The organism is Amycolatopsis sp. cmx-4-83, from assembly GCF_046548815.1.
In the GTDB taxonomy this organism is placed as follows: Bacteria; Actinomycetota; Actinomycetes; order Mycobacteriales; family Pseudonocardiaceae; genus Amycolatopsis; species Amycolatopsis pretoriensis_A.
The window spans coordinates 169623-284089 of sequence record NZ_JAEBEF010000010.1 but is presented as its reverse complement, the minus strand read 5'-3'; the positions used below and the strand labels follow the sequence as shown (position 1 = coordinate 284089).

The window sequence follows — 114467 nt, the reverse complement described above, 5'->3', positions numbered from 1 at the left end:
CTGTTCGGTGTCGATGTCGCCGATGCGTTTGCCGTTGGCGACGACTGCGGCCGGGCAGCCTTTGCCGCAGGCGGGCTCGAGGTTGCAGTGGAAGCAGGTGGGGTTCGCGCCGACCTTGAACCGGTCGTGGAAGCGGTAGGAGTCGAGGCGTTCGGCGATGTCGCGGTCGGTGAAGATGTTGCCGACGATGAAGTCGGTGTCGGAATGCTGCGAGATGGGAGTGCGGGCGGCGAAGACGAGGTAGGGGCAGACGGTGACCTCGCCCGGGGTGAAGACGTAGATGATCGTCCCGGCTTCGCAGCCGGCGAGGGGCTTGCGGTCGGTGTTGGGGAAGCGGATGTGGGCGATGTCGAGGTCGGGGCCGTCGAATGGGGCCGTCAGCTCGAAGATTTCCTGCATGTGCATGGCTGTTTTCGCGAGTCTCCGCTGGGATTTCACACCGCGGCCCATGCTGCCCAGCGGGTTGAGCAGGACGTAGCGGGCGCCGTTGTCGCGGGCGAACGCGCACAACCGGACGTACTCCTCGTTGGCGGCCAAGCTGTTCGGCGTGCATAGCAAGCCCTGCAGCAGGCCGGCGGCGGCGAGCTTGCGGACGTTGCCGACGGTGACATCGAAGGAGGTGCGGTCGCCGCGGAACAGGCCGTGGGAGTCGGCGGCGAATCCGTCGAGGGAGACGTTGACGTGGACTCGGGCATCGGCGAGTTGCCGGATGACGGTGTCGTCGAGGGTGGTGGCGTTGGTGCAGATGCCGACGTCGATCCCGGCGGTGCGGAGGGCGTGCACGATGCCGAGGAAGTCCGGGTGGATGGTCGGTTCGCCGCCGGTGAGGGTCACCCGCTGGACGCGGGCGTCGGCCAGCCGGGGGACGACCTTCTTCACCACTTCGTTCAGGGGCATGTCCTTGCCGTGCTTGGTCGCGGAGACGAAGCAGTGAGCGCAGCGGAGGTTGCACCGCTCGATGATCTGGACCAGGGCCTTGCGGTGCGGGGTGTCCACGGTGGTGCGGAAGTAGCAGCTTGACGCCTGCTCGGCGACGGCGATCGGACGGACGGTCATCGTTCGTTCCTCCGGGATTGGTGGATGAGGGGGCCGACGGTCGTCACGACGCCAGCTCCCAAGGTGAGTTGCTCAGCGCGGTGGCGGTCTTCCTGAGCCTCCGTCGATTCAGGGCGTCCGCAGTTTCCGAGTACTTGTCCAGCAGCGCCTTCTCAGTCAGGTAAGCGGTGCAGTGGACGCTTTTGATCGCTACAGCCACGGAAGCGCGATCGACTTCGAAGATCGTGAACGCGTTGCCTGGGTCGTGGCCCGCCGTCGGCACGATCCGGACGGTCACGTGTGGCAGGCTCGCCACGGTGCGGACGCGGCAGATCTGCTCAACGGCACCAGGGCCGGTTTTCGCTGTGGAGAGAGCATTTTCGCCGATCAGGAAGAGGTATTGGTGAATGCCGTCCTGTACTTCCTGCCGACCGACATTGTGTTCGAATGGCTCCAAGTCCCGGGTTTCGCTACACGCCTGCCCGGCGCGCTGTGTCCGGAGCAGCTCCGGGATGCAGTGCGGCGCCCACTCCACGATCCGGGTCGCCAATTGCTCGTAGATCCGGGTGAGACCGACCGCCTCCGAGGCGTGCTCTTCGAGGTAGTTGACGTCATCGACGTGCCTGGCCAGCTTGATGATCCGGTCGTACTCAGCGCCGCTGATCCGCAGGAAACCGAGTACGCGAGCCACATCGGGCTCGTGCGGGAGGTTGACTCCCTGCTCCAAAGCGTGCAGACGAGATGGGGAAATGCCGATCTGACGCGCGAGCGGGCGTAGTCCGATGTCTCGCCGTTCGCGTGCTTCGCGCAAGCTGGTGCTGACGCCCAGAACCGCGGGACGGTAGTTGTTGGGCGGTGTCATCAGCCGCTCCTTTGCTGTCACTTCCAGGTCTCCGGCAGAGGTCGCAGAGCACCGAACTTCGGCCAGTGGGCCGCGAGCACCAGCGCCGCTGCTTCGTGGTCCGCCTCGGTCAGTTGCTCACCGGGCGTGCGTGGTCGCGTGAGCTGACGAAACGCGTCCGCCAGCCGAGTGCCATGCGACCGGCCGTTGTCACCGTCTGCTACCGCTTGCATCCGTCAAGACTCCAAGGCGAGACCATGGTTGCCAACGACGTCGAGGTATGGGTTCCCGCAGGTGAAAGCCTCGGATGGCGGATTTCATGCATCGCGAGCATGAAATCCGCCGCACGCTCTGTGCGGTCACATACACTGAGGGTTGATCTTCGGGTGGGAGGTGAGCGGACGTGCAGAAGTCCGTCAGAAGGTGCGAGAAGTGCGGTGCGCGTATGGCTTGCGACCGCGTGAGCAACCACTGCGGCTCCTGCCTCCGTCTGCTGATCACGAACGAAGCGCCGGTCCAGCCGGACGAATTCTGGGTGACGAAAAGCATTCAGGCGGCGCTGGAATCACGTCATTTCGGCTGCCTGTTCGCTGCTTACCGCAAGGAAGCCAGCCCGCGCCTGTCGCAAGCGGTGCTCGGCCGCTGGCTCGGCTTGACCCAAGCGCAAGTCAGCCGCCTGGAGATGCCGGGCTCCCGCCCGCCGAGCGATCTGGTGAAGCTCGAACGCTGGGCGAAAGCCCTGCGCGTACCGCCGGGCTTGCTTTGGTTCAGCGTTTCCCATCCGTCCGGGGAATTGGCCGGGCGGGGCAGCGACCTTAGCCTCGAACGCGTGCACAGGCGACAGTTCCTCAAGACCGCAGGTGTCAGCGCGACGGCGATCGGCGCTTCGTTGCTCGGCGCGGTCCCGCCGTCGCGGGTGGCCGCCCGAAGCCGCGCAGCACCGATGTCGAGATCGTGCGCGACATGACGGCGACGTTCCGGCGTCTGGACAACCGCTTCGGAGGTGGGCACAGCCGCGCGACGACGACCATCACCAACTACCTGACGTCGACCGTCACGCCGATGCTGAAGGACGCTGCAGGGAAAGCGGCGGCGCGCGACGAACTCCTCGCCGCGGCCGCCGAGCTGCACCAGGTCGCCGGCTGGATCGCCTTCGACGTCGGCAATGCCGCGGAAGGGCAACGGCGTTTGCGCGACGCGCTGAAGCTGTCGCAGGATGCGGGCGACGACGCGCTCGAGGCCGAAATGCTGGCGGCCATGAGCCACCACGCCGCCTTCAACGGTGCTCCTGAAGTCGCCGTCGACATGGCGCTGGCCGCAAGACGCACGTCGAAAAGGTCCGGCTTGGCCGCACTGCAGGCCGAGGCCGCGGTGCTCGAAGCTCACGGCCATGCGCTGCAGCGAAACTCGTCGGCGTGCTTCGCGGCGCTGCGGGAAGCTGAACGCGCGTTCGAACGCTTCTCACCCGGGATCGGGCCGACGTGGCTCAACTACTTCGACAGCGCGTACTTGTCCGCGAAGTTCGCTCACGTCTTCTTGAACCTCGGACATGCGACCGAAGCCGAGCAGTTCGCCCGCCGATCGCTGGCGATGACCGACGGGTACGAGCGAGGGCGGCTGTTCAACACCGCGCTGCTCGCCTCCACGCTGGCCGATCAGGGGCGCGTCGAGGAAGCGTGCGCGGAGGGTGCGGCAGCGGTGCGGATGAGCGGGCACGTCCGATCTGTCCGAGGGGGCGCCTACCTCGCCGACGTAGGTCGCCGGCTCGGTCCGCACCGCACCGATGACCGCGTACGTGGTCTCTACGCGCAGATGGACGCGGTCGGCGTGCCCACCCCGGCTCAGCGGTAGAACGCGAGGACGTGGAGCAGCGCGACCTGCGATGCCGCGCCGACGATCTCACCCTTGGTGATGCGGTCGTGCACCGTGTCGAGCGGGATCCAAGCGACCCGCTCGGCCTCGTTGATGTCTTCGGGCTCGCCGATGTACTCCGCTCCCCGGGCGACGAACAGCAGGTTCTCGGCATCGGCGCTGCCGACGGTGGGCTGCATCGAGCCGAGCGGCTCGACATCCACTGGGCGCCAGCCGGTCTCTTCCTCGACTTCCCGGGCGGCGGTCACGACAGGATCCTCACCGGGCTCGACGTAGCCACCTGGCAGCTCCCAGACCCACCGGTCGATGATGAACCGGTGCCGCCACATCATGAGCACGCGGTCCTGGTCGTCGAGGACCGCCATCATCGCCGCCTTGGGGATGCGGAGCACGTACTGCTCGAACTTCACGCCGTCAGGCAGCTCGACCGAGGCGATGCTCAAGCGCAGGCGGCGCGTTTCGTCGACGACCCGCTCGCCGTGGATCTTCCATCGCGTCAGCTCTTGCTCGTTGGGTTCCGTCGCCACGCAACCAGATGCTACGGCGCGGGTCAGTCGAACGCACGTTCTACGGTTTGGTAGGGTCGCCTCGCCGAGGTCGTGGTCGCTGAGCCGGGAGGTCGTCGTGGCGTGGTTGCTGAAGGAACGAGCATCCGGCCGCGAGTGGCGAGTCGGCGACAGCGACGTCGCGTGGGAAGCCGGCGGCTACGACTCCACGCGCTTCGAACTCCACGTCCTGGATGAAGACGTCGTCGGCACCCCGGACGGTGTGCCGGGCGGTCGAGGCGCAGACTCCACAGTGCATGATTCTCAGACCGTTGCCGGTTCCTCGGCGCGAGGTCTGCAGCTGTTCAGCTGAGCTGCCCGACGGCTGCGTGCAGGGCTTCGGGATCAAGCGGAGACAAGTACCGGTAGCTCTGCGGGGGGCGGAACCCGGTCTCGGCCCGCAACGCGGCCAGCCCGTGGGGCGTGTCGAGCCGCAGAGGAGTACCGATGGTCAGTGCGGTGGCTGCCTCGGCGCCGTCGAAGTACTGGTCATATTCGGACCGGCCAAGTCCGACCCGCCGGCGGTGTCGCCGCCAGATGGTGTCAGGTGGGGCGGTTTCGACGGCGGTCAGTGTGGCGACTCCGACGACAGCCATGATGGGAGCGCTGGCGTACAGAACGAGTGGAGTGCCGGGACGCGCGAGCAAGCGTGTGCGCCTCAACTCGACGGTCTTCGAGCCGTCCAAGATCGCTTCGGCGAACCTGGGTCGCAGGGACAGCAAGACGGCCCTGGTGGCTGCAGCCGCGTCTGAACGTCTTGTCGTACCGAGGGTCACGGCTGGAGAGCCTAATCCCGGAGACCGACAAAACCGTAGGACCCGGCTGGCGTGGCGCCGCCTCCAGTGTGCTCAGAAGCGCTCGTCGGCCGGTGCCGATTGCCGCGAGCGTAGATCGCGGCGAACAATTCAGGGGAAATCTTGACCGGCGACTGGACCGTCTTCGGGCCGCCGATCTCCTCTCGAAGCCGGAGGTAAGCGGCCCAGGGGATGTCGACCGGGAAGAGTTCGGTGTCCGACAGCCTCAACGCCTGGGCCTGGCCGCCCCGGGCGACCTCCTGGAGGTCCGCGAGGCCGAAGACGCCGTAGTGGCCGTAGGTCGAAAACAATTGGTCGGGTCTCCCGGTCTCGATGTGGTCCACCAGTGAGGTGCCGATGAACCGCCCTGGTCCGGTCACCGAACTGCCGCTCATGTACCAGAGGATGCGACCAGGCTGTTTCACCGCGCTGTTCCGGCCGCTCCGGTAGTAGACCTGCTCGCGGCCGAGTGCGACGTCCGCGCGGCGTGACAGCAGGGTTTCAGGACGGCCGAAAAGCCCTGCGCTCCACGTCGGCTTGATGGCCACCGCGAAGCAGGGCAAGCCGCTGTCGGTGATCTTGGCGGGCCACCACGCGCGCTCGTAGTAAGCCGCGGCCGACGGATCGAGCCCCGGCGCGATCAGCGGCGCCGCCGGGAGTCCGACGAGCTTGTACGTGTGCGTCGCAGCGGCCGTCACCTGGGTTCCTGGGCCCAGCGAGGCGACGACGAAGGCGTACCACTTACGTTCGACCTGCTGGTAGGACTCGAAGCCGGCGATCCGGTCCACCAGCGGGGAAAGGTACGGGTCGTCGACCTCCACCACGCGCGCCCCGCGCTCGAGCGCTTCCTTGCGTAGCCGCCAAAGCAGCTGGCGTCCCAAGGTGCCGGCGATGGCGTGGTCGGCGAGGCGGAGCAGGGGTACTCGCAAAACCTCGCCCTCGCACACCAAGGCGTAGCAAGCGACCGGCTCACCTTCCGGGTCCCGCACAATCAGATGATCTTGCTGCTCTCGGGCGAGCTTGCCGAGACAGGCACGCAGCTCCGATCGCTTTTCACCCCGCCTTTCGTCGAGGAACCGCATGAGGTCGGTCTTGTCCGTCGCCGAGGCTTTCCCTGCCCTGAAGTCGCTGCCTTCCAAGGCAACCGGCTGGTACGCGACCGCGTGGGCGAGCTCGTCGAGGTGGATGATCAACCGGTCCGGATCGAGGACGCGCAGCTGGGAGACCGCGGGGCAGTCCTTGACGTGCAGCAGGTGCGGGGCGATCTCGGTGCGAAGTCGCTCGTCCCAAGTCAGGAAGACCTTGATCCCGGAAGCGGCCGCTTCTGCCAGCTGCCAAAGGTCGCCGAAGTCCTGCTTGGTGATCGGATACCCGGGGACGTGCGGGGTGATCGCGCCCGCTATGACGTCGAAGAGCTCCTGGGAACGCCCAGGGCGGCTGCGTGGCCGCCGATACTGATCGGCGGCGTTCAGCAGGCGATCTCGGTGACCGTCAGCCTCACCGGTGAGGTCGCGCTCGAGTCCGAACGGCACGACCAGCTCGATCCGGCCCACGAGGTCCGGAGCCTGCAGTACCCGCGAGCGGTCTGCCCGCCTCGAGTCGGGCTGGAGGTGCAAATCGATCAGCACATTGGTGTCGATGGCAGCGGCCACGACGGCGGGCTCGTCCAGCGGCGGGGTGAACAGGTTCGGGTGGCCGTGATCGCGCCACCACACGGTCATCGGCGCGGCGTCGCGTCCGCGACCGATTGCGCGGGCACGCGGAGCGAAACCGAGTGCCGACCACACCCGGGCGATGTTCGGGTAGTCGTCCCGGCATTTGGCGCGGATGCCTTGACGCCGCTTGTGGCGACGGCCGACCTCGTCCACCAGCAATGCGGCGATACCCGACCGGTGATATCGGGGATCGACGCAGACGTGGGTCAAGACCACCTCGTCGCGCGGCAACCGGAAGAGCACGTAGCCGGCGATCTTGCCGGTGACCAGGTGGCGAGCAGCAAGGAGGCAGTCCTTCGAGGCCGCGTCGAAGTAGGCCGCGCGGGGAAGCAGGCCAAGTCGGTCCCGGGCCTCATCGCCGAGCTCGATGGTGCGTTCAACGGTTTCGATGTCGGCACTCGGCACCTTCTCGACGACGAAATCGACCTCGGCCTTCTTGGTCACCGTCGATTGTGAAGCAATTCCCGAGCCTGCCACCAGGAGTTTTGTCGATCTCACTCGTCTGGACGCGCCGGTATGTTCGCACCCCGGAAAGGCGATCTTCTCGCGAAGACCAGCTCGGTCCCGGTCGAATCTGTCATGATCGACTTGCATTCCTGGTCGGGAGGTGAAATCGCGGTGGAGGTGAGCGTTCGGCTCTTCTCGGGTCTGGTGCTAGCCGTAGCTGCTGGCCCGCTGATCGCCCGTCTCATCCGCCGGGCCGCGGTTGTGCCTCTGCCACACCAGTACGTCGTCGAGGCGATCGCCGCCGCGGCGGTATCCGGAGCAGCGGTGGCGCTCTGGTCGCCCGCGGTCGTCGCCGTCGGGGCGGCGTTCGTCCTGCTGGGGATCCCGGCCGCCGCGGTGGACGCCGCTGAGCACCGGATCCCGGACAGCCTCAGCCTGCCACTGTGCGGTGCCACGGTGATCTGCTCGATCGTTGCCGCGATCGCCGGCGCCGACGTCGGGAGAGGTGGTCGTGCCCTCGCCGCAGGGGGCGTCTGGGGTTTGCTCCTGCTGACCTCCTACCTGCTCACCGGTCAACCCGGCCCCGGTGACGTCAAGCTCGCACCGAGCGTCGGCGTCCTGCTCGGCTGGCTCGGGTGGAACTGGGTGCTGGGCGGGCTCATCGCGACCTACGTGCTGACGGCTTCCGCCGGGGTCATCGGTGTGGTTCTGCGCCGGTATTCGTTCCGCGCCGGCCAGGTGCCGATGGGGCCGCCCATGGTCGCGGTCGCGTTGGTGTGCGGAACCCTGGCCCAGTGGTGAGCCGACCGGGTCAGGCGAAGCGCCTTGGAAACAGGTTCTGCGGGTCGTACAGCTGCTTCGCGGCGGCGAGCGTCACCTTGGCCGCACCAAGGTGCCGGGTCCAGTCGGCGCTGGTGAACGGGATGGCTCCGGTGGGATAGCTCGTTCCGCCCCGGCTGACGGCGGAGTCGTACCAGCGCCGGTTGCCGGCGACCATGTCTTCGGCCGTCGCTTCGGTGGCGAAGCGAAGACCGGCGACGAGGTAAACCGTGCTCGCCTCGGGGAGCCGGAACAGGGGAGTGCCAAAGGCTTCGGTGGTCATTGGGTAGATCAGGATCAACCCGGACGCACCCAGGTCGGTGCGCTGGAGGCCGTCGAGGATTTCGTCAGCGAAGGAATCGATCTCCGCATCGGGCAGGAGCAAGTTGGGCCAGGGGTGCGGCGCGTGCCATTCACCGGTGCCCTCGAGGTACGTCACGGTCTCGTCGAGGCGCGTGGCGAACTCCCAGTAGCTCAGGTCCTCGACCTTGTCGCGAGAGGCTTCGAACCCAGTCTTCAGAAGGAGCCGGTCCATGTCGGGCTCGTGGGGTGACGTGTAGTACGAGGCGACGTCCAGCATGTAGACCCAGTCGTCGGCCGGCAGGATTTCTCCCTGCAGGAAGTCGAACCGGCCGTCGGCCAGCAGGCTGCGCTGGCCGGCGATGAGCTTCTCGACGGTGGGGTAGTAGACCTTGACGCGCCGCACCCGCTCCGGCGCCGTCATCAGGGGCACCGTGGCGCGCACGATGATGCCGCACTGACCGAAACCGCCGAGCACGCCGTAGAAGAGGTCGGGCAGCTCGGCGGGGGAGCAGTGGCGAAGCAGCCCGTCAGCCGTGACGACATCGAGGGAAAGCACGTTGTCCGTCTGGACGCCGTAACGGTGGCTGGTGCCGCCGATCCCGCCGACCGACAGCGTGCCACCCACGGACGTTCCCAGGTAATCGGTGAGAACCCGGGGAGTCAACCCGTGCTGAAGCGTGCGGGCGAGAAGTGAGTTCCAGGTCGTGCCGGCGTCGACGGTCACCCGGTCGCCGGTGATTTCGTGCACCTCGTCCAAGGCGGTCAGGTCGACGACCAGGCCGTCGCGCACCTGAGCCTGTCCGAGGCTGGTGTGACCGCGTCCGCGGGAGACGACGGGAATGCCGTTGGTGGCTGCGATGGGCAAGGTGGTCGTGATGTCGGCTATCGACCCGGCTCGGAGGACCGCGAGCGGCGGCTGGTTGACGATGCCACCGAAGTCCGCCGCGGCGAAGGCCGTCGCGCCGGTGCCGGTGAGCACCGCGCCGTCGAGGTCCAGTTCGGAAAAGACGTCCGAAGTCAACTCGTGCCCCCATCGTCGAGATTGGCAATACCAGCGCGCACGGCAGCTTCTGCGGGGTCACCTCGTCGTTCGAAGATGTTCGCTGCCTCCTCGAGCCGAGAGCGCGCCACGGTGTCGTCCCCGCGAGCGATCGACGTTCGTGCGAGTGCCCACAGGGTGTCAGCTTGGCCTTTGTCGTCGTGCGCGGCTCGTTGAACTGACAACGCTTCTTCCAGACGGGTCAGCGCATCGTCGAGTAGGTCCGCCGCGAGGTACGTCATCCCCATCTGGTACAGCGAAAGCCCTTCGCCGTGCTTGTCGTCGATGGACCGGCAGAGAACCAAGGCCCGGCCGGCGTACCGCAGGGCGTCCTCGGTGTGCTTCTCCTCCCGGCAGAGATCGGCTAGATGGACCAGCGCCACCGATTCGGCGTGCTGGTCGTGCTGATCGCGGTGGATCACCATGCCTCGCTCGAGCGCGATCCTGGCCGAGCTGATGTCCTCCATGTCCGCGTGCGCGAGTCCGAGGCCTATGTGGCACCACGCCGACCTGGTCGGTTCATCTTCGTCCTCAAGCAACTCCAAGCCTCGCTGGAACGCTTCCCGGCCGCTTTCGGCGTTCCCCAAGCCGAGCTCGACGAGACCGAGGCCGGTCAGCAGGTCTGCCTGAACACCGCGATCACCGAGCTTGGTGGCGGCTTCCAAGCCGAGGTGGTAGGTCTGATCCCAGATCGTCCAAGGCTTGCGGAGGTGGAAGTACGAGAACAACGCTTGCGAGATCCGGCACGCCAGTTCCGGCTGCCCGATCTTGAGAGCGAGCCCGACCACCGGGGGAAAGCTGGCCAGTTCCTGCTCACACCAGGCGAAGGCGTCGGCGTAGTCGAGCACCGGGACGTTGGTGACCGACGGCCGGAACGGCTCGAGAGCGCACCCCGCCGCGGCCGCGGTGTTGAGGTACCACGACAGCTCACGGACTTGAGCCAGCTGGATGTCTTGGGGTGCGTCGAGAGCGAGTGCTTGCTCCGATGCGTAAACCCGCAGGAGGTCGTGCAGCCAGAAGCGGTCTCGGCCGGCTTCCTCGACCAAGTGGCACCTCGCCAGGGTGTGCAGGAGGTGCAACGCCTCGGCAGACCGGACGTCGGCGAGTACCGCGGCCGCCGCGACGCTGATCTTCTTGCCGGGATGCAGGCCGAGCAGCCGGAACATCCGTGCCGCTGCCGTCGGCAGGGCCCGGTACGACCACGAGAAGACGGCACGGACGTCGGCATCTTCGTCGGACGCCAGGGCAGCGAGGCGTTGGCGTTCTTCAGCGAGGTCCTCGGCGAGCTCGGAAAGCCGGATCGGGTGGGCGGCGATCCGTTCCGCCGCGACGGCGACGGCGAGCGGCAGGTGACCGCAGCGGTCGAGGACGGCTCGGGCGGCCTCGGGTTCGTCGTCGACCCGCGAGCCGACGACTTCGCGCAGGAAACGCAGTGAATCCTCGGGGCCGAAGGGCGCGAGGGCCAGCTGTGCCGCGCCCGCGCGCACGGCGAGTCCGGTGAGCATGACCCGGCTCGTCAGCAACACCGTGCTGCCGACCGTGCCGGGAAGCAGCGGGCGGACTTGGTCCGAGGAGACGGCGTTGTCGAGAACGATCAGGAAGCGGCGGTTGTGCGTCATCGTGCGAAACAACGCGGACCGTTTTTCCTCGCTCGACGGAACGTCCGCGGGAGTCAGTCCCAGTGAAATCAGGAAGTCTTCGAGAATTTCGGACGGACTTGCCGGTGCTTGGTTCGCCGAGTGGCCTCGAAGATCCGCGAACAGCTGGCCATCGGGGAATTCGCCGATAGCACGGTGTGCCCAGTGCAGGGCGAGCGTCGTCTTCCCGACCCCGGGAGGGCCGTGCACGGTGACGATCGACAGCCTGTCGGTTTGCGTTGCGACCTCGTCGATGGCCGAGAGCTGGGCGCTTCGTCCGACGAACCGGCCTGGAGCTGCCGGAAGCTGTGCGGGACGGGCCGCCGGCTCCGAATCGCCCTGGCGCGGACGTGGAATCAGCGCGAGCAGTTCACCGCTGGCCTCGAGCGCGTTGTCGCAGGCCTCAGCGAGCTCCGTGGTGGCAGTGCGACGGCCGTGTTCGACGTTCGCGAGATGGGCGCGGCTGTAGTGCGTACGAGCGGCCAGTTCCGCGAGTGACAGACCGCGGGCAATTCGCACGTCCCGAAGCTCGGTTGCGAAGGTCTTTCGTCTTTCGACCTCCGTCCTCCGTGTTTCTTGTTTCCCGTACATGAAACAGAAACCCCCTGTAATCACTGTCGCGCCGGGTGATCCTGGGATGGAAGAACCGAGCGACGGATACGTACCCCTCGGCAGCGAGGATAACGCCGCCGGAGCTTCGAGTCGGGCAAGTCGCGGGATGCCGCGAGCAAGATCGTCCATGAGGTTGAACACCGAGCACTGCCGGTGATCACTAACCCGTCTGTGTCGCCATACGGGTGACGCCTGCCACGGTGTTCTGGTAGCGCATTGTGACTATTGTTGGGGAGGTCAACATGTCGGTTTCGTCGATCCTTCAGCGCGTCTTCGTAGTCGCTGCGATTGTCTTTTCGTTCGGTTGCTCAATAGTGGTGAACGCGTCCGCGCGAACGTTGCCGGAGAAAGCCGAGGTCGCCGGTTGTGGGTACGTCGGCGGCGGTGAATACGCCCATTGCGACAACGGTTCCGGATCGACCGTGATGCTGGACGTTCAGGACGTCTTCTTCAACCTGTACCACTACTGCGTCGGGCCGGGAATCACGAACCTCCAGCCGGTGATCCGCTGGCGTGTGATCGGCGCTTGGTGGAACGGCGGCGTGGCGTGCGACCCGGGGTACTACGGGCCGGCGTGACGCCGGTTTGATGGCGAAGTCGAAGTCGCGCCAGGAAGGTCGGAACACCATGACTGAAACTCGTTTCCCGGTCACAGCTCTGCTGCTGCTCTCCGTCGTCCCGACGGGATGCTCCGGTGATCCGGGCACTCCAGTGGGTACCGAGCCGTCGCCGCCGGTGTCACTTCCCACCAGCTCGAAACCCGTTCGACCGGAAACGGAAGCGGCAGACGCGGCGCTCGCCGCGTACGAGCTCTACTGGCAGATCAGCGAGCAAGCCGGCCACGCACCGCGCGAAAAGGACTGGCGTCCCGAACTCGCGAAGGCGATGGCCGATCCGGCGCTGACCGATTACCTCGACGAGGTCGAAAACCTCGCGTCCGTGCCGGCCCACACCGAAGGCCGGTACGGACGCTCTCCGAAGGTGACGTCCGTTTCCGTCGCTCGGCCGCAGCGCGTGGTCGTCACCGACTGCCTCGACGCCACCGGCGAGCACCTGCTGAGCGACAAGCCCGGGGAGCACGGCCGCAACCTCGACCACCCGGATCAGCCGCGCCGCTACGAGTTCGAAGCCCAGGTCGTCCGCTACCCGGAGCCCGACCGCTGGCTGGTGCAGCAAGTCCAACCACGTCTGGAGAAGCCATGTTGAAAAGCAGCTGCCTGGTCGCCGCCGGTCTGGTCGCGGTGACGGTGTCCGCACCGGCGTACGGCCAGACCGCGCCCGGCGGGTGCAAGTCGGCCGGGACACGCGGGATGTGCTGGGTGGCGGCCGCCGACCCGGGGCGGCCCGGCGGACCTGCCGGTGCTCCGCAGGCCCGACGCGGCCCAGCGGAGCAATCAGCTGGCCAGAACGCACAGCGTCCGCGATATCCGTGCGCGGACCACCCGTGGACACCACCACCCGCGGGCGACCCGCTCTGGGGCGGGCACTCCCCGGCTCAGGGCTCGTTGAGGCTGATGATCTGCCAAGGCGGCGGTGCGTTGCAGGGGTGGCCACGAGTGGTGTTCACGCCGAACGGGCAGCCAGTGGCCGTCCCGCAGTTGTCACCGGCCGAGCTGGCCGAGCAGGCCATTGCGGAGATGGGGCTGTCCGCGCCGGACATCCGGCTGGCTCCGCCCGCCTCCTCGCCCCGCGGCGCGACGATCGGGTTCCCGGTTTGGATGTGGACGGAGCGCCGCGAAGAGACGACAGGACCGGTGACGCGGACGGCGAGCGCCGGCCCGATCACGGTCACCGCCACGGCGACGCTGGGCGGGATCGACTGGTCGATGGGTGACGGCGCGACGGTCCGGTGCGCCGGGCCGGGTACCGCGTTCACCGACGACCGAGCAGGCCGGCCGTCGCCGAGCTGCGGGCACAGCTACCGAGACCTCGTTCCGGGCGGCACCGCCGCGGTCGACGCGACAAGCCGCTGGGAAATCCGCTGGTCCGGGGGAGGACAGAGCGCGTTCAAGACGCTGGCGTTGACGTCGTCCGCGCGGCTGGCGGTCCGCGAGATCCGGACGCTGAACACCGGGGGCGCGCGATGACCACGCTGCACCCGGTTCCCGATGCTCCACCGCCGGCCCCGGTGGCGCTTCGGCCACCGCGACGTCGCCGGTCGAAGCTCCTCGTGCTCCTCGGCTTGGTGCTCTCGGCCGTGTCGGCGACCGGAGTGGTCTGGGTCTTCCGCGCGACCGATGACGCGATGTCCGCCATCGGCGTGGCCCGCCCGGTCCGGTTCGGCGAAGTCATCACGGCCGACGCACTCCGCGAGATCCAGGTACGGACCGACCCCGGCGTCCGCGCGCTGCCGTGGGCCGAGCGGTCCGGTCTCATCGGCCGGGTCTCGCCGACCGATCTCCTGGTCGGCGCCATCGTCACACCGGATGCCGTCGTGGACTCGATCGCGGTGCCGGCGGCCGGGCAGGCACTCGTCGGTGTTCCGGTGAAGGCCGGCCAGGCGCCGGCCGCACGGCTCGAGCCCCGCCAGCCCGTGCTCCTCGTCGCTGCCGGCCAGCCGGGTGCCACGGCGGAGGCGTGGCCGCCGATCCGAGGCGCGGTGATCCGGGTCGGCGAGCGGGACGCGACCTCCGCGCAGGTCGTCGATGTGGTCGTCCCGGATGCCGCTGGAGCGCAACTGGCCTCGAAGGCCTCGGCCGGCGAGATCGCCATCGTCGTCCTGCCGAAGGGCCGGTGACCGACGTGCTGATCTCGTTCGTGTCACTGACCGGCAGCCCGGGTTTGTCGACGGCCGCCCTCGCGCTGACGTGGTGCTGGCCGCGGCACGCCGTGGTCGCCGAGTGCGACCCCACCGGCGGGCGTGCCCTCGCCGTCTTCGACCCGGACGGCCGGCACGGGCGTCCCGGCGTCTTCGAACTGATGCTCCAGGCCCGCACGACGCCGATCCACCGGGCGATGGCCGGCCAGCTGCTCGTCCTGCCCGATGGCACGGGCCGGCACCACCTGCTGCCGGGGGCCACGTCTCCGCTAGAGGCCGACAGTCTGGACTGGCGACGGCTGACGTCGCTTTTCCTGGAGCTGGGCACCGTGGACGTGCTCGCGGACTGCGGCCGGCTGCGCAGCCGTTCCGCGCCGGCACCCGTGGTCGCCGCGTCGGACCTGGTGGTCGTGGTGGTGCGCAACTGCCGCGGCTCGTTGCAGGCGCTGGTGAAAGCCGTGGACCTCATCCGGGCCGAGACCGGGGTCGTCGGTGACGGTCTCTGTGTTCTCGTCATCGAGCCCGACCCGCGTGCCCACCAGCGGTTTCCGCGCGGCGAGATCGCGAAGCAGTTCGCGGGCGCCGAGATGCCGGTCATCGGGGGCCTGAGCTGGGATCCGGCGTCCGCGGCGCAGTTCTCGGAGCTGCACCGGCCAGGGCGGCGATTCGCGACGTCCGCCTTGCTGGGCGACGCACACCGGGTGGCCGGGGAGATCGGCCGTCGGGCGCTGGAGCGGACGAGCCGGCTGCGCAGGCCGCTGGTGGAGGTGCGTCATGGCCGATGAAGTCCAGGAGCTGGCCGGCCGGGTGCAGCAGCGGATGGCTCCGCTCGTGCAGCAGGAGGCGGCCCGGCGAGCCGCGATGGGCGAACCGCAAGACGAACGCGCCATCGCGACGAGCCTGCTCGACGACGTTCTGGCGGCCGTGATCAAGGACTGGACGAAGGCCGGGCGCCCGTTCCTCGACTTCGAGCAGGAACGTCAGGTGAAGGCCTCGGCGCTGGCCGAGATGTTCGGACTCGGTCGGCTCGAGGCGCTGCTCGCCGACGACGGCGTCGAGAACATCGACATCATCGGCAGCGATCCGGTGTGGCTGTCCTACCACGACGGCCGCGTGGAGCGGGCTGCCGGAATCGCGCTGACCGACGCGGCCGTCGTCCAATGGCTCCAGCGGATCGCCACGCGGATGGGCCGGACCGAGCACACGATCAACGAGTCACGGCCCTTGCTCAACATGGAACTCCCCGGCGGCGAGCGGCTGGCAGCGGCGATCGGCGTCACGGACCGGCCGCACATCTCGATCCGGCGTCACCGCTTGCCCACAGCCAGCCTGGAGGTCTTGCGGCAGCGCGGCATGCTCTCGACCGCCCAGCTCGCGTTCTTGCGAGCGGCGATCCGGGCGGAGAAGAACGTCGTGATCTGCGGCCGGCAGAAGGCGGGGAAGACGACGCTCCTGCGGGCACTGTGCTGGGAGGTGCCGGCAACGGAGCGGTTCGCCACGCTCGAGACCGAGTTCGAGCTCGGCTTGCACCGCCATCGCGACCGGTTCCCCGCCGTGGTCGCGTTCGAAGAGCGTGAAGGCAACACGGAGCGCTGGGAGAACGGCAAGCCGGTCGGCGGGGTCGACCTGCCGAAGCTGGTCTGGCAGTCACTGCGGATGCACACGGCCCGCACGGTGGTCGGCGAAGTCCGCGGCGGGGAGATCGTCCCGATGCTCAACGCCTTGGCAGTCGGCGGCGCCGGCTCGTTGTCCACGGTGCACGCTCGGAGCGCTGCCCAGGCCGTCCACCGGATGGTGCTGCTCTGCCTGGAAACCAGCGCGGGATGGACGCCGGAGTTCGCGTACGAAGTCGTCGCCAACACCATCGACCTGATCGTCCACGTCGACTTGGCGCAACGGCCGGGTCACCTCGAGCGCCGCGTCGCCGAGGTCGTCTCGATCGAACCGGGCGAGTACGGACGGCCGGCTCGCACCCACCTGTTCATGCCTGCCACCGACGGCCGTTCGGTGCCGACGGGGAATCTGCCCACCGACATCGAGGACTACGAACGCGGTGGCTTTGACCGAACTTGGCTGACCAGCGGCGGTGACGGCGACTGGCCCCACGATCGGAGCAAGCCATGACCGAGCTCATCCTCCTGGTCGCCGGCACCTGCTTCGGGCTGGGGCTCACCGCTCTCGCGCTCGGGATCGCCGGTCAGGACCGAGACGATGGATCGGTCTTCCGCCGACGCCGCTGGTGGACGGGAAACCGGCGAGGCGTGGCGCGGTGGTCGATGGCCTGTGGTGCCGGAGCGATCGGCTGGCTGGTGACGGGCTGGCCGGTCGTGGGAATCGCCGTCGCGGCGATGGCCGGCGTCGTGCCGTGGCTGTTCGGCACCGGAAGGCTCGCCGCGCGGCAGATCGAACGGCTGGACGCGCTCGAAGACTGGCTGCGAAGTGTCTCCGACGTCCTGCGCGCCGGCAACGCGGGGCTCGTCGGAGCTCTGCAGGACAGCGCGGGCGAGGTGTCACCCGCGATTGCCACCGAGGTGGTGGCGCTGGCGCAACGGCTTCGGACGTGGGACTTCACAGACGCGCTGCTCCAGTTCGCCGAGGATGTCGACGACCAGCTCGGTGATGCTGCGGCAGCGGGTTTGTGCGTCGCCCACCAGCAGGGAGCCGGTACCGCTGATCTGCTGGTGACGCTGGCGCAGCAGCTGTCCGCTGACGTTGCCGCGCGCAGGGAGGCAGAAGCGGAACGCGCTCGCCGGCGGTCGGCGGCCCGGATCCTGCTCGGGCTGTGGGCCGTGATGTTCGTCAGTTTCACGGTCTTCGGCAGCGACAGCTACACCGCGGTGTACGACTCCTTCAGCGGGCAGGTGGTGCTCGCTCTGGTCCTCGGTGTCGTCGGGGTGGCAGTCGAGTGGTTGCGGCGACTCGGCGTCGAGCCGCCGTCGCCCCGGTTCCTCGGCTCGGGCAAGGAGACGCCATGACCACCGAGGCCTTGCTGATCATCCTGGCTGCGCTCACCGCCGTCGGCGTGACGCTGGTCATCGCGCCTTTCGCTCCGACGCGGCCGAGGTTGGCCGATCTGATGCAGGAACGCGAGGCCACCGCAGTCGTCGGCGGGCCCGCACACCGGCTGCTCGAGTCGGTGACGAGGCACGCCAAGCTGGTCGACGACCTCGACGACCTCGCGCTCGTCAGGCGAACTCCGGAGGCTTTCGTTCTGCAGCGCCTCGGATTCCTGCTTGCCGGTGCGTTGTGGATTCCGCTCCTGACCGTGCTCCTGGCGCTGGCCGGGGTGACACCGCCGATCTTCCTGCCGGCCGCGGCCTCACTGGCCTGCGCTGTGGTCGGCTGGCAGCTGCCCGTGCTGCTGCTGAAGAACAAGGCCAAGCACGCGCGAGCCGCGTTCGCCGGCGCGCTGGCCGCATACTGCCGGCTGGTGGCGCTGGGACGGCTCGGCGATCGCGGACCGATCGAGGCTCTGCGCTATCCGGTGACCTTGGGCGACGGCTGGGTGTTCCACCGGATCAAGCTGGCCATCGACGAAGCCGTGTTGCGCGGCCGGATGCCCTGGGACGGCTTTACCCAGCTTGCGGACCAGACCGGCGTCCGGGCGCTCAAAGACGTCGGCCAGATCGTGGCAAGTGCCGGACAGGACGGCACGAGCATCGTCGAGACCCTCCGCGCCAAGGCGACGTCGCTCGCCCAGCAGCAGCTGGCGGAGCGCAAGGCGGGTTCGTCGGTCCGGTCGGATCGGATGGACATGCCCGTCGCCCTGCTGGGTCTGGCGTTCATCACCTTCCTCGCGTTCCCCGGGATCTACCTGATGCTCACCATGTGAAGGGAGAAAGCCATGATCGGCAACGTAGTGGTCCGGCTGCTGCAGCTCGGGTTCTTCTTGGACCGGGAGCTCCGGTTCCGGCTCAGCCGCTTCCAGGCCGAACGCGAGCGCGGAGACGAGAACATCACCAAAGCCTTCTACGCCGCGCTGGGGATCACGGTCGCCACGCTGATCGGCGCGGGGATCACCGCGTTCGTCAACGGCAAGCTGCCCTTGATCGGCGGCCACTGATGCTCGGCGAACGCGGTGACGACAACGTCGCCGCGGCCGTGATCTTCAGCGCCATCCTGCTCGTGGCCTGGGCGATCCTGCAAACCGCAGTGGTGCTGCTCGGCCGCGGTGTCGCTCTCGACGCCGCCCGCGACGGGGTCCATTCGGCACGGCTTCCACCGGTGGACACAGCGTCGGCAGCTTCCGCGGCGGTCGCGTACGCCCGCACCGCGACCGGTACCTGGCTGGGGAACGTCGCCTCACGGGCATCGAGCGACGGGCGCAACGTCAGCGTCACGGTAACCGGTGACGCCGTCTCGCTGGTGCCCTTCGCCGACTTCCCGATCAGCCAGACGTCGTCGGGCCCGATCGAGGAGTTGCGGCCGTGAACGGCGAGCGCGGCGACATCACCGTCGAAGCGGCCATCGGTGTCATCGCGCTCCTGGTCCTCTTCGGGCTGGGGATCGCCGGCATCCGCATCCTGATCGCCGACGCGGTGATCGACGAAGCGGCTCGGTCGGCTGCCCGAGCAGCGTCGATTTCCCGTGATGGCCAAGCTGCTGCCGCGGCGGCGGACCGGCGTGCTCGTGCGGTGCTGAGCGAACAGCGACTCGCTTGCCAGAGCCTCGACGTCGTGGTGGACACCAGCGACTTCGGCAGGCCGCTCGGCGAAACGGGATACGTCGTGGCGACCGTCGACTGTGACGTGTCGTTGGCCGACCTGGCGGTGCCGGGCGTCGGCGGGACCAAGACCCTCCAAGCTCGCTTCCGTTCGCCGATCGACCGGTACGGAGCACGCCGATGAGGGCGTTGCGCGGCGAGCGGGGATCAGCCTCGGTGCTCGTTCTGGGTCTGAGTATCGCCGTGCTCGTCGGAATCGGGTTCGCCGTCGATGGGACCCGCAAGGGGCAGGCCTCTGCCCAGGCGACGGCGATCGCGGAGGAAGCGGCACGTGCCGGCGGCCAAGCACTTCGGGTCCAGGCACTGGCGGACGGCGGGGACGCGGATGTCGATCCCGGCGCGGCCGTGGCCGAGGCGCAGCGATACCTCGTCGCGACCGGAGCCGCGGGGCACGCTCGATGGGAGAACGGCCGAGTGGTCGTGGAGACGACGGTGTCGCGCCCGACGGTCTTCCTCGGCGCCATCGGGGTGCCGGACTTCCTCGTCCACGGTCACGGTGCCGCCGTGGTGATCTCCGGCAACCGGTAGGAGGTGCTGCCATGCGAATCCCCGGTGTGCGGACCGCGCTCTGCGGAGTCGTCCTGAGTTCGATCGTCGGGGGCCCTCCGCTGGCTCTCTGGCGGTTCCGGTCTGTTTACCTGCCCGATCACGTTCCGGACGTAACCGAAGTCGTCTCGTGGTCGACGAGCCGGGACAACGGCACGCTGTTCTTGCTGCTCTTGGTCGTCGCAGGCGTGGTCGCCTGGCTTCAGTTGCTCGTCGCGATCGCCGTGGAGGTGATCGCGCGGCTCCGCGGCGCCGCCGCACCGCGACTTGCCGGATGCGGGTGGGCTCAGCGTGTCGCAGCCGCGCTCCTGCTGGTGCTGCTCACCGGAACTGCGGCCGAGGCGGCCGAACAACCGGCACCGGATGCCGGGTCGACCAGTCACGTGGTGGTTCCCGGGGAGAGTTTGGCGAAGATCGCGGCCGGGTCACTGGGCAGTGCGGCGCGGTATCCGGAGATCTTCGACCTCAACCGCGGGGTTCCCCAGGCTGACGGCAGATCGCTCCAAAATCCGGGGCTGGTGCGCCCGGGCTGGGTGCTTCAGCTGCCGCACTTCGAGGGGCGAGACTGCGAAGAGGTCATCGTGCGACCGGGGGAAACGCTTTCGAAGATCGCACGCGACAACCTCGGCGACGCGGCCCGCTACCGGGAGATCTTCGACCTCAACCGAGGCCGGCCACAGCGGTCCGGCCGGCCAATCGACGATGTCGACGACATCCACCCCGGTGACGTTCTCCGGATTCCCGCTTCGGTGAAACCGAGTGCGGGCGGGGGTGGTTCGCCGGTCGGCGGCCCCGCCGTCGTGGCGGAGCCGTGCGCAGCTCCCGCTCCGCCGCCTGTGCTGGCGCAGCCGCCGGCGCCTCCTGTCCATGAACGGCCGACGCCACCGCCCGCAGCGCCTGCGGCCGAGGACGGCGACTCGTCCGCGTTGAGCTTGGTCGTCGGTGGTGTGCTGGCAGCAGGCTTGCTGAGCCTGCTGGCCGTTCGGCGCCGACGCGCGCGGCAGCGGCGCCGTCCCGGCCACCGCGTCCGGTTGCCGCAGCGAGGTGACTTCGAGGCAGGGCTGGAGACCGTCGAGCAACCGGCGACGGTGGAGACCTTGGACCAAGCTCTGCGAACTCTCGCCCGGTCCGCTGGTGGTCGTCTGCCGCTGGTCCAGGCCATCAAAGTCGGGCCCAGCGGGGTCAAGCTCCTGCTGACCGAACCAGCTGAACCGCTGTCCCCGTTCGAGTCGGACTCCGCCACCGAGTGGAAGCTCGACCCCGTGGTGGTGTTGGACTCCGAAGCACCTGCGCCGTACCCCGCTCTGGCGTCGTTGGGGCGCACGGCCGGCCGCGACCTCGTGCTGGTGGACTTGGCGCAGATCGGCGTAGTGGTCCTGGACGGGAATCGAGATGCCGTCGAAGAGGTCGTGCTCGCCTTGGCTTGGGAGCTCGCCGTCGCACCCTGGGCCGAAACCACGACCGTCACCGTTGTGGGCACCGGGCAAAGCTCGGCTGAACGTCAACCAGACCGTGTTCGGTTCGCCCTTTCCTGGGAAGAAGCGGTGCTCGAGACCCGTGAGCCAGGGGAGGTCCACGTTGTTCTCGCGGCCGATCCGCTGGAGACCAGGCATCTCCAGCAGCTCGAGAGCGTCGCTGCTGTGGTCGCACCTTGCGGCGAAGGGCTGATTTTGCCCAGTGCCTGGCACCTCGACGTGGGCTCCGCTCGCTCGTTCGTGGAACCGCTCGGGGAAGACATTCAGCTGCAACGGCTCTCGGCGGAGCAGGCGGATGAGCTCGTGTCAGCTCTCACCTCGGCCGATGAAGCCATCCAGGTTCCGGCCGAGGAGTACCGGAACGTCCCTCCTGAGGACACCGGTGTTCCAGCGAGGCTCAAGCGTGAACCGGACCAGCCGGATCAGGATCGGCCTGCGCAGCCGTTCCTGCGGTTGCTCGGCCCGGTCCTGCTGGAGGGTGTGGACCCGCAGGCGGTGGAGGGTAAGAAGCTCAACCGGCTCACCGAACTGGCGGCCTACCTCGCCTTGCACCCGGGAGTGACCGCGGACGAGATCTCCCGGCAGCTGGGATCGGATTCCCGGCCGTGGTCGGCCGCCACCCGGCAGGGGTACATCTCCCGGCTTCGGACGTGGCTTGGCCGCGATGCTGACGGCGGACTCTATGTGCCGAACGTCGATGCGAGGCAGGGTGGTTACCGCGTGTCCGAGAGCTTCGTCAGCGACTGGGCGAACTTCCGGCAACTCGCCCGGCGTGGGCTCGCCCGGTCCGACGTATCGATTCCTGACCTGCAGGAAGCCCTGGACTTCGTCCACGGCACGCCGTTCAGCAACGTTCCGGCGGGCCGGTACGCGTGGAGTTCCTGGCTGCAGCGGGAGATGGTCGACGCGATCGTCGACGTCGCCCACACGCTGGCCGATTCGTACCAGAAGACCGGTGAGCTGCCGGCCGCGCGTCGAGCGGTGAGACGTGGCCTGCAAGCGGAACCGGTCAGCGAGATCCTCTACCGCGACTTGCTCAGGATCGAGTTCCGCGCCGGAAACCTCGCAGGAGTCCGGGAGACGGCGGACAAGCTGACCGCCATGGCGGCGTCGCTCGCCATGGAACTGGACGAGGAGACCAGCGCCTTGGTGGGTACGTTGCTGGGCCGATCGAGTGCCGGTACTTGTTGAACTGTCAGGGATTTCCCCGTGCTGACATCGAACAGGTGAGCGATGATCTGCGCTGTGTCCTTTATGGACCATAGTTGGTCGGGGTCCACGTAGGCGCAGGTCAAGCGAATATTCTTGCTGCGCGTGTGTGTCCAGGTGGGACTCGACTGCGGCACAGTTGTCGCTGTTTCCCCGGCGGCACAAGAAAGTTCGTCGTCACCCTCGTTTGGATTTTGGCCACCTTGGTAATACTCTGTGTGAGGTCGGCCGAGATGGGCCGTGGCGAGTTCCGCTATGGAGGACTGGAATGACGAACAAGGCCCAGCTGATCGAGGCGCTGTCGGAGCGTCTGGGCGATGACAAGAAGGTGGCTGCCCAGGCCGTCGATGGTCTGGTGGACATCATCATCCGGACGGTCAAGAAGGGCGAGAAGGTCAACATCACCGGCTTCGGCGTGTTCGAGAAGCGCGCCCGCGCCGCTCGCACTGCGCGCAACCCGCGCACCGGCGAGGCCGTGAAGGTGAAGAAGACCAACGTGCCCGCGTTCCGCGCCGGCACCACGTTCAAGGACGTCGTCGGCGGCGCCAAGAAGCTGCCCAAGGCGACCCCGGTCAAGCGCGCCACCGCCACCGCGTCCCGCGCGACGGCCACGAAGACCGCCGCCGCAGCCGCCCCGGCCAAGGCGACCACGACCCGCACGACCCGCGCCGCGGCCGCGAAGCCGGCCACCACGCGGGCGGCCACCACGCGGACCCGCGCGGCTGCGGCGAAGCCGGCCGCCAAGGCCACCGCCACCGCCACCGCCACGGCTCCGAAGACCGCGGCCAAGGCCACCACGGCGAAGGCGACCACCACCCGCGCGAAGGCCGCCGCCAAGCCGGCCGCGACCAAGACCGCCGCGGCGAAGAAGCCCGCCGCCGCCAAGGCTCCGGCCAAGCGCACCTCGGCAGCCAAGAAGAAGTAACACTCTTGGCGACACGCGGAAGGCCCGGCACAGCGGAATCGGTGCGAGGCCTTCCGCGTTCTCCGCGCGTCGATCTTCGCTCTGCCTCCGGAAACGAACGTGCATCGAATTTGGGTCCGCATTATGCGAGGCATGGCGGCTGAGTCGTGTCTCGGCCCTCGTGAATTCGACGTACACGTCTGTCCGACGGAAACGACGATTCGCTGAGCGGACGCTCGCTGACGTAGGCCCGGCAAGATCTTCACCAGGTGAAGCGCTGCCGCGATCGGGTGGATTTGCCCGAAGCGGATGCCGAATTGGTGCAGCGGCAGCCATGATCCCGGCGTGGACGACAAGCAGCCCCGACCGCCCGAGCTGCCGGTTGTGCGACGGCCTCCGCTGCCGCGGTGGACTGTGCCCGTGGTCGGTGTCGTGGTTCTGGTGGTCGCCGGTGGTGCGCTGCTGCTGTTGTGGCAGTGGATCGACGGCTTGGCGCTGGCGAGCCCGGCGGACAAGGATCGGCTGTCGTCGCAGCTGGACGCGATCAAGACCGCGTCCGGGATCGCCGTGGGCGGTGGTGGTCTCTTTGCTCTGTACCTCGCGGCGCGCAGGCAGCGCACGCAGGAATTGGAGCTGGCGCAGCGCGAGCGCGCCCAGAGCCACGTTGAGCAGGTGGCCGAAGTCAACCGGCTGCACGCCGAGCGGGTCGCCGAGGCATCGGAAAGCGACGCCGCCGCCCGCCGAGTGACCGAGTTGTACAGCGCCGCAGTCGAGCAGCTGGGCTCCGACAAGGCTCCGGTCCGCCTCGGCGGCCTGTACGCCCTGGAGCGGCTTGCTCAGGACAACCCCGTCCCGGCTGCGCTGCGCCAGATGGTGGTCAACGTGCTGTGCGCCTACCTGAGGATGCCGTGGGTACCGCCGGGCGAGGTGCCCGGCGAAGACGCTGACGAGCTGACACAGGCTCGGTACGAGGGGCGTGTGCAAGAGCGCGAGGTGCGGCTGACTGCGCAACGCATCCTGCGCGATCACTTGCACCCTGGTGCCGACCACGACAAGCCGGTCGCCACTTTCTGGGCGGGGGCCAACCTCGATCTCACTGGCGCCGCTCTCGTCGATTTCGATCTGGCCGGTTGCCTGGTGGATCAGGCCGGGTTTGCCAGGGCGTCGTTTTCCGGTAAGACGTCGTTCGAGGGCGCCAGGTTCGTGCAGGACGCCCGGTTCGACGCGGCGCGGTTTGCCGGGGAGGTCTATTTCGGCCAGACGTGGTTCACGAGGGAGGCGCAGTTCACCGAAGCGCGGTTCAACGGCGAGGCGGTGTTCGACCGAGCGGCGTTTCGCGGTGATGTCTGGTTCGGCCGGGCATCGTTCGCCCAGGAAGCGTGGTTCGGCAGAGCATCGTTCGTCCCGGGTTCGGGCGGTCGCGTCGTGATGTTCGGCGGTGCGTCGTTCGCCGCGGTCGCGGGTTTCTGGGAGACGCAGTTCGCCGGCAACGTCATGTTCGGTGCTGCGTCCTTCTCCGGAGACGCCCGGTTTGCCCGTGCTTCCTTCGAGGGGGTGAACCTGTTCAACGGAGCGTCGTTCGACGGCGAAGCCGACTTCAGCGGGGTGTCCTTCGCCGGCGAGACCAGGTTCGACACGGCCGAAGGCGCCGGCTGGGCGGGTATCGACGCCACCTGGTCGTTCGTGGCCGAGCGCTTAGAGACGGCGACGACCGACCAGCCCGCGAGGTTCAGCGGAAGGGCGTCGTTCAGTGGGGCATCGTTCGACGGACGTGCCCGGTTCGATGGGGTGTCATTCGCCCACGCGGCGGACTTCCACGCGTTGGCGGCTCACCCGTTGTCGCCGTTCTCGACTTGGCCCGGCGGTTGGCGGCCGGCCGATCAGTGCAGGCCGATCGGCGGCCTCTCCGGCGACTGGCACGAACTTGTCCCGGTCGAACCGGAAACAGTCGGCGATGAACGGTTCAGCTCGTAGCGGCACAGCAGGAATACACAGCGCACCTTGGCTGCCGGGAAGCGGAAGAGGCCCAGATCGTGGTCCGGTCGGCGCGACCGGCTCGGCTTGAACGAAACCTTGAGTTCCTGGTGCACCAAGATCGGCCACTCGGCCTGGCCATGCAGTGAACGTCGTGGCCGGCGCAGTGGCACTCCTGGCTGCCCGCTGGTCGTGGTCATCGGCGGCGATGAACATCGGAAGCTCCTCGCCCGCGGCGGACGAAGCTGCAGGCGGTTACTTCCGCCAGCCCGCGGTCAGCAGAGCGCGCACCTCCGCTGCAGACAGCGCAACGGTCCGGTCTCCCCGGCGTTCGTAGATCACCAGGCTGTCGTCCTTCGTGACGACGAACGGCTTCGTGTGTTCGGGCTGTGCAGGAATGCTGAGGACCACCAGCACCCCGCCGTCGGCGGGCAGGATGTCGATCTCCAGGCCCGCAATGACGGGTTGGATGTGGTTGTCGATGATCTTCCGGTACCGCTCGGCTGTGTGCACCCTGGCCGGTACGGGCGTGATGTCGGTGATGACGTCGCGGCCTTCGAGAGGTTCGGTCTTGAGGCCGATCACCAGCAGGCTCGGCTGGCGGCCATTGGCCAAGCCGCACACTTCCCTCGTGAGGTTCTTGTTCGCCTCGCGCTGGCCGAGGAGCAGGTCGGATTTGCACTCGAGCCAGGCCGACTCCGCAGTGCCGAGCACTTTCCCGAACCGTCCGTCGAGCAGGTGCTGCCTGAACTCGACCCGACGATCCGGGCCGAGTTCGCCTCGGAACGTGCACAGGGCCGCCCGGGTCGCCTTCATCGCCGCGCAGAGCCGCCCGACCGTCACCTTGTCGTCGGTCACGGTCAACCCGATGCGCCAGTAGTCCTCGTCGACTTCTTCGTCGGCAGGCATGTGCTCCAGCCAGCGCACGACCGCGCCCGCGGACAAGAACGTCTCGTCCGCGTGCCGGCGTGCGTACGGCAGACCTCGCGAGTTGCCGCCGTCGAGGGTGAACTCGACGAATACCGAGCCGTCTCGCTCGAACATGAGGTCGACTTCCTCATGCCTGCTGCCGTTCTCGAACTGGACAGCGAGGGCATTGGCCTGTCGGCTGGGGTGGTGTTCGAGATCGTCGGCGAAGTGCTTTGTCAGCGAAGAGATCGAGATGTCCTCAAGGTCTTCCAGGCGAACGTCGCCGCCGGCGACGGTTTGGAGGCCGTGGTCGCCGAGCCCGCCCGTGTCGGCCAACCCACGCTGGTTCAGCTTGACCCGGGCTCGCAGATTCGAGAACTTGAGCAACTTGTCCAGAGAGACGTCAGCCGTCATGGAAAGAGGGTAACGACCGGGCTGCTTGAGGCAGTGAGAATTTCGGGGCTGGGGACCCGAGCCGCCGTGGTCAAGGCTTGCCGAGGTCCAGCTTGCCCGGCCGGCACGCGCGGCCGTACAGCTCGGACGCTCCCGCTCGACCGGAACTGGTGGAATCCTGCGGTCCAGCCTGGGTGACTGCTCGCGCGGACTAGATTCTCGGCTTTCCCGGCGTGAGCTTGCCGGCGTTGTAGGTCCAGGTGGTCTGCGCGCGGCCACTGGGGCAGCAGTGAGCGTCGTCGGGCCGGTACCAGTCCTCGGTGGCTTCGATGCGGCCGTGGGAGATCGCGATCGTTTCGACGCCCGAGGTGTACGTCTGCGGTGTCTGCTTCTGTGCCGTGACGATGCCGACCGGGGCGGGTTTGCCGCTCTTGCCGGTGATGACGACGAATCCCTGCCCGGGGATGCCGTTGCCGCCGCTGAAATTGCAGTAGTCGTCGATGGCGGCTTCGTCGTGGCCGTCGCCGTCGAGGTCGCCGTAGACGATCGTGTTGTTGGTACCGGCGTCGAGGGGCCCGTACCGGGATGAGATACCGCTGGCGGAACCGTTGCGCAGGGTGAAGTCGCCGTTGGTGTCGCAGAGGGAGGCCGGGACGCGGACCGACGTCAGCTTGGTGCGGTGCAGGTCCGTCGGTGGGACGTGGGCATCGACGTTGATCGTGAACGTGTCGGTGCTGCTCGCGCTGCGGACGACCCCTTCGAGGCCGGCTGCGGCCAGCCTGATGCCGGTGGTGAGGATGCTCAACACCACCTTCACCCGGCTGGCTGCCTGATCGTCTTTCACCGCCGTGCTGACGCAGGAAAGCACTGCCTTGGCCAGATTGGCGACGGCTTCGGCGGTCGGTGGTGTGGGGACGTGCGCGGCTTCGATCGCGTTGCCGAGGCAGCGCATGCTGTCGGCGGCAGTCTCGAGGTGTCCGGCGCCGCTCTTGAAGACCTCGAGTGCCTCTTCGACGCCGAACAGCAGAGCCATGCCAAGATAAGTTCCGGCGTCGATCTTCCCGGTGATGACACCGGGGAGCCGGGTGACCGGGAAGCGGTAGGTCCGCGGTACGCCCGGGATGAGGAGTCCTTCGGCGTACGGTTTGGTTTTGATCAGGGTGTCGTAGCCGGCGAGCACGGCCGCCCTGCCGGCGTCCACGGTGCCAGGGGGCTCCAAAACGGCCTCGGGAGCGGCGCGGAGCAGCCACGGCAGAGGCGAGTTGGGCGTCATCGTGACGACCGCTTGGCCGTTCTCGACACGAAGGCACGACCACACCGGATTTCCGGCGGCGCCGCCGAGCGTCACACTCGTGCCGTCGCCGGTCGTCGCGGGTGAGGTCGCGCAGCTGGGCCGGGCCGAGGTGATCCCGGTCGTCTGCCCGGCGAAGCGCTTGACGGATTCGGTCAGCTTGCCGAAGTCGAAAAAGCCCGGCCAGAAGCTGCTGAGGTGATCGATTTCCGCGGTCAACGTCCGCTCCCTGGCGTTGTACACAGCCGGAATCAAGTGTGTCGCGGCAGTGCCGGCCGGATTCGTCAGCACCGCTCCGGCTACGGCGGCCGGTGGCGGAGCTGGAACGGGGAAGCGGATTGACATCGGTTTCGCGGGTTCCATTCCGTTCGCGAGTTTCAGTTCGAGCGGCGAGCCGGTGCCGGCGAACATGGACGCACCCTTGCCGAACGGTGCGCCGGTCCCGGCTTCCGCGGTGAGGATCGTGCCCGCGGGTGCCACCCCGGCCGGACCCGTGATGAGAATGCCTTCCACCATCAGCGAAACGCCTTGCTCGGTGATCTCCGCCGTGGCACTCCGCCCGGCAGCGGGGGCATCACCGCCGCCGCCGAGCACGACGATCGCGCCGGCGGCGGTCAGGCAGACGACCACGGCAGCGATCGCGATCGACCATCTGACACGGTTTCGGCTCACCCCTCGGAGATCGCTGCCTCGGACGCGAGATGTTACGGCGGATGTGGTGTTGTTATCCGAGGGTGTCAATCGACGAGAAAAACCGGTTTCGCCGCTGGTTTGTTGGTCATTTTCGGTGGCTGCTTCCGGGGTCTTCGTTGTAACAGTAATACGCTCTCCGGCGCTTAAGAGGATCGTGGCCGCCGGACGGATCGATCGCGGCCGCCGTTTCCCAGCGATTTGGAGGCCGAGTGCCAGGGCAGAGGCGAACGCGTGCCGCGGTCGCGGTGTGGGCTGGGGTGTTCCTGGCCGCGACGACATTCGTGGTGGTCGCGGCCAGCAGCGACGCGCGCCCGGACCTGGACTTCCAGCAGGAAGGGCACTGGGTCTACAACGCGGCCGAGCAAGCCGCCTTCCACGTCAACGGCGGGACCAAGCAGGTCGACGCGCGCACCGGGAAGGTCCAGCTCACCGGTGCCGTTGCGATGGGGCAGGGCGACCGCCAGTTGAGCGCCGTCGGCGGTGGCAAGGCCGTGGTCTTCGGGAAGTCCGACCTCGCCGTAGCGGCCACGTTGGCCGCGCCTGGCGGAGATGTCCCGGTCAGTCTCGAAGTTCCCGGAGGGCCGTACTACGTGTACAAGCAGGCCGGCACGGTGGTGCGATTCGCGCAGCTGCCGCCGGTCACCATGCGGGCCGGGGGCACGGTCGGTGAGCCCGCACCGCTGGCCGACGGCACGATCTGGTTCCAGCGGGTCGACAACGGCGTCTTGTGCCGGGTCAAGCGTGATGCCGGGGAAGTGCTTTGCCCGGTGAACACCGACGGCAAGCAGGGCGACGTGGTGGCGACCGGCGATCAGGCGGTTTTCGTCGACCCGGCCGGGGGAACGATCACCCCGTTCGGGGAACGGGGTGCCGGTACGCCGGCGAATCTCGGGGTGCGGGTCGGCAAGAACGCCCGCACGGCGACCGTCGCGGTCGCCCAGCGGCTCCCCATGGTCGACCCGGGGGACAACCGGCTGATCCTGGCCGGCCTCGACGGCCTCGGCGGCGAGCGGCCCGGATCGGCGCCGATCACCGTCGGCCTGGGCCAGGGCGACTTCGCGGCGCCAGTGACGTCGACGGACGCCGTCGCGGTGCTCGATCGTGCAGGCCGGCGGGTGCTGACGTTCACCCCGACCGGCCAGCAGAAGGCGACCACGCCGTTGCCCGAAGGCGCGGGCCAGCCGCGGATCACCCGCGGTCAGGACGGGCGGGTTTACGTCGACGCCCAGGACGGCGCCCACACTGTGGTGGTCGACCACGACGGATCGGTCACGACGATCGGTATCGGCAAGCAAGATGTGCCGTCACCGGACACGCCGAAGACACCCCAGCCCCCCGTGAACCCGCCACCGGTCGCACCGCACGGAAAGCCGCAGTCGCCCTCGGCCGGGAAGGGGACGAAGGATCCGGCGAAGACGCCTCCGAAGGCGCCGGGTGCGCCGGGGCCGGTCCAGGCGCAGCCCGGCAACGCCACGGTGAAGGTGTCCTGGGGTGAGGCCGGAGCCAACGGTGCGGCCATCACGGAGTACCGGGTCAGCTGGCGGTCGACCGCCGGGGAGGGCACCGACGGCGCGACGAGCGTCGGTGGCAACCAGCTGCAGACCGACGTCACAGGCTTGCGCAACGGCGCGACCTACGTCTTCACGATCATCGCCGTGAACTCGGTCGGCACCGGTCCCGGCGCCGACTCGCCGCCGGTCACCCCGAGCTCCGAGGTGCCAGGGACACCGGGTGCGCCGTCGGCGACCGCGGGCGAAGACGGCACAGTCAAGCTCACCTGGGCGCCGGCCGACGGGCAAGGCCACCAGATCACGGGCTACACGGTGACCGCGCACGGCGCGGATGGCAGCACGACGGCTGCAGGCACCTCGACGGAAGCCTCACTCACCACCGCGACGGGCGTGTTGACGCTCGGCACCGCGTACACCTTCACCGTCACCGCGGCCAACGAGCTGGGGCTGTCCAGCGCGGATTCGCCGTCGAGCGGTGCGGTTTCGCCGTACTCGCCGGCCGCGGCGGTCGGCGGTCTCGCCGCGGCAGCCGACGACTCGACAGTGACCCTCACCTGGACCGCGCCTGAGCTCAACGGCGGCGACCTGGCCGGATACCTGGTAGAGGCCGACGGCCTGACACCGCAGACGGTCACCGGCACGACGACGACCTTCAACGGGCTGTCCAACGGCACGAAGTACAGCTTCACCGTGCGGGCGCAGACCCGCCAACGCGGCACGACCGGTGCCACCCTGGACGGCGCGCCCGCGACAGCGGAGGCCACGCCCGGCCGGGCCCCGATGGTCGACGTGACCGGGGCTACGAGCAGCGGTGACCGGCAGATCACTCTGACAGTCAACGTGTCCGACTACAGCAGCGGCGCGGTGACCTGCCACGTCGTGTTCAACGGCGCCGAGCGTTGGACGGGCGGTTGTGCCAGTGGCAGTTCGATCACGGTCGGCGGCTTGGACTACGCGACCACGTACGACATCTACGTGACGGGCGAGAACAGCTTCGGCCGCGGGCCCACCGGGTCGAGAGGATCGGCGCGCACCAACGACCCGCCGCCTCCGCCGTCGTCGGTCTCGGTGTCGAAAGGCGCGGCCTACTCCGGACCGGAATGCACGGACCCGAGCTGTGCACGCGTCACCATTTCAGCGCGCAATTTCGCGGCCAATGCGAGCTATTCCGTGTCCTGCGTCTCGACCATGGGCGGGAGCTACTACAGCTACACGGCGCGGACCAACGGATCCGGCGCTTTCGACAGCTCCGTTTGCTTCTTCGGGTACCGAGGCAAGCCGGTCTGGGCCGTCGTCGGTTCCGTCGAATCCAACCACCTCACCTGGTGACCCGGTTTCAGTGAACGAGGAGAACGAATGAACCAGCACCTGACCCCGGGCGACGCCTACAGCTTGATCTCGGCCAATGTGCAGCGCGTCGTGCAGGGCAAGCCCGACGTGGTCCGGATGGCGATCGTCGCCATGTTCGCCGAGGGTCACGTCCTGCTGGAGGACGTGCCCGGCCTCGGCAAGACCACGCTGGCCCGCTGCCTCGCGGCCAGCGTCGACGGCACGCTGAACCGGATCCAGTTCACGCCGGACCTGCTGCCCGGCGACATCACCGGCGGGTCGATCTACCACCAGAGCAGCGAGACGCTCGAGTTCCACCCGGGCGCGATCTTCGCGAACATCGTGCTCGCCGACGAAATCAACCGCGGCACCCCGAAAACGCAGTCGGCCCTGCTGGAGGTGATGGCTGAGGCGGCGGTGACCGTCGACGGTCACCGCTACGCCATGCCACGGCCGTTCTTGGTGTTGGCGACGCAGAACCCGATCGAGCTCGAAGGTACCTACCGCCTCCCCGAGGCGCAGCTCGACCGGTTCCTCGTGCGGCTCAGCGTCGGCTACCCCGGCCACGACGCCGAGGTGCAGGTGGTCCTGGGCGACATGGCGGGTGCGACGCCCGCACAGCTCGGTCCGGTCATGAGCCACGACGCGCTCGCCGGAGTGATCGCTTCGGTACGCCAGATCCAGGCACACCCCGCCGTCTGCTCGTACGCCGTGAGCCTCGCGGAAGCCACCCGGCAGCACGAACTGGTGCGGTTCGGCGCGAGCCCCCGGGGCAGCGTCGCGCTCGTCCGGGCGGCACGGGCCTGGGCGGCCACCGACGGGCGCACCTACACGACCCCCGACGACGTCAAGGCGGTGGCACCGGCGGTGCTCGAGCACCGCCTCGTGCTCACCCCGGAGGCGGAGCTCAACGGGCGCAGGCCCGCCGACGTGCTCGGCGAGGTGCTGCGCGGGGTTCCCGCCCCCGGTGGCTCAGCGATGGTCCGGGGTTGAAGCGTGCCTTCCATTCCTGCTGCCAGTGGCCTCCGGTTGACCCGCCGGGGCACCGGCGTACTGGGCGCCGCCGTCTTCTGCCTCGCCGCCGGGATCGGTCTGGGGTTCCCGCTCTTGCGGCTCGTCGCCGGCGCGGCGCTTGCCGTGGTCGTCGCGGCCGTGGTGAGCTGCTTGCGCCGGGTGAGCGTCGACGTGCACCGGGAGCTCGTGCCCGACCGGGTCGAGAGGGGCGACACCGCGGTCGCCACGCTCACTCTGACCAACCGGTCGCGGCGGCGCAGCGGTGGGTTCACCGCGGTCGACCCACCCACCGAGGACGCCCGGCTCGCCGTGCACCCGCTCGCTCCCGGGGCGTCGGCCGAGCGGGCCTACCGGCTGCCGACCCAGCGCCGCGGCGTGCTCACGGTCGGTCCGCTGACCGTCCGGCGCGACGACCTGCTCGGCCTGGTCGTCGCGGACGCCCGCAGCGGCCGCACGTCGACGCTGCTCGTGCATCCGCGGCGGCACCGCGTCGGCGTGAGCCTCGGCGCCCACCCGCGCCACCACCACGAGGGTGTCATCGCTCCGCGCCCGATGGCGGGTTCGACCGACCTGCGGGCCGTGCGCGAGTACGTGCTCGGCGACGAGCTCCGGCACGTGCACTGGCGGGCCACCGCCAAGACCGGCCGGATGATGGTGCGCGACTACGTCGACCCGGCGCAGCCCCGGTTCACGGTCCTGCTCGACGACCGCGCCGGAGCGCTCGACGAGGACGGATTCGAGGCGGCCGTGGAGATCGCCGCTTCGCTCACCCACGCCGCCGCGGCCGCAGGCACCCGGACCCGGCTGCTCACGACGACCGGCCTCGACCTGAACACCCGAGGCGGCGTGGCGGGTAACCGCGTACTGCAGGACGCCCTCTGCGCCGTCGAGCAAGGCACCGACGAGCTGAACTCCGAGGTCCTGGTCTCGCGATGTGACCGCGGCACCAGCCTCGCTCTGCTCGGCGGCACGTTCGAGACCGCCCTGGTCGGCGCATTGGGCAAGAGGGCGCGCGAGGTGACGTTGTTCGACTTCGGCCAGTCCCAGCCGGTTGCGCTGCCCGGCGTGACCGTCATCAGGGAGCGTGACGCCGTCGTGGCCGCGGCGGCCTGGAACCGGGTGGTGGCCGCGTGACCCGGTTCGCGGCGTGCGCCGCGGTGGTCGTCGCGGCCGGCATCGGCGGGCTGCTGTTCCAGCCGGTGTTCACGCTGCCCGCGTTGCTGATCCCGGTGCTCGCCGCCTGTGGGGCCGTTGTGGCCGCAGACCTCGCCACCGTACGCGCGCCGGCCGTCCTGAGGCCGCCGCTGGCTCTTCTCTTCGGACTGCTGGCCCTCATCGCCACCGTGCTGCGCCCGACGTTGAACGGCTTCTTGCCGACGTCAGCGACGGTGCACGCGCTGGGCGACGGAGTGCTGCGCGGGTGGCTGCGCACCCTGGAGAGCACGTGGCCCGCCCGGCCGGAACCGGAGCTCCTGCTGTTCGTGCCCGTTCTCGTGCTGCTGACCGGCGTGCTCGGGGTCGAATGCCTTCGCCGGGACCGCAGTCCGCTGGTGGCGCTGGTTCCCAGCCTGGCGCTGGTCGGGCTTTCGCAGGCGTTCTCCGTGGCCGACGGCGGAGACGCCTTGCTGTTCGGCGGCGGCTACACGGTGGCCGCGGTCGTCGTCCTGGCCGCGGCGAAGTCGGCGGAGAGCCGGAGCGGGGCACCCGCCGGGAACCGGCGTGCAGCGCAGCTCCGCGGTTCGGTCACCGGGTACGCGTTGCCGGCGGTGGTGACCGTCGCGGCGATCGCGGCCGGCTGCTTGGCGTTCACGGCGTGGACGCCGCTGAGCAGGCCCGCCTATTCGCTGCCCGCCCACCACCAGCCACCGACGGTCACTTCGGTGCTGGCCAACCCGCTCGAGGAGATCGGCTCACGGCTGGCGACCCCGGCCGCCGAGGTGTTCCACGCCCGCGTCTCGGCACCGGTCGATCGGTGGACCGCATCGGTGCTAAACCGCTTCGACGGGGTGAATTGGACGAGCAGCGCGCGGTTCCGGCCGCTGGGCAGCTCGCTGCAGGCCGTCGCCGGGCTCCCAGCAGGTGGCCCGATGGCCGAAGCGGCCGTCACGCTCGCGTCGGCGCCCGGTGCGTGGCTGCCCACGGTCACCCGGACCGACCACGTCGACGGAGCCAGTCCGCTGGTGGACACCACCACGGGGACCCTGCTGTCGACCCAGGCCGCGGACGGCCTGGCGTACCGCTTGTTCTGGCGTCCGCCTTCGGTGGACGCCAAGGAGCTGACGTCGTCCGATGTGGACGGCGCGGCGGACGGGCTGGAGCCGGTGGGACAGCTGCCGAAGGAGATCGCGCCGCTCCTGCGTGAGGCCACCGGCGGATCGGGACCGTCGCTGCGGACCGCTTTCGTCCTGGAACAGTGGTTCCGCAAGAACTACAAGGTGGCCTCGGGGCAGGACATCCCGACCGGGCACGGCTACGCCCAGCTGAGCTTCTTCCTCGCCTCGAGCAAGCGCGGCACGAGCGAGCAGTTCGCCACGGCCTACGCGGTGCTCGCGCGCGCAGCGGGACTGCCGGTGCGGGTGGCGGTCGGGTTCCGGCAGCCGACGGCCGTCGCAGGCGGCTCGGTGGTGGTGCACAACGGCGATGTCCTGGCGTGGCCGGAAGTCGCGGTCCGCGGGGTCGGCTGGGTGCCGCTCGACCCGGCCGGCGCGGCCACCGCCGACGCCGGACGACCGGAAAGCAGCGTGGCGCAGGCCACCGACGACGCGCGCAAGAACCTGCCGCCGCAGCCGGACACCCGGCCGCAGCCGACGACGAACCCTCCGCCGCAGCCCGCGGTGACCGGCACTCCTTGGTGGGTGTGGGTCGCGCTCGCCCCGCTGGCTCTGCTGCTGCTCGCCGCGCTGACACCCGTCGTGGTCAAGACCGTGCGGCGCCACCGCCGCCGTCGCGGTGCACCGGCGGAAGCGGTGATCGGCGCGTGGCTCGATGCCCGTGACCGGTTGCGTGATCGCGGCGTCGCGGTGGTGCCCGGCATGACTGCACGAGAGCTCGCGGCGGAGGTCGGGCCCGGCTACCCGGAGGCAGTCGGTCAGGGGCTCTGGCAGCTGTCCCAGTGCATCGACCTGGCGTTGTGGTCCGGGTGGACCGCCTCCCCTGAGATAGCGCGGCGGGCCTGGTCGGCGTCCGACGCCGTGCGCGCCGCCAGCCGAGGCAGCCTGCGGCAGCGGATCGCTTCGCTGTTCGCAGTACGCAGCCTGCTGCCCGTACGAGCTTAAGGGTGCCGAAGGGGCGCCGGAGAGCCCGACGCCTCTTCGGCGTTCACGATGAGCTAGGTGCCTTGGTGCACGCACTGTGCCTGGCGAATACCGAGGCTTTCACTGGCGGCCGTGCGATTCCCGCTGTCCCAGGTGGCCTGGATCTGGAAGCAGTACTTCTTGCTGGCCGTCACGTCGACCGTGTAAGTCGTCTGACGGTCGGCGAGTTTGACGGTCGGCGCGGAGCCACCTTCTTCGGCGATCACGACCGCGTAGTCCCAATCCGGCTCGCCGGTCCACGAAAGCCGCACCTGCGCGCCGAGGTCCTCCGGCGGGGCAAGGACCGGCGCGGCCACGGCAGTGACCGGAGAGGTCGGTGCGGGGGACGGTCCCGGAGCGGCCGCCGGCGGCGGCGAGGTGTCGCGGGTCAGCAGAACGGTGAGCCCGCCGCCGGTCACGACGACGAGCGCGGCCGCGCCGGCGATCAGCCAGCGGGTGGCCGCGGACATGCGCTTGGGCTGCTCCGGTTCCGGGACGGCCGGCCGCAAGCCGGTCTCGGTACCCGGTACGAAGCCGGCCGGGAACGATCCTGCACTCGGACGCAGACCGGTCGAGGCCGAGCCGTCGTACGCCGTGTCCGGAACCCATTGCTGCGGAGTGACGGGCGGTGCGGACAGCGTCGCCAGCTCGGTCGCGAAGTCGTTCGCGCTGACATGGCGGGCGTCCGGGTCGGCGGCGAGCGCTTTGCCCAGTACGGCCGAGAACTCCGGGCCGGCAACCGTCTCCGGCAGTCCGGGTGCCGGTGTCGCGACGGCGCGCAACCGGTAGTCGCGAAGGGATTCACCCTGCGCCCGCGGGATGGGCGGACGCCCGGTGAGCGCGGTGTAGAGCGTGGAACCCAGGCCGTACACGTCCGAGGCGAAGCTCGACCGGCCCTGATAGACCTCGGGACCAGCGTGTTCCCACGTCGCGTAATCGGCTCGGGCACCGTCGGCGTCGGCGTGCAGCGTCAGCCCGAAGTCGCCGAGCACGGGCTGGCCGGTGGGGCGGAAGAGGACGTTCGACGGAGTGATGTCCCCGTGCACCAAGCCGGCGTCGTGCACCGCGTGCAGGGTCACGGCCAGCCGCGCGCCCAGGACCGCGACCTCGTCGGGCCGCAACGGCCCGCGCGCGATCCGCGCGGCCAGCGATTCCCGGCACAGTTCCATGACCACGTACGGCCTGCCGTCGCTGCCGGGGATCACCCCGCTGTGGAACATGGTGACCACGTCGAGGCCGCTGGGCAGCCTCCCGATCGCCTCGCACTCCGCGCTGAACGAATCGCGCGAGCGGCGGTCCGGCAGCGCGGTGTGGAAGACTTTCACCGCGACCTCGCGGTGAAAACTTTCCTGGACCCCGCGGTAAACCGTCGCGAAACCACCTCGTGCGATCGGCGTCAGCCCCGCCAGGCCCGGTATCCGTGGAATGTCATTGCTGCTGTTTTCGAAATCCACGCCGAAAGCGTAGCGCCCGGCGCCCCGCCGGCGATAGTTTCTGCGAGAACTGCGGACCCCGTGGGAGAAAAAGTGCGCATTCGTTTGTCAGTCCGTGATCCGCGCGATGGGGTGTTACGCGATTTCGGTATCGAATGCGTACCGGAGAACACCGCGGGTGAGGTGCTCGACGCAGTGGGGGCGGTGCTCGGCGGCGCCGGCCCGGCGGGCATCGACGGCAACCGGATCGACCGGACGGTACCGATCGTCGATTCGGTCGTGCGTGACGGTGTGGTCCTGGACTTCTCCGGTGCCGTCGCGTCGCTGCTGGCAGCCGCACGCGGTCCGGTGCTCCGGGTCGTGTCCGGACCCGACGCGGGCCGGTCACTCCCGCTCGTGCAGGGCCGGGACACGCGGATCGGCCGCCGCGGCGACGTCGACCTCGCTCTCTCCGATGGTGATGTGTCGCGGCTGCACTGCGTGGTCCGGTGGGACGGTACCCGGGTCAGGCTCGTCGACCCGGGTTCCCGGAACCGCACCGTGGTGAGTCACGACGGCCGGTTCGATGGCCGTCCCCCCTTGGCCCAGGGCGTACCCGAGGACTTGCCGGCAGGAGAGCAGTTCCAAATCGGCGGAACCCGGCTCGCCGTCGAAGTCCTCGGTGCGCACGTTCCGCCGAGACCCGACGGGAAGGGCGGTCTCCTGGTCAACCGTGCACCACGCACCCGCGCACGCTTCGCAAAGTCCACCGTGGAACTTCCGGCGCTTCCGCCGGTTCAGACCGCGCACCGGAGCCCGCTGCTGCTGATGGCCGGCCTGCCCCTGGTCCTGAGCGTGGTGATGGCTTGGGTGTTCCACCAGCCATCCTTCCTGATGCTCGGGTTGCTGTCGCCGGTGATGGCGGTCGGGATGTGGTGGAACTCGCGCCGCGTGGCGAAGCAGGCCAACGCGGACAACGCCCGCGACTACGACCGGCGTCTCGCCGGTGCCAAGGTCGCGGTGCACGCCGCCGTCGACGAAGAAGACGCTTTCCTGCGCAGGGAGTGGCCGGCGCCGGTCACGGTGCTGGAACGGGCCGAGCCGGGCGCCGCCGGTCTGTGGCAGCGACGTACCGGTGACGACGACTGGCTGCGGTTCCGGCTGGGGCGCAGCACCCGCGCCGCGTCGGTCGGGCTGAACGGGCCCGCGCCGGCGGACGGGTGGCGGCCGCCGCAGCTTGCCGACGCCCCCATCGGCGCCGGCCTCGACGGTGGCGCGCTCGGCGTCGCCGGCCCCGCCTCGGACGCGGGGCGTGTGCTCGACTGGCTGCTGGTCCAGGCCGCCGTCCTGCACGGACCGGATGAACTGCGCATCGCGGTCCTCGCTCCCGGTTCGCGAGATCTGCTCTGGACGCGGTGGCTGCCGCACCTGAGGACCGAAACCGGCGGTGTCCGTGCGGCGTGGGCGCACGAAGCGGTGGGGGACGCGGTGAAACCGCTCACCGAACTCGTGCGAACGCGGCTGGAAAGCCGGCGGCCGGGTGAAACCGTGGCGGACACGCTCGTGGTGCTCGTCGGTGCCCGGGCACTCGGCGAGCGGCAAGACGTCACCGATCTCCTGCGGGAAGGCCCCCTCGCCGGGCTGCGGTTCCTCTGCGTGGATGAATCGGTCGCGGCACTGCCCAGCCAATGCGGCGCCGTGCTCGCCCTCGAGCCCACCGGCGACCGCCTGAGCGTGGCGCAAGGCGATCCGTTCGCGGTGACCGCCGACCGGATCGGTACCGATGCGGCGGAACGGGTGGCGCGGATGCTGGCGCCGCTGCGGGTCGTCGGATCGGCGAGTGCGGCAGCCGCATTGCCGGACATGGTCCGCTTCAGCGACATCGTGCCGGCCATCGCCCAGGACGAAGTGCGCGCCACCTGGCAACTGACCCCCGAATGCACCTCGGTGCCGATCGGCGCCGACGCCTTGGGGACCGTGCACGTGGATCTCGTGAAAGACGGCCCGCACGGCGTGATCGTCGGTACCACGGGCGCCGGCAAGAGCGAGTTCGTCACCACCTTGGTCGCGTCGCTGGCGCTCGCGAACTCCCCGGCGCACCTGAACTTCCTCTTCGTCGACTTCAAGGGCCACTCGACGTTCCAGGACCTCGAGCGGCTTCCGCACGCGGTCGGCACGGTCACGAACCTCGACGGCGCGGTTCCCCGGTTCTTCGCCTCGCTGCAGGCGGAACAGCTGCGCCGGCAGCGGTTGTTCGAAGCGGCCGGTGTGAGCGAATTCGGCGGGTACAGCCGTGCGGCTGCCCAGAAGAGGTTGCCGCCGCTGGCCCGGCTGGTCCTCGTGGTCGACGAGTTCGCCGAGCTCAAACACCACCTGCCGACCGCCGTCGACGACCTCGTCGGCCTCGCCAGGCTGGGCCGTTCACTCGGCCTCCACCTGCTGCTGGCCACTCAGGACGAAGCCGACGTGACGACCCAGATCAAGCACAACGCGGAGCTGAAGGTCGCGTTGCGGGTCAGCCGGTCGGTGAGCGACATGCTCCTGGACAGCCCGCTCGCTGGTGAGATCGGCAAACGGCAGAAGGGGCGCGCCGTGCTGCGGCAATCCGACGTCCTCCGTACGGTGCAGACCGCTTGGTGCGGCGCGCCGAGCGGGAGCACGCAGACCATCGCGTTGCGCGTGGTGCCGCTGCGGGACCAGGATCTCGAGCTGCCCGACCCGCCCCTGAAGAAGAAGATCTCCGCGGACCGCACCGAACTGGACGACCTCGTCGACGCGATCGCCGCAGCCACCGAGGCCACCGGAATCCAGGTTCCGTACCGGCCGTGGCTCCCGCCATTGCCGGACCTGCTCATCCGCGAAGCGTGTGCTCCGGTCCCGTTCGCACTGAACTTGGGTCTGCGCGACGTCCCCGCCGAGCAGCGGCAGGTCCCCTTCGCCCCGCGCCTGGGCAGTGGGCACCTCTTGCTGATCGGCGCACCTCGTTCGGGTCGCACGAGCGCGTTGCGCGCAATCGCTTGCGGACTGGTCGCGGACACGTCGCCCGACGCGCTGCAACTGCATGCGATCGCGGCCGGGCACAGCCTCGGTGAACTGGCGGAACTGCCGCACAGCGGCGTGGTCACCGACGTCGGCGATGTCTGGCAGGTGGAGCGGGTGCTCATTCGCCTCGGCGAAGAGGTGCGGTCCCGTCACGAGACGCTCGCCGCGGCTGGCGTGAGCACTCTGGACGAGCTGCGTGCACGCGACTCCGGGGCACCGCCGCACCTGGTGCTGCTCGTCGACGGCGTCGACACCCTCACCGAACGCGACAGCACGGCTCAGCTGCTCCAGCGGCTGCTGGAGGACGGCGTGACCGTGGGACTCACCGTGTGCGTGACGAGCACCGGAACCAAACTGCGGACGCGGTTCGCCGGGCTGTTCGAGCACCGCCTGAGCCTTCGCCGTGCCGACAACGATTGCCTCGGCGCACTGGGGTTCGCCCACCGCGCAGACGTCACCGAGCTTTCGCCCGGGCGTGCGCTCTTGCGGGACGATTCCACCTTGGTCCAGATCCCCTTGCTGATGGGCGATCCATCCGGTGGGGCCCAACGCGCGGCGCTCGCCGACGAGGTCGGCCGCGCGGCGAAGCGCTGGACACCGCCCAGGCAGGCGCCCCTGCGCGTCGACCGGATTCCGGCCACCTTGCCGCTGTCCGGCGCGCTGGCGTACGGAAACCGGCCGGTCGGCCGGAAGGCGCTGCTCGGAATCGCCGGCGATGAGCTGACCACGCACTGGGCCGACTTCGACCGCGACCACGTGGTGGCGATCGTCGGCCCACGCAAGTCAGGACGCACCAGCGCGCTCTGCTCGATGGCGTTTAGTGCCGCGGCGAACGGTCTCCGCGTCGCCATGGTCGCCGACCGGCGAGGTGTGGCGCACGCTCTGGTCGAGCGGGCGGGGATTTTCGTCGGCGGCGCGGACGAGCTGGCGCAGGCGCTGACGCCGGGGCTGGACGTCCTGTTCGTCGACGATGCGGACCGCCTGGGCTTCCCGGAGCCGCGGCCCTTCGGCCTGCCCGGGCGGCCGGCGCTGGTGGGCGCGTTCATCGCGGACAAGTTCGCCCACAGCCGCGGCCTGGCCCAGGTCCTCGCGGCCGCCGAAGTCGGTGTCGTACTCCGTCCCGAGCGGGGCGAGACGCTCGGCGTCGACTTCCCGCGTCCGGCGTTCGACTTCCCGGTGGGACGCGGCTACCTGGTCTCCTACGGCGAGGCGGTGCTCGGCCGGATCGCCGAGCCCGAGGCGGTCACCCCGGTGGGGTGACCGCCTCGGCGTCGGTCAGCCGACGAAGCGGAAGGTGTCCGAGATCGTGGTGAAGAGCCGGTCGAACCAGGCGGCGAAGTCCACGTTGGGCGTGACGAACGCCAGCACGGCGACCTGGTCCAGCCCCGGCACCGGGATGTGGAACCGGCGGGTGAACGCTTCGGTTCCGGTGTGAGGCAGGCGAACGCGGCCCCACGTGGTGAGAGCCGGACCACCGGAAAGGTCGTGCACGCCGATTTCGGTGCCTGCGGCCCGTGCTTCACGCTCGATCTCGCCCCGCACGCCGGCACCTTCGCCGACGTGCGGGGACAACGCGACTGTGACGTTCGCCGTGAAGACCTGCAGCCCACCGGAGTCGCTGTCGACGTACTCGGTGAAGAAGCCCGCCAGCACCACGTCGACGTGCGCGGACAGACGTCGCAGCTCGGTGCTGAGCGGCGCGACGAACTGGGCCACCGCGGCTTCGTCGTTCGTGTCGGCCCCGTGCTCGGCGAGGGTGCGGAGGACCTCCGCGTCCAGGTCGGGTACGCGGGGATCGACTTCCAGCCAGGTCTCCGGCAGTTGCAACCAGACGCCGGTCGCGGTGCGGCCGGGGAGTTCTTCGACGGTCACCGTTTCACCTCGCCGACGAGTGTTTCCAGGGATTTCCAGCCGAACGTGCCCAGCTCACCGATCCGTTCCGAGGTCGATGGCTCCGGGCCGTACCAGTCGCCGTCGATGTCGCGGCGGACCTTGTCGATCGAGTCGGTGACGTCGGATCCGGTGTTCGCGAGCTCGTCCGCTTGCACCGCGGCGCCGGTCAGGTGGTAGGCATGGGTGACGAAGTTGCCGCCGGGCTTGTCGAAGAGCCGGACGTGGTCCACGAGGTTTTCGGCATCGTGCAGGGAACTGACGGTCTCGGTGCCCTTCGCCGAGAGCCCGGCCTTCCCCACCGCGCCCAGCGATGCGATCCCCAGCGCGACTCCGGCGTCCACCAGCTTCGGTGCTTTGCTGTTGTCGGCAGCGGTCTGCAGGCCGCGGCCGACGACGGCGATCCCGCCCAGCACCAGCCCGGCGCCGTACATGCCCGCGGCGATCTCACCCGCGCCGGGGATCAGGCCGACGAGCGGCGCGATCTGGGTGAGCATCGAACTGCAGTCCGACATCCAGGTGAGGAACTCGTCGAACTCCGTCGACGTGACCAGGGCCTGGAACCCGTGCCAGGCCATTTCGAGGGGGCTGCGGTGGTAGCTGTGGGCGACTTCGCTCGCCCGGTCCACCGCCTCCGCGGCCGTGTTGCCGGCGTCCTGGTGCAACGCCTGGACCCGGCTGCCCGTGCGGCGTGCGGCTTCAAGTCGCTCATTGGCCAGGTCCAGCTGCGTCGAAGCGTATTTCGCGTCGCCGTCGGCTTGTCCCTTGGCCGCGATCGCCTGGCGCTTGACCTGCTCATCCTGCTGGATGTGGTGCTGCGCGTCGGCCGTGCCGACAACATCGGCCGCGGTCTGGCTCACGACCAGCCGCTGCCGGGTGAAGACCAGCCGAGTCTGCGCGGAAGTGGCTTGCCTGCCGGAGTCGGCCGACCGCTGCTGGGCGTCGGCGAGGTTCCGCCTGAACAACTCGGCGTCGGCGGCCGCCGCGGCGGCGGAGCGTTCGGCTTGCTGCGCGTCGAGCTGGTTCTGGACCAGTTCTTCGGCGTAGATCGTCAGCGCGTCTCCGGCTTCCCGGTAGGATTCGGAAAGCCGGTCGAGGTCCGAGCACAGCTCGATGATCGACCGGCCGAAGGCCTCCGCGCCGAGCCCTGCCCACACCTCGCCGGCCTTGCCGTCGCGAATTTTCCGCAGTTCGTCGCGGGCGTGCTCGGCGCGGTCGGAGATGGCCAGGAAGCCGTTGGCGGTACCGCGCACTTGTTCGGGGTCGCCGGGAGCGGGATCCCAGCCCAGGTGCTCGAAGCTCATTGCGCGCCCCCGAGCGTCCGCACGACTTCGCCCTCGGTGCCGGTGTAGGCCCCGAGCGCCTGGTCGAGCCGGTCGGCGAAGTCGTCGAACTTCGCACCCAGCTCACGCCTGCCGTCGCCCCACTTGTCGACGAAGCTGTGGACGGCGTCGGCCAGCCGCGGGTAGCCGGCCTCCGCGGTACTGAGCGAATCGGCCTCGGCAACCGATTCGAGGTCTCCGTGGATCTCTCGCACGGTCGCAATCAGCCGTCCTACTGCCGACGGATCGACCGAGAACCCGGTCATCGCCGGAGCCACTCGGCTGAGGGACTTGGGGTCGCACACCTGGATGACATGCCAAGAGGTCGCTCAGGCGATCGCACCTGTTACGGCTATGGCGGTCCCAGTCCACGCCAAAAGGGACCGCCGAGCTCAGCAGCCATCCTCACGGTTGGTCGGAGCGTGGCCCGGCAACCCGACGCCCGCGACGTAGGAAACCTTGGCCCGGCCGGCGGTGTAGTCGTTCTGGCTGCCGTTCTCCAAGCCGAAGCCGATGGCACCCTTCGCCGAGCTGACGACCACCCCGTTGGAGCCTTGCCCGAAGTCGAGGTCGAGTTGCTCGTCGATGGTGTAACCGGCGAACGCCTTCCGCAGCTCGGCCAGGGTGGAGCCGACTCTGATCCCGCCGACCTGCGTACGGAGGGTCTGGTCGCCGCCGAAATTGCGCACGGCGAGGACCCGGCCCGTCTTGGCCTCGACGCTGGCGCTGAGGCTTTGACCGTCCTTGGCGTACCGCACGCACGACGGGGAGTTCTGGTCGTAGGCGTTGCCCTGGTCGGTGTATCCGCGCTCGCGGAGATCGTTCGCGGTCAGGGCGAGGTTCAACGGCCCGACTCCGTCGAACCGCACGACATGGGGATCCTGGTCGCTCACCTTCGGGCGGTAGCCGATGGTCACGGTCTTCCGATCGCGACCGCCCAGCAGATCGCGGAGGGTTTCGAACTGGCTGCGGAAGAACTCGGCGGCGGGGCCCGCGACCATCACTGCGCCCAGGAGCACACCCCGCCAGCCGAAGACCTCCGCCAGCGCCGCCGGGCTGAAGCAGCCCTTCAGGATGGCGCCGACGTCCGGTGTCCGCTGGTCGACGGCCGCGGCGCACTCCTTGATGCCGAGGGCCTTCGCCATCTTCTCGACGACCCGGTCGTACTCGCTGATCTTGAGGGCGCCGTTGCTGATCGTGCCGCCCCCGGCGCCGAACCGCGTGAGGATGTTGATCAACGAGGTCAGGCCGAACTCGAGCTGGTACAGGGACTCGGCGAAGCCGTCGTATTCGGTCGTGAAGCTGATGTTCTGCTCGCTGCCGAGCTGAAAGGTGAGTCCGGCCTGGTCGAACGGCATCAGGGCCGTGCGCTTGTCGCTGAAGGACTGCTGGGCGACCCATTGCAGGGCGAACCTGTCCTTCGGCCGCTCGGCAACAGTGAGTCCGGCGTGGTTCACCAGGATCGGATAGCGCCGCTTGTCCACGATCCGCACGATCGGCTTGCCGTTCTCGATGCCCAGGCACCAGTGGAGCGGGTCGCTGCCCTTCGTGCCGATGGAGTAGCCCCGGGCGCGGGCGTCGCGTTCACCGGCGCATTTCGGCTGCTCCGCCTCCGCGAACGCGTCACCGGTCAGGGTGTCGAAGCTCTTCTTCAACTCGGTCTTGACCGTGTCCACCAGGTCGGTGAAGGGCCGGATCAGCGGATCCCACCGCGACAGGTGGTAGGTCGTGACGTAGGCGAATCCGCCCTCCACCTTGGAGGGAGCCACGAGTTCCCAGCCTTCGGCCGTGCCGATCCGGTTGACGGCGATGACCACGTCGGCTGCTTCGACCTGGCGGTTCAGCGCGAACCGGAGCGTGACGGGGGCCGGCAGGTCACCGTCGGGCGTGAGGTGGACGACGCCGTTGAGCGACTCGGTTCCCGTGAAGGTCGGCTTTGCGGCCTGGTCGTCGGGGGCCGCCTTCATCGATGGGGGAGCGCCGTCCGAGACGCTCACTCCGCTGCCGATGTCCCGGAACGAACCGCTCGCGGCGTCCTCGGGCGGGTTGGAGGGGCTCGTCAGTTGCCAGACGGTCAGCCCGCTTGCGGCCAGCGCGACCACTACCGCGAGGGCGAGAACGGCACGTTTTTGACGCGATCGCGGCAGCACACGCCCTCCTCGGCACTCCGAGGAAGCGACGGGAGTCGTTCCTCCGCACCAGAGTCTCTTCGTCGCGAGCCGGCGTTACGGAAGGCCCCTAGGCGGACATGGCGCTTTCGACTCGATCGGGCCGGCCGTCGCTACACCGGTTCACGTGCGTGGCTCGCTGGCCGACCTGCGAAAATAGTGCGATGACTTCTCCGGCGCCACATTTCTACCTGGGACCGGTCGTGCCTCGGTGGCAACCAGCCACACTTGACGACGTTCGCAAGGCCTTGTCGGACGGCACAGTGCGTGAGCGGCATTGGATCGACGTCAAGCGGCAAGTCAGCACCTCCGAGAGCGACAAGAAGGAGTTTGCGCGCGATGTCGCGTCGTTCGCCAACGACGGAGGTCTGCTGGTGATCGGCGTCGCCGAGGACAAGGCGAACGGCACTTTCTCGGTGGCGCCGGTACCGCTCAGCGGGCTTCCGGAGCAGGTTGACCAGATCCTCAGGTCCAGATGCGATCCGCCATTGTTTGTCCAATGTCATCCGATCGAGGACTCTGGCGCTGAAGGAAGCGGAGTGCTCCTCGTCGAGGTCCCGCCCAGCCCGCTGGCACCGCACATGGTCGACGGCCGGTACCACGGGCGCGGGGACACGACCAAGTACCGCCTCAGCGACGCCGAGGTCGTGCGGCTGTTCGGCCTGCGGTCGGCACGCCAAGTGGTCGCCCGGCAGCTGATCGACGTCGAGATAGCCAGGGACCCGGTGCCGGTGAACCGGGAGGTCGAGTCAAGGCTGTACGCGGTGGCGCGGCCACTGGCAGCCCCACCGGAGCTGCTGACTGAGCACTTGATGGGCCGGGAGATCCACGATCTGGTACTGGCCCGTGCAGGTGGGAGCAGGCACTGGCAGAGGTTGGATGAGGTCGAACCGCGGGCCGCCGGACGTGGGTGGCATACGTACGGACTGAATTCGAGGAGCTTGTGGCTGGAATTCGACAAGGTCAAAACGATGTGCGACCTCGAGATCGCGGACAACGGGGCACTCACGCTGTTCGCGTCGCAGCTGTCCTCCTGGCGGAACGCCGGAAAAGACACCACGCAGAAGTTCCTGGATGACGACGACGCGGTCGCCGTCGTCAGGGGACTGGTCGAGCTGACCGGCGCGCTCGGCACGGCCTACGGGTATCCAGGGCAGTGGCAGCTCGCGGTAGGCATGACGAATCTCCTGAAGGGGGTTTCGAGGCGGGCCGACCTCGAGTGGTCGAACACTCCGGAAGACATGCTGAGGTACAGCGCCGACGACTACCTCAACGCGACGACGGCAAGTACCGCCGAGTGCCGCGAACATCCCGGAGCCGTCACCCACCGGCTGATGTACCGCTTGGTCCGCGCGCTCGGGACCGCCGACCAGTCCGCCGAGATCTTCGCCTGAACCCCGAGTCGGTAACAGGACCGATCGGCGCAACGATCTCAGGTCACGTCGTCGGCGAGAGGTCGACGCGAGGAGTGGATGCGGCGGGAAGGCTCAGAGTGGCTCTGTTCGGTGGCCGGGAGAACACGGACCTCGTCGCGCTGCAGCAGCAGCTGAGCGCCGCGCACGCGACGATCGCCGAGCTGCGAGGCTGGGTCCACCAGCTGCGCGGTACCGACGCCGCGGGCCTGGAAGCGGATCTTCGGCGGCTAAGGACGACGGTCGACAGGTCGAAGCAGGAGGCCGGCGCTCTGGGTGCGTCACGCGATCAGCTGCAGGCCGAGGCCGCGGCGTGGCAGTCGAGGCTGGTCGAGACCCGGGAGCTGGCGCTCCTGCAGGAAGTCGGCGTCTACGAGTACGCCCACCCGCTGGACGACGCCGTCGCCTACAAGGACGAGCTGAAGAGACTGCGTGAGCAGATCAAGCTCGAGGCGCGGGGGAGTGCGGTCACCTGCCAGGTCGACTGGGCTGTGAACGGCTCGGTCAAGGAGGGGCAGAAGCTGGGGCGCGACATGGCGAAGCTGATGCTGCGCGCCTACAACGCCGAGGCCGACAACGCGGTCCGGGCGGTCAAGCCGCACACCCGCGAATCTGTGAAGAAGCGTCTGACGACGACGCGGGACACGATCGGCCGACTCGGTGTCCTGATGCGGATCGTCGTTTCCGGCAGCTACCACCGGTTGCGGCTCCGCGAGATCGATCTGACCGCGGACTACTTGGTCAAGGTCGAAGAAGAGCGGGAGCAAGCGCGCGCTGAGCGCGAACGCCTCCGCGAAGAAGCCAAGGTCATGAAGGAGATCGAGCGCGAACGAGTGCGGCTGGCCAAGGAGCGGGCCCACTACACCACGGCGATCGCCAAGCTCGAGGCCAACGGCGACGTCGAGGGCGTCTCCCAGGCCCGGGAGCGGCTAACCGCCATCGACGAGGCGATCGCCGGGGTGGAACTGCGGGCAGCCAACATCCGGGTCGGCCACGTGTACGTGATCTCCAACGTCGGCGCGTTCGGCCCCGGGGTGGTCAAGATCGGCATGACGCGGCGCGAACAGCCACTGGATCGGGTCCGCGAGCTCGGTGACGCGTCGGTGCCGTTCCGCTTCGACGTGCACGCCCTGGTCTTCTCCCACGACGCGGTGTCGTTGGAGACCGCTCTCCACCAGCGGCTCAGCGCCAAGCGGGTCAACTTGGTCAACCACCGGCGCGAGTTCTTCCACGCCACGCCGGCGGAGGTGAAGGAGCACCTGCTGGCGATCGACGGTGCCCACGTCCTCGACTACACCGACGCACCGGAGGCCGTCGAATGGCGAGCGTCCGAGTCCGATCGTCGCGTTGGAGCGGTTTCGCCGGAGGTGCTCGTGCTTGCCGGGGCGGGGCTGAACACCGACGGGGATCTGTCGGACGACGGGACGGGTAACGCGTGACCAACGTTCCGATCGCGCCGGTTCGCCCAGCCGGGTGGCTGCCGGATCCGCTGGACGACACGCTGATCCGTCACTGGGACGGGCGTCGCTGGACCTTCCACACTGTCGAACGCCCCGTCGCGACCCCAGCTCCGCCGCCGGCAGAGCCCGCGCAGCAGTGGGCACCGGCTCTCCGGCCGGACATCGCGGAGGCAGTCGGCCGTGTCAGCGGCCTGCTGGTCGGATCCATGAAGGAGGTCAACCTCCTCGGGGACCACCTCCGTCCGGAGGAGCGCGTGCTGGCACTAACCGGCGCACAGGGCGAAGGCTTCGGCGTCCTGGCGTGCACCACCAGGAGGCTGCTGTTCCTCTTCGTCGGCATCGTGCGCAAGCAGGTGCTGGAGGTGGAGTGGAACCAGGCCAAGGCGGCGATCTACGACCGGTCCACAAAGTACCTCGCCGTCTACACGACCCGGCCGACGAAACGTGCGATCCGGGCGATGGCTGTTCGCGTGGCCAACGCTGCCGATGCACACGCCATCGTCGACGCGGCCGAAGCCGCGTCCGCCGCGCCCAGGCTCGACATCGTCTGAGTCGGCAAGCATCCCGGTCAACCAGCTGCGCGGTGCTGACGCAGCCGGACTGGAGGCGAGCTTCGGCGCCTTCGGACGACCGTCGACAATTTGAAACAGGGCGCGCTGGGCGCGCCGCTCGATCAGCTGAGGTCCGAGGCCCGAACATGGCAGTCGAGGCTGGTCGGGACCCGTGCATTGATGCCCGCCGACGCCGTCCAGGTCGTGTCCCTCGATCAGTGCGCGCCGGTGCTGCTGGCGGCTGCGCCCGGGGGCGTGGTGAAGTTCGTCGGCCCCGCGATCCGCGGCTCGTCGTGCACGACTTGGGTGTGGGGTTCGTCGACGGTGAAGCCGAGGTCGCCGACGAGACCACGGCCGACGTGCTCAAGTCATTGCCGGCCATGCTCGACGTCCAAGCCGTCGGGGTGTCCTCGGCAAGGGACGTGCACAGGTCACGAGCCCGACCGACGACGAAGCCGGGGAATCCACTTGGTCCACACCTCACGCAGCACTGCGGCAAGGTCGCGGAGTCCTTTGGTGTCGCCGGTCTCGCGGACGACGAACCGCACGGTATGCAGAACCTGCGCCAACGCGACCTGACCTGTGACACACGAGACCACCAGGGCGAACCAGAACATCAACGATCCCCACATCCCATCGGCACTGGCCCCGACAACCAGCGCGGTGATGATCAATGCGGTTATGGATGTGTGGTCCGAACTTGGCAAAGGCGAGGTTTCCGGGAGCGTGTCGGGCTACCCCCGGTGGTAGCAACTCAGGTGAGGCCTGAGCCTGAAACCTCTGATCGCTGGTGAATGACAAAAGGACCCGCGGTGGTGAGTCGCGGGGTGTGGTCTCTGTCAAGCGACTGCGGCAAGCATAGCAACCTCTCGGCTGCGGTGATGAACGTTGCTCCCTGCTGCTCGCAATCCCGCCGATGTTCAGACGCGTGCCGATGTGTCACTCACAGCTGCTCGCAGGCCCGGGTAGCGGTCCACGTGATCGCCCCGCCGCGCTGCGGGCGCTGGCGGAACGGGATGGCTCAGGCGGAGTGTCGGCGCTTGACTTCCGCGACGACGCCACAAAGGACATCCACAAACCGTCAACACCTCATCGACGCGAACGCGATATCCCTGGCGGGCACTTGACCATGGGCAGCGAAGGTCCTGCAGAACCACCGGGTGGAGCACGATGCACATCGAAAGACTGAGCGTGAAGAATTTTCGGAACCTTGAGGACGTCGAAATCTTCTTGCGCCCCGGAACCGTCGTCGTGGGTGCCAACCGGGCCGGCAAAAGCAACCTCGTGCACGCCCTCCGCCTGGTCCTCGACGGCAGTCTCTCCCATGCGGACCGGCAGCTGGGCCGCGAGGACTTCTGGGCGGCGCCAGGGACCGATCGCGACCCGATGGCCCTCGGCGAAGTCGTCGAAGCCTCGATCGACATCGTCGACTTCGAGCATGAACCGCAGCTTCTGGCCGCTCTCGGGGACGCGTTGCTCGGCGAAGTACCGCTCCGGGCTCGGCTGACCTACCGCTTCGCGCCGATCGACGACGGCGTCGCGACGGCCGTCCCGCGCTACCGCGGTGCGGTCTACGGTGGCGACCAGCGGGAGCGGCCGTTGCCTTCCGACGTGCGGTCGACGATCTACCTGCTCTTCCTGCACGCGCTCCGCGACGTCGAAGCGGATATCCGCAACTGGCGGCGGTCTCCGCTGCGAGCCCTGCTCCAGGCCGCGGCCTCGGCAGCTGAGGAGGAGGATCTCGACGACGTGCGGAAGTCCATGCGAGATGCCAACGCGCGCCTGAACGAACTTGAGGTGATCCGCGACCTGAGTCGGAACATCGGCGGCCGCCTTACCGACATGGTGGGCGACGCGCAAGCGATCGAAACCGAGCTCGCCGCGGCGCCGGAGGACCCGCTGAAGCTGATTCGGAACATGCGCCTGTTCGTCGATGGAGACGCGCACCGCACGCTCACCAGCGCCAGCCTCGGCACGCTGAACGTGCTGTACCTGGCGCTCCAGGAACTGGGCTTGGACTCGCGCACGTACGGCGAGTCCGACATCGCCCACGTGGTCACCGCGATCGAAGAACCGGAAGCGCACCTGCACCCGCACCTGCAGCGGCTGATCTTCCGCCGCCTGCTCGCCACTCGCGCCCGGCCGAGCACGGTGCTCGTCACGACGCAGTCGCCCTACATCGCCAGCGTCGCCGACCCACGCAGCCTGGTGGTCCTGCGTGACGTCGACGGGCGCACGGTGGCGGCCAGCGCCCACCGCGCCGACCTGGACGAGGCCGGGTGGGACGACATCGCGCGCTACCTCGACGCCACCAAGGCGGAACTCGTTTTCGCACGGCGGGTCCTGCTCGTCGAGGGTTTCGCCGAACAGGTGCTGATGCCGGTGCTCGCCCGGGCCATCGGCATCGACCTGGACAAGGAGGGCATCACGGTCTGCGCGATCCACGGCACGCACTTCACGCCCTTCGTGCGGTTCTGCGACGCCTTGGAACTGCCCTGGGCGATCGTGACCGACGGGGACGTCGACAAGGCTGCTCCCTATCGGGGAATCTCCCGCGTTGGGAGGATCGTCGCGGCCACCCGCCCCGAGCACCGGGCCGGATTCTTCATCGGGGATCACACCTTCGAACACGACCTGATCGCCATGGTCCCGGAGAATGTCGAGCCGTCGCTTTCGGCGCTCGCGTCCTTATGCGCTGAGCCGTCCGCCGCGGTCGTCGCGTCGTGGAACGGCCTCGATCCCGGTCCGGAGAGCTTCCTGGGAATGATCGACAGCGCGGGCGGGAAGGGCCGGTACGCGCAGAGACTCGCCCTCTACGGTGTCCAGCCGCCTCCGTACATCGAGCGGGCGCTACGGCACCTGGTCGCCCGATGAGTTCTCTGACGTCGTCCATAGCGGACTTGCAGCGCAACCGGCGGCAGTGGGAGGCGTTCACCTCCGAAGGGCACTGCGTCGTCCTCGCCCCTCCTGGCAGCGGCAAGACCAAGTTGCTGACCACGAGGATGGCGTTCGACCTGGCGAACCGGATTCCGCGGCCACAGGGCGCGGCGTGCATCACGCTGACGAACGCCGCCGCCGACGAACTCCGCCGGCGTGCCGACAGCCTTGGCGTCGAAAGGCGGTCGAACGTCTTCATCGGCACCGTCCACAGCTTCGTCATCCGCCGCATCATCGAACCGTTCGCGCGCGCCGTCGGGCGTCCGGAGCTCACGAAGCTGACGATCGCGAGTGAACGTGAAGCCAAGGCCTTGCTCGGCAGCCTCGTCGACGAGACGTTCGGGTGGCGTGACGCCCGCCTGGTCGCGTCCACGATCGAGGTCGCGCGGCAGCGCTTGGCAGGCGAAGTCGAGTGGGCTCGGTACGGCGCTCCGGTCCGCGAGACGGCACTTCGCTACGAGCAGGAGCTCGCCCGGCGCGGGCTGCATGACTTCCCGGGCATCGTGGCCACCGCGGTGGAACTCGTCGAACGGCACAAGACCATCCGACAGGTGCTGATGGCCCAGCACCCGCACCTCTACGTCGACGAGTACCAGGACCTCGCGCCCGGCCTCGACCGGGTCGTCAAGGCGCTCTGCTTCGACCACGTCCACGGTTCCGAGCTCTTCGCGGTGGGTGATCCGGACCAAGCCCTCTTCGCTTTCACGGGCACGCGACCCGAGCTCCTGCAGGAGCTCGCGGTGCGCTCTGACGTTCGGGCGGTGGAGCTGGAGCACAACTACCGGTGCGGCGCGGAGATCCTCGCGGTGGCCAACCGGATGCGCCGGGGCCGCCCGCCGATCACCGGCGACCGCCCCGGCGGGCACGTGTCGGCGACGTGTTGTCCGGCCGGGCTCTCCAGTCAGTTCTCGCAGGTGGTCGCTGCGGCGAGCGCTGCCGCTGGGAGGGGAGTGCCGCTGCACGAGGTCGCGGTGCTGTGCCCGACCCGGGCACAGTGTTCGGAGGTCACCGCGGTGCTGCGCGCGGCCGGCGTTCCCGCGTTCTTCCGCGACACCGACTACCGGCTGACGACGGTCACCGGGTTCGTTGAGGCCGCGGCGTCATGGGTCACGCTGGGGCAAGAGCGAAGCGACTACCGGCTGGGTGACCTGCTGGTGCGCTGGCGTGCGCTGTTGGGACGGACGTGGGCGAAAGCGGACGCGACCGCGCTCGTCGAGGTCCTCCTCAAGTGTCGGAGCCGGGAAGCGCTGCCGGTGCCCGCGTTCGTCGAAGATCTTCGCGCACGTGGCTTGAACCGGGCGCTCGAGCAGTTGGCGTGGGTCGCGGAGGCGCCGGAACTGGCCCGGATGTCCGCGTCCTCGGCCGGCTTGACGGTGCGAGCACTCGCCGAACGGGTCCGCAAGCACGACCGGGTGTCGGTGACCACGATGACCTCGAGCAAGGGGCTGGAGTTCGACGTGGTCCTGCTCACCGGCGCCGACGAGCGCAGCATCCCGAGCTACCAGTCGAACACGGCGGAGAAGATCGCCGAGGACCGGCGGAAGTTCTACGTCTCCATCACGCGGGCCCGGGAGGAGGTCCGCGTCTACTACTCCGGTTTTGTGGTGGGTAGCCGCGAACGCGTCTTCGCCGGACCGAGCCGGTTCCTGCGTGAAGTGGAGCTCGCTTGAGGCGGGCCACCCTTTGCGCCGGCGGGCCTCCGCAGACGGTCGGCCAGGTCTGCCGCTCATGCGGGGGCGTGCTCGAAGTCTTTTCTCGAAGTGTCGACCGACGTCCCTGGGTACGAAGCCCGGGCGAAGGACAGCTTGACAGCCTGTTTTTGCAGCAACGGCGGCGCCAAGCGGGTCTGCGTATCCGGAGTCAGAGCTCCGTTCGTCGGCCGCCGCGAGGTGCCCAGTCAGGGCCCCGGCGTTCCTGCTCGGGTGGGACAAGCTGCCCGGCAGCCCACTACTTGCGCGGGATGCGTCGGCCGCAGTTGTGCGCCCCGGTGATCCGGTCAAAGCCGGCGTCGGTCGGGGTGCCCCCTTGCGAGCGATCGACCTCGTAGAACTCCCACATCTACTGCTCGGCGGTTTTATCCACAAGGTCTTCCCGATCTGTGGACAACTCGTCCGGCGCTGACTCATGAAGCACTTCGTCGGTTTGCGCGGACGACGCCCGACGCCGCTTGAGAGCTCGGTTCAGCAGCTCGAACGCGAGCGAGAGAGCCAGAGGTGGGCGGCTGCGACCATGATGCCGAAAATGCTCAGCTCGGGAGCCGAGGCGACTTTGGCGCAGAGTGAGAGCGCGCGCGGCGCCTGCGCCGCGCTGGTGAACGCCGCCGCAGCACCGCAGTCCCGTGGTACGAAGGGCCAGCTTGGTGTGCTGCCGCTTTTCTCCTAAATCCCGTCGTGGCGGTGTCGCTGTGTAGGTCGGAAGGGTAGACAGGGGAGTTCGAGGATTGCGGGAGTTCTCGGATGACTGGTAGTCGCGCCTTGTGCTGTGGTCAGTCTGCGAACGAAAGTGATCGCTGCGGAACGTGGTGAACGCGGGCATTGCTGCTGTTGGCCGAGCGCGAATTCCGCTTCGCGGCGTAGGGGGGTGGATCATGCCTGTTGACGGACTTGACGGTGCGCACGATGTGCGTCGGGGCGGCCGGATCTCGTCGATGGCGGAGCTTGGCGCTCAACGTGGGAGCGCCGGTTCCGCCGTGTCGGTGCCTCGGCAGCTTCCGCCGACGCCAGCGCACTTCACCAGTCGCGCGGGCGAGTTGGACGCGTTGGATCGTATCGTCGATGCGGGGGACGAAGAGTCCGGTACGGCAGCGTCGGTCGCGGTGGTGGTCGGCCCCGGTGGTGTGGGAAAGACGGCGTTGGCCATCACGTGGTCGGTGCGCAATGCGCGACGGTTCCCCGATGGGCAGCTTTATGCGGACATGCGGGGGTTCTCGCCCGAGTCAGCCGCGGCGCCGCAGGAGGTGCTGGCGGCTTTTCTGCGGGCTCTGGGCGTGGCCCCCGAGCGCGTGCCGGTCGAGCTGGCGGAACAGGTGACTCTTTTCCGGACGGCGACGGCGGGGCGGCGGCTGCTGGTCGTGGTGGACAACGCGGTTTCGGCGGCGCAGGTACGACCGCTGGTTCCGGCTTCCTCGGGCTGCACGGTGGTGGTGACGAGCCGGCTGCGTCTGGATGGACTGTTTTCCGAAGGGGCGCGGTTTGTGGAGTTGGCGCCGTTACCGCACGCGCATGCGGTGGAGCTACTGATGCGGGCGGTGGGGCAGCCGCGGGTGGCCGATCAGCGGCAGGACGTGGTCGAGCTGGCGAGGTTGTGCGGGCGGCTGCCGATCGCGCTGCGAGTTGCGGGTGCGCGGCTGGCGTCGCGACCGCGCTGGTCGGTGGCGCGGGTAGTGGCCGAGCTGAGTGATGAACGATCCCGGTTGAAGCGCCTCTCCGCCGACGGTGACACGTTGGTGGCCTCGACCTTCGATTGGTCTTATCAGGCTTTGCCGGAGCACGTGGCGCGGCTGTACCGGTTGATGAGCACGTACACAGGGCCGGACTTCGGGGCAGGTGTGGTCGCTGCTGTCGGCCAGCTGACTCTCGATCAGGCGGTCGAGGTTCTGCAGGTGCTGGTGGATGCGAGCTTGCTCGAGGAACTCGACCTCGACCGATATCGCTTCCACGATCTGGTTCGGTTGCACGGACGGGCGCAACCGGATCAGGAGCGATATGAGGTCCTGCCGCGAGTCGGGCAGTGGTACCTGCAGGAGATGACGCGCGCGAACATGGTGGTGATCCCGTTGCGGTGGCGGGTCAGCCCGGTCGCGGAGCACCTGCAGGGCGAGCCGACGCGATTCGCCTCCGGTGCCGCGGCCCTGGAATGGCTGGCAGCGGAGCTGCCGAACGTGCTGGTGGTGTTGGAGGACGCGGTCGCGCACCGGCATGACGAGCTGGCCTGGCAACTGTGTGAAGCGCTGTGGGAGCTGATGCTCTACCGCAAGCTCTACCCCGAGTGGCTGCGTTCGCACGAGCTGGGCATCGTGGCGGCGCAGCGCTGCGGAAATCGGGTGGCGGAGTCGCGGCTGCGTCACCAGTTGGGGCGCGCTCACCTGGATCTGGGACGGCTGGAGCCCGCGCAGGAGCAGACGCGCCAGGCTGTGGAGCTGGCACGGGACGCCGGCGATCTGCGCAACGAATCCGCGGCGTTGCAGCAGCTGGGGATGGTGACACAGGCCTGCGGTGAAATCGACATGGCGGTGACGCTGTTCGCCGCGAGCTTGCGGCTGGAGGAGGAACTCGGTATCGATCGAGGGGTCGCCTTGCGACACCGCCGGATCGGGCTGGCGTTGCTGCAGGCCGGTCGTGACGTCCAGGCTGCTCGGCACCTGGAGGCGGCCGCACAGTTGTTCACCGACATCGGGGATGACAAGAGCGAGGCGCAGGTGGCGCTGGGACTTGCCCGGATCGATGCTCGATCCGGGCGTCCCGAGGTGGCGTTGCGCCGTCTTAACCTGGCGCGGAGAGTGCTGGGCGCGTCAGGTTCGGCGGCGTACGAGGCTGACGTGCTGATGGCGCTGGCTGAGGTGGCAGAAGGTGACGGTCAGCGTCGGACGGCCCGCGGCTACGTCGCCGAGGCGGTCGAGCTGCTGCGGGAGGCCGGTGGCGCCGCGTTCGAGCGAGCCCGGGCGGCACTGGGTGCACTCGATGCAGCTGATCGAGGCAAGGGTCCGCAGGGCCCGCCCGGTGACCAGCCACAGGTATGCGCCGACCGCGACCAGCTCGACGTGACCGCTGGAGACCACGGTGAAGTCGCCGGTGTGATCGCTGAGCAGCAGCTGCGTGGCGATGGGCGCAGCGACGACGGTCAGGCCGGGTAGCCGGTCGAACATGGTGGCCACGGTTGACCTGCCGTCGGCTTGGGTTGGCTGTGGCCGGGCGATGAGGACGTCGGTGAGCGCCTGGCTGGCGTGGGGGCTGCGGTCGTGGCTGGTGAGCAGCGTGCCGAGGTGCCGGCCCCGGGTGTAGCACCAGCGGGTGAGGGCCGGGCGCGCAGCGCCGGTCGCGGCGCAGGCGGCGATCAGGGTGTCGATGGTCATGGCGTCACCGGCTTCGGCAAGGGCACGGGGGACGTCGGCACGGCGCGTGCCGGCTCGGGGAGGTCGAGCATGCGGTACATGGTGCGGCGCAGGATGTACCCGGCACGGCCGGGCCGGGAGGTCAGCAGGTCGCGGACGAGTGCAGTAAGGCCGCTCGCGTCGCGAGCGTCGGCGGCGGCGTGCAGCTGAGGCTCGAGCGGCCGGTCGAGCCGCCAGCGGGGTGCGTGCTCGGCCAGCACCGCCGTGGGGCTTCCCGGCAGAAGCGGCCGGTCAGGGGTGTCGGCGAGCAGGACCGACGCGCCGGTGGAGGCGCCGTAACCGGTGACCGAGCCGTAGTCGCCGATGACATGGTCGGCGGCGGCCAGAGCGGCACGCCAGCCTTCTTCGGGTGGGAGGAGGGTGAGGCCGGCGCGGAGGGCATCGGCGAGCCAGGACCGTAGCTGCCAGGGACTGTGGTGGGACCAGATTTGCGGGTGCAGCGCGGCGACGATGCGGTAGCGGTCGCGGGGGAGTTCGCTGACGATGCGGTCGAACATGTCCGGGTGGCGGCCGAAGGCCGATCGCGGGGACCAGGTGGAAGTGGCCAGGACGACCTGCTGGTCGTCGGTGGCGCCGAGGGCCCGCCGGTAGTGGTCGCGGTAGGGAAGGCTGGCGGTGAGGCGGTCGAGGGCGATGTCGCCGGCCACGATCGCGGCGGGCAGCGCGGGCGGGCACACGTCGGCGAGCAGGGTGTGCTCGCGGTCGTGGACCAGGACGATCGCGTCGGCGCGCAGGCGGCCCTCGCGGATCAGCTGGTCGGGTCCGAGGTTGGTGCGCAGCTGGGGCGGCTGATCGAAGGTGGTGCCGGGCGGGCTGCCGTTGCGGTATTGGCCGAAGCCGCCGCCGTGGGGGATGAGCAGTGTCGGTGCGGCGAGCTCGTCGAGCCCGGTGACGCTGCCGGCGAGAACCAGGTCGATGTGGCTGCGGCGGGCTTGGGACCAGGGGAGCACGGTCGCGCCGTTGGCGTGGAGGAAGTCGCGGGTGGCGTACCAGCTGTCGCCGAGGGGGTTGGTGAACACGACCTGAATCCGGTGGTCGGCCTCCAGCAGCGGCAGCAGGTCCAGCAGGCGGGTTCCGGCGACGATGTGCGGCACGAGTACGAGTACGGATTTCGTGCCGCGGCGGGTGGTGAAGTGCTGATCGACGGGATCGATGGGGTTGCGTGTCCAGCAGGCGTCGGGCATCTCGTGGTCCTCCCTCGTGTCCTGTATCTGTCCACAGCTTCAGGCGAGGAGTTGAGAAAATGCTTTCGGCCTGCTTCTTTGTTTCTTGACAATTGATCAACAAGCCTGGTCAGTGTGGGTTCTGATGGCCTGCTAGCTGGTCGTTTGTGGTGAGGAATGTGAGAATGGAGGCGCGGAGAGGGTAAGTGCGCTGGGGTGCGCTACGGGGAGGGAGTCCGCATGGAAAACGGGTTCGGGATTCTCGGGCAGACGGCCTTGCTTTTGCACGGGAATGTGGTCGTGAATGCTGCCAGCCCGCGGCAGTTGCAGGTGCTCGCAGCCCTGCTGACCGCGCCGGGCAAACGCATTCCGGTGTCCGGGATGGTCGAGTGGGTGTGGTCGGAGCAGGAGAATCCTCCACAGGACCCGCTGGCGACGCTGCACCAGTACGGTGTGCGGCTGCGGCAGCTGTTCGCGGAGAAGGGCATCCCGGCGCACCTGGGTGTCAGCAAGGCCGGCTGCATGCTTCAAGTCGATCCGGCGTCGACCGACTACCGGCTCTTCCAGGTGATGATGTCGCGGGCCCGGACCTACGCCGACCGCGGTGATCACGATCGCGCGCACGTGGAGGCGCTGGCGGCGCTGCGGCTGTGCCGGGATGACCCACTGGTCGATCTGCAGACCGCGCGGGCGGATCAGTGGCGGACACGGTGGGCCCACAACGACTGGGTACCGGCGAACGCGTTCGTGGCTGCGCAGCAGCTGTTGCTGGGGCAGGCGGAGCTGGCCGTGGCGCGGCTGGAGGAGGCCGATGGTGCGCATCCGATGGAGCTGAGCCTGGTGGCCTTGCGGGTGCGGGCGCTGCTGGCGGCCGGCCGCGGGTTGGACGCGACCGAGTATTTCCGACGGATGCGCGGAGAATTTCAGCGGTGCGGTGATTTTCGTGCCGCCGATGAGCTGCTAGCGGTGTACAACGAAGCGACCAAACCGGGATCGCGGTCGGTGTTTCCGGCGCCCGCTCGCGCGCGGCTCACGGCGGCACAGGGTACGCGCACGGAAGTCACGGCCGAGGGGCTGGGGGAGTCGGGGCCGCTGCGGCATCTACCGGCGGATGCCGAGACCGTCGTGGGCCGCGAGGGAACTGTTGCCGAGTTGGATGCGTTCACCACGGACTCGGCCGGGCAGTCGCGGTCGGTGGTGGTGATGGTGACCGGCGCGCCCGGAGCCGGCAAGTCGACGGTAGTGGTGCGATGGGCGCATCGGGTGGCGGGGCGGTACCCGCAGGGCGCGGTGCTGCTGGACTTGCGCGGTGATGACCAGACGGTGGGGATGGCAGCCGCCGACGTCGTGGAGACGTTGCTGGAACTGCTGGATGTAGCGGTCGATCAGATCGTGTCTCCAGTGGCGCGGGCGGCACGTTTGACCCGGCTGCTGCGGGGACGGCGGATGCTGGTCGTGCTCGACAACGTGGCCCGCACGGAGCAGGTGGCGTCCCTGCTGCCCGTGCTGGCGGAGTGCACCGTCGTGGTGGTGACCAGACAACGGCTGTCGACGTTGCTGGCCGCGCACACGATCCCGGTGGTCACGGTGGGGCGGCTGTCTGACGAGGCAGCGCACGCACTGCTGCGGCGCCGGGTGGGGCTGCGGGCGTTGCAGGACACCGAGGGCGCGGCGAGGCTGGTGCGGCTGTGTCAAGGCCACGCGCTGGCCTTGACGTTGGTGGCCAACCGCGCGGCAGCCCGGGCAGGGATGCGCCTGGTCACGCTGGCTGAGGCACTGCGGGACGCGGACATGCTGCTGGACCTCGGCGATGATGGCGACTGGCCGGGCCGAAGCCTGCGCTCGGCGTTCACCCTGTCGTTCCAGAGTCTCGGTGCCGCCGAGCAGCGGGTGTTCGCGTTAGTGGGGCTGCACCCGGGGATCGAGATGGCCAGCGATGCGATCGCGGCGGCGGACGGACGCAGCCCGTCGGTCGTGCGGCGCTCACTTGATGTATTGGTGGCCGCGCATCTGATCGAGCACCCCGGCGACATGGACCGGTACCGGATGCTTGATCTGCTGCAGCTCTTCGCGCGATCGTTGGCCGCGCAGCTGCCGGACTTGGTGGCGGCGCGACGCCGGATGCTGGAATTCTATTTACTGGCTGCGTTCCAAGGGCATGAGCTGGTGTTCCCGGGACGTGATCGGCCTGATTTGCCTGCCGTCAGCGACGGTATCCGGCCGGCGGTGTTCGCGACGGCGGCTGCGGCGCGGCAGTGGTTCTTGCGGGAACGCGCGACGTTGACCGCGGCTGTGGCCGTGGCTGCTGAGGTGGGGCTGAACGACGTGGTGTTCGTGCTGCCGTCGTTGACCGCGGATGTGTTCGACCAGTACGGCCACTACCACGACATCATCTCGGGATTCCGGATCGCGGCGTCGAAGGCGGCCGAAGTCGGCAACGGCTATGCAGAGGCCTCAGCGCTCAACGACCTGGGCCAAGTGCTGCTGTTGATGGGGCAGGACGCACAGGCCGAGCACTACCTGAACATCGCGCTGCGGCTGGTGGACGAGCTCGACATCGGGATCGGCCGGGTGACGGTGCTGATGAATCTGGCTCGCCGTCATCTGCACGCTGGCCGCACGGAGCAGGCCGTGGAGATGTCGGGGGCCGCGTTGTGGGCGGCGAGGCTGTTGGGGGAACCGGAACGTTGTGGAGCGGCATTGCATCGGCATGCCGATGCGCTGATCGAGCTGGGTGGGCACCAGCTGGAAGCACTGGACCTGTATCGCGAGGCGCTGGCGGTGCGGGAACGGATCAGTGATGTCCCCGGGCGAATCCTGACCCATATCGCGCTGGCGGACCTTCTGCGGCGGCTGAACCGGTTCGACGACGCCGAGGAACAGTGCCGTGCGGGCGCGGCGCTAGTGGATCGGAGCCAGCATCTGCCCGCGGTGATGAAGCTGAATACGGTGCTCGCTCGGCTGCGGCATGCGCAAGGGGATGACCGGTCGGCGTTGCGGCACGCGCATCGCGCGGTGGAGCTGGCGGATCGGTCGGCGCATGCGACGGGCCGGGGCCGTGCGTTGGACACTCTGGCTCAGATTCTGCTGGGGACCGGGAACGTCGACGATGCGCGGGCTTTGTGGGAACGTGCGGCGCAGCTGTTCCGGGATCGAGAGCGGATGGCACAGGCTGCCCGGATCGAGGCTCTGTTGTCGGAGCTGGATGCCGGGTGGGTGCCGCCGGCTCGGGAGGGACTGCGGGACACAGTGGCGATTCCGTCGCCACGACTGAGCGTGGCTGCCGAGTGATTGCCGGGTCAAAGCCTGGTGCAGGAACAGCTTGACGTGTTTGTACCGGGGGCTGTGCGCGCCGATCGGCAGTTCGGCACGGGCATCGGGGACCGCGACTGCGGCGAGATGCTCGTGCGGGCACTCGTCGAAGCGGCTGTGGTCACGGCCGGAGACGCCGAGGGCAGCGGAGATCTGATTGAGCGCGTCGGCAAACCGGGCCGGGGCCTGTTGTCGTCCACGCCGGTTCCCGCTTTGCAAGTGCATCAGCGGCGGCGCCGGGGCGAGCGGCCGCAAGGACGAACACAGCCTTATCGCGAGCCTGCTGATCGTTCCGCTCGCCCGGTGGCGCGGTCTCGAGGGCCCCTGTGCAGCTCGCGGCTGGCGCTCCGAGCGGGCGACAGCGAGTGCTTCCGACGACGATGAACTCACGTCATGGCTCGATGACCGCGGGTGAAGCGCCCGGCCGCGGCCAGAGCTGTCGGACCTGCATGCTTTCGTCGGGGGATGCGGGACAGGGTCCCGGTAGTACGTGCCGCCGGGCATACCAGGCAGTTGGCCGCCTGGGTCAGCTGGCGGCCGCCTGCTCGGCTTAGGCCGACGGTGGGACTCAGGCCCGCAGCGATGTGCGTCGGCGTGCTCTTCGCGGAGTGGTCGAAGACTCAGTCCGCGATCCGCGCGGGACACTTGGTGCAGGGTTGTTCCTGCTCCTCCTTGCTTCCTGGCAACTCGTCAGTGCGGTCCGTGCTCAGGAGCCTGCATGTCGTCGCTCATGCGGTCGTTGCGCGTATTAATCAGCCGGCACGACACGCACAGCGACGCAACTGCCGCCCGTATGGCTCGCCGACGAGCGGTTCGGCGCGGCCGTAGCGGACGACGGCCTCGGCCAGGTCGTTGGTGGCCTCGACGGCTTATGAACAGCGCGGTGGCAATGTGCCGGCCTCGATTTCGGACTGCGCAGCTGCGACGTCCAGCCCGATGAGCGGGTTGGACGTTCCGGTTCCGGGATCATCGTCGAGACAGACCGCTCAGTCGAGCGGCCCGGACTCCGTTGACAACGATGCGCGCTGCATTTGGGTTGGTCGCCGTGGTGGGGACGCTCGTCGATGGGCTCGCCAGTTTCGTGCTGTCCGGACCGCCGATCTCCCGCAGGGACCCGGCTGCAGGCCGTTTCCTGCCTGCTGCGGGTCGTCAGCCGTGGCGGCTGCGCGGGTCACTACTGGTCCGTGTGGGGGCGTTGTTAGGCGGTTGGTGCGACAGCCTGCGAAGCAAGAACCAGATTGGTCACCGCCACTCTGATGCACGCCACTCATTCGAGTGTTGACAGGCCACAAGAGAGTGATGATCGTTCGCTTGGGCAACGAATTGTCCATTTGCCGCTACGGGACGTACCCGTATTCGGTAGTGCACCCCGCCTGCTGGGCGAATCCGGCGTGCCGCTACCGTCTGCGTCGCTCAGAAAACATGAGCGTTGTACGCCCCTGCAGTTGAGTGTCTCCGAGGTGATGAGTGAAGCGTTTCCGGTTGCCGGTGATGATGTTGCTGTCGGCTGTCGCAGCGACTGTGTTGACCAACGCGCATGCGGTGGCGATGGTGCTTCCCGCCCACTGGCGTTATTACTGACCGGTATTCGGGCGCCCGGCGTGTCCGGGCGCCCCATTACCTTCCGCGGTCGTGATGCGCAGGGTCAGAGGTCGGCGTTGTCCTCGGTGGAGTTTTTGGGGCGTCCCCGCGGTCGGATCGGGATGCCGTCGTCAACGAGCATGCGCCTGGTGACGTCGGCGCTGTACCCGAACTCTTTTCCGGTTTGCGCGAGTGATTTGCCGCTGGCGTAGGTCTCGGCCATTCCAGGTGGTGCGGAGGGCATGACGGTCTTGGCGTTGCGGAATGTCACGCCCTGGGATTCGAGAACATTGCGCAAGATCCGATAGCTGCCGTCAAAGTCCTCGAGCAGGGACAGCAGGGTCTCGCCGGCGTCGTGACGCCGTTTGAGCTCGCGGGCTTCCTCGACTGGGACGTCTTTGGTGCGCCGCGGTTGTCTACGCGGCTGATGAGGTTCCTCTGCCTCGTTCACGAGATCATCGCCGCCCCGAACACCTGATCTTGTCGCTCGGCGGACAGCTGCGCTCGGCGCCGGCGGGTGTGAGGTCCCTTCCTAGGGAAGTGGATGGGTGGCTGGGCGTATACCGCCAGGTAGGTGTACCGATTGCCCGGGAAGAGATGCGGTCGGCGTTTGTGCTGGTCATCGGCTTTTCGTCCCAGTTTTTATCGTGTGTGCTCGGTTACGTGCAGGGAGTGGCGGTGGTCGTCGATCTGTGTAGAGGTGACCGACCGGGCCGACGGCTGTGACGGCGCCATACGGGTGAGGGAGGCGCTGCCGTTGAGCTCTCCACCGGTCGTTCTCAGGCCTCGCGCTCGCGGCATGAGCACATGGCTATGGGATGTACCTGGTCAAGTCGTCGGCCCGGTGCCGGAATTCAAGGCCAAGAGCAGTCATGTCGACCCGGCGGGCGTCAGCCCGGAGCCCGCCGCCCAACTGGCGGCGCACCAGTTCTTCCAGGCCCCGGTCGACGGAGATGACGTCCTCGCCGTGTGGCCGCTGGCCGACCCGCAACTGCGGCTGTGCTGAGCACAGCACTCAACCCACGCCAGCAGACTCGTGATCCCGCGATGGCTTCGACGGCGACGTGCTGGCCGCCGAACTCGCCAAGGAGGCCGTCGATCAGCCGCGGGGAGTCGGGTGCGGCCGGGGCCAGTCGGGGCACAGGCACGGCGACGTGGGTGCGCGGCGCCGGCGTCGAACTGCTGTATTTCGACGACTTTAAAACTCTGCTTGGCGGAGTCGCCCAGGCCGAATCTCCAGTCCCGGAGTCCGACCGGACGTCCGTCCTGGACCGCAGTCAGTAGTCGCTTCGCGAGAGACCGAGCGCTGACGTCATCGAGACTGGTGTTCAGTCATCGAGGGCTTTCGCATTCACCATGAGGAAAGAGCTGGCACATGCTGTGCCGCCTCGGACACTTCGGCAACCGCGTGCATGGTCGCCGCGTAGCGGGCTGACGGCAAGTCGCAGAGCGGCTGTACCCCAACTTTCAAGAGCTTCCACGGGTTCATCGTCGCCTGTAGTGCCCGTGCGACACCAGGACTTCGATCGGGCGGCTGCGTTCGGCGGGTGACCAGCGAGACTCTCGGCACGTCAACGCACCGCAGCGACGTCTCCGGCAGCAACCAAGTCTGTTCACGAATCAATTAAGCTGCGCGGTCGTGCGGAACTGCGCTATCAACGGCGGATGGCCGGGCTGCCGGCTGACTTCGACGCCATACCGGAGCACAACGACGATGACCTGGCGCAGCCGTACGAAGACCCGCCGCGACGGGCGACGACGCCCGCGCACCTGCTACCGGACCGGCACATCGACCTGGCTTCGCGGGGAACTGGCGCGAAACGTCAGTACCGGCACCTGCTCGCCCGGACGGCGGACGGCGTCGCGTTCGACGAACTGTTCTTCCTCCAGATCTACCTGACGATCAGCGGCTTGCGGGTCGGTCGTTCGGACTGGAAACTCCTCGCCATAGGGATGACCGGCGGCTTCTTCCTCGGCCTGCTCACCCCAGTGGTCGTGATCGTCGCGTTGCACGTCTTCGCCGAGCACGTTGTCCGGCTCCGGCACGGGATGCTGAAGGCTCCGGCCTACATGCCACCGCAGGGGACCGGCCGCCGTCGTCACGTGGTGGCCGCGATCCGCTGGGTCCCCCGGCACTGGCGGGCCTGGCTGCTACTTCTCAGATCAGCGACGCGCCGCTTCGCGACGCCGGATCTCGTGCTGTTGTTCGTGACCTTGCCCTGGATCGTTTTCCTGGCTCGCTTCTACGCCGAGAATCCGAGGGCCGACCAGCTGGCGGGCATGCGGGCCGAGGACGAAGCACGGCCCCCGACCGATCTGAGGCGGGCGGAAGAGGCGTTCGAGGCCGCTCGGGACGCTTTCGGGCAGGCGAGGGGGCGGCGACCGCCACCGGGCCCGGCGTGACACCGCGTGGGACGCGCTCTACCGGACGTTCTACGACGTCCTGCCCGAGGTCGACTACTACTTGGCCCAGGCGGGCGGCGCAGACCCGCGAGCTGCACCACACGCTCGCGGCCCTCGAGCCGGGCCGGCACGAGTGGCGGCTGCTGACCGGGACGGTCAAGACCGACGCTGGCGCCGAGATGTCACTGCTGCGGCGGGCGTGGGATCCGGACGAGTCGATGCTGCTTGCCCGCGAGGTCAACGAGGCCGTGCTGGACATGGTCGCAGCCACGCCCACCACCCGGCAGGACATCTGCCCGCGCTTCAACGCCGCCGTCCAGGCGACCGCGGCTGGAAAGAGCCGGCGGCCAGTCGGCATCAGCGCCCAGCGCCGGATCCCGGGCACCGCCTCGCCGCAGGAGGTGATGACCGCGCCACTGCACGTCATCGTGTCCGAAGGCGAGTTCCTCGCTAACCTGCGGTTTCTGCAGGAGTACTTCACCCTCAGCACCCGCACCCTGCACCGGGAGCTGAGCAAGCCGGTGAGCCGGGCGCCCGGGCACACCACCCTCGTCGGCTGGCTCAAGGGCACCGAACTCCCGCGCGGCCGGGCGAACCGGTCCCGCGCGCTGTGGTCGAGGTGCTCTCCGACGATGTCCTCGGGAGCGAGGCGGGGCCGGTCCGGTAGGCGGCCGATGAGCACGTGCGCACCTACCGGATGTTGCTGGCCCGGCGCCAGGGCGACGCCTGCTGGCCGAGCCGGTCCAGCGCGCGCTCGGTGTGCTCGACGAGCGCGCGAACGGGCTCGAGGACCGTGATCACGACGATCGGATCCGGCGTGAGCTGCTGGAGGAGATGCGCGAGCGCATCCTCGCCGAGATCGCCGCCGACTGGGACGTCACGCTGCCCGCAAGCGTATAGCCGATTGGCATTGGTCCGGCCCCGCCGTGCTCCGGTAGAGCCGGACTGCCGCTCCGTCGACGTCGAATGGCGGGCGGGATCGCTGAAAAGATCTGCTAACTCAGCGACGGCTCCTGCCGATCATCATCGAAGCGACATACGCGGCGCACAAAGAAAACGCCCGCAAGCTTGGTGCGAGGGCCTGCCCGCCGTGGGGGACCGACCTCGATCCCCTGACCCCACAAGGTGAAGAACTCCGAGTTATATCTTGCTGGGCTGGTGTCCAAAGGCCGCGTCACGTCAACGGCGGTATCGGCAGTCGATGTTCGCGCCGGAATTCGATGCCGGGGTTCCGCGCGTCGACCGGTGCCGCCGTGAGTTGTGTCTCGACCGCGACCTCAGCGGGTGGAAGTTCCCGCTTGGACGGGATGAGCCGCCCGGCAGTGCGCCATTTACGCAAGACGCGGCGGCCGTAGTTGTGCGTACCGGCGACCCGGTCGAGGTCCGCGCCGTTCGGGGTGCGTCCTTGCTCGCACTCGGTCACGTAGAACTCCCACATCCGCTGCTCGGCGGACTTTCCCACAGGCTGATCCAAATCTGTGGGCAACTCGTCGGGCGCTGCCTCTTCGACCACCTCCGCAGCCTCTTCCTGAGGTGAGCGGCGGCGCTTGAGGGCGTGATTCAGAAGTTCGACCGCAAGCAGGAGAGCCAGGGGTGGGCAAGCAGCGACCATGCCACCGAAGACGCTCAGCTCAGGGGCCGAGGCGATGTTGGCGCAAAGTGAGAGAGAGATGCCGAAGACGAATGCGAGCCAGGCCTGCCACTTGCTCCCGGCTGCTTTCCAGAGTTCGACAGTAGCGATGGTGAGCAGGCCGTCGACGATGAGCGGCCAAATCCACGCGGTCGCCTCGTCCGCGCCGAAGCGCAGGGCGAAGTGGAGCCCGTGTCGGTAGGAGGCGAAGGCTGCTCCGAGGGCGACGAGGCCGGTGAAGACGCATTGGATGCCGAGTGTGAGGCCGTCTCGGGAGGGAGTCGTCATGATCGCTCCCGCCGCCGGCGGCCGAACTCGACGAGGGTCAGCGTTGCGGAAATTTGCAGGTCAGAGGTGGTGCGGGAGTGCGTGGATGCTGTTCGTACCCGGTCGGGGGTACCAGCAGTATCGAAGAAGCCGTGTCGACTCAGGTCGATGCGGCTTTTTGCTGTGTGGATGCCATGGCGTCGGAGATCTAGAAGCGTTGCGTCGCCTTCCTTCGGTTGCTCTGAGCCGACGCTGACGCGCCAAGCTTGCCGAATACCGGCTGCCCTTGATCGTCCCTGCTAACTTCGCCGGGTGGAGTCCTCGGACGGGCCGGCCGCGCCGCCAGGCACGACTTTCCGCTACGTCGACATGGTCGAGATCGCGTCGTGGTTCTACGTCGGCCACCGAGCGGTGGCGAACTGGCGTGCCCGCTACGCCGACACCCACCCGTTCCCGGAGCCCAACGTCGTCATCGGCCGGACGCCTGGCTGGGCTCCCGGCCGGAGGGCGGAAATCGAACAGTGGGCCGCGGCGCGCCCAGGCCAAGGCGTCGGCGGCGGACGTCCGCGCAAGGTGGACGTCGACCAGAGCATGTCGTGAATTGTTTGACGGATGCTGCGATCAGGGCCGAGCGGTCACCGGATGAAAGGTCTGCAGCGCCCTCCCGTATCGGTCTCAAGTCCCGTCTGTCGCTGCCGACCGACCTTCTTCATCGAGCAGTTCGACGTCGGTCAGCGACACCGACTGCGACTCCGGCATCAACGCACGGATCGTCCCCCTGACCGCCCGTTTCGGTGTGGCGCCTTGGTCGTCGAGGAGGCGTCGTGGCGCGTGCCCGATCACGCACCACGGTCCGACGTTCACCCGCCAGCCCTTCGCCAACGGGCCATGACCGAGCAGGACACCCTTCACCCGTTGCCCGACGCGAAGCTGCGCGAAATAGGCAGGGACCGGATCCGGCGTAGTTCGCTTCAGGGAAAGTCCGAGGCGGTGATTGTCGTTGTCGACGACAATCACCACGGCGTCGACCGTCTCCCCGATCTCGACGGGGAATTCCTCGGCGTTGCTGTGCCTGGTCCACCGGCTCAGCCACGACAACTCGGTGTTGATGACTATGCCGTTCCAGGACCCGGACGGCTCCCCGCCGGGCTCCGCGCCGTCCGGCAGCACTGCTACCGAGAGGCCGAAGTAGTCCTTCCGGACCACGACCGCCCGTACCGTCGACCCGACTGACAGCGGCGGTGGCCAGCTGCCCCCCGGAGCCCGGTTCGGTGGCACGGCGCGGACCGTGATCCACCGGGCGGACGGCTTGATCGACTCGACGACCACGTCGATCACGTCGCCGATGGCCAGCGGGTAGCTGCGGGCACTGCGTTCCACGCCCTTCGAGCGCCGCTGCCACGCCGCGTTCTCCTGCAACCGGTTGGGACGCAGGAGACCGACCAGCGGCTCGTGCTCCGATCTGGACACCCTGGCGCCTTCGTTCAGGGAAACGAACATTCCTCCCGGGAACTTCGCGATGACGGCGGCCTTGACCTGGCTGCCGACCCTGAGCGTGCCCACACTCCACGGTTTGCGAACGCGGCGGACGATCACCCGCTGGGTCCTGCGATCGAGTGACTGCACCGCCACGGTGATCCGGCCGGTGAGCACCTGCCCCAACGTGCCTGCCGGGGCGTGGTGGAACGAACTCAGACTCGACGGCAGGAAGGCGTCGATCTCGATCTCGTCGATGAACCGCACCACCAGTCCGCCCACGGTCGGCACCGGCCTGATGATGTCGGCCTCCAGGTACTCCCCGGTCCGGCGAGCACCCTCGAGCCGGTCCAGGGACTCGTCGAGGGAGCGGGCTTCGGGGGATTTGTCCGTGGTGAACGGGGGCAACTCCACCACCCGGCCGTCGACGGCACGCAAGGTGACGCGACTGCGGCCGGTCGGCAAGACGGCCGGTGCGCCCGGCTCGTCGAGCCGCACCAAGCGTGGATCGCCGTCGCCGACCGCGGCCCACAAGAATGTCGGAGAGGTGGCCGGCACCTTGATTGCCAACCGGCGCCGGGCGCTCGGGGTTCCCAGCTCGAGGTTCTTGCCGTCGCGCCAAAGCCCGACCGTCTGTTCGGGAAACAGCCAGGAAGCCAAGGCCAGCAATTCGATGTCGAAGTCCCGGGGGAGGGCCAACCGCGGATGCGGCAGCCCGGCTGCCGCACACATCTGCGCGAGGGCCCACGCCCCTGAGCCCCGCAGGGTTGCCTCGGGTAACCGGAGCAGCGCCGCCGAGGCCCAGGTGAGCAGGCGCGTCCGATGCTCGGTCGCGATGGTGGTCACCACCGATCGAAGGGCGGTGTCGGCATCGGTCAGGAACTCCGTGGAGGTGACGTACGACCAGCAGATCCCGGCCTCCAGGTGCAGCACCGGGGCCAGGGTCGTCGTTCCGAGGCGGATCACCGGCTGGAGATGGGCCGGATCAAGCAGCTCTTCGCGGACGATCGCGTCTCGCAACCGGTTGCGCAGCAGAGCCACGATTTCCGGTTCCATCACGAAGCCATCGGCTGAAATGCTCTCGACGACGTCCGATGCGCAAAGGGCCGCTTCCACGCCCAGCGTCCCGTCCGGCAGCGCGGCCCGGCGCATCCGGCGCAACAACACGAACGGCACGAGCGGCACGGTGCTCAGCAGGCAAGCCAGCGCGCCGACCGGCGTACTGAGGCCGGGCAAGCCACTGCCGAGCAGGTCCCGGGTTTCGGCTCCGAGCGGGATCGTCATTCGGAGACCACGATCCAATCCTTGCGACGAGAGGTGGCGGCGTCGGTTTCGGCCGGACCGGTGGGGGCGCCGAACCAGATGCCGAAAGTCCGGTGCCTGCGCCTGCGCAAGCTTTCCATGTACCGGAGGAGTTCGGCTCGACGCTCGAGAGGAGCGTCAGTGGAGTCGCCCGTCACGAAGACCACGACGCTCGGCTCGGATGGAGCCCGGAATTCACGCCACTGCCAGATCGGACCGCTGCCGCAGCCGCGGGACAACCTGTGCCGGAAGGCGGTGCGCATCACCTGGGCACCGCTCGCGAGCTCGTCGATCTGCCGGAACAACTGCCGCAGGTCCGCGTCGAACGGACCGGGATGCAGGCCGATGTCGTGCACGACCTGAATCCTCCTCGCCGTGCGAGTGCGCCTCAAGTAGGGAATGCGGCGCAGCGGCTCGCGGCGGGCGAGCAGGTCGACGACCCGCTCGATGTCGATGCGGGAACTCTCTTCGCGGTTGACCAGCCGAGCCCGGATCTGTTCGTCGAACGGCGCCGCGACCAGCGCATCGTCGGGTTCCTCCAGCTCGGCCGGCCGGTCGAGTTCACGGAGCGCCGCAGCGGCGACCACCGCGGAGATCGGTGGCGGTCCCGTCAGCACAGCGTCGGCCGGTCGGGTCGCCGGGAGGACAGGTGCATGGTAGAGCCGGTCACTCTCGGAGGCCGGGCGATGATCGTCCGGTTCACCCGGTCCGGTGCGCCAGTTCCAGAGCAACTGCTCCGGCCGGTGTCCGTGGTCTTCGCGCACTCCGTCGTCACGGCGCCAAGGCAGCCGGAAGAAGTCGGTGTCGTCCTCCGTCCGTTCCTCGACCGGCTCCGCGTCTTCCACCTCCGCGGGCAGGTGGAAGCCGATCAATGCCAGCGCCGCCCGCAGGTCCGCGAGATGAGCGGCGTGGGCGATGATCTTGACCGCGTCGGCGTGACTCATGCGCTGCCTCAGCGAGCCCGGCGGCGGGCAGGCATGGCGTGCCGCGCGGCGGGCTTTTCGACGACGAGCCGCTCGATCTGCCGCCACCGCTCGGAGGACAGGTCGACGTCCAGTGCGAGCAAGGTGCCGACGAGATCGAGGAATTCGGCCGTGCTGGCTCCGATTCCCACCGATTCGGCCACGAACCTGCCCGCGATCTCGTCGACCTTGCCTCTGGCGGCCGGGTCGTCCGCGAGAGCCGGGTAGTGGAGCTTGGCGGTGGCGCTCAGGTGCTGAGCAGTCGGTTCCGGTATGGCGAGTGCGACACAGCGCCGGACGAATGCCTCCGGGAGTTCCTTTTCGTTGTTGGTCGTGATGACCACCAGCGGGCTGTGCGCGGGTTGATCTCCGCCGGCCTGCACCACCGAGTCGAGTTCCGGAGCGCTGAACTGCTTGCTGCCGAGCGGGACCAGAAGACCGTTGCAGAAGTTGCTGTCGGCCTTGTCGATCTCGTCGATGAGGAGCACCGCGCCCGGTCGGCTGGGTTCGTGGTCGGGCAGCGGTGTGGGCGGGGACAGCAGCTTGACCTCGCGGTGGCCGTCGCCGTCGCTGGGAAGGTTGCGCCGCGCCGCGGACGCGGGGTTTATCGACCACCAGAGTGGCCCGGGTTCGACGTAGTCGAGCAGCGAAGTGCGGCCCAGTTCGTCCTTGCGCAGCCCGCCGAGCTGGGCATCGTTGAGCCTGCGGATGACGTCCATCCGCCAAAGGAGATCCTGAGGGCTCGACTCGTCGGTCACGACGTACTCGTGGTAAGCCAAGCCGAGGTTCCGTGCGACGAAGCTCGCCAAACTCGACTTCCCGCAGCCGGGTGCGCCGGACAGCAGGAGCGGTCTTGACGTGATCAGGGCGACTTGCAGTGCCAAGACCATCTCGTCACTGTAGGCGTAAACGCGGCCGTCGCGGCGGTCGCCGCCGTGGGTCTGGCCGGCCGGAAGAGCTGTGTTCTTCATCGCGCCGACCAGATCGAGGATCTCGCCCAGCCCGCCGGCGGTCTCTTCGGCCACCAGCTGCGGGGGCGCGGAAAGGTCGTCACTCATCGCTGTCCACCAGGATGTTCCGGTTGACGAGCATGCTGGTTCGGCTCACGTATTTCCTAGCCTCCATTTCGGTTTTGTGGTCGAGGCGGTCATAAGCGTTCACGACGCCGGTGCGAGTCCACGTCGCGTTCGGGTGCTCGGCGAGCAGGACCAGGGTGATGCCCGGGTACCGGGCCTGGAATTCCCGCACGAAGTAAGCGGTGCTCTCATCCCCGAAGTGGCTGAGCCGAACGAGCGCGTAGACCCCGAGATTGCCGTCGAAGGCATCCGCCGAGATGGCTTCGGCGGTGTCGGAGAACGACAGGTTCAAGGCTTCCCGGAGGGTCCGGTCGCAGTCGGCCATGGCTTCTTCGAGCGGAGAGTCACCGACCACGTCCGGCAATCGCAGGACGATGTAGTCGTCCGAGAGGAGAGTCGCGCGTTTCACCACGTTGTCGCCCAGACGATAGGCACGCGTGGCGATCCCCAGGAGCCGCTCATCGGCGGGCTGCTCGCTGATCTCCATCACGAGCCGGGCCGCGTCGACGTCCACCCACAGCGGCAGGACCTGATCGACAGCCAGATCGGCCCGCCCCTCGTCGAGGAACCTGATGATGGCCCGCAGGGCCAGGTAGTTGTTCTGGAACTGTTCGCCGGCCAACATGGTCGCAGCGATGGCTCGCGGCTTGTGCCGGCTGCGCAGCCAGGCGGTCCGGTCCAGGGCAAGCTTTTCGGCCGCGCGCCACAGCATTTCGGGCGGCAACTCGGAAAGAGCGTATTCGACCTCTTCCAGCCAGCGGCGGGTCAAGGAGTCCGCTGGGGCGGTGCACGACGGCGCTCGGGCGTCGATCGCCGCCACGATTTCCGCACCGGTGCCGGATACTGTCTTGGCGTTCGCCTTGAGTGCGGTCGGCCGCACCGGAAGCAGGGCGTGGAGGCCGGTTTCGGCGCCGAGCGGACTCTCGGCCAGGTCCTTGTCCGTGACGCCGCCGAGCAGGACCGGGATCACCTCGATCACGTCGTGGACGGCACGCCGGAACATCAGGATTCCGACTTCACGACGCATGTAGTTCGCGGTGAGGGCGTCGCGGTCGACGAGGACGATCGCCACTTCGCAGAGCTGTAGAGCTTCGCAGATCATCTGGTCGACGTCGCCGCCGACGGGCAGGTCCTGACGGTCGACCCAAACGTCGAACCCGCGTGCTTGGAGCTGCCCCTCCACCAGCGGGATCAGCTGCTTCAGGTATTTCTTGCGATGCAGGTGCCGCGCGAGGGTGTCTTCGGTTGCGAGCTCCGCGTGCCCCTTTTCCCTGGAGGTGTGGCTGACGAACACCAGGCCGCGGGAGCCCGGTCGCGGCGGTTCGTCCTCGAGAACCGAGGCCGTCATGGTTAACGCGGCGTGCTGACGCCCCGAGATGCCAGGATCTCGTCGGTGGCGTCGATGGGGGCCGGCGCTTCGGACCGGCACGTCTCGTGCAACGCTTCACGTTCCGCCGGCTCGGGCGCCCGGGTCCCCTTGAGCCCGGCCGGTCCCCAGCCGACTTCGACACCGACTTCTCGCACGGGCATTCAAGGCCTCCGCTTACACCTCGTAGAGCACGACACTGGGTCGTGCGGCGGTACTGGTGGTAGTCGATTTGCCGGGGAAGACTGTTACAGCAGACCATGCGACGTAAAGCGGTACCTCGGACTCCCGTACGGCGCGGCGAATTGCTTCCCTTCCGGCTCGGACCGGATCCGGCGGTGAATGCAGCTCGACCGCGAGGGGCGAGGCCGGAGGCGGGCGGGCCGCGACCATGATGCCCGAATGCGTTTACCGCGGCGGCGGAGGAGGCGATGTTGGCGCGAAGCGAGAGGGAGAGGCCGAACGAAGGCGAGCCCGGCAGTGGCCCGGGATTGGAATGCGTGCCGAAATCCACCCGGCTGGACGTGACACCGGCCGCGGTCAGCCAGCACGCGAAAGTGCTTCGTGACGCGAATCTGATCACCTCGTCCCGCTCCGGCCCGGCTGTCCGGCACGCGTTGACGCCTCTCGGGCGGGCCATGCTGTACGAGTGACCCGGCTCAGGTCAGCTGGGCCGGCTGGGGGCGGGCCTCCCAGCCCAGGTGGGACGAAATCGTCGCGGCTGCCTTTGCCGTCTCCTCGCCGGCCACCTGCATACCCTCGGCCATGCGGGAAGCCGGGGCCGAGACGTTCAACGCCGCCACCACGCGGCCGCGGAAGTCTCGGATGGGGGCCGACACCCCCACCAAGCCCGGCTCGAACTCCTCGCGGACCTGGGCGTAACCGTCCCGGCGGGCCTCCTGGATCCGTAGCCACAGCTCCGGCAGCGCAGGCGCCTCGGGAGCAGCGGCGAAGCGGACGTACAGATCGTCCGGGGTGGCGTCGAACAGCAGCACCCGGGCCGCCGAGGTGCAGTGGGCCGGGACGCCTCGGCCTTCCCAGTCGTGGACTCGGAACGAATGGCCCGACACCGACAGCAGCGTCAAGACCTCCTGGTCGCGCAGCACGCAGAGGTGGCTCGTCTCCTCGAGCTCGGCCGACAGTTCGCGCATCACCGGTTCGGCGGTACGCACCAGGCGATCCTCGACCGTGCGGGCCACCAACGAGAACAGGCGCCAGCCCAGGCGGTAGCCGAGGGTGTCCGGGTCGCGCTCGACCACTCCCTCCTCGGCCAGGGCCTTCAGAGCGCGGGACACCTGGCTCTTCTCGCGGCCGGTGAGCTGGGCGAGGCGGACCACGCCCAGCTCACCCGCTCGCTGCGCCTCGGGGGAGGCCAGTGCCTCCAGCAGGTCCAGGTCGCGGCGCAGGCCGTGACCCTGGTGCGGGGCGGGGGTGGGCATGGCACGGAACGTACCGGGTTGGCGTCAGCGCAACGGGGATTGCAATCGGCGGGTGAGTCTTGCCCGGCGATTTCCGGCGAACCTACCGTCGGATCGGCCGTACTCCCCACTGGCTGGAGCTCCCATGGCTTTCGCGTCCACCGCGCCCGCGGAGGTGGGCGGATGAAGATCACCGCCGTCACCCTCGACCGCCTGCGGCTCGAGCTCGACCCGCCGCTGCGGGCGGCCTGGGATCCGGACCCGCGCCGGCACTTCGACGCCACGATCGTGCGCGTGCACACCGACGAAGGTGTCACCGGGATCGGCTCCGGCGACACCATGGCCGGCTTCGACGCGGTCGAGCACCTGTTCCTCGGCGAAGATCCTCTCGACATCGTCCGGCACGTCAAGGCGATCGAGACGGCCACCTTCCACGGCGGCCGCTTCTGGCCCCTGGAAGCCGCGCTGTGGGACATCATCGGGAAGGTCGCCGGCCTGCCCGTGGCGGCGCTGTTCGGGAACGCTGCCCGCGCGCTGCCCGCGTACGCCTCTTCGGCCGAGCTGAAGCCGCCGCAGGAGCGCGTCGAGACCGCGCTGCGGGCGCGGGAAGCCGGGTTCCGGGCGATGAAGATCCGCATCGACCGCGACCGCGTGGCCGACGGTGTCGCCGCCGTTGCCGCCGTCCGGGAGGTGCTCGGTGCGGACTTCGGGATCATGGTCGACCTCAACCAGTCCTGGCGGATGGCCGGGGACACCGGCGCCGCGGCCGACCTGGCCGGGACGCGGAAGCTCGTGCGCCGGCTTGCCGAGCTGGACGTGCTCTGGGTCGAGGAACCGTTGCCCTACCACGACCTCGCCGGGTTCAGGACCCTCCGCGCCGAGAACCCGGGCGTGCGGATCGCGGCGGGAGAGATGCACCACTCGGTGCCGGAGCTGCTGCGCTACCTGGAAGAGGATGTCCTGGACGTCTACCAGATGGACGTCGTGCTCGCGGTCGGCATGCTCCGCGCGCGCACGCTGGCCGAGCTGGCGCAGCTCAAGCACCGCGCGTTCACGCCGCACAGCTGGACCAACGGCATCGGCGTGCTGGCCAACCTGCACGTCTCGGCCGGCGTCGGCGGCGGGCCGTACTTCGAGTTCCCCTGGGACCCGCCCGGGTGGACGCCCGAACGCCGCGACTTCATGCTCGCCGAACCGGTGCTGATCAACGCCGCCGGCGAGGTCGAGGTGCCGCGGCGGCCCGGGCTCGGCGTCGAACTGGACGAAGAGGCGGTGCGACGGTGGCGGATCTGACCCGAGACGCCCGGCCGGCGCCCGAGACCCGGTCGTTCGTCGGCGGCCGGTTCGTCGCGTCCACTTCGGACGTGACGTTCCCGGGGTGCGTCGGTCTCGACCTGCGACGTCACGACCGCGCACCGGGTCGAGAAGCGGCCGAGCGCCCGGGTCAGCGGGCCGGTCCGCGGCGCGAAAGCGGGAACGCCGCAGATCTTCGTGGGCGGCGCGGTCGACGACTTCCGCGCGGCGCTGCCGGTGAGCCCGGCCGCGCGAAGGCTTGGCGGGGGAGATGAGCCCGGTCCGGCTGGACGAAACGGGGGCGGGGCGCGACGTCCGCCTCGCGATTCCCACCGTCCCCGCGGTCTGAAGGAGGCAGCATGCGCTTGTCCGTGGAGCCGGGCGGCCGTACCGAATACGGGCCCGGCGTCGTCGCCGAACTGCCCGCTTTCGTCGAGGTGGTGGGGCACGCCCGGGTGTTCGTGGTCACCGACCGCGGCCTGCGGGCCACCGGGATCGTCGGCCGCGTCGAGAAGATCCTGGCGGGGGCCGGGATCGAGTACGTCGTGCACGAAGACGTGGGGCCGAACCCGTCGACGGCCGAGCTGGACCGCGGTGCCGCCCGCTTGCGCGCCTTCGGCGACGCGGCGGTGCTCGCGCTCGGCGGGGGTTCCGCGCTGGACGCGGCGAAGGGGATTTCCCTGCTCGCGGGCAACCCGGCGGCCGCCGCCGCGGACGCCGACCGCCTGTGGGACGCCGCCGGCGGGCTGCCGTTGATCGCGGTCCCGACGACGTCGGGGACCGGTGCGGAGACCAACGGCTTCGGCGTCACCGAGGACGTCCGCGCCTGCCGCAAGGTCTACATCGGACACCCGTCGGTGAAGCCGCGGATCGCGGTGCTGGATCCCGAGCTGACGGTGGGGTTGCCTGCGCCGGTCACGGCCGCTTCGGGGCTGGATGCCCTGGTCCACGGCATCGAGTCGCTGTCTTCACGCGGGTCCAGCCCGATCTCGGCCGCGTACGCCACGCAGGCGATCAGCCTCGTCGGCCGCTGGTTGCCGGTCGCGTTCCGGGACGGCGGGGACCTCCAGGCGCGTGCTCAGGTCATGCTGGGGGCGCACCTGGCGGGGCACGCATTGACGCTGTCGGGACTCGGGCTGGTCCACGGCATCGGGCACGCGTTGACCGCGCACACCGGGACGCCGCACGGTGTCGCGCTGGCCGCCGTGCTGGAGGAGGTCATGGAGTTCAGCGTGGAGGCGGCCGCTTCGGCTTACGAGAGCACGGCGTGGGCGCTGCGGGTGGCGCCGGCTACGGCGGAGGCGGCGATCGGGGCGGTGCGGGAGGTTTCCGGCGTGCTCGGCATCAAACGGCCGGTGCGGGAGCTGGGAGTGGACCGGGCGGGGATCGCGGTCATCGCGGCGGACGCGGTGGCTGACGCTGTGACGAAGAACGCGCCGAGGCTGCCTGCGGAAGCCGAGGTCGTCTCGCTGCTCGAGTCGGTTTACTGACGAGCTTCGCGAGGAAAAGAATGCCGGCCCGGAATTCGGGTTACTGCCAAAGTGACGGGTTGATCGCTGGCCGTTGCCGGGCCGGGTGGGGAAATGGCCTCCGTCGGCGGCGAGGGTGTTCAGTCCTTGCCGCCAACGGGCCGGGTCCCCAGTGATCTGCCGGCCACCGCCTTACTTCTTCGCGGCGGCGACCTTCTTGCGCGGGGCACGCTTGCGCGGGGCGGCCGCGGGGGTTTCCGCTTCCTCGACCTGGGCCTGCTCGTAAGCCGCGATCACCTCGGAAGAAAGGCGGCCGCGCTCGGAGACCTCGTAGCCGTTCGCGTTGGCCCAGGCGCGGATCTCCTGGTTGCGCTCGCGGTCGGTCGTGCTGGTCGTCGTCGACTGGCCGGTGGCCACGCGGACCTTGCGGCCCCCGATGCGACGGCCGGCCGAGACGTAGCGGGCCAGTTCGTCGCGCAGGCTGGCGGCGTTGTCGTCCGACAGGTCGATTTCGTAGGTGACGCCGTCGAGGCCGAACTGAACGGTCTGGGCGGCTTTGCTGCCGTCGATGTCGTCCAGGATCTCGACGAGGACTTTCTGGGCCACGGGAATGCTCCTCAGCTGGATGTGCGTCCGGGGAACGTGACGTGTGACAAGTTGCACAATGGTCGACGTCCTTCGGTGGAGTGTATCCAGTCGAGGATAGGTACGGCAATTTCCCGTCCACTCGGCCGACGTGCGGTGGGTTAATCGGCTCGCATTCCCGGATCGAAGCCCGCCTCGCCCGGGGCGTCGCCGTCGTCCGCGTCGGCCAGGTGGGCCTGTTCGGCGGCCTCCTTGGCCTCCTTGATGGACTGACGGCTGTGGGCCAGGTCCGCTTCGGGGTCCTGCGGCCGGTTCTCGTTCTCCGTCATCTCGACTCCTTTTGCCGGGTGTGATTCCCGGCGGCTACCCCGGAACCGGGACCGGCAATCACCGGCGTTCACCCCAACGGGTGGGCCGGGACCGCGACTTCGCCGAGAGCCGGGTGCGCGGTGGGTTTCGGCGTGCTTGCCGCTACCGGCGGACTGACGGGTGGCGAAGCGTCGTGACCGCAGCCGGGGCTTGTGCCTGGACTGCCGTGCGGGCGGGCCGGGACCGGTTTCGGGGTACCGGGAACGCGGAAGGGCCCCGCACCAGTTCGGTGCGGGGCCCTTCCGATGTCGCCAGGGGGTGGAACTACTTCTTCTTGGCGGCGGAGGTGCGCTTGGCTGGAGCCTTGGCGGCGGCGGGCTTCTTCGCCGCGGCGGTCTTGGTCGCGGCCGGCTTGGCGGCGGCCTTGGCGCGGGTGGTGGTGGCCTTCGCCGTGGTGGCCTTGGCCGCGGTGGTCTTCGCCGCGGTCTTCGGGGCCGCCTTGGTGGTGGTGGCCTTGGCGGCCGGCTTGGCGGCGGCGGCGCGGGTGCGCGTGGTGGTCGCCCGCGTGGTGGCCGGCTTGGCGGCGGCCGCCCGCGTGGTGCGGGTGGTGGTGGCCTTGGCCGGGGCCGCGGCGGCGGCCTTGGTGGCGGTCGCGCGGGTCGTCGTCGTCGCCGCGGCGGCGCGCTTGACCGGGGTGGCCTTCGGCAGCTTCTTGGTGCCGGAGATGACGTCCTTGAAGGTCGTGCCGGCGCGGAAGGCGGGCACGTTGGTCTTCTTGACGCGCACGGCCTCACCGGTGCGCGGGTTGCGCGCGGTACGAGCGGCGCGGGCGCGCTTCTCGAACACACCGAAGCCGGTGATGTTGACCTTCTCGCCCTTGTTGACCGTCCGGATGATGATGTCCACCAGACCGTCAACGGCCTGCGAAGCCACCTTCTTGTCGCCCAGACGCTCCGACAGCGCCTCGATCAGCTGGGCCTTGTTCGTCATTCCAGTCCTCCATAGTGGAACTTAGTCACGGCCCATCTCGGCCGACACTGCACACGGTATTACCAATACCGCACAAAATCCAACCGGGGGTCGAAATTTTTCCTTGTACGGGGGCGGGTTCCGCCTCCCCGGCGGCCTCCCCCGGAGAGTTCCCGGACCACGCCCCGGAGTCCGGGCACGGCCCTGAGCAGGCAAAACACCAACCCGGTGCCGTCCACAGTGGTCGTCCATATAGGACCCGAGGGCCTTTTGGAGAACTTTCCCCGCGACACGCCCGGAGCGGCCCCTCCCGCCGTGTGGCGGGGGCCACCGGGTCCCGATCCCGCGCAGCGGCCGGGGTTCGGGGCCCCGCGCGGAGGCCGTCCGAGGGCCCGTCCGGCGCCGCTTCGCCGTGGAGCCAGGGGAAGCGGGACGCGGGCGGCGCCGGACCCGCTGCGGGGCTTGGCGAGCGGGACGCCGGCGCCCGCCGGAAACCGGCCTGCGGCGGCGAAAGGATCTTCCCCGAAGGGTGAACTCACTCGTTCGGCGCAGTCTTGGCCCGCGCGGGCAACCCGGGGAGTACGCCGTGTTGGGCGCGGGGCGAAACCGCAGGCGGGCTAGTCTGCCGCGGGAGGAACACCCGCGCGGACAGGGAGAACCGTGGACCAGGAGACGCTCACCACCGTGGTCGGACGGGTGGCAGGCACCGAGGACTCGACACCGCTGCAGTTCAGCGTGGCCATCGATCCGGAAGCCTATCTGCAGCTCGACGACGTCGTCGTGACCCGGCGGGATCTGCCGGGGCTCGGGGAAGTCACCTCTTACGGCGTGGTCACGCAGGTGAGCGCGCGGCACGAAGGCGCCAGCTTCGGCAGCGACGTCTTCCTGATCTCCGACGGCGTCCTGCCCGCGCAGGTGCAGGAGATCGCCGAGATCGCCACCACCCGCGTCGAACCCGAGTGCTACGTGCCGCCCAAGCCGGGCGCCGTCGTCTCGCGCGCCGTGGGGGAAGATCGCGCGCAGGCGCTGTACTTCGACAACATGACCCGCCAGGTGGCGGTCGGCCTCGGCCGCGACGGCGAACCCGTCTTCCTCAACATGGACTTCCTCGACGGCACGCGGGGTGCGCACGTCAGCATCAGCGGGGTCTCCGGCGTGGCCACCAAGACGTCGTTCGCGTTGTTCCTGCTGCACTCGATCTTCCGCGGCGGCGCCCTGCCCAACGCCCACAACGCCAAGGCCCTCGTCTTCTCCGTGAAGGGCGAGGACCTGCTGTTCCTCGACACCCCGAACGTCCACCTCGACGAGAAGCTCAAGGCCGGGTACGCCAAGCTCGGCCTGCCCGCGGAGCCGTTCGCCTCCGTCGGGTTCTACGCGCCGCCGACGCCGTCGGACACCACGGGGAAGCCTTACGTCACCGGGCGGACCTCGGGGGTCGGCGCGTTCTGGTGGACCATCGCGGAGTTCTGCGCGAAGGACCTGCTGCCCTACGTCTTCGCCGACGCCGAGGACGAGCGCAACCAGTACACGATGGTCATCCACCAGGTCGCGAACCGGTTGCGGCTGGACAGCACCCCGGCCGGCAAGGACGGCGCGGCCAACGTCGACGGCGTGCTCTGCCGCACCTACGCGGAACTCGTCGACGTCATCTGCGAACGCGTCACCGACGAGGAAACCCGCGCGAGCTGGGCGGGTGCGGTCACCGGCGCGGGCACGGTCAACGCGTTCATCCGCCGCCTGCGCTCCAGCCAGCGCGCGCTGGCCGGCCTCATCCGCGGCGACCTCGCCGACCACCCCGCGCGCTCGTTGTCCACGGAGAACCAGCAGGTGACCGTGGTGGACATCCACAACCTCGTCGAACGCGCGCAGCGGTTCGTGGTCGGGGTGACGCTGGCGGCGGAGACCGCGCGCAAGGAAGCCGCCGGCCCGGGCGGGTTGCTGTTCACCATGCTGGACGAGCTCAACAAGTACGCGCCGCGGGAAGGCAGCAGCCCCATCAAGGAGGTGCTGCTGGACATCGCCGAGCGCGGCCGCTCCCTCGGCGTCATCCTGATCGGCGCGCAGCAGACCGCCAGCGAGGTCGAGCGCCGGATCGTCAGCAACAGCTCGGTGCGGATCGTCGGGCGCCTCGACGCCGCCGAGGCTTCGCGGCCCGAGTACGGCTTCCTGCCGCAGAGCCAGCGGGTCCGCGCGACGCTCGCCACGCCGGGCACGATGTTCGTGAGCCAGCCGGAGATCCCGGTGCCGATCGCCGTTGGCTTCCCGTTCCCGGCCTGGGCCACGCGGCTTTCCGAGGCCGGTCAGGTGCCGGTGAAGACGGCGTCGGCGAAGAAGGCCGATCCCTTCGCCGGCCTGCCCTCGGGCAGCGCCGACCCCTTCGGTGACGACCCGCCGCCCTTCTGAGCCCGCTGCCCGCTATCCGAACGGAAGGACGAAGTGTGAAGTTCCTGCACACCTCCGATTGGCACGTCGGCAAGACGCTCAAGGGCCGCAACCGGCTCGACGAGCAGCGCGCGGTGCTCGGCGAAATCGTCCGGATCGCGCGGAAGGAGGAGTTCGACGCGGTCCTCGTCGCGGGTGACCTGTACGAGACGTCGGCACCTTCGGCCGCCGCGCAGGAGCTCGTGGTGCAGGCGCTGATGGCGCTGCGCGAGACCGGTGCCGAGGTGCTGGCCATCGCCGGGAACCACGACCACGCCGCGACGTTCGAGGCCTACCGGCCGCTGCTGCGCAAAGCGGGCATCCACCTCACCGGGAACCCGCGCCCGGCCGCCGACGGCGGGGTCGTGTCGTTCGACGCGCGGTCGACCGGCGAGCGCGTCAACGTCGCTGTGCTGCCCTTCCTTTCCCAGCGCTACGCGGTCCGCGCCGCCGAGCTGATCACCGGGACCCCGGCGGACAACGTCGGCGAGTACGACCAGCGCGTGCGCGACATCCTGGAACGCCTCAAGGAAGGCTTCACGCCCGGCGCGGTCAACCTCGTCATGGCGCACCTGACGGTGACCGGCGGCGCGCTGGGCGGCGGCGAGCGCGCGGCGCAGTCCATCTTCGAGTACCACGTGCCCGCCACGGCGTTCGGCGCCGACCCGCACTACGTCGCGCTCGGCCACCTGCACCGCCGCCAGTCGCTGCCCGCCGCGTGCCCGGTGCACTACAGCGGTTCGCCGTTCGCCGTCGACTTCGGCGAGCAGGACAACAAGAGCGTGGTGCTCGCCGTCGAGGTTTCGCCGACGACGCCGGCGAAGATCACGGACCTGCCGCTGACCGCGGGGCGGCGGCTGCGGACCGTCCACGGCACGGTGGCCGAGCTGACCGGCCGCGCGGCGGAGTTCGGCGAGGACTACCTGCGCGTCTACGTCCGCGAAGCGACCAGGGCCGGGCTGCGCGAGGAAATCCAGGAAGCCCTGCCCAACGCCCTGGAAATCCGCATCGACCCGGAGTTCGCCGCGCCGATCACGACGTCGGCGGGCGACCGCGCGATCGCGGACCGCTCACCGGGGGAGCTGTTCGCGTCCTACTGCGAAGAACGGACCGTCGACGACAAGCGCGTCCAGTCGCTCTTCGCGCGGCTGCACGACGAAGAGACGAGCGGGGTGTGACATGCGGCCAGTGCTGCTGGAGATGACCGGCTTCGCGTCCTTCCGCGAGAAGACCGAAGTCAGCTTCGCGGACACCGACTACTTCGCCCTCGTCGGGCCGACCGGCGCGGGCAAGAGCACCGTGATCGACGCGCTCACCTTCGCCCTCTACGGCTCCGTCGCCCGCTGGGACCACGAAGGCCTGGTCGCGCCCGCGCTCGCGCCGACGGCGAACCGGGCCACCGTGCGGCTGGTGTTCGACGCGGGCGGCACGCGCTACCACGTCGTGCGGGAAGTCCGGCGCAGCGGTGGGAAGAAACCCACGGTCAGCGTCAAGAACGTCCGCCTGGAACGGCTGGTCGACCCCACCGCGCTCGGCGGGCCGGAGGACGACGCCGACCCGGTCGCCGCGGACTCCGAGGTCACCCCGGCGGTCGAACGCCTGCTCGGGTTGACGTTCAAGCACTTCTGCACCTGCGTGGCGCTGCCGCAGGGCGACTTCGCGGAGTTCCTGCACGCCAAGGCCGCCGACCGGCAGAAGATCCTCATCAAGCTGCTGGGCCTGGAGGTCTACGAGCGGATCGGCCGCCGCGCCGGCGTGACGGCGGAGCAGCAGAAGCAGCGGGCGGCCGTCCTCACCGAACAGCTGGGCAGCTACGCCGACGCGACCGCGGAGGCCGTCGACGCGCTCGCCGCGCGGATGACCGCCCTCACCGAGCTGGACGCGCGCGTGACCGCGGCCCTGCCCGGGCTGAACGACGCGACCCGCGCGCACGACGAAGCACGGCAACGCGTCGCCGCGCTGACGAAGGAACTGAGCGTCCTCGACGCGCTGGAACGCCCGGACGGCGTCGAAGACCTCGAAACCCGGCGCCGGGCGGCGGTCGACGCGACGACGGCCGCGCGGGCCGGGCTGGAAGCCGGTGAGGCGGCGGACGAAGCGGCTCGTGCGGCGCTGGCCGCCGCGCCGGACCGCGGCGAGCTGGAACGGATCCGCGCCGCCCGCGCGGAACTCGCCGAAGCCGAGCAGGCACTCCCGGGCCTGGAAGAAGCGGCGAAAGCGGCAACGGCGGCGAAGACGGCCGCGTCGGCCGCGGTCGCCGAAGCCGTGGCCGCGGTCGAGGCGGCCCGCAAGACCCGGGACACCACCGCGCGCGCCGCCGAGGACGCGGCCGCGCGGGCGGAGGCGTCCCGCCGGGAACGCGACCGGCTGAGCGGGGTGCGGCCGCCCGCGGATCTCGGCGACCTGTCGGAAGAGGCGGCGCGGGTGGCGAAGCGCACGGCCGAGGCCGATGCCCGCCTGCGCGCCGCCGAGACCGCCGACGCCGAAGCCCGCGCGGCGCTGGCCGCCCAGCCCGACGTCGCCCCGCTGGCCGCCGCGCGCTCCGACGCCCGGACGCTCTACGCGGTCGCCGAAGCCCAGCGCAAGGCCGCGCCCGAGCAGGCCGCGCGCCGGACGGAACTCGAAGCGGCGCGAAGCGCCTTCGCCGATGCCGACGCCGAAGTCACCGCGGCGAAGGCGGCGGTGACCGAAGCCGACCGGGCCGGGCAGGCGCTGGGCCTGCGGGCCGGGCTCGCCGTCGGGCACCCGTGCCCGGTGTGCGAGCAGGAAGTCGCGACGCTGCCCGACGCCGGCGGGCACGCCCACCTCGCCGAGGCGCGGGAACGCCTGGAGCGGGCCGAAGCCGCCCGCGCCACCGCCGAGTCCGCGCTGCGCAAGCTGGAACGGGCCGTGGACCGCGACGCCGACGCCGCCGCGTCGGCGGCCGCGCAGGCGGAAGAACTGCGCGAGGTGCTCGCGGGAGTGGCCGGACCGCCGGAGTCGGTGGTCCTGCGCCGCCCCGTCGAGGCGGCGTTTTCCGAGCAGGACTACGCGGATCTCGTCACGGCCGTGCGCGAGCGGGGCGAGTGGCTGTCGGCGACGATCGACGCCCGCACCCGCGTCGCCGAGACCGCGACCGCCGCCGACCGGGAGCTGGCGGCGGCCCGCACCGGCCGCGCGGCCGCGCAGCGCGAGGCCGACGTCGTCGAAAAGTCGTTCGCCGCGGCCAAGGAAGCCCTGCGGGCGGCCCGCGATCCCCTGGTGGAGCTGGGCGCGCCCGCGGTCGACACCGGAGACGTCCCGGCGGGCTGGCGGCTGCTGACGTCCTGGGCGGCGTCGGCGGTCGAGGACCGGCGGACCGCGCTGGCCGCGCTCGAAGCGGCCGCCGAAGCCGCGGGCAAGGAAGCCGTCGTCGCGGCGGACGACCTCGCCTCCGCCGAACGGGCCGCCGAGCAGCGGCGGAAGCAGGCGGGAGAAGCGGCGCTGGCCGAGCAGTCGGCGAGCACCGCGCTGACCACGACCCGGCGTCGGCACGGCGAACTCGGCTCGATGCTGGAAGGTGCGCCCGCCGCCGACGTCGTCACCGAGCATCTCGCGAAGGTCGCCGAACTCGAACAAGCCGCCAAGAAGGCGGACGCCGACCTGCGGACCGCCCGCGCCGCCGCGAAACAGGCGTCGGAAGCCCAGGCCCGCGTCGACGGACAGGTCGCCGCCGAACGGCAGCGGCTGTCCCGCGCGCGGGATCCCCTGGTCGGTCTGGGTGCTCCGCCGATCCACGGGGAAAGCCTCCTCGGCGCCTGGACCGCGTTGACGGACTGGGCGGCCGGGCAGGCGAGCGAGCACCGCGACCGGCTGGCCGCCGCCGGCACCGCCGAGAGCGAGGCCGCCGAAGCGTTGCGGGCGGCCGAACGCGCGGTCACCGGCGACATCACCGCGCTCGAGGTCGAGCTGCCCGAAGGATCGGTGCGGGACCGGGCGCCGGTGGCCCTCGCGACCGCGCGGGCCCGCGCCGAAGCCGACCACACGGAAATGAAGCGGCGCGTGGCGCACGTGGCGGGGCTGCAGGCCGACATCGCCGCCGCGGAGGCGGAGTCGCAGGTCGCGCGGCTGCTCGCGGATCTGCTGCGCTCGGACAAGTTCCCGCGCTGGCTCATCGCCGGTGCGCTCGACACACTGGTCGCCGAGGCGTCGGCGTCGCTGCTCGAACTCTCCGGCGGCCAGTTCGAGCTCACCCACGACAAGGGCGATTTCCTGGTGGTGGACCACAACGAGGCCGACGCGCGGCGCCCGGTCAAGACGCTGTCCGGCGGGGAGACGTTCCAGGCGTCGCTTTCGCTGGCGCTGGCGTTGTCGTCGCAGCTCGGCGCGATGGCCGCGGAGGGCGCGACCCGGCTCGAGTCCATCTTCCTCGACGAAGGTTTCGGGACGCTGGACGAAGCCACCCTCGACGTCGTGGCGTCCACGCTGGAGAACCTCGCCGCCACCGGCTCCCGGATGGTCGGGGTGATCACGCACGTGCCGGCGCTGGCCGAGCGCGTCCCGGTGCGGTTCCTGGTCACCCGCGACGGGTCCGGCTCGCACATCGGCAGGGAGGGCGCATGACCGCCGTGGCAGACATGAACTTCAGCATCGACACCTGGGACCCGGGCTACGGCAGCTCGATGGAGGCCGAGGAACTGGGCCGGTCCCAGGCCGAGGTCGAGCTCGACGTCGAAGTCCCGGAAGACGAGTGGGCGCCGATCGACCCGTCCCCGGTGACGCCGCCCGAGGCCGTGCTGTTCGTCGACGGCGTCCGGCGGATCGACGCACGCGTCTGGATCGACGACCCGGCGGGCACGAACTCGGCGTCGATCGGGATCTGCGCGTCCTACGCGGCCGGCGTGGTGTGCTGCTGCGAGGGGCAGGCGCACGTCGTCGGCACCGACGTCCGGCGCGGGCTGTTCACGGTGGCGCCGCAGGCGGACGACATCGCGACCCCGGCGGGCGTCTACACGGCGCACCGCGCGGCGCCCAAGGAAGACAAGCCGCTGCCGGTGGTGCTGTCCTCGGCGTTGCAGGAGCAGCTGGCCGAAGCCGAGCTGGAAACGGCGGTCCGGGCGCGCACGGCGAGCCACGTGCGCAGCGATCTGCTGGTCGTGGACGGGCCGTTGCGCGGGCGCGCGCACCTCGAGCGGGCGGTCGGCTTCATCAAGAGCCACCAGACGACCTACCTGCCCGGCGAGCTCAACGCGATGGTCGGCGCGCTCGGGCCGCACCAGCGGACACCGGTGTTCCTGATGGGGACGAGCTGGGTCCGGCACTCCTGGTACCTGCGCCTGCCGTCCGTCGGCGGCCCGCCGTGGTCGGGGGTCGTGCGGGTGGAGGCGGCGCCGCACCTCGGACGCGCGGAGGTGGCCGGGCTGGCGAACCTCACGCAGTCGGTGCTGGGGCGGTTCGCGTCGGTGGCCTACAAGGACTCGCGCGCGCCGCAGAACCTGTACCCGATCGCCGGGCTGGAGCGCGACCTGCGGCACCGGCTGGGGGACCAGCAGTTCGTCTACCGCGCGCTGCGCCTGGCGGCCGCTCGCTGACGCCGGGGCCCCGGGACGGTGGGCCTGGGAGCGCGCGCCGTCCCGGGGTGTCCGGGGTGGCGGATCAGCTCAGCGAGCCGTCCCCCGTCTGCGGCGCACCGGCCGGTTTGACCGCGACCTGGGGTTTCGCCGGCTTGGGTGCCTTCGACGTCGCCGGCGGCTTCGGCTTGGTCGTGGGCGGTTTCGGGTGCGCCGAGCTGCTCGGCGGCGGCGTGCCGAGGATGGTGAAGCTGCCGGTGGCCACGCGGCCGTCCGAGCAGGTGAACTGCGCGGTGTACTTGCCCGGCGTCGTGATCGCCGTGGTGTGGCCGCCGGCGCGGCCGAAGTTGCCGCCCTCGGTGAACACCAGCGGCGCCGCGAACCCCTTCGACGTGACCGCCGTCTTCGGCGAGCAGCCGCTCAGCGCCGCGTGGGTTTCCGCGTCGACCCGGCCGCCCGGCTCCACCTGCTGGGTCAGTCCCCAGCTGACGTCGGCCGCGCTCGCCGGGGCCGCGAGCGCGACCGTCGCCGCGCTCGCCGCCATTAGGCCGATCAGGGTTTTCTTGACCATGGTTCGTCCCCTCTCCTTCGTGCTCCTCCCACGCTTGAGCCGGGGAAACGGTTGAGCCCGCGGGAAATTTCATGTACGTGAACATCGTCGCGTCTATGTTTCCCGCTCATGTATGGGGTTAGCTTGACCGATGCGCAACGGCCGGCTCGTTCTCGCTGTCGTCCTGGGTTTGTCGCTGGCGACGCCCGCCGCGGCGGCTGCCCAACCCTGGCGCGAAGCCGGGCAGCCGCCCGATCGCCGGGCCGCCGAGCTGATCGCGGCGATGACCCTCGACGAGAAGATCTCCCAGCTGCACCTGCAGCCCGACGCGGAGCACCAGCGGTACGTGCCGCCGATCCCGCGCCTCGGCGTACCCGGGTTCCGCATCGCCAACGGCCCGGCGGGCATGGGCCCGGCCGACGACAAGCCGCAGAAGCCGGCGACCGCGCTGCCCGCGACCATGGCGCTGGCGTCGACGTTCGACACCGGTGTCGCACGCCGGTACGGCCGGCTGATCGGCAGCGAAACCCGCGCGCTCGCGCACAACGTGTCCGAGGCGCCGGACATCAACATCGCCCGCGTCCCGCGCAACGGCCGGACGTTCGAGGGCATGGGGGAGGACCCGGTGCTCGCCGGCGCGCTGGCCGCCGCCGACATCCGCGGCATCCAGGAGAACGGCACGATCGCCGAGGTCAAGCACTACGCGGCGAACAACCAGGAGACGCAGCGGCAGAGCGTCGACGAGCACATCGACGAGCGCACGCTCAACGAGATCTACCTGCCGCACTTCGAGCAGTCGGTCGTCGAAGGCCACGCCGGCTCGGTGATGTGCGCGTACCCGAAGATCAACGGCATCTTCACGTGCGAGAACCCGGCGCTGCTGCAGGGCAAGCTGCGCGACGACTGGGGGTTCACGGGGTTCGTCCAGTCGGACTGGGGTGCCGCGCACAGCACCCTCGGGTCGGCGGCCGCGGGCATGAACCTCGAGATGATCGACGGCACCTGGTACGGCGACAGGATGAAGCAGGCCGTGCTCGCCGGGCAGGTCACCGAACAGCGCGTCGACGAGCTGCTGCTGCCGCGGTTCCGCACGATGTTCGCCTTCGGGCAGTTCGACCACCCGCCGGTGCTCTCGCCGTTGCCGACCGCGCAGCACGACGCCGCCGCGAAGGAGTTCGCCGAACGCGGCATGGTGCTGCTGCGCAACGAGCACGCCCAGCTCCCGCTCGACGACCGTGCGGTGAAGTCGATCGCGCTGATCGGCCCGTACGCGACCAAGGCCAAGACCGGTGGCGGTGGCAGCTCGGCGGTCATCCCGACGTCCACAGTGGACCCGTTGCCCGGGCTCCGGCAACGCGTTCCCGGTGCTGCCGTGACGCTCGACGACGGCAGCGACGTCACGAGGGCGGCGGAGCTGGCGCGCACGGCGGACGTCAGCGTGGTGATGGTCGGGGACGACGAAACCGAGGGCAAGGACCGGCCGAGCCTGGCGCTGGCGGGCAACCAGGACGCGCTGGTGGCCGCGGTCGCCGCGGCGAACCCGCGCACGGTGGTCGTGGTGAAGAGCGGCGGCCCGGTGCTGATGCCGTGGGCGGCTTCGGTGCCCGCGATCCTGCAGGCGTGGTACCCCGGCCAGCAGGACGGCGCGGCGGTGGCGGGCGTGCTGTTCGGCGACGTCGACCCTTCGGCCAAGCTGCCGATCACGTTCCCGGCGGCGGACGCGGACACCCCGGCGAACACGCCCGCGCAGTTCCCGGGTGTCGGTGGTGTCGCGACCTATTCGGAGGGGCTGCAGGTCGGCTACCGCTGGTTCGACGCGCAGGACCGGGCGCCGCTGTTCCCGTTCGGGCACGGGCTGTCGTACACGAAGTTCGCGTTCTCCGGGTTGTCGGTGCGCACCACGGGCGACGGCGCCACGGCGACGTTCACGGTCCGCAACACCGGACGGCGGGCGGGTGCGGAGGTCGCCCAGCTGTACCTGGGCTTCCCGGCGGCGGCCGGGGAACCGCCTCGGCAGCTGAAGGGGTTCTCGCGGGTTTCACTGGCGGCGGGGGAGTCCCAGCGCGTGACGATCCGGCTGGCCGCGCGCGACTTCTCGGTGTGGGACACGGCCGGCCACGCGTGGCAGCCGGTGCACGGCGGGTTCACGGTCTCGGTCGGCGACTCTTCGCGGTCCTTGCCGCTGCGGGCGTCGTTGACGCGGTGATGGGCCAGGTGGCTCGCGCGCGGGTCAGCCCTTGCAGCCCGGCACCGTCGCGGCGGCCTGTATCAGGTCCGGGGAGTCCACCATCGGCGCGATCGGGTCGTACGCCCCGTCGAGGTCCTGCTGCGCGCGCGTGACGGCGTCCGCCGCGGGGAGCTGGGACGCGCCGTCGCCGGGCCGGGCGCTGTCGAGGGCCTTCTTCGCCTCGGCCGCGTGGTCGCGGGCCGTCGTGTACTTCTTCACGAACGCCTGCCGGACCTTCTCGGCGGTCGGGACCGGGCCCGGGGGCAGGGCCGTGAGCTTGTCGACCACCTCGCCGGTGCGGGCCGCGATGCCGCCCAGCGTCTCGCTCAGCACCTTCTGCGCTTCGGTCACCGAGCCCGGCTCGGGCTTGCCGGGAGCGGCCTCGTCGTTGGTGCGGTCGCGGTAGCCGTGGATCGCGGAGCAGAAGCCGTCCATCCAGCTGAGCACGGCCGGGTCGGCGGTGGCCGCAGACGGGGTCGCGGGTGCCGTCACCGTCACGGTCGGCGGCGCGGCCGGTGGCGTGCCCGAACACGCCGTCAGCAGCAGGCAGGCGCCGAGCAGTCCCGGAACGAACTTCATGGGTCCCCCTCGCGGTGTCCTCGGCGGGTACACGCGCGAGCCTGCCCGAAGGTTGCTTCAGGCCGCGGCGAGGGTGCCACCCAGCGCCCGCTGCCCGTCGTCGGTGAGCTCCGCCCGCGCCCACTGCCCGACGGCCACGACCCGCGCCGGCCGGATCAGCCCCGCCCGCGCCAGCTCGTGCGCGGTGGACTGGTCGCAGCACGGCAGGCCGTCGACCCGCAGGTCCGGTTCGCAACTGCAGGTCAGCTCGGCGCGGCCGGCGCCGACCGCCCGCAACATCGCCAGTGCCCGTCTGTTCAGCATGGCCATCCCCCTCAGGTGGTTCCGACCCTGAAGAGACGTGACCGCCGTCACCGAATACGCGGTTTTCGCGAGGTTCCCCCGAACGGTGCACCTCGAAACCGGTCAAGCCCGAGTGCCGGCGCGGTTCCCTAAAGCCGTTCCTGCAAGGCGTCCGCCGCCGCGAGGAGGTCGGCCGCCCAGCGGGCGCCCGGCTTGCGGCCGATCCGCTCGATCGGGCCGGACACCGACACCGCCGCCACGACCGTGCCCGCCGAATCGCGCACCGGTGCCGAGATGCTCGCCACGCCGGGCTCGCGCTCGGCCACGCTCTGGGCCCACCCGCGCCGGCGCACCTCGAGGAGCGTGCGCTCGCCGAAGACCGCGTCGGCCAGGATCGTGCGCTGCGTGTGCGGGTCCGCCCACGCCGCGAGCACCTTCGCGCCCGAACCGGCCGTCATCGGCAGCCGTGAACCGATCGGGACGGTGTCGCGCAGGCCGCTGGGCGGTTCCGCCGTCGCGACGCACACGCGCTGGACGCCGTCGCGCCGGTAGAGCTGCACGCTTTCGCCGGTGACGTCCCGCAGCTTCGGCAGCACCACGCCCGCCGCGTCGAGCAGGGGGTCCGTCGAGCCGCCCGCCAGTTCGGCCAGTGCCGTACCGGGGCGCCAGCGCCCGTCCGGACCGCGGCGCAGCAACCGGTGCACCTCGAGCCCGACCGCGAGCCGGTGCGCGGTGGCCCGCGGCAGACCGGTTCGCGTGCAGAGTTCCGCGAGGCCGCAGGGGTCGTCCGCGACCGCCTGCAGCACGGCCACTGCTTTGTCCAGTACTCCGATACCGCTATGCTGTCCCACGACCCGATACTAGCGTCCCGCACTTTGGGAAGTCCAGCATCTGGGAAAACCCTGAACTCGAGCTGCGCTCCTCCTTCGCGGCTCGCATTCGCCCCCGCGGTGCGCGCCCGAGTTCCGACGTCGAACCGTGGAAGGAGCCGGAGATGACCAGCCCGACCGGCAAGGCCCGCACACTGGCGGAGAAGGTGTGGGAAAGCCACCTCGTGCGCCGAGGGGAAGGCGCCGAACCGGATCTGCTCTACATCGACCTCCACCTGCTGCACGAAGTGACCAGCCCGCAGGCCTTCGACGGCCTCCGGCTGGCCGGGCGGCCGCTGCGCCGCCCCGACCTGACCATCGCGACCGAGGACCACAACGTCCCGACCGTCGACATCGAGCTCCCCATCGCCGATCCGGTCTCGCGCACCCAGGTCGACACCCTTCGGCGCAACTGCAAGGAGTTCGGTGTCCGGCTGCACCCGATGGGTGACGCCGAGCAGGGCATCGTGCACGTCATCGGCCCGCAGCTCGGCCTGACCCAGCCCGGCATGACCGTGGTCTGCGGCGACAGCCACACCTCCACGCACGGCGCGTTCGGCGCCATCGCCTTCGGCATCGGCACGTCCGAGGTCGAGCACGTCATGGCCACCCAGACGCTGCCGCTCCGTCCTTTCAAGACGATGGCGATCACGGTCGACGGCGAGCTGCGCCCCGGCGTCACGGCGAAGGACGTCATCCTCGCGGTGATCGCCAAGATCGGCACCGGCGGCGGCCAGGGCTACATCCTGGAGTACCGCGGCTCGGCCATCGAGGCGCTCTCGATGGAAGCCCGGATGACCGTCTGCAACATGTCGATCGAGGCCGGCGCCCGCGCCGGGATGATCGCCCCGGACGAGACGACGTTCGAGTACCTGAAGGGCCGCCCGCACGCGCCGAGCGGCGCCGACTGGGACGCGGCGGTCGAAAACTGGCGGCAGCTGCGCACCGACGACGGCGCCGAGTTCGACGCCGAGGTGCACCTGGACGCGGGCGCGCTGACGCCGTTCGTGACCTGGGGCACCAACCCCGGCCAGGGCCTGCCGCTGGGCGCCGACGTGCCCGACCCGGAGCAGATCCCGGACGAGAACGACCGCGTCGCGGCCGAGAAGGCCCTGTCCTACATGGATCTCAAGCCCGGCACGCCGCTGCGGGAGATCGCGGTGGACACCGTGTTCCTCGGCTCCTGCACCAACGGCCGGATCGAGGACCTGCGGGCCGCGGCCGAGGTGCTGCGCGGGCGCAAGGTGGCGGAGTCGGTCCGGATGCTGGTGGTCCCCGGCTCGATGCGGGTTCGCAAAGCCGCCGAAGCCGAGGGGCTCGACGCCGTCTTCACCGAGGCCGGCGCCGAGTGGCGCCAGGCGGGCTGCTCCATGTGCCTCGGCATGAACCCGGACCAGCTGAAGCCGGGCGAGCGCAGCGCGTCGACGTCGAACCGCAACTTCGAGGGCAGGCAGGGCAAGGGCGGCCGGACGCACCTGGTGTCGCCGCTGGTGGCCGCCGCGACGGCCGTCCGGGGGACGCTTTCGTCGCCGGAAGACCTGCTGACCGCCGCCCGCTGACCCACCCGAGGAGCTCCCACCATGGAACCGTTCACCCAGCACACCGGCGTCGGCGTCCCGCTGCGCCGGTCCAACGTGGACACCGACCAGATCATCCCGGCGGTCTACCTCAAGCGGGTCACCCGGACCGGCTTCGAGGACGGCCTGTTCGCCGCCTGGCGCGGTGACGAGGACTTCATCCTCAACTCCGAGCCGTTCAGGGCCGGCAGCGTGCTGGTCGCGGGACCGGACTTCGGAACCGGTTCCTCCCGCGAGCACGCCGTCTGGGCGCTGATGGACTACGGCTTCCGGGCCGTCATCTCGGCCCGCTTCGCCGACATCTTCCGCGGCAACTCCGGCAAGGGCGGCCTGGTGGCCGCGCAGTGCGAGCAGCACGACGTCGAACTGCTCTGGAAGCTGCTCGAGAACGAGCCCGGCACGGAGGTCACGGTCGACCTCGAGACCAAGACCGTGCGGGCCAAGGACTTCACCGCGCCCTTCCAGATCGACGACTACGTCCGCTGGCGCCTGCTGGAGGGCCTGGACGACATCGCTCTCACGTTGCGCCATGCCGGTGAGATCGACGCCTTCGAGGGCGGCCGCCCGTCCTGGAAGCCGACGACGACGCCGATCGCGGCGGGCTAGTCCACTCTTCGGCGGGATCCCTTGTGGTTCAAGGGATCCCGCCGTTTTCGCGGTTGCGTCCAGTCGATGCCGAACGGCCCTCGCGAGGCGTTCTTCGCGAGGCGGAACCCGCCCCGGGGCAAGGGAAAGGGTCCGCGTGCCGTTTGGAATTTGTGCTGCCTTGGTAATACCGTGTGCTGGTCGGCCGACCGGGCCGAGGACGGGTACTCCCTTCTTGGAGGACTGGAATGGCCAACAAGGCCCAGCTGATCGAGGCGCTGACGGAGCGCCTGGGCGACAAGAAGGCCGCTTCCGAGGCGGTCGACGGTCTGGTCGACATCATCATCCGGACGGTCAACAAGGGCGAAAAGGTCAACATCACCGGCTTCGGCGTGTTCGAGAAGCGCGCCCGCGCGGCCCGGACGGCCCGGAACCCGCGTACCGGTGAAGCCGTGCGGGTCAAGAAGACGAACGTGCCGGCGTTCCGGGCCGGGACGACTTTCAAGGACGTCGTTTCCGGGGCGAAGAAGCTGCCGAAGGCGACGCCGGCGAAGCGGGCGGCCGCGGGGAACCGCGCGTCCACGACGACTCGGGCGACGACACCGCGCGCAGCGGCAGCGAAGCCGGCGGCGGCCCGGGCGACGGCGACGCGGACCCGGGCAGCGGCGGCGAAGCCGGCCGCGACGACGGCGAAGCCGGCGACCACGCGGACTCGCGCGGCAGCGGCCCCGAAGGCGGCCGCGGCCAAGACGACCACGCGGGCGAAGGCGGCTCCGAAGGCGACCGCGCCGAAGCCTGCTGCGGCGAAGACCACGGCTGCCAAGACAACGGCGGCGAAGCCTGCTGCGGCGAAGCCGGCTGCCAGGACGACCACGGCCCGGAAGACCACCGCGGCCAAGGCACCGGCCAAGCGAACCTCGACCGCGGCGAAGAGCTGACCACCGAAAACTGTCGGACCCCTGCGGTAACGTGAAATCAGGGGGCCCCAGGGGGCGACCCCTGCTCAGGCGATCGACTTTCCGGCGGGGCCCCGTGCGAAGTGCGCGGGGCCCCGCCGCATGTCCGGACCAGGTGCGGCGGAAGTGATCCGCGTGCGCGGAGTTCCGGACGGGGGCGGTTGGTGCCACGCGGCGGGTTCCGGCTGGTCTTGCCGGGTCGGTGCGGTGGAAGTGATCCGCGCGCGGAGTTGCGGACCGGGCGGGGTAGGCCTGGTCGGGGGTCGCGCGGTTTGGCTGGTTTCGCCGGGTGGGTGCGGCGAAAGCGATCCCCGCGCACGGAGTTCCGGACGGGGGCGGTTGGTGCCACGCGGCGGGTTCCGGCTGGTCTTGCCGGGTGGGTGCGGTGGAAGTGATCCGCGCGCGGAGTTGCGGACCGGGCGGGGTAGGCCTGGTCGGGGGTTACGTGGTTTGGCTGGTTTCGCCGGGTGGGTGCGGTGGAAGTGATCCGCGCGCGGAGTTGCGGACCGGCCGGTTGGTGCCACGCGGCGGGTTCCGGCTGCTCTCGCCCGGGCCGGTGCGGCGGAAGCGATCCTCGCCCGCGGAGTTCCGGACTAAGGCCGGGCCGGGTAGGCCTGGTCGCAGGTCACACAGTTTGGCTGGTTTCGCTGGGCAGGTACGGCGGAAGCGATCCCCACCCGCGAAGCCCGGACCGGGTGGGTCGGTCGGCGCCCACGCCGCGGGCCGGCTGCTCGCACCGGCCCGCGGCGAAAGCGATCCCCGAGCCCCCAAAGCGAACCGAAAGCCCGGCCGGCGAACCGCCTGCTCACGAAAGTCACTCACCGCCAACTCCGCTATCCCGAACGGAACCCGCACGCCACCCGCTCGGCGCAACCCCCGCCCCGGGACCGGTTCCGCCCAATTTCGCAAAGTTGCTTGAGCGCCCGGCCGAGTGATGCCACGCTGCGTTCCTCGGGGCCCGCGTGCGGGTCCGGCGGCGCGTGACGGCTCACCTGGGGGCGACCACCATCGACATCCGGCTGCTCGGCCCGTTCCAGGTGCTCGTCGGCGGTTCCCCGGTCGTGCTGACGAGCTCCCGCCAACGCGCGCTGCTCGCGACCCTCGCCCTCGCCGCGGGCCGGCTGGTGTCGATCGATGCGCTCGCGCGCGGGGTTTGGGGCGAGACGCCGCCCGCGCACATCCGGGGGAGCCTGCAGACCTACGTCATGCGCCTGCGCCGGCTTTGCGGTGAAGACACCGTCGTCACCGAGCCGGACGGGTACCGGCTGGTCGTCGACCCGTCCCGGGTGGACGCGCTGCGCTTCCTGCGCGCCCTCGACCAGGCCGCCGCCACCACCGAACCCGCGCAGCGGCGGGCGCTGCTCACCGCCGCGCTCGCCACCTGGGGCGGGGCTCCCCTCGAGGGCGTCGGGTCGCCCGCGCTCGCCGCGGAATGGGGGCCGTTGCTCACCGAACGGCACCTCTTCGCCGTCGAACAGCGCATCGACCTCGACACCGGGCTCGTGCCCGACGCGCGGCTCGTCGCCGAGCTCACCGACCTCGTCGCCCAGCACCCGCTGCGGGAGTCGTTGTGGGAACGGCTGGTCCGCGCCCTCGCGCGGTCCGGGCGCCGGGCCGAAGCACTCGCGCGCTACGCCGGGCTGCGGGCCCTGCTGGCCGACGAACTCGGCGTCGAACCGGGCGAAGACCTGCGGCGGCTGCACGCCGAACTGCTCGCCGCCGACGCCGGACCCGCCGGGCACACCGTTCCGCGGCAGCTGCCCTTCGACGTCGCCGGCTTCACCGGCCGCGGTCCCGAAATCGCCGAGCTCGACCGGCTCCCGCCCGGCGGCGCGTCCGGCATCGTCGTCATCGAAGGCACCGCCGGCGTCGGGAAGACGTCGCTCGCCGTGCACTGGTCGCACCGCGTCCGCGACCGGTTCCCCGGCGGCCAGCTGTTCCTCGACCTGCGCGGCCACTCCGCGGCCACCCCCGTGACGCCGGAAGCCGCGCTCGCCGGCTTCCTCCGCGCGCTCGGCGTCCCGCCCGAGTCCGTGCCTTCCACAGTGGAGGAACGCTCGGCCCTGCTGCGCAGCCGGCTCGACGGCAGCCGCACGCTCATGCTGCTCGACAACGCCCGCGACGCCGACCAGGTCCGCCCGCTGCTGCCCGGTTCCGGCAACCTCGTCGTCGTGACCAGCCGAAACCAGTTGCGTGGCCTCGTCGCGCGCGACGGCGCCCGCCGCATCGCGTTGCGGTCCTTCGACGACGGCGACGCCGCCGCGCTGCTCGCCGGCAGCGTCGGCCCGCGGCGCCTGGCCGCCGAACCCGGGGCCGTCGCCGAACTCCTCCAGCTCTGCGGGCGCCTGCCGCTCGCGCTGGCGCTGGCCGGAGAACGCGCTTCCCGCTTCCCCGGCGTTTCGCTCGCCGGCATCGTCGAAGAACTCCGCGACCAGCGGCTGCGCCTGGACACCCTGCGCGACCCGCAGGACGCCGGCACCGACCTGCGCGCCGCGTTCTCCTGGTCCTACAAGGCCCTCCGCCCGGCCGCCGCGCGGTTCTTCCGGCTGCTCGGCCTGCACCCGGGCCACGGGTTCAGCCTGTCCTCGGCCGCCGCGCTCGCGGGCGCAGACCTGCGCGAAGCCCGCGAACTCGCCGACCAGCTCGCCGCCGCGCACCTGCTCAACCAGCCCGGCACCGACCGCTACCAGTTCCACGACCTCCTGCGCGTCTACGCCGGCGAACTCGTCGAAACCGAGACGACGGCGGAAGACCGCGCGGCCGCGTTGCGCCGGCTCCTCGACTGGTACCTCGCCACGGTCGCGGAGGCCAACAAGCTGGTTCGCCCCGACCTGCTCACCGAGGACATCACCCTCGGCCCACCGCCGCTGCCCGCCGTCCGCTTCACCCAGCATGAGCAGACGATCGCCTGGTACGCCACGGAACGGCAGGCCCTCACCGCACTGGTCGGCATCGCCGCCGGCCGCGGCTGGACCGCGCACGCCTGGAAACTCGCGTGGCTGCTGCGTGGCTTCTTCGCCGAACGCCACGACCGCGACGACTGGATCACCACCGCGCGCGCGGCCGTCGCCGTGACCCGCGAGGCCGGCGACAACACCGGCCTCCAGTACAGCGCCAACAACCTCGGCTCGGCCTACCTGCGCACGCTGCAGCCCGACAAAGCACTGGAAGCGCTGGAGGAAGCCCGCGCCGCCACGGAGTCGGGCGGCGGGACCGCGCTGGCCGTGGCGATCCTGTCGAACCTCGCCGGCGCCTACTACGTCCGCGCGGAGTACGCCGAAGCCGAGCGCTACGCCCTCCAGGCCGTCCACCTCGCGCGCGACCACGGGCAGCGCACGTTCGTCCCGCACGCGCTGCTCAACGTCAGCGCCAGCCGCATCGGCCTGCACGACTACGACCACGCGGCCGAAGCCGCCGAGGCCGCACACGAAGCCTTCGCCGAACTGGGGGACCGCTACCACGCGGCGCTGGCGCTGGGGAACGTCGCCGAGGCGCTCGCCGGAGCGGGACGGCACGACGAAGCGGAGAAGGCGGGTCTCGACGCGTTGGCCGAGCTCAAGGAGCTGAACGCCGACTACGGGACCATCGACGTCCAGATCACCTTGGGCCGTCTCAAGCAGCGCACCGGCCGCGACCGCGAAGCGAGCGGCCATTGGGCCGAGGCGCTGACCGTCAGCCAGCGCCTCGGCGACCCCCGGGTCACGGAGATCCAAGCCCTGCTGGCGACAGTGCCGACAGAAGGGCCCTCGCCCGGGGATGCGCCGTACCCCTAGCCCGGCGCAGCCCAGCGGGACCCGGGACCAGTACACCAAGATCTACTGTCAGGACGCTGTCTCGTGGCGGGGAGTACTCAGGAGCGGGTGGGCGCGGGGGCCGGGAGGGCGCTCGGGTAGTAGTCCGCCGCCAGCAGCAGCGGGCCTTCCTCGGCCGTCGGCGGGCGGAACGACAGGACCCAGAACGAGCCCTTCTTGCTGGGCACGACCCCGCCGCGCGCGGCGGAAAGCTCGACGCCGTCGCGGTCGGCCAGTGCGCTCACCAGGTCCGGGATCACGCCGCCCTGGCTGGACACCACCGGTGTCCCGCCGTCGCCGGCCACGGCCAGCAGCCGCGCCACGCCGAGGACCGGGTCCGGCCAGTAGCCCTCTTCCGAGAACAGCGGTTCGTGGCGGACTTCGGTGCCGAGGTCGTCCGCGATGCCGTGCACCGTCTGCACGCACCGCAGCCGCGGCGCCGACAGCACCCGGTCCGGCCCGAACAGCGCGACCACGCGCCGCACCGCGGCCGCCTGCCGCAGGCCCGCTTCCGAGAGCGGCCGCAGGTCGTCGTCGCCGGTCCACTCGTCGCGCTTGCCCGCCTTCGCGTGCCGCACCAGCAGCACCTTCGACAGGCCCACGGGCAGCTCGCAGAACGCCCGCAGCACGCGCACGTCGCCCGGCCGCGTCAGCAGCTTCTCCGCCGCCGTCGGCGCCAGCCAGCGCAGTTCGTCGACCTCGTCGTTTTCGGCGAACTCGCCGGAAACCGCTTCCGCGGCGAAGTAGTCGACCGTCTTCGGCACCGTTCCGGAGCCGCCGCGCGACGGCACCGCGTACGTCGTCTGCGCCACGTAGCGGCCCAGGACCGCGGCGAACCCGGTCTCCTCACGCACTTCGCGGACGGCGGCTTCGGCGCTCGTCTCGCCCGCGTCGAGCTTCCCCTTCGGCATCGACCAGTCGTCGTACCGCGGGCGGTGGACCAGGGCGACCTCGGTCACCCCGCCGGCGACGCGCCACAGCACCGCGCCGGCCGCCCGTACCTCGTGGGTCATCCGGCGGCCCCGTGCAGCTTCGCCAGCTCCAGCTGGTGGTCGCGCACCCGCGAGCCGTCGGCCGGGAACGGTGCCCACTCGCCGCTTTCGGTCAGCACCCAGCAGCGCGTCGCCGGGTCGAGCGCCGAGTCGAAGATGTCGTCGAGCTGCCGGGTCAGCTTCGGGTCCTTCACCCGCACCAGCGCTTCGATCCGCCGGTCCAGGTTCCGGTGCATCATGTCGGCGCTGCCGATCCAGTGCGTGCCGCCCGCGCGGAAGTGGAAGACCCGCGAGTGCTCCAGGAACCTGCCCAGGATCGACCGGACGTGGATGTTTTCCGACAGCCCTTCGACACCCGGCTTCAGCGTGCAGATGCCGCGCACCACGATCTCGACCGGCACCCCGGCCTGCGACGCGTGGTAGAGCGCGTCGATGACCTGCTCGTCGACCAGCGAGTTGCACTTGATCCGGATCCCGGCCTGCTGCCCGGCCCGCGCCAGCTCGATCTCCTCGCCGATCGCGCGGACGATGCCGCGCCGGATGCCGTGCGGCGACGTGAGGATCGTCCGGTAGGTGTCCTGGCGGGAGTAGCCGGTGAGCACGTTGAACAGGTCGGTGACGTCCGCGCCGATGCTCGGGTCGGCGGTGAACAGGCCGATGTCCTCGTAGAGCCGCGCGGTCTTCGGGTTGTAGTTGCCGGTGCCGATGTGGCAGTAGCGGCGGATGGTCGAGCCCTCCTGGCGCACGATCATCGACACCTTGCAGTGCGTCTTCAGCCCGACCAGGCCGTAGACGACGTGCACGCCCGCGCGCTCCAGCGTCCGCGCCCACGTGATGTTGGCCTGCTCGTCGAACCGCGCCTTGATCTCGACCAGCGCGACTACCTGCTTGCCCGCCTCCGCGGCGTCGATCAGCGCGTCGACGATGGGGGAGTCGCCCGAGGTCCGGTACAGCGTCTGCTTGATCGCGAGGACCTTCGAGTCGGCCGCCGCCTGCTCGATGAACCGCTGGACGCTGGTGGAGAACGAGTCGTACGGGTGGTGCACCAGGACGTCGCCCTCGCGCAGCGTGGCGAAGACGCTCTTCGGGGTCTCGCGCTCGCCGAACGCCGGGTGCGTCGCCGGGACGAACGGCCGGTCCTTGAGCTCCTTGCGGTCCACCCCGGACAGCTGGTGCAGGCAGGTCAGGTCGAGCAGGCCGGGCACCTCGACGACGTCGGCCGGGTCGACGTCCAGCTCGCGCAGCAGCAGCTCGAGCATGTGCTCGCTCATGTCCTGCGCGACCTCGAGGCGCACCGGCGGGCCGAACCGGCGCTGCGCCAGCTCGCGCTCGAGGGCCTGCAGGAGGTCCTCGTCGCGGTCCTCGTCGACTTCGAAGTCGGCGTTGCGGGTGACGCGGAAGACGTGGTGCTCGGTGACGTCCATGCCGGTGAACAGCTCGCCGAGGTGCGCGGCGATCAGCTCTTCGAGCGGCAGGAAGGTCGCGGTGCGGCTGGCGCGGTCGGTCTCGACGCGCATCAGCCGCGGCACGTTGCTCGGCACCTTCACCCTGGCGAACCGCTCGGTGCCGCCCTCCGGGTCGCGGACCGTCACCGCGAGGTTGAGCGAGAGGCCCGAGATGTACGGGAACGGGTGCGCGGGGTCGACGGCCAGCGGCGTCAGCACCGGGAAGATCTGCTCGGAGAAGTAGCTCGACAGCCGCAGCTGGTCGGCGCCGGACAGGTCGGCCCAGCCGACGATGTGGATGTCGTGCTCGGCCAGCTGCGGGCGCAGGTGCTTCTCGAACGCGCCGGTCTGGCGCTCGACCAGGTCCTGGTTGCGCTTGGCGATGTAGCCCAGCTGCTCGCGCGGGGTGAGCCCGTCCGCGCTGCGCACCAGCAGGCCGGTCTCGTCGCGGCGCTTCAGGCCGGCGACGCGGACCATGTAGAACTCGTCCAGATTGGACGCGAAGATGGCGAGGAACTTCGTCCGCTCCAGCAGCGGCTGCGACTCGTCCTCGGCCAGCGCGAGCACGCGCGCGTTGAAGTCCTGCCACGACAGCTCGCGGTTGAAGTACCGGTCGTCCGGCAGCGTCTCGACGGCGGCGGGCGCGGTGGTGACCGCGGGCGGCGCCGACGGCACCGCGCGGAACTCCTCGGCGTTGCGCCCGTTGCCGTGCGCGGAGCTGCGGCGGCGGGTGGTCGCCGGGGTGGCCTTGCGCGCTCGGGGCTTCCCGGCGGTGGCCCGGGCGGCGGTGTCGCGTGCGGTGGCTTTCGACGGGACCTTCTTGGCTGTGCTCGCCCGGCCGGTGGTGCTCTTCTTCGCGGTCTCCGAAGATCCGCTGGCCGGGTTCCGTCGCCTCCGCGGTGCGGGCGTGCCGCCGTCGTCTGTGCTCACGGACCCCATTCTTCACCAAGCCACGCGGAATTGCGCAGGGCGCGGTGAAGGTCAGGTGAACAGCTCAGCGCGGTACCGCACAGGCTTCTGCCGTGTGTTTTCCGACACCCAGGGCGCGTACGTGGGCGAGATCGTCCGGGGTGTCGACGTCGCTGCGGAGGGTGGCGAGCGCCGCCTGCAGCGCGACGGCTCCGGAGCGGCGGTGCGCTTCGGCCGAGCCCACCCCGAAACGCGGGTCGAGGGGTGCGGCGGGGGCGGAGAGCAGGAGCGTGGTGCCGGTGCCCTGGCGATCGGCCACGAAGGCGCGCCGGTTCGCCGATTCCGCGATCGCCGCCGTCAGGTCGCCTGCCCGCAGGGCCGGGAGGTCGGCTTGGAGGGCGCCGACGACGGCCGCCGGGTCGTCCGCGCGCAGCCGTGCTTCGCCGTGGCGGAAAGCTTCGTTGAGACCTCCTTGCGGTGGTTCGGGGATGATTTCGACGCCGAGCTCGGCGAGTTCGGCGACGGCTCGCGGGTCGGCCGCGACGAGCAGGACGCGCCGCACCTGCCCGGCCGAGACGACGGCGGCGAGCGTGTCGGCGGCCAGCGCGAGTACCAGTGCCGGGTGGTGGTCCGGTTCGACCGCGCCACGCAGCCGCGACTTGCCGTCGCGGGGGTGTTTCATCGGCACGACCAGGTCAACGTCCACGTGTCCATCTTTACCGGAAAGGTGGGGCTCGTGTCGGGCTGCGGGGTGGGTTGTCCACAGGTGAGAGCACTTGTGGACAACCTGGGGGGCGGAGGTCGTGAACGGGTCGTTCACGGCGTCGGACGACAGGGCTCCGGCAAAGTCGCCGGCCGGGCCGGGCACCCGACCATGTTTCCCGGGACCGGACGTCAGGAAAGACCCTTTCACCGCCTCTGGCGAGGTGAAAGGGTCTTTCCTGACGGTGCGGCCGCCGGGCCGGCTGCACCGATCCGACTTTGCCGGGACCCTGACGTCGGACGAGGTGAACGGGTCGTTCATGCCGTGCGAGGGCGGGGCCGGGCCGGTGTTCGTGGCCGGCGCCGGCCGCGCAACCGGGCCTCCACCAGGGCGCCCGGCCGCCTCCGAACACCTCGGCGGCACCCGAACGCACCCTCCCTGGACTGCTCCGACCCCGGCGCGGCAGGATCAACCCCGGACTTCGTAGGTTGAGGAGGAGATCGTGGCCCGGCGTGAAAAGGGTGGCTTCTGGGTGGGGCTCGCCGCCGTACTGTTCTACCCGGTCACCGGGATCGCGCGGCGGGTCTACGTCGGGGACGAGAAGGTGCCGCGGCAGGGGCCCGCGCTGCTCGTGCTGAACCACATCTCGCACCTCGACCCCGTCGTCGACGCCGTCTTCGTGCACCGGGCGAAGCGGGTGCCGCGGTTCCTCGGCAAGGAAAGCCTGACCCGGACGCCGATCTTCGGGAAGATCTTCGTCGGCTCGGGCCAGATCCCCGTCTCGCGCGGGTCGGCCGCCGCCGGGGACAGCCTCAAGGCCGCGCACGAGGCGCTGCAGGCGGGCAAGATCGTCGTCATCTACCCCGAGGGCACCATCACCAAGGACCCGGCCGGCTGGCCGAAGGAGTCCTTCACCGGCGCCGCGCGGCTCGCGATCCAGAACGACGTCCCCGTGATCCCCATCGCCCGCTGGGGCACCAGCCAGCTCTTCAACGGCTACACCAAGAAGTTCAAGCCGTTCCCGCGCAAGACCATCACCCACCGCGTCGGCGAGCCGCTCGACCTGTCGGCCTACCGCGAAGGCAGCGTCCGCAGCGCGTCGAAGCTGCGTGAGGTCACCAAGGTCATGATGGACGAGGTGACCCGGCTGCTCGGCGAGATCCGCGACGAGGAACCGCCGTCGGAGAAGCCGGGGGAGCCGGCCTGATGCGCGCCGACGTGCAGCGGGTCACCGTGCTCGGGGCCGGGTCGTGGGGCACCGCGTTCGCGAAGGTCCTCGGGGACGCCGGGCGCGACGTCACGCTCTGGGCGCGCCGCGACGAGGTCGCCGAAGACATCCGCGAGCGGCACGCCAACAGCGCGTACCTGCCCGGCGTCGCCCTGCCGGAGAACATCACCGCGACCAGCGACGCGGCGAAGGCGCTCGAAGGCGCCGAAGCCGTCGTGCTCGCCGTGCCCAGCCAGAGCTTGCGCGCCAACCTGACGTCGTGGCGCGGTCTGCTGCCGCCGGAGGCGATCCTCGTCAGCCTCGCCAAGGGCGTCGAGCTCGGCACGCTCAAGCGGATGAGCGAGGTGATCGGCGAGATCGTCGGGATCGACGCCGGCGACGTCGTCGTCGTCACCGGGCCGAACCTGGCCAAGGAGATCGCCGCCGGGCAGCCGTCCGCCTCCGTGCTGGCGTGCGCCGACCACGAGCGCGCCGTCGCGATCCAGCGCGCCTGCGCCAACTCCTACTTCCGGCCCTACACCAACACCGACGTCGTCGGCTGCGAGCTCGGCGGCGCCTGCAAGAACGTCATCGCGCTCAGCACCGGCATGGCCGCCGGCCTCGGGCTCGGCACCAACACGATGGCGACGCTCATCACCCGCGGCCTGGCCGAGATGGCCCGGCTCGGCGCGAAGCTGGGCGCCGACCCGCTGACGTTCGCCGGGCTCGCCGGGGTCGGCGACCTGGTCGCGACCTGCTCGTCGCCGCTTTCTCGCAACCGGACGTTCGGCGAGCGCCTCGGCCGCGGCGAGACGCTCGAACAGGCGCAGGCGGCGGGCGGCGGGCAGGTCGCCGAGGGCGTCATGTCGTGCTCGTCGATCCGGGCGCTCGCGCGGAGCGTCGGGGTCGACATGCCGATCACCGACGCGATGCACCGCGTCTGCCACGAAGGCGTCGACCCGCGGCGGGCGGGCGCGGAGCTGCTCGGGCGGTCGCAAAAGCACGAGTGGTCCTGATCTCCCGGCAGGTGGGACGTCTTGACCGGGCGGGGAGCGGCTGCGACTCTGGTCGCATGTTCGCGCACGAGATGACCGAGCTGCGGGGCCCCACGGGTCGCCGCGCCGTCGTGCGCGCGTGTCGCTGTTGTCGGTGAACCCAGCCCCGGCCCAGCCCGACACTCCCGTGAGGACCCCCATGTTCGCCGTTCCGGACAACACCCTGCTGCGTCCCGAAAACCCCGCGCTGCGCCACCCGGTGCGCGTCGCGCTCGAGGTCGCGGCCGACCGCGACCGCTGGAAGCACCTGCTGCGCTACGACCCCGAGCAGCGCTTCGCGGCGCTCGTCGAGAAGGACGCGCGGCAGGAGGTCTGGCTGATGGGCTGGCTGCCCGGCCAGCACACCGACCTGCACGACCACGCGTTCGCCAGCGGCGCGTTCACCGTGGTCAGCGGGCACCTGACGGAGGCCGTGGCGCGCCGTGCCCCGGGCGGCCGCGCGATCACCGAACTGCACTCCCTCGCGGTGGGGCAGTCGCGGGTGTTCGGCCCGGGGTACGTGCACGAGGTGCGCAACGACGGCCCGGACCCGGCGGTGTCGGTCCACGTCTACCGCGACGCCGAGCGCGAGATGCGCTCCTACCACCTCGACCCGCTGGGCGGCCCAGTCCTGGACTGAAGCACTCAGTCCAGGTCGCCGCGCAGGCGGAACCCGCGCTCGATCGCGTCCCGGTCCGCGCCGGCCGCCAGCAGCGTGCGCAGCAGGATCCGGGCCTTGCGCGCGTCCAGCCAGCCCGCCATCGTGGCGCCCATCGCGATCAGGCTCGACTCCGAACCGTGGAAGCCGTACGTCGAGCGCAGCGTCGGTCCCGCGCCGGTCCGCGAAGCGACCACCACGGGCAAGGAATCCACCAGCCGAGCGACGACGTCGGCCGTGCCGGCCGAGACGTGGCCCGCGCCGGTCGCCGCCAGCACGATCCCGCGCACGCCCGGCTGCGCGGCCGCGTGCGCGAGGACCTCGCCCGGGTCGTCGAGACCCGTTTCGACCACCGCGACCAGCCCGCCGAAGTCCTCGCCGGTGAGCGCCGGGGGCCGCGGCGGCGAGGGGTGGAAGTAGTGCACCGCGTGCTCCACGACCATCCCCAGCGGCCCCGCGGGCGCCGACGTGAAGGCGTCGAGCCGGCTCGAATGCGCTTTCCGCACCCACCGCGCCGCGTGGACGTCGTCGTTGAGCGTCACCAGCGCGCCCCGGCCGCGGCTGCGGGGATCGGCGGCCACGGTCAGCGCGTTGCGCAGGTTCGCCGGGCCGTCCGGGCTGAGCAGGCCCGCGTTGCGCATCGCGCCGGTGACGACCACGGGGAGCTCCGACGGCCAGCACAGGTCGAGGAAGTACGCGGTCTCTTCGAGGGTGTCGGTGCCCTGCACGACGACGAACCCGTCGGCGTCCTGCCGCAGGCCCCATTCGCGGCAGCGCAGCAGCGTCGCGAAGTCCATCGACGCGCTGCCGATCCCCGCGAGGGTTTCGGCGAGGACGTCCACCGGCAGGTCACCGAGCCCGCCGAGCAGCTCGGCGGCGCCCAGCCGGGGAACGGCACCGGCGCCGGCGACCGGGGCCATCGAGATGGTTCCGCCGAGGGTGGCGACCGCGATCAAGGTCATGCGGTCACCCTATTCAGCCGTTCTTGACCGCCTGGAGCGTGTAGCTCGCCGCGAGCCGCGAGGGCGTGTCCTTCAGCCGCCACTCGTCGGCGGCTTCGTCGTGCGTCATCTGGCCGGGGATCGCGTTCCACGGGACGCTGTCGTGCTCGGTGAACGCGGTCAGCGTCAGGCCGTTGTCCAGCAGCGCGGTGATGATCTCGCCCAGCGAGTGGTTCCACGAGTGGCTGACGCTGTGGGTGAGCGGCCGGTCGGTGGCGACGTAGGTCCCGGGCTCGTCGAACACCAGCGGCTCGGCGTGCTCGAAGTACGGGTAGCGCGGCGCCGCCGGGTCGTTCTCGTCCAGCGTCCCCAGCATCGGATGACCCTCCCGGATGAAGAGCCGCCCGCCCGGGCGCAGCAGACCGGCGACCACCGACGCCCAGCGTGCCGCCGACGGCAGCCAGCACAGCGCCCCGATCCCGGTGTAGACCAGGTCGAACTCGCCGGCGCCCAGCACTTCGACGGCGTCGTGGACGTCGGCTTCGTGGAAGTCGATCGCCGCGCCCGCCGCCTCGGCCAGCTTCCGTGCTTCCGCGAGCGCCGCGCCCGAGAAGTCCAAGCCGGTCACGGAAGCGCCGAGCCGTGCGAGCGACACCGTGTCCGTGCCGATGTGGCACTGCAGGTGCACCGTGCGCAGGCCGCCGATGTCGCCGAGGCGCGGCCGGTCGAACCGCACGACGGCGCTCAGGTGCGCGGGATCCGCGGCGAAGCCGGCGAAGTTGTAGTCCGGCGAAGCCGCGTGCAGCTGCGCGCGCTCGTCCCAGTTGGCCTTGTTGACGGCGAACGAGTCCGTCACGACGTCGCCGCGCGCTCGGCCGCGCTGCGCAGGACGCAGAACTCGTTGCCTTCGGGGTCGGCGAGCACCGCCCAGCCGGTGCCGTCGGGCTTGCGGAGGTCGTCGACCAGCGTCGCGCCCAGGCCGAGGATGCGCTCGACCTCGTCGTCGCGGGCGACGTCCGGTTGCAGGCAGACGTGGAGCCGGTTCTTCACCGTCTTCGGCTCGGGGACCCGCAGGAACAGCAGGTCGATGCCGCCCTCGAGCGCGATGCCGCACTCGTCGTCGCCGGGCTGGTCCTCCTCGGGGACCGGCTTCCCGGTGACCTCGCTCCAGAACTGGCAGAGCCGGTACGGATCGGCGCAGTCGACGGACACGTGCAGGACGGACGAAGGCATGGCACTCCTCGGCAGACGGGTGCCGCCGAGTCTGGCTCAGCCGGAGCGCCGGGGCGAACCGATTTACGACGCCAGCGAGAGCCCCGCCGTCCGGTGGACGCGGCGGCTGTCGTCGACGATGAGGATCTCGCAGTCCGGCCGGTCGGCCGCCCACGTGATGCCCTCCTCGCCCATCGCGAACGCCGCCGTGGCCAGCGCGTCCGCGGTGACCAGGTCGGACGCCACGACCGTGACGCTCATCAGTCCCGTCGCGGGCGTTCCCGAGCGGCCGTCGAGGATGTGGGAGCCGCGTTCGTACGCCGCCGACGTCGCGATCGCGCCGTTGCGCGACTCCAGCACCGCGCACACCGCCAGCGGCTGCTCGGGGTGGCGGACGCCGACGCGCCACGGGCGGCCCGGCTCCGGCTCGCCCGCGGTGACGACGTCGCCGCCCGCGTTGAGGCAGAACGTCGTCGCGCCTTCGGCTTTCAGCATGTCGGCGGCGCGCTGCACCGCCCAGCCCTTCACCACCGCGCACGGGTCGAGGCCGCGCCCGGGCAGCCGCGCCCGGAACGCACCGCCGGAAAGCTGCTCGTAGTACGCGCAGAGTTCCAGGACCTCCAGGAGGTCGTCGCTCAGCTCGGCGGCCGCGAGCTCGCCGCGGTCGTACCGGCTGACTTCGCTGTCGGCCTTGAACGGGCTGAACCGGGCGTCGACGTCGTGGAACCAGCCGAAGACGTCGTCGACGGCCTCGGCGAAATCCCCGTCGTCGCGCAGGTCGAGCGAGATCGGCAGGCCCATCACCTGTTCGACGCGGGTGGTCATCTGTTCCCCCGCGCGTCGATCGCGGCCTGCAGCGACGTCTTGTACGACTCGCTCGTCTCGGTCGCGCCGGTGATCGTGTCGATGTCCGCGCTCTGCGCCTGCATCGCCTCGTCCTGCAGCCGCGGCAACGCGGTGAGCGCGCGGCCTTCGTTCGGCGCCTGCAGCAGCGTGATCGCGGTGAGCCGCGCACCGGTGAACGTCACCTGCACCTGCACGGTCCCGTAGGTGCTGGACTCGGCCGAGCCCTGCGTCGTCACCGTCGCGTTCGCACTGTCCGAAGTGGAGGGTGCGGTCGACGGCGCCGCCGAGGGGGCCGGGGCGCTCGTGCTGGGCGGCGCCTGCGCGACGGCGGCGGTGTTGTGCACCGGCCCCGGCTCGAACCGCCAGACCGAGATGAACCCGGCGATCGAGAGCGCGACGACGAAAATGGTCTTCTTCACGGTGGAAATCCCCCTAGGCCGCGAGGCTGAAGCGTTCGGCGTGGACCTGGGTCTTCGGCACCTTCAGCTCGCGCAGGCTGCGCAGCACGGCCGCCGTCATCCCCGGCGGGCCGCAGACGAACACGTCCCGGTCGTGCACGTCCGGCACCATCATGTGCAGGTTCGCCGGCCCGAGCATCGCCCCGCGCGGGCCGACCGCCTGGTCCGGTCCGGTGAGGACGCTGATGTCGGCGCCCCGGGCCTTGGCCAGCCCGTTCAGCTCCGGCAGCAGCACCGCGTCGGCCTGGTTGCGGACCCGGTACAGCACGACGACGTGCCCGTCGATGTCCTCCAGCAGCGCGCGGATCGGCGTGATGCCGACGCCGCCGGCGACGAGCAGCGCGTTGGGCCGCCGCTGGTGGATGGTCGTGAAGGCGCCGTACGGGCCTTCGGCGAACACCCGCGTCCCGACGCGCAGGTTCCGCAGCGACGCACTGGAATCGCCGAGCGCCTTCGCGGTCAGCCGCAGCGTGCGGCCGTCGGGTGCGGCGGACAGCGAGAAGGGGTTGGCCTGCCACCAGCGGTCCTTCGTGAGGAACCGCCACAGGAAGAACTGGCCCGCCCGCGCCGGCATCTTGTCCAGGTGCTTGCCGGTCATGTACACCGAAACGACGTCCGGGGCCTCGGAAACCACCGCGGTGACCCGCAGCTGGTGGCGCACGTTGCGCCACAGCGGGAGCACGACGCGGCCGGCGAGCACCGCGGCGCCCGCGCCCAGCCAGAGCGTCCACCAGTACGCCTTCGCCTGCTCGGAACCGGCGAACGACTGGCCCAGCGCGATCTGGTGGGTGAACGCCAGCAGCACCGCGGCGTAGGTGTAGAGGTGGATGAAGTGCCACGTCTCGTAGGCCAGCCGCTTGCGCGCGAACTTCGCCGAGGCCGCGCCCACGATCAGGATCACGGCGAACGCGACCAGCGCGCGCAGGATGCCTTCGAGGGTGTTCGCCATCTCGACCAGCTCGTCGACGACGCCCTTGTCGGACACCTCCGCGTAGCCGAAGGCGATGAACACCAGGTGCGCGAGCAGGGTCCACAGGATCGTGAAGCCGGTCCAGCGGTGCCAGGTGGTGAGCCGGTCCATCCCGATCCGCCGGTCCAGCCAGGACAGCCGGGCCACGAGCAGCAGCTGGAAGGCCATCGCCAGCGCGCCGTACATCCCGGCGAGCCGCCCGATGCTGATGAGCACGTTCTGCGAGAGGCCGGCCTGCGCGAACAGCGCGGTGACGGCCGCCACGTTGGCGCCCAGGAAGGTGAAGAGGCCGGATTTCGCGGCGATCCGGGGGCGGATCGCCGGGCGCGCGGCCTCGGCGGTCTGCGTCATGGTGGTCACACGGATCCCCTTCGGTTTCGGTTCACGAGGGCCAGCCTCGCCACGCAGCCTGTGGCGAGGCTGGGTGCGGCCTGTCGGATTCCTGTCGGCCCGCGCCACGGCTCGCCCGCTCCGCGCGCGCCGGGAGAAGATGGGGCGGTGCAGACCTCCGAGACCGTGCGCCTGCTCGTCGTCGACGACGAGCCGCACATCGCCGACCTCGTCGCCACCGTCGCCCGGTACGAGGGCTGGCAGGCGGTCACGGCGGGGTCCGGCAAGGCGGCGCTGACCGAGGCGGCGGCGTTCGCCCCGGACATCGTCGTGCTCGACCTGATGCTGCCCGACCTCGACGGCTTCACCGTGCTCGACCGCCTGCGCGAGAACGGCAACGCGGTCCCCGTGGTGTTCCTCACGGCCAAGGACGCGACGGCCGACCGGATCGCCGGGCTCACCCGCGGGGGTGACGACTACCTCGTGAAACCGTTTTCCGTCGAGGAGCTGATGGCGCGGCTGCGGGCGGTGCTGCGGCGCAGCCACGGCGGTGCGCAGTCCGCCGCGCGCGGCGCGGTGCTGCGGGTCGGGGACCTCACGCTGGACGAGGACAGCCGCGAGGTCCGCCGCGGCGAGCGCGCCGCCGAGCTGACCCCGACCGAGTACGAACTGCTGCGCTACCTCATGCGCCGGTCGCCGTCGGTGCTCACCAAGGCGCAGATCCTCGACCACGTCTGGGAGTACGACTTCGGCGGCCGGTCCAATGTGGTCGAACTGGTCATCTCGCACCTGCGGCGCAAGGTCGACGCGGGCGGGGGCGAACCGCTGATCCACACCGTGCGCGGCGTCGGGTACGTCGTGCGCCAGGCCAACCGGTGAAGCGCTTCTTCGCGAAGTGGTACGGGGCCTGGCAGCGCACGCGGCTGGGCACCCGGATCACGCTCGGCCTCGGGGCGCTCGCGCTGGTCGTGTTCGCGGCCGTCGGCGTCACGATGGTCGGGATCATGCACGGCTACCTCGACCGGCGGCTCGACGAGCAGCTGTCGAAGAGCCAGAACACCCAGCTGCCGCTGCTGCGCGAGACGCACGGCTCGCCGCAGTCGGTGTACTCCTGGTATTCGGCGCTGTACAAGGTGCGCGACGGCGTCGCGACCCCCGAGCCCGGCGGCCGGCTGCCGGGCAACGCCAAGCAGCTGGCGAAGATCGCCGCCGAAGCGGTGAACGGCGACGTCACGCGCAACATCTTCCTGTACGACGACGGCCCGTACCGGGTGCGCGCCTGCCCGGTCGACAACGGCTCGGTGCTGCTCTCGGCCGCCCCGCAGAAGGACCTCGACGGCACCGTGCAGCAGCTGATCTGGGTCGAGGTGGCCGCGTTTTCGCTCGCCCTCGGCGTCCTGGTCGTCGTCGGACGGCTGGTGCTGCGCCGCGGCCTGCGCCCGCTGGCCGACATGGCCGGGACCGCGCACGACATCGCGTCCCACGACCTCACGGCGAGCCCGGCCCTGCCGGCGCGCGCGTCGGGCACCGGCGGCGGCGCGGAGGTCGACGAGCTGCGGACGGCGTTCAACGTGATGCTGGCGCACATCGACACGTCGCTGGCGGCGAAGACCGAGGCGAACGAGCGCCTGCGCCGGTTCGTCGCGGACGCGTCGCACGAGCTGCGCACGCCGCTGACGTCGATCCGCGGTTACGCCGACCTCTTCCGCTACGCGGCGGCGAACGAGCCGGCGGAACGGGAGGCGCACCTGGCCAAGATCCGCGAGGAGACCGCGCGGATGACGGTGCTCGTCGACGACCTCCTGCTGCTGGCCCGCCTCGACGCGCGGGCGGCCGAGACGCCGTTGCGGCCCGAGCGCGTCGACCTGGCCGAGCTGGCCGGCGACGCGGCGGACGCGTTCGCCGCCGGCCGGCCGGACCACCCGGTTTCTTCTTCGCTCGCACCGGCTTTCGTTTCCGCGGACCCGCTGCGGCTGCGGCAGGTGCTCGACAACCTGCTGGCCAACGCGGCCGTGCACACCCCGCCGGGGACGCCGGTGCACGTCTCGGTGAGCTCTTCTCCCGGCGAGGCCGTCGTGGCGGTCACCGACACCGGGCCGGGGATCGCGCCGGCCGACCAGGAGCGGATCTTCGACCGCTTCTTCCGCGTGGACGACTCCCGCACCCGCGGCAACGGCGGCACCGGCCTGGGGCTTTCGGTGGTCCAGTCCCTGGTGACGGCGCACGGCGGCACGGTCGCGGTCACCTCTGAGCCGGGCCGGACGGTGTTCACGGTCCGGCTGCCGCTCGCCGGTCGTGAGTGAGGAACCGGGTGGGAACACTGTTTCTCACTCACGACCGCCGGGCGCGCTCGTAGTGGGCGATGAGCACGCCCTTGGTGGTCGTGACGCTGCGGGTGAGCGTGAACTCGGTGAGCGGCGCGGCGGCGTCGAAGAGGCGCGCGCCGGTGCCGAGCGTGAGCGGGTGGATCAGCAGCGTGTAGCGGTCGACCAGGCCGGCCGCGTGCAGGGCGCGCACCAGCGACGTGCTCCCGATGACCGAGAGATCGGCGCCGGGCCCGGCCTTGAGCTCGGCGACGGTCCGCGTGGCGTCCCCGCGCAGCAGGACCGAGTTCCGCCACGCCCCGGCGTCCTCGAGGGTGGTCGAGGCGACGTACTTGGTGGCGGCGTTCAGGTGCGCGGTGAAGGGGTTGCCGTCGTCGCGCCGGCTCCACACCCCGGTGAAGTCCGCCCAGGTGCGGCGGCCGAAGAGCAGGTCGCCGGCCCGGCTCATGCCGCGGCCCATCTCTTCGGCCAGGACGTGATCCTGGTACCGGGTGCCCCAGCCGCCGTGGCGGAAGCCGCCGCGGGTGTCCTCGCCGGGCCTTCCGGGGCCCTGGACGACGCCGTCGAGGGTGACGTTCATGGTGACGCCGAGCGCGCGCATTTCCGTGTCCTTCCGCTGCGGTGGAGCTGCCACCCGCTACACGAACGGCACCCGCGCGGATCGACACCCGCTCAGCGGCCGGCGACGTGCTCCGGCACCGCCCAGCCGGGGGAGAGGTCCTCGGAGGGCTCCGGCGCCCCGAACACGGTCCGCACCGGCAGCACCCCGGCCCACGCCGCGTCCGCCTCGACGTCCTCCGGCTCGTCGCCCGGACCCTCCGCGCGCATCTTCACCGACGCCTCGGTGAGGTCGAGCGCGAGCACGCTCACCGCGGCGAACTCCTTCGCGTTGACCTCGCGCGCGTGGTCCCACGAGCCCGGCGCCAGGTGGTCGGTGAGCACCTTCAGGCCGTGCATCTTCGCCTCGGCCTCCTCGACCGGCTTCGCCCGCCCGAGGATGACCGCGCTGCGGTAGTTCATCGAGTGGTTGTTCACCGAGCGCGAGTACACGATCCCGTCCAGGAGCGTCACCGTGACGCACACCTCGAGGTCCTGCGACGCCGTGCGGAGGCTGGCCGCGCCGGTCGATCCGTGCAGGTAGAGCGTGTCGCCGTCGCGGCCGTAGCCGGTCGGGAGGACCAGCGGGACGCCGTCGCGGACGACGCCGAGGTGGCAGATGAGCCCTTCGTCGAGGACCGCGTGCAGCGCCGAACGGTCGGTCACCGCGCGGTGCTTCTTCCGGCCGAGCGTGGTGCGGGGGGTGGGGGAAAGCATGCGATCAGCGTCTCCCGGCGCAGTGGCATCGGAAAACGTCCACTTCTCGTACACTTGGGAAGTCCACTCGAGGAGGTCCCGTGTCCCACGCCGACACCGCGCTCCCGGTCAGCCTCGACCGCGCCGCCGTCACGCCGCTGGCCGTCCAGCTGGCCGACGCGCTGCGCGAAGCCGCCGCTTCCGGTCACCTCCG

At 70.1% G+C, this 114467-nt stretch carries 94 protein-coding genes (2 of these 94 cut by a window edge); 52 read left to right on the top strand and 42 right to left on the bottom strand.

The features are described 5' to 3' along the window. On the bottom strand, positions 1 to 1056 hold the 5' portion of the coding sequence (locus ACLJQM_RS30820) for a radical SAM protein (RefSeq protein WP_410633824.1). Its footprint begins 54 nt before the window's first position; the window shows 1056 of its 1110 coding nt (coding positions 1-1056); the start codon lies at positions 1054 to 1056; its stop codon lies beyond the left edge, outside the window. Positions 1057 to 1099: 43 nt separating this feature from the next. Then, on the bottom strand, positions 1100 to 1897 hold the full coding sequence (locus ACLJQM_RS30815; RefSeq protein ID WP_410633822.1) for a Scr1 family TA system antitoxin-like transcriptional regulator: 798 nt from the start codon (positions 1895 to 1897) through the stop codon (positions 1100 to 1102). Between the two features lie 382 nt (positions 1898 to 2279). Here ACLJQM_RS30815 and ACLJQM_RS30810 point away from each other — a divergent pair, with 382 nt between their 5' ends. Both ACLJQM_RS30810 and ACLJQM_RS30805 read left to right on the top strand, forming a co-directional pair. After that, complete coding sequence (locus tag ACLJQM_RS30810) at positions 2280 to 2843, top strand: helix-turn-helix domain-containing protein (RefSeq protein ID WP_410633821.1); 564 nt, start codon at positions 2280 to 2282, stop codon at positions 2841 to 2843. Beyond that, a complete protein-coding gene (locus ACLJQM_RS30805; RefSeq protein WP_410633819.1) occupies positions 2840 to 3727 on the top strand; it encodes an XRE family transcriptional regulator in 888 nt (295 codons plus the stop codon). Before ACLJQM_RS30810 ends, ACLJQM_RS30805 begins: the two co-directional genes overlap by 4 nt. Here the strand turns inward: ACLJQM_RS30805 and ACLJQM_RS30800 are convergent. Beyond that, the gene (locus ACLJQM_RS30800) at positions 3718 to 4275 is read right to left on the bottom strand and encodes an NUDIX hydrolase (protein WP_410633818.1); all 558 of its coding nucleotides are present in this window, start codon (positions 4273 to 4275) and stop codon (positions 3718 to 3720) included. The genes ACLJQM_RS30805 and ACLJQM_RS30800 overlap by 10 nt on opposite strands. A 97-nt stretch (positions 4276 to 4372) precedes the next feature. Between ACLJQM_RS30800 and ACLJQM_RS30795 the strand changes: the two genes are divergently transcribed. Further along, the gene (locus tag ACLJQM_RS30795) at positions 4373 to 4606 is read left to right on the top strand and encodes a hypothetical protein (protein ID WP_410633817.1); all 234 of its coding nucleotides are present in this window, start codon (positions 4373 to 4375) and stop codon (positions 4604 to 4606) included. On the opposite strand, the gene ACLJQM_RS30790 is transcribed toward ACLJQM_RS30795, so the two are convergent. Both ACLJQM_RS30790 and ACLJQM_RS30785 read right to left on the bottom strand, forming a co-directional pair. Next, positions 4599 to 4889 carry a hypothetical protein gene (locus tag ACLJQM_RS30790; protein WP_410633816.1) on the bottom strand — a complete coding sequence of 97 codons (291 nt, stop codon included), beginning with the start codon at positions 4887 to 4889 and terminating at the stop codon, positions 4599 to 4601. The two genes, ACLJQM_RS30795 and ACLJQM_RS30790, sit on opposite strands and share 8 nt — an antisense overlap. A gap of 191 nt (positions 4890 to 5080) precedes the next feature. Beyond that, on the bottom strand, positions 5081 to 7246 hold the full coding sequence (locus tag ACLJQM_RS30785) for a GNAT family N-acetyltransferase (protein WP_410633815.1): 2166 nt from the start codon (positions 7244 to 7246) through the stop codon (positions 5081 to 5083). A gap of 72 nt (positions 7247 to 7318) precedes the next feature. On the opposite strand from ACLJQM_RS30785, the gene ACLJQM_RS30780 reads away from it, so the two are divergent. Further along, positions 7319 to 8050, top strand: a complete 732-nt coding sequence (locus tag ACLJQM_RS30780; protein WP_410633813.1) for a prepilin peptidase — start codon at positions 7319 to 7321, stop codon at positions 8048 to 8050. Positions 8051 to 8060: 10 nt separating this feature from the next. Here the strand turns inward: ACLJQM_RS30780 and ACLJQM_RS30775 are convergent, their stop codons facing one another. Further along, positions 8061 to 9392 carry an FAD-binding protein gene (locus tag ACLJQM_RS30775; protein WP_410633812.1) on the bottom strand — a complete coding sequence of 444 codons (1332 nt, stop codon included), beginning with the start codon at positions 9390 to 9392 and terminating at the stop codon, positions 8061 to 8063. Then, positions 9389 to 11638, bottom strand: a complete 2250-nt coding sequence (locus tag ACLJQM_RS30770; protein WP_410633811.1) for an ATP-binding protein — start codon at positions 11636 to 11638, stop codon at positions 9389 to 9391. Before ACLJQM_RS30770 ends, ACLJQM_RS30775 begins: the two co-directional genes overlap by 4 nt. Positions 11639 to 11901: 263 nt before the next feature. Here ACLJQM_RS30770 and ACLJQM_RS30765 point away from each other — a divergent pair, with 263 nt between their 5' ends. The 15 genes from ACLJQM_RS30765 to ACLJQM_RS30695 all read left to right on the top strand — a co-directional run bounded on the left by ACLJQM_RS30765 (position 11902) and on the right by ACLJQM_RS30695 (position 25248). Beyond that, positions 11902 to 12237, top strand: coding sequence for a DUF6355 family natural product biosynthesis protein (locus tag ACLJQM_RS30765; RefSeq protein ID WP_410633810.1), 336 nt, complete (start codon positions 11902 to 11904; stop codon positions 12235 to 12237). Positions 12238 to 12247: 10 nt separating this feature from the next. After that, a complete protein-coding gene (locus ACLJQM_RS30760) occupies positions 12248 to 12865 on the top strand; it encodes a hypothetical protein (protein WP_410633809.1) in 618 nt (205 codons plus the stop codon). Next, complete coding sequence (locus ACLJQM_RS30755) at positions 12859 to 13746, top strand: hypothetical protein (RefSeq protein ID WP_410633808.1); 888 nt, start codon at positions 12859 to 12861, stop codon at positions 13744 to 13746. Before ACLJQM_RS30760 ends, ACLJQM_RS30755 begins: the two co-directional genes overlap by 7 nt. Next, positions 13743 to 14396: a flagellar biosynthesis protein FlgA gene (locus ACLJQM_RS30750; protein ID WP_410633806.1), complete on the top strand. Its 654-nt coding sequence runs from the start codon at positions 13743 to 13745 to the stop codon at positions 14394 to 14396. Before ACLJQM_RS30755 ends, ACLJQM_RS30750 begins: the two co-directional genes overlap by 4 nt. Next, complete coding sequence (locus tag ACLJQM_RS30745; protein WP_410633804.1) at positions 14393 to 15202, top strand: MinD/ParA family protein; 810 nt, start codon at positions 14393 to 14395, stop codon at positions 15200 to 15202. The genes ACLJQM_RS30750 and ACLJQM_RS30745 overlap by 4 nt, the downstream gene beginning before the upstream one ends. Then, entirely contained in the window at positions 15192 to 16541 is a 1350-nt protein-coding gene (locus ACLJQM_RS30740; RefSeq protein ID WP_410633803.1) for a CpaF family protein, read from the top strand. The genes ACLJQM_RS30745 and ACLJQM_RS30740 overlap by 11 nt, the downstream gene beginning before the upstream one ends. After that, positions 16538 to 17392 carry a type II secretion system F family protein gene (locus ACLJQM_RS30735; RefSeq protein WP_410633801.1) on the top strand — a complete coding sequence of 285 codons (855 nt, stop codon included), beginning with the start codon at positions 16538 to 16540 and terminating at the stop codon, positions 17390 to 17392. Before ACLJQM_RS30740 ends, ACLJQM_RS30735 begins: the two co-directional genes overlap by 4 nt. Then, entirely contained in the window at positions 17389 to 18249 is an 861-nt protein-coding gene (locus ACLJQM_RS30730; RefSeq protein WP_410633800.1) for a type II secretion system protein, read from the top strand. Before ACLJQM_RS30735 ends, ACLJQM_RS30730 begins: the two co-directional genes overlap by 4 nt. 12 nt (positions 18250 to 18261) lie before the next feature. Next, the gene (locus ACLJQM_RS30725) at positions 18262 to 18480 is read left to right on the top strand and encodes a hypothetical protein (RefSeq protein ID WP_410633799.1); all 219 of its coding nucleotides are present in this window, start codon (positions 18262 to 18264) and stop codon (positions 18478 to 18480) included. Beyond that, positions 18480 to 18848 (top strand): hypothetical protein, encoded by a 369-nt coding sequence (locus tag ACLJQM_RS30720; RefSeq protein ID WP_410633797.1) that lies wholly within the window; start codon positions 18480 to 18482, stop codon positions 18846 to 18848. The genes ACLJQM_RS30725 and ACLJQM_RS30720 overlap by 1 nt, the downstream gene beginning before the upstream one ends. After that, positions 18845 to 19264, top strand: coding sequence for a hypothetical protein (locus tag ACLJQM_RS30715; protein ID WP_410633795.1), 420 nt, complete (start codon positions 18845 to 18847; stop codon positions 19262 to 19264). The genes ACLJQM_RS30720 and ACLJQM_RS30715 overlap by 4 nt, the downstream gene beginning before the upstream one ends. 32 nt (positions 19265 to 19296) lie before the next feature. Continuing rightward, on the top strand, positions 19297 to 19668 hold the full coding sequence (locus ACLJQM_RS30710; protein ID WP_410633794.1) for a hypothetical protein: 372 nt from the start codon (positions 19297 to 19299) through the stop codon (positions 19666 to 19668). Between the two features lie 11 nt (positions 19669 to 19679). Next, entirely contained in the window at positions 19680 to 22352 is a 2673-nt protein-coding gene (locus ACLJQM_RS30705) for a LysM peptidoglycan-binding domain-containing protein (RefSeq protein ID WP_410633793.1), read from the top strand. A 286-nt stretch (positions 22353 to 22638) separates the two neighbouring features. After that, positions 22639 to 23295, top strand: a complete 657-nt coding sequence (locus ACLJQM_RS30700) for an HU family DNA-binding protein (RefSeq protein WP_410633792.1) — start codon at positions 22639 to 22641, stop codon at positions 23293 to 23295. Positions 23296 to 23619: 324 nt separating this feature from the next. Next, on the top strand, positions 23620 to 25248 hold the full coding sequence (locus ACLJQM_RS30695; protein ID WP_410633790.1) for a pentapeptide repeat-containing protein: 1629 nt from the start codon (positions 23620 to 23622) through the stop codon (positions 25246 to 25248). Positions 25249 to 25503: 255 nt separating this feature from the next. On the opposite strand, the gene ACLJQM_RS30690 is transcribed toward ACLJQM_RS30695, so the two are convergent. Next, complete coding sequence (locus ACLJQM_RS30690; protein ID WP_410633789.1) at positions 25504 to 26571, bottom strand: helix-turn-helix domain-containing protein; 1068 nt, start codon at positions 26569 to 26571, stop codon at positions 25504 to 25506. Between the two features lie 190 nt (positions 26572 to 26761). Then, positions 26762 to 28471 carry a hypothetical protein gene (locus ACLJQM_RS30685; RefSeq protein ID WP_410633788.1) on the bottom strand — a complete coding sequence of 570 codons (1710 nt, stop codon included), beginning with the start codon at positions 28469 to 28471 and terminating at the stop codon, positions 26762 to 26764. A 272-nt stretch (positions 28472 to 28743) separates the two neighbouring features. Here ACLJQM_RS30685 and ACLJQM_RS30680 point away from each other — a divergent pair, with 272 nt between their 5' ends. Genes ACLJQM_RS30680 through ACLJQM_RS30665 form a run of 4 tightly spaced genes read left to right on the top strand, consistent with a single transcriptional unit; the run spans position 28744 to position 35663 of the window. Then, the gene (locus ACLJQM_RS30680; protein WP_410633787.1) at positions 28744 to 31374 is read left to right on the top strand and encodes a fibronectin type III domain-containing protein; all 2631 of its coding nucleotides are present in this window, start codon (positions 28744 to 28746) and stop codon (positions 31372 to 31374) included. Positions 31375 to 31401: 27 nt separating this feature from the next. Then, positions 31402 to 32367: an AAA family ATPase gene (locus ACLJQM_RS30675; RefSeq protein WP_410633786.1), complete on the top strand. Its 966-nt coding sequence runs from the start codon at positions 31402 to 31404 to the stop codon at positions 32365 to 32367. 3 nt (positions 32368 to 32370) lie between these two features. Beyond that, a complete protein-coding gene (locus ACLJQM_RS30670) occupies positions 32371 to 33522 on the top strand; it encodes a DUF58 domain-containing protein (protein ID WP_410633785.1) in 1152 nt (383 codons plus the stop codon). Then, positions 33519 to 35663, top strand: coding sequence for a transglutaminase domain-containing protein (locus ACLJQM_RS30665; RefSeq protein ID WP_410633783.1), 2145 nt, complete (start codon positions 33519 to 33521; stop codon positions 35661 to 35663). Before ACLJQM_RS30670 ends, ACLJQM_RS30665 begins: the two co-directional genes overlap by 4 nt. 53 nt (positions 35664 to 35716) lie before the next feature. On the opposite strand, the gene ACLJQM_RS30660 is transcribed toward ACLJQM_RS30665, so the two are convergent. Further along, entirely contained in the window at positions 35717 to 37072 is a 1356-nt protein-coding gene (locus ACLJQM_RS30660; RefSeq protein WP_410634072.1) for a protein kinase domain-containing protein, read from the bottom strand. On the opposite strand from ACLJQM_RS30660, the gene ACLJQM_RS30655 reads away from it, so the two are divergent. Then, the gene (locus ACLJQM_RS30655; protein WP_410633782.1) at positions 36992 to 41395 is read left to right on the top strand and encodes an FtsK/SpoIIIE domain-containing protein; all 4404 of its coding nucleotides are present in this window, start codon (positions 36992 to 36994) and stop codon (positions 41393 to 41395) included. The genes ACLJQM_RS30660 and ACLJQM_RS30655 overlap by 81 nt on opposite strands. 15 nt (positions 41396 to 41410) lie before the next feature. Here ACLJQM_RS30655 and ACLJQM_RS30650 read toward each other — a convergent pair whose 3' ends face one another. The 4 genes from ACLJQM_RS30650 to ACLJQM_RS30635 form a co-directional block, all read right to left on the bottom strand. Next, positions 41411 to 42007 carry a hypothetical protein gene (locus ACLJQM_RS30650; protein ID WP_410633780.1) on the bottom strand — a complete coding sequence of 199 codons (597 nt, stop codon included), beginning with the start codon at positions 42005 to 42007 and terminating at the stop codon, positions 41411 to 41413. Beyond that, complete coding sequence (locus tag ACLJQM_RS30645) at positions 42004 to 43329, bottom strand: hypothetical protein (protein WP_410633779.1); 1326 nt, start codon at positions 43327 to 43329, stop codon at positions 42004 to 42006. The genes ACLJQM_RS30650 and ACLJQM_RS30645 overlap by 4 nt, the downstream gene beginning before the upstream one ends. Then, the gene (locus ACLJQM_RS30640; protein ID WP_410633777.1) at positions 43326 to 43562 is read right to left on the bottom strand and encodes a hypothetical protein; all 237 of its coding nucleotides are present in this window, start codon (positions 43560 to 43562) and stop codon (positions 43326 to 43328) included. The genes ACLJQM_RS30645 and ACLJQM_RS30640 overlap by 4 nt, the downstream gene beginning before the upstream one ends. Before the next feature lie 177 nt (positions 43563 to 43739). Beyond that, positions 43740 to 45449, bottom strand: coding sequence for a hypothetical protein (locus tag ACLJQM_RS30635; RefSeq protein ID WP_410633776.1), 1710 nt, complete (start codon positions 45447 to 45449; stop codon positions 43740 to 43742). Positions 45450 to 45679: 230 nt separating this feature from the next. On the opposite strand from ACLJQM_RS30635, the gene ACLJQM_RS30630 reads away from it, so the two are divergent. From ACLJQM_RS30630 to ACLJQM_RS30620, 3 genes are all read left to right on the top strand, one after another. Further along, positions 45680 to 46909 carry a helix-turn-helix domain-containing protein gene (locus tag ACLJQM_RS30630; RefSeq protein WP_410633775.1) on the top strand — a complete coding sequence of 410 codons (1230 nt, stop codon included), beginning with the start codon at positions 45680 to 45682 and terminating at the stop codon, positions 46907 to 46909. A 98-nt stretch (positions 46910 to 47007) separates the two neighbouring features. Continuing rightward, positions 47008 to 48366, top strand: a complete 1359-nt coding sequence (locus ACLJQM_RS30625; protein ID WP_410633773.1) for a DUF4041 domain-containing protein — start codon at positions 47008 to 47010, stop codon at positions 48364 to 48366. Then, a complete protein-coding gene (locus ACLJQM_RS30620) occupies positions 48363 to 48938 on the top strand; it encodes a DUF2510 domain-containing protein (RefSeq protein WP_410633772.1) in 576 nt (191 codons plus the stop codon). Before ACLJQM_RS30625 ends, ACLJQM_RS30620 begins: the two co-directional genes overlap by 4 nt. Positions 48939 to 49369: 431 nt before the next feature. Here the strand turns inward: ACLJQM_RS30620 and ACLJQM_RS30615 are convergent, their stop codons facing one another. Continuing rightward, positions 49370 to 49612 (bottom strand): hypothetical protein, encoded by a 243-nt coding sequence (locus ACLJQM_RS30615; RefSeq protein ID WP_410633770.1) that lies wholly within the window; start codon positions 49610 to 49612, stop codon positions 49370 to 49372. Between the two features lie 496 nt (positions 49613 to 50108). Here ACLJQM_RS30615 and ACLJQM_RS30610 point away from each other — a divergent pair, with 496 nt between their 5' ends. The 3 genes from ACLJQM_RS30610 to ACLJQM_RS30600 all read left to right on the top strand — a co-directional run bounded on the left by ACLJQM_RS30610 (position 50109) and on the right by ACLJQM_RS30600 (position 56727). Then, the gene (locus ACLJQM_RS30610; RefSeq protein ID WP_410633769.1) at positions 50109 to 51812 is read left to right on the top strand and encodes an ATP-dependent nuclease; all 1704 of its coding nucleotides are present in this window, start codon (positions 50109 to 50111) and stop codon (positions 51810 to 51812) included. Then, the gene (locus ACLJQM_RS30605) at positions 51809 to 53545 is read left to right on the top strand and encodes a UvrD-helicase domain-containing protein (protein ID WP_410633768.1); all 1737 of its coding nucleotides are present in this window, start codon (positions 51809 to 51811) and stop codon (positions 53543 to 53545) included. The genes ACLJQM_RS30610 and ACLJQM_RS30605 overlap by 4 nt, the downstream gene beginning before the upstream one ends. Positions 53546 to 54633: 1088 nt before the next feature. After that, complete coding sequence (locus ACLJQM_RS30600) at positions 54634 to 56727, top strand: NB-ARC domain-containing protein (protein WP_410633766.1); 2094 nt, start codon at positions 54634 to 54636, stop codon at positions 56725 to 56727. Between the two features lie 215 nt (positions 56728 to 56942). Here the strand turns inward: ACLJQM_RS30600 and ACLJQM_RS30595 are convergent, their stop codons facing one another. Then, positions 56943 to 58169 (bottom strand): hypothetical protein, encoded by a 1227-nt coding sequence (locus ACLJQM_RS30595; protein WP_410633764.1) that lies wholly within the window; start codon positions 58167 to 58169, stop codon positions 56943 to 56945. Positions 58170 to 58388: 219 nt separating this feature from the next. On the opposite strand from ACLJQM_RS30595, the gene ACLJQM_RS30590 reads away from it, so the two are divergent. Further along, positions 58389 to 61439, top strand: a complete 3051-nt coding sequence (locus tag ACLJQM_RS30590; RefSeq protein WP_410633762.1) for an AfsR/SARP family transcriptional regulator — start codon at positions 58389 to 58391, stop codon at positions 61437 to 61439. A gap of 1666 nt (positions 61440 to 63105) precedes the next feature. Here ACLJQM_RS30590 and ACLJQM_RS30585 read toward each other — a convergent pair. Continuing rightward, on the bottom strand, positions 63106 to 63492 hold the full coding sequence (locus ACLJQM_RS30585) for a hypothetical protein (RefSeq protein WP_410633760.1): 387 nt from the start codon (positions 63490 to 63492) through the stop codon (positions 63106 to 63108). Between the two features lie 393 nt (positions 63493 to 63885). Here ACLJQM_RS30585 and ACLJQM_RS30580 point away from each other — a divergent pair, with 393 nt between their 5' ends. The 3 genes from ACLJQM_RS30580 to ACLJQM_RS30570 all read left to right on the top strand — a co-directional run bounded on the left by ACLJQM_RS30580 (position 63886) and on the right by ACLJQM_RS30570 (position 66344). Continuing rightward, positions 63886 to 64047, top strand: coding sequence for a hypothetical protein (locus ACLJQM_RS30580; protein WP_410633759.1), 162 nt, complete (start codon positions 63886 to 63888; stop codon positions 64045 to 64047). Positions 64048 to 64706: 659 nt separating this feature from the next. Continuing rightward, a complete protein-coding gene (locus tag ACLJQM_RS30575; protein WP_410633758.1) occupies positions 64707 to 65444 on the top strand; it encodes a hypothetical protein in 738 nt (245 codons plus the stop codon). Between the two features lie 759 nt (positions 65445 to 66203). After that, a complete protein-coding gene (locus tag ACLJQM_RS30570; protein ID WP_410633757.1) occupies positions 66204 to 66344 on the top strand; it encodes a hypothetical protein in 141 nt (46 codons plus the stop codon). 274 nt (positions 66345 to 66618) lie between these two features. Here the strand turns inward: ACLJQM_RS30570 and ACLJQM_RS30565 are convergent, their stop codons facing one another. Further along, positions 66619 to 67362, bottom strand: coding sequence for a DUF2637 domain-containing protein (locus ACLJQM_RS30565; RefSeq protein ID WP_410633755.1), 744 nt, complete (start codon positions 67360 to 67362; stop codon positions 66619 to 66621). 291 nt (positions 67363 to 67653) lie between these two features. Here ACLJQM_RS30565 and ACLJQM_RS30560 point away from each other — a divergent pair, with 291 nt between their 5' ends. Then, positions 67654 to 67941 carry a hypothetical protein gene (locus ACLJQM_RS30560; protein ID WP_410633754.1) on the top strand — a complete coding sequence of 96 codons (288 nt, stop codon included), beginning with the start codon at positions 67654 to 67656 and terminating at the stop codon, positions 67939 to 67941. Between the two features lie 75 nt (positions 67942 to 68016). Here the strand turns inward: ACLJQM_RS30560 and ACLJQM_RS30555 are convergent, their stop codons facing one another. The 6 genes from ACLJQM_RS30555 to ACLJQM_RS30530 form a co-directional block, all read right to left on the bottom strand. Continuing rightward, the gene (locus ACLJQM_RS30555) at positions 68017 to 70101 is read right to left on the bottom strand and encodes a hypothetical protein (protein WP_410633752.1); all 2085 of its coding nucleotides are present in this window, start codon (positions 70099 to 70101) and stop codon (positions 68017 to 68019) included. After that, positions 70098 to 71063, bottom strand: a complete 966-nt coding sequence (locus ACLJQM_RS30550) for a hypothetical protein (protein ID WP_410633750.1) — start codon at positions 71061 to 71063, stop codon at positions 70098 to 70100. The genes ACLJQM_RS30555 and ACLJQM_RS30550 overlap by 4 nt, the downstream gene beginning before the upstream one ends. Before the next feature lie 8 nt (positions 71064 to 71071). Further along, entirely contained in the window at positions 71072 to 72106 is a 1035-nt protein-coding gene (locus ACLJQM_RS30545; protein WP_410633749.1) for an AAA family ATPase, read from the bottom strand. A gap of 25 nt (positions 72107 to 72131) precedes the next feature. Beyond that, positions 72132 to 73505, bottom strand: a complete 1374-nt coding sequence (locus tag ACLJQM_RS30540) for a toll/interleukin-1 receptor domain-containing protein (RefSeq protein WP_410633748.1) — start codon at positions 73503 to 73505, stop codon at positions 72132 to 72134. Between the two features lie 2 nt (positions 73506 to 73507). After that, positions 73508 to 73687: a hypothetical protein gene (locus tag ACLJQM_RS30535; protein WP_410633747.1), complete on the bottom strand. Its 180-nt coding sequence runs from the start codon at positions 73685 to 73687 to the stop codon at positions 73508 to 73510. A 495-nt stretch (positions 73688 to 74182) separates the two neighbouring features. Beyond that, the gene (locus ACLJQM_RS30530) at positions 74183 to 74962 is read right to left on the bottom strand and encodes an IclR family transcriptional regulator (RefSeq protein WP_410633746.1); all 780 of its coding nucleotides are present in this window, start codon (positions 74960 to 74962) and stop codon (positions 74183 to 74185) included. Between the two features lie 162 nt (positions 74963 to 75124). On the opposite strand from ACLJQM_RS30530, the gene ACLJQM_RS30525 reads away from it, so the two are divergent. Continuing rightward, positions 75125 to 76234, top strand: a complete 1110-nt coding sequence (locus ACLJQM_RS30525; RefSeq protein ID WP_410633745.1) for a mandelate racemase/muconate lactonizing enzyme family protein — start codon at positions 75125 to 75127, stop codon at positions 76232 to 76234. A gap of 359 nt (positions 76235 to 76593) precedes the next feature. Continuing rightward, positions 76594 to 77724, top strand: coding sequence for an iron-containing alcohol dehydrogenase family protein (locus tag ACLJQM_RS30520; RefSeq protein ID WP_410633744.1), 1131 nt, complete (start codon positions 76594 to 76596; stop codon positions 77722 to 77724). Between the two features lie 171 nt (positions 77725 to 77895). Here ACLJQM_RS30520 and ACLJQM_RS30515 read toward each other — a convergent pair whose 3' ends face one another. From ACLJQM_RS30515 to ACLJQM_RS30505, 3 genes are all read right to left on the bottom strand, one after another. Continuing rightward, positions 77896 to 78309, bottom strand: a complete 414-nt coding sequence (locus ACLJQM_RS30515) for a histone-like nucleoid-structuring protein Lsr2 (protein WP_410633743.1) — start codon at positions 78307 to 78309, stop codon at positions 77896 to 77898. Positions 78310 to 78449: 140 nt separating this feature from the next. Next, on the bottom strand, positions 78450 to 78617 hold the full coding sequence (locus tag ACLJQM_RS30510) for a hypothetical protein (RefSeq protein WP_360774372.1): 168 nt from the start codon (positions 78615 to 78617) through the stop codon (positions 78450 to 78452). Between the two features lie 304 nt (positions 78618 to 78921). Continuing rightward, positions 78922 to 79587: an HU family DNA-binding protein gene (locus ACLJQM_RS30505; RefSeq protein WP_410633742.1), complete on the bottom strand. Its 666-nt coding sequence runs from the start codon at positions 79585 to 79587 to the stop codon at positions 78922 to 78924. A gap of 639 nt (positions 79588 to 80226) precedes the next feature. On the opposite strand from ACLJQM_RS30505, the gene ACLJQM_RS30500 reads away from it, so the two are divergent. From ACLJQM_RS30500 to ACLJQM_RS30485, 4 genes are read left to right on the top strand one after another with little or no spacing between them, the layout of a single operon-like run. Continuing rightward, the gene (locus ACLJQM_RS30500; RefSeq protein WP_410633741.1) at positions 80227 to 81969 is read left to right on the top strand and encodes an ATP-binding protein; all 1743 of its coding nucleotides are present in this window, start codon (positions 80227 to 80229) and stop codon (positions 81967 to 81969) included. A 35-nt stretch (positions 81970 to 82004) separates the two neighbouring features. Further along, positions 82005 to 83165: an exonuclease SbcCD subunit D gene (locus tag ACLJQM_RS30495; RefSeq protein ID WP_360774363.1), complete on the top strand. Its 1161-nt coding sequence runs from the start codon at positions 82005 to 82007 to the stop codon at positions 83163 to 83165. A 1-nt stretch (position 83166) separates the two neighbouring features. Continuing rightward, positions 83167 to 86568: an AAA family ATPase gene (locus ACLJQM_RS30490; RefSeq protein WP_410633740.1), complete on the top strand. Its 3402-nt coding sequence runs from the start codon at positions 83167 to 83169 to the stop codon at positions 86566 to 86568. Then, the gene (locus ACLJQM_RS30485; protein WP_410633739.1) at positions 86565 to 87536 is read left to right on the top strand and encodes a hypothetical protein; all 972 of its coding nucleotides are present in this window, start codon (positions 86565 to 86567) and stop codon (positions 87534 to 87536) included. Before ACLJQM_RS30490 ends, ACLJQM_RS30485 begins: the two co-directional genes overlap by 4 nt. 64 nt (positions 87537 to 87600) lie before the next feature. Here the strand turns inward: ACLJQM_RS30485 and ACLJQM_RS30480 are convergent, their stop codons facing one another. Beyond that, the gene (locus ACLJQM_RS30480; protein ID WP_360774356.1) at positions 87601 to 88086 is read right to left on the bottom strand and encodes a hypothetical protein; all 486 of its coding nucleotides are present in this window, start codon (positions 88084 to 88086) and stop codon (positions 87601 to 87603) included. Positions 88087 to 88216: 130 nt separating this feature from the next. On the opposite strand from ACLJQM_RS30480, the gene ACLJQM_RS30475 reads away from it, so the two are divergent. Next, positions 88217 to 90271 carry a glycoside hydrolase family 3 C-terminal domain-containing protein gene (locus ACLJQM_RS30475; protein WP_410633737.1) on the top strand — a complete coding sequence of 685 codons (2055 nt, stop codon included), beginning with the start codon at positions 88217 to 88219 and terminating at the stop codon, positions 90269 to 90271. 24 nt (positions 90272 to 90295) lie between these two features. Here ACLJQM_RS30475 and ACLJQM_RS30470 read toward each other — a convergent pair whose 3' ends face one another. The 3 genes from ACLJQM_RS30470 to ACLJQM_RS30460 all read right to left on the bottom strand — a co-directional run bounded on the left by ACLJQM_RS30470 (position 90296) and on the right by ACLJQM_RS30460 (position 92004). Next, on the bottom strand, positions 90296 to 90871 hold the full coding sequence (locus tag ACLJQM_RS30470) for a hypothetical protein (RefSeq protein ID WP_410633735.1): 576 nt from the start codon (positions 90869 to 90871) through the stop codon (positions 90296 to 90298). Between the two features lie 57 nt (positions 90872 to 90928). After that, on the bottom strand, positions 90929 to 91174 hold the full coding sequence (locus ACLJQM_RS30465) for a hypothetical protein (protein ID WP_370971542.1): 246 nt from the start codon (positions 91172 to 91174) through the stop codon (positions 90929 to 90931). A gap of 128 nt (positions 91175 to 91302) precedes the next feature. Further along, complete coding sequence (locus tag ACLJQM_RS30460; protein ID WP_163046815.1) at positions 91303 to 92004, bottom strand: IclR family transcriptional regulator; 702 nt, start codon at positions 92002 to 92004, stop codon at positions 91303 to 91305. A gap of 143 nt (positions 92005 to 92147) precedes the next feature. Here ACLJQM_RS30460 and leuC point away from each other — a divergent pair, with 143 nt between their 5' ends. From leuC to ACLJQM_RS30440, 4 genes are all read left to right on the top strand, one after another. After that, positions 92148 to 93581 (top strand): 3-isopropylmalate dehydratase large subunit, encoded by a 1434-nt coding sequence (gene leuC, locus ACLJQM_RS30455; RefSeq protein ID WP_360774344.1) that lies wholly within the window; start codon positions 92148 to 92150, stop codon positions 93579 to 93581. Positions 93582 to 93602: 21 nt separating this feature from the next. Continuing rightward, positions 93603 to 94205: a 3-isopropylmalate dehydratase small subunit gene (gene leuD / locus ACLJQM_RS30450; RefSeq protein ID WP_410633733.1), complete on the top strand. Its 603-nt coding sequence runs from the start codon at positions 93603 to 93605 to the stop codon at positions 94203 to 94205. A gap of 227 nt (positions 94206 to 94432) precedes the next feature. After that, entirely contained in the window at positions 94433 to 95122 is a 690-nt protein-coding gene (locus tag ACLJQM_RS30445) for an HU family DNA-binding protein (RefSeq protein ID WP_410633732.1), read from the top strand. A gap of 998 nt (positions 95123 to 96120) precedes the next feature. After that, positions 96121 to 98913: an AfsR/SARP family transcriptional regulator gene (locus ACLJQM_RS30440; protein ID WP_247013407.1), complete on the top strand. Its 2793-nt coding sequence runs from the start codon at positions 96121 to 96123 to the stop codon at positions 98911 to 98913. A gap of 77 nt (positions 98914 to 98990) precedes the next feature. Here ACLJQM_RS30440 and ACLJQM_RS30435 read toward each other — a convergent pair whose 3' ends face one another. From ACLJQM_RS30435 to cofC, 3 genes are read right to left on the bottom strand one after another with little or no spacing between them, the layout of a single operon-like run. Next, positions 98991 to 99944: an NUDIX hydrolase gene (locus tag ACLJQM_RS30435; RefSeq protein WP_247013404.1), complete on the bottom strand. Its 954-nt coding sequence runs from the start codon at positions 99942 to 99944 to the stop codon at positions 98991 to 98993. After that, positions 99941 to 102307, bottom strand: coding sequence for an RNA degradosome polyphosphate kinase (locus ACLJQM_RS30430; protein ID WP_247013402.1), 2367 nt, complete (start codon positions 102305 to 102307; stop codon positions 99941 to 99943). The genes ACLJQM_RS30435 and ACLJQM_RS30430 overlap by 4 nt, the downstream gene beginning before the upstream one ends. A gap of 55 nt (positions 102308 to 102362) precedes the next feature. Further along, positions 102363 to 102983, bottom strand: a complete 621-nt coding sequence (gene cofC / locus ACLJQM_RS30425) for a 2-phospho-L-lactate guanylyltransferase (protein WP_410633730.1) — start codon at positions 102981 to 102983, stop codon at positions 102363 to 102365. Positions 102984 to 103482: 499 nt separating this feature from the next. Between cofC and ACLJQM_RS30420 the strand changes: the two genes are divergently transcribed. The 3 genes from ACLJQM_RS30420 (at position 103483) to ACLJQM_RS30410 (ending at position 105861) form a co-directional block, all read left to right on the top strand. Further along, positions 103483 to 104187: a lysophospholipid acyltransferase family protein gene (locus ACLJQM_RS30420; RefSeq protein ID WP_360774332.1), complete on the top strand. Its 705-nt coding sequence runs from the start codon at positions 103483 to 103485 to the stop codon at positions 104185 to 104187. Beyond that, entirely contained in the window at positions 104187 to 105203 is a 1017-nt protein-coding gene (locus ACLJQM_RS30415; protein ID WP_247013394.1) for an NAD(P)H-dependent glycerol-3-phosphate dehydrogenase, read from the top strand. Before ACLJQM_RS30420 ends, ACLJQM_RS30415 begins: the two co-directional genes overlap by 1 nt. A gap of 178 nt (positions 105204 to 105381) precedes the next feature. Next, positions 105382 to 105861 (top strand): cysteine dioxygenase, encoded by a 480-nt coding sequence (locus ACLJQM_RS30410; protein WP_410633729.1) that lies wholly within the window; start codon positions 105382 to 105384, stop codon positions 105859 to 105861. A 5-nt stretch (positions 105862 to 105866) separates the two neighbouring features. Here ACLJQM_RS30410 and ACLJQM_RS30405 read toward each other — a convergent pair whose 3' ends face one another. From ACLJQM_RS30405 to ACLJQM_RS30380, 6 genes are all read right to left on the bottom strand, one after another. Further along, positions 105867 to 106841 carry an asparaginase gene (locus tag ACLJQM_RS30405; RefSeq protein WP_410633728.1) on the bottom strand — a complete coding sequence of 325 codons (975 nt, stop codon included), beginning with the start codon at positions 106839 to 106841 and terminating at the stop codon, positions 105867 to 105869. A gap of 13 nt (positions 106842 to 106854) precedes the next feature. After that, the gene (locus ACLJQM_RS30400; protein ID WP_360774323.1) at positions 106855 to 107676 is read right to left on the bottom strand and encodes a class I SAM-dependent methyltransferase; all 822 of its coding nucleotides are present in this window, start codon (positions 107674 to 107676) and stop codon (positions 106855 to 106857) included. Then, on the bottom strand, positions 107673 to 108053 hold the full coding sequence (locus ACLJQM_RS30395; RefSeq protein ID WP_247013386.1) for a VOC family protein: 381 nt from the start codon (positions 108051 to 108053) through the stop codon (positions 107673 to 107675). The genes ACLJQM_RS30400 and ACLJQM_RS30395 overlap by 4 nt, the downstream gene beginning before the upstream one ends. 63 nt (positions 108054 to 108116) lie before the next feature. Beyond that, positions 108117 to 108857, bottom strand: coding sequence for an FAD:protein FMN transferase (locus ACLJQM_RS30390; RefSeq protein WP_410633726.1), 741 nt, complete (start codon positions 108855 to 108857; stop codon positions 108117 to 108119). Next, on the bottom strand, positions 108854 to 109297 hold the full coding sequence (locus tag ACLJQM_RS30385; protein ID WP_410633725.1) for an FMN-binding protein: 444 nt from the start codon (positions 109295 to 109297) through the stop codon (positions 108854 to 108856). The genes ACLJQM_RS30390 and ACLJQM_RS30385 overlap by 4 nt, the downstream gene beginning before the upstream one ends. A gap of 13 nt (positions 109298 to 109310) precedes the next feature. Continuing rightward, positions 109311 to 110657, bottom strand: a complete 1347-nt coding sequence (locus ACLJQM_RS30380; protein ID WP_410634071.1) for a ferric reductase-like transmembrane domain-containing protein — start codon at positions 110655 to 110657, stop codon at positions 109311 to 109313. Between the two features lie 147 nt (positions 110658 to 110804). On the opposite strand from ACLJQM_RS30380, the gene ACLJQM_RS30375 reads away from it, so the two are divergent. Both ACLJQM_RS30375 and ACLJQM_RS30370 read left to right on the top strand, forming a co-directional pair. Beyond that, positions 110805 to 111515, top strand: a complete 711-nt coding sequence (locus ACLJQM_RS30375; protein ID WP_247013379.1) for a response regulator transcription factor — start codon at positions 110805 to 110807, stop codon at positions 111513 to 111515. Continuing rightward, positions 111512 to 112939, top strand: coding sequence for a sensor histidine kinase (locus ACLJQM_RS30370; RefSeq protein ID WP_410633724.1), 1428 nt, complete (start codon positions 111512 to 111514; stop codon positions 112937 to 112939). The genes ACLJQM_RS30375 and ACLJQM_RS30370 overlap by 4 nt, the downstream gene beginning before the upstream one ends. A gap of 28 nt (positions 112940 to 112967) precedes the next feature. Here ACLJQM_RS30370 and ACLJQM_RS30365 read toward each other — a convergent pair whose 3' ends face one another. Together ACLJQM_RS30365 and ACLJQM_RS30360 are read right to left on the bottom strand one after the other, a co-directional pair. Then, positions 112968 to 113561, bottom strand: a complete 594-nt coding sequence (locus ACLJQM_RS30365; RefSeq protein WP_410633723.1) for a dihydrofolate reductase family protein — start codon at positions 113559 to 113561, stop codon at positions 112968 to 112970. Positions 113562 to 113632: 71 nt separating this feature from the next. Then, positions 113633 to 114274, bottom strand: coding sequence for a pyridoxamine 5'-phosphate oxidase family protein (locus ACLJQM_RS30360; protein WP_410633722.1), 642 nt, complete (start codon positions 114272 to 114274; stop codon positions 113633 to 113635). 80 nt (positions 114275 to 114354) lie between these two features. On the opposite strand from ACLJQM_RS30360, the gene ACLJQM_RS30355 reads away from it, so the two are divergent. Then, positions 114355 to 114467, top strand: the start of a protein-coding gene (locus ACLJQM_RS30355) for a PLP-dependent aminotransferase family protein (RefSeq protein ID WP_410633720.1). Its footprint extends 1258 nt past the window's final position; 113 of the gene's 1371 nt are visible here — the first part of the coding sequence; it begins with the start codon at positions 114355 to 114357; its stop codon lies beyond the right edge, outside the window.

Excerpts from the sequence above, each read along its gene's own strand:
- ACLJQM_RS30815 (WP_410633822.1), bottom strand. The coding sequence starts at position 1,897 with ATGACACCGCCCAACAACTACCGTCCCGCGGTTCTGGGCGTCAGCACC.
- ACLJQM_RS30805 (WP_410633819.1), top strand. The coding sequence starts at position 2,840 with ATGACGGCGACGTTCCGGCGTCTGGACAACCGCTTCGGAGGTGGGCAC.
- ACLJQM_RS30790 (WP_410633816.1), bottom strand. The coding sequence starts at position 4,889 with ATGGCTGTCGTCGGAGTCGCCACACTGACCGCCGTCGAAACCGCCCCA.
- ACLJQM_RS30780 (WP_410633813.1), top strand. The coding sequence starts at position 7,319 with ATGTTCGCACCCCGGAAAGGCGATCTTCTCGCGAAGACCAGCTCGGTC.
- ACLJQM_RS30770 (WP_410633811.1), bottom strand. The coding sequence starts at position 11,638 with ATGTACGGGAAACAAGAAACACGGAGGACGGAGGTCGAAAGACGAAAG.
- ACLJQM_RS30765 (WP_410633810.1), top strand. The coding sequence starts at position 11,902 with ATGTCGGTTTCGTCGATCCTTCAGCGCGTCTTCGTAGTCGCTGCGATT.
- ACLJQM_RS30760 (WP_410633809.1), top strand. The coding sequence starts at position 12,248 with ATGGCGAAGTCGAAGTCGCGCCAGGAAGGTCGGAACACCATGACTGAA.
- ACLJQM_RS30755 (WP_410633808.1), top strand. The coding sequence starts at position 12,859 with ATGTTGAAAAGCAGCTGCCTGGTCGCCGCCGGTCTGGTCGCGGTGACG.
- ACLJQM_RS30750 (WP_410633806.1), top strand. The coding sequence starts at position 13,743 with ATGACCACGCTGCACCCGGTTCCCGATGCTCCACCGCCGGCCCCGGTG.
- ACLJQM_RS30740 (WP_410633803.1), top strand. The coding sequence starts at position 15,192 with ATGGCCGATGAAGTCCAGGAGCTGGCCGGCCGGGTGCAGCAGCGGATG.
- ACLJQM_RS30735 (WP_410633801.1), top strand. The coding sequence starts at position 16,538 with ATGACCGAGCTCATCCTCCTGGTCGCCGGCACCTGCTTCGGGCTGGGG.
- ACLJQM_RS30730 (WP_410633800.1), top strand. The coding sequence starts at position 17,389 with ATGACCACCGAGGCCTTGCTGATCATCCTGGCTGCGCTCACCGCCGTC.
- ACLJQM_RS30725 (WP_410633799.1), top strand. The coding sequence starts at position 18,262 with ATGATCGGCAACGTAGTGGTCCGGCTGCTGCAGCTCGGGTTCTTCTTG.
- ACLJQM_RS30720 (WP_410633797.1), top strand. The coding sequence starts at position 18,480 with ATGCTCGGCGAACGCGGTGACGACAACGTCGCCGCGGCCGTGATCTTC.
- ACLJQM_RS30705 (WP_410633793.1), top strand. The coding sequence starts at position 19,680 with ATGCGAATCCCCGGTGTGCGGACCGCGCTCTGCGGAGTCGTCCTGAGT.
- ACLJQM_RS30700 (WP_410633792.1), top strand. The coding sequence starts at position 22,639 with ATGACGAACAAGGCCCAGCTGATCGAGGCGCTGTCGGAGCGTCTGGGC.
- ACLJQM_RS30690 (WP_410633789.1), bottom strand. The coding sequence starts at position 26,571 with ATGACGGCTGACGTCTCTCTGGACAAGTTGCTCAAGTTCTCGAATCTG.
- ACLJQM_RS30675 (WP_410633786.1), top strand. The coding sequence starts at position 31,402 with ATGAACCAGCACCTGACCCCGGGCGACGCCTACAGCTTGATCTCGGCC.
- ACLJQM_RS30645 (WP_410633779.1), bottom strand. The coding sequence starts at position 43,329 with ATGAGCTTCGAGCACCTGGGCTGGGATCCCGCTCCCGGCGACCCCGAA.
- ACLJQM_RS30630 (WP_410633775.1), top strand. The coding sequence starts at position 45,680 with ATGACTTCTCCGGCGCCACATTTCTACCTGGGACCGGTCGTGCCTCGG.
- ACLJQM_RS30610 (WP_410633769.1), top strand. The coding sequence starts at position 50,109 with ATGCACATCGAAAGACTGAGCGTGAAGAATTTTCGGAACCTTGAGGAC.
- ACLJQM_RS30605 (WP_410633768.1), top strand. The coding sequence starts at position 51,809 with ATGAGTTCTCTGACGTCGTCCATAGCGGACTTGCAGCGCAACCGGCGG.
- ACLJQM_RS30595 (WP_410633764.1), bottom strand. The coding sequence starts at position 58,169 with ATGCCCGACGCCTGCTGGACACGCAACCCCATCGATCCCGTCGATCAG.
- ACLJQM_RS30590 (WP_410633762.1), top strand. The coding sequence starts at position 58,389 with ATGGAAAACGGGTTCGGGATTCTCGGGCAGACGGCCTTGCTTTTGCAC.
- ACLJQM_RS30575 (WP_410633758.1), top strand. The coding sequence starts at position 64,707 with ATGGCCGGGCTGCCGGCTGACTTCGACGCCATACCGGAGCACAACGAC.
- ACLJQM_RS30565 (WP_410633755.1), bottom strand. The coding sequence starts at position 67,362 with ATGACGACTCCCTCCCGAGACGGCCTCACACTCGGCATCCAATGCGTC.
- ACLJQM_RS30555 (WP_410633752.1), bottom strand. The coding sequence starts at position 70,101 with ATGACGATCCCGCTCGGAGCCGAAACCCGGGACCTGCTCGGCAGTGGC.
- ACLJQM_RS30550 (WP_410633750.1), bottom strand. The coding sequence starts at position 71,063 with ATGAGTCACGCCGACGCGGTCAAGATCATCGCCCACGCCGCTCATCTC.
- ACLJQM_RS30540 (WP_410633748.1), bottom strand. The coding sequence starts at position 73,505 with ATGACGGCCTCGGTTCTCGAGGACGAACCGCCGCGACCGGGCTCCCGC.
- ACLJQM_RS30535 (WP_410633747.1), bottom strand. The coding sequence starts at position 73,687 with ATGCCCGTGCGAGAAGTCGGTGTCGAAGTCGGCTGGGGACCGGCCGGG.
- ACLJQM_RS30530 (WP_410633746.1), bottom strand. The coding sequence starts at position 74,962 with ATGCCCACCCCCGCCCCGCACCAGGGTCACGGCCTGCGCCGCGACCTG.
- ACLJQM_RS30525 (WP_410633745.1), top strand. The coding sequence starts at position 75,125 with ATGAAGATCACCGCCGTCACCCTCGACCGCCTGCGGCTCGAGCTCGAC.
- ACLJQM_RS30520 (WP_410633744.1), top strand. The coding sequence starts at position 76,594 with ATGCGCTTGTCCGTGGAGCCGGGCGGCCGTACCGAATACGGGCCCGGC.
- ACLJQM_RS30510 (WP_360774372.1), bottom strand. The coding sequence starts at position 78,617 with ATGACGGAGAACGAGAACCGGCCGCAGGACCCCGAAGCGGACCTGGCC.
- ACLJQM_RS30505 (WP_410633742.1), bottom strand. The coding sequence starts at position 79,587 with ATGACGAACAAGGCCCAGCTGATCGAGGCGCTGTCGGAGCGTCTGGGC.
- ACLJQM_RS30490 (WP_410633740.1), top strand. The coding sequence starts at position 83,167 with ATGCGGCCAGTGCTGCTGGAGATGACCGGCTTCGCGTCCTTCCGCGAG.
- ACLJQM_RS30485 (WP_410633739.1), top strand. The coding sequence starts at position 86,565 with ATGACCGCCGTGGCAGACATGAACTTCAGCATCGACACCTGGGACCCG.
- ACLJQM_RS30480 (WP_360774356.1), bottom strand. The coding sequence starts at position 88,086 with ATGGTCAAGAAAACCCTGATCGGCCTAATGGCGGCGAGCGCGGCGACG.
- ACLJQM_RS30475 (WP_410633737.1), top strand. The coding sequence starts at position 88,217 with ATGCGCAACGGCCGGCTCGTTCTCGCTGTCGTCCTGGGTTTGTCGCTG.
- ACLJQM_RS30470 (WP_410633735.1), bottom strand. The coding sequence starts at position 90,871 with ATGAAGTTCGTTCCGGGACTGCTCGGCGCCTGCCTGCTGCTGACGGCG.
- ACLJQM_RS30465 (WP_370971542.1), bottom strand. The coding sequence starts at position 91,174 with ATGCTGAACAGACGGGCACTGGCGATGTTGCGGGCGGTCGGCGCCGGC.
- leuC (WP_360774344.1), top strand. The coding sequence starts at position 92,148 with ATGACCAGCCCGACCGGCAAGGCCCGCACACTGGCGGAGAAGGTGTGG.
- leuD (WP_410633733.1), top strand. The coding sequence starts at position 93,603 with ATGGAACCGTTCACCCAGCACACCGGCGTCGGCGTCCCGCTGCGCCGG.
- ACLJQM_RS30445 (WP_410633732.1), top strand. The coding sequence starts at position 94,433 with ATGGCCAACAAGGCCCAGCTGATCGAGGCGCTGACGGAGCGCCTGGGC.
- ACLJQM_RS30435 (WP_247013404.1), bottom strand. The coding sequence starts at position 99,944 with ATGACCCACGAGGTACGGGCGGCCGGCGCGGTGCTGTGGCGCGTCGCC.
- ACLJQM_RS30430 (WP_247013402.1), bottom strand. The coding sequence starts at position 102,307 with ATGGGGTCCGTGAGCACAGACGACGGCGGCACGCCCGCACCGCGGAGG.
- ACLJQM_RS30415 (WP_247013394.1), top strand. The coding sequence starts at position 104,187 with ATGCGCGCCGACGTGCAGCGGGTCACCGTGCTCGGGGCCGGGTCGTGG.
- ACLJQM_RS30410 (WP_410633729.1), top strand. The coding sequence starts at position 105,382 with ATGTTCGCCGTTCCGGACAACACCCTGCTGCGTCCCGAAAACCCCGCG.
- ACLJQM_RS30405 (WP_410633728.1), bottom strand. The coding sequence starts at position 106,841 with ATGACCTTGATCGCGGTCGCCACCCTCGGCGGAACCATCTCGATGGCC.
- ACLJQM_RS30395 (WP_247013386.1), bottom strand. The coding sequence starts at position 108,053 with ATGCCTTCGTCCGTCCTGCACGTGTCCGTCGACTGCGCCGATCCGTAC.
- ACLJQM_RS30390 (WP_410633726.1), bottom strand. The coding sequence starts at position 108,857 with ATGACCACCCGCGTCGAACAGGTGATGGGCCTGCCGATCTCGCTCGAC.
- ACLJQM_RS30380 (WP_410634071.1), bottom strand. The coding sequence starts at position 110,657 with ATGACGCAGACCGCCGAGGCCGCGCGCCCGGCGATCCGCCCCCGGATC.
- ACLJQM_RS30365 (WP_410633723.1), bottom strand. The coding sequence starts at position 113,561 with ATGCGCGCGCTCGGCGTCACCATGAACGTCACCCTCGACGGCGTCGTC.
- ACLJQM_RS30360 (WP_410633722.1), bottom strand. The coding sequence starts at position 114,274 with ATGCTTTCCCCCACCCCCCGCACCACGCTCGGCCGGAAGAAGCACCGC.